Origin of the sequence: Pseudomonas sputi (assembly GCF_021603585.1) — a bacterium.
GTDB lineage: Bacteria > Pseudomonadota > Gammaproteobacteria > Pseudomonadales > Pseudomonadaceae > Aquipseudomonas > Aquipseudomonas sputi.
On record NZ_BQHI01000002.1, the window covers coordinates 1 to 112742 of the forward strand.

Here is a 112742-nt window from a genome sequence, read left to right on the forward strand (position 1 = left end):
ACAGTGAACCGGCACCTGTTGGATGAATTTCAATCGCCGTTAGGGGGTAAGCATGGCAATCGATATCGGTATCAGTGAAGAAGACCGCAAATCCATCGTTGAAGGGCTCTCGCGTCTGCTGTCGGACACCTACGTGCTGTATCTGAAGACCCACAACTTCCACTGGAACGTCACCGGGCCGATGTTCCGGACCCTGCATCTGATGTTCGAGGAGCAATACAACGAACTGGCCCTGGCGGTGGACTCGATCGCCGAACGCATCCGGGCGCTGGGGTTTCCGGCGCCGGGCGCATACGCAACCTATGCGCGTCTGTCTTCTATTAAAGAGGAAGAGGGCGTGCCGAGTGCCGAGGACATGATCAAACAATTGGTCGAGGGTCAGGAGGCAGTCACGCGCACGGCGCGGGGGATTTTCCCTCTTCTGGATAAAGTCAGCGACGAGCCGACCGCTGACTTGCTGACCCAGCGTATGCAGGTTCACGAGAAAACCGCGTGGATGTTGCGCGCGCTGCTCGAGGCCTGATGTCGGGACGCGCACGACCCCCTTCGTTCGTGCGCTGTTCTTTTTCTGGAAATGTCGTTCTCTCCTGTAGGAAACAGGGAAAACGATCCATCACTCCATGATCCTCCTTGTTGCGTTGGCTTATCCTACGTGGATGGTCAAAAAGTCATCTGGAACTGCCTTTGCGCCTGCGCTTTTAATGAGGTCACAGGATGTTGCCTTGATAACAGGCGCAAAAATGACAAAGGAGTGTCAACGATATGGAAGATGGAGGCAGGCCAAGAGAAATCGCAGGCGGCTCGCAAAGAGAGAAAGTCACGGAGCCCTTGCTGGGCGGGTTCGATATGGCATTGATCCGGCCGTTGTCCCGTTCGGTGCGTTTGAACGGATTCGCGACCTGCATGCGGCTGGAGCAGGTTTACTGGAACATTCTGGGCCGGATGGCCGAGGACAATTGTTGTTCGGTCGGCACGCTGTTGTCCCGTGTTGATCGTGAAGTGCACCTGCGTCATGGCGGGGTGAAAAACTTCAGCGGTCTGGTGCGGGTTGTTTGTGTGGTGCATGGCCTGCGGGATTCTCCGGGGATGCGCGACGCGGGATGTCACTGACGAGACGGCCTGTGCAGTCTTCCGGCTGCACAGGCCGCATTTAATGGATATAATCCCGCCCTTTCGCCGCACGGCCCTGCGCGTGCTGGCAATCTGATTGCCGAGACAACTCCATGCCGATGTACGATTACCAATGTGCTTCCTGTGGTCATCAGTTGGAAGCCATTCAAAAGATCAGCGACGCTCCACTGGTCGATTGCCCTGCCTGTCAGGCACCGGAACTCAAGAAGCAGCTGTCGATGCCGGGCTTTCGCCTCAGCGGCAGCGGCTGGTACGAAACCGATTTCAAGACCGGCGCGAAGAAGAATCTGGCCGGTGGCGACAAATCTGACTAGGGTTCAAACCCAGGTCGAACGACACGCGTGAGTTTCCACGGGTTGCACTGCTTGAGTGCAGCGGGATCTCCACCGAATTTCGAATTACGAGAAGCGAACCACTACCATGATGCGCAGCCATTATTGCGGCCAACTCAACGAAAGCCTGGAAGGCCAGGAAATTACCCTTTGCGGATGGGTTCACCGTCGTCGCGACCACGGCGGGGTGATTTTCCTCGATATCCGTGATCGTGACGGTCTTGCCCAGGTAGTGTTCGATCCGGATCGCGCCGAGAGTTTCGCCGCTGCCGATCGCGTGCGCAGCGAATACGTCGTGAAGATCACCGGCAAGGTGCGTCTGCGTCCGGCCGGTGCCACCAACGCCAACATGGCGTCGGGCATGATCGAAGTGCTGGGCTACGAGCTGGAAGTGCTGAACGAGTCGGAAACCCCGCCGTTTCCGCTGAACGAGTTCTCCGACGTCGGCGAAGAAACCCGTCTGCGTTATCGCTTCCTCGACCTGCGTCGTCCGGAAATGGCCGAGAAGCTGCGTCTGCGTTCGCGCATGACCACCAGCATCCGTCGCTACCTGGACGAGAACGGCTTCCTCGACGTCGAAACGCCGATCCTGACCCGTGCCACGCCGGAAGGCGCGCGCGACTACCTCGTGCCGAGCCGTACCCACGCCGGTTCGTTCTTTGCCCTGCCGCAGTCGCCACAGCTGTTCAAGCAACTGCTGATGGTCGCCGGCTTCGACCGTTACTACCAGATCGCCAAGTGCTTCCGCGACGAAGACCTGCGTGCCGACCGTCAGCCTGAGTTCACTCAGATCGACATCGAGACCAGCTTCCTCGACGAAAAAGACATCATGGGCCTGACCGAAGGCATGATCCGCAACCTGTTCAAGGAAGTGCTGGGTCTGGAATTCGGCGAGTTCCCGCACATGACGTTCGAAGAAGCCATGCGCCGTTATGGTTCCGACAAGCCAGACCTGCGTAACCCGCTGGAACTGGTCGATGTCGCCGATCAATTGAAAGAAGTTGATTTCAAAGTGTTCAGCGGCCCTGCCAACGACCCGAAATGCCGCATCGCTGCGCTGCGCGTTCCGGGCGGGGCGAGCATGCCGCGCAAGCAGATCGACGACTACACCAAGTTCGTCGGCATCTACGGTGCCAAGGGCCTGGCGTACATCAAGGTCAACGAGCGTGCGGCCGGTGTTGACGGTCTGCAATCGCCGATCGTGAAAAACATTCCGGAAGCCAACCTCAACGTGATCCTCGATCGCGTTGGCGCAGTCGATGGCGACATCGTGTTCTTCGGCGCCGACAAGGCCAAGATCGTCAGCGAAGCCTTGGGCGCACTGCGTATCAAGCTCGGTCACGACCTGAAGCTGCTGACCTGCGAATGGGCGCCGATGTGGGTCGTCGACTTCCCGATGTTCGAAGAGAACGACGACGGCAGCTTCTCGGCGCTGCATCACCCGTTCACTGCGCCGAAGTGCTCGCCGGAAGAGTTGGAAGCCAATCCGGCTGGCGCTCTGTCCCGTGCCTACGACATGGTGCTCAACGGCACCGAGCTGGGTGGCGGTTCGATCCGTATCCACCGCAAAGAGATGCAACAGGCGGTATTCCGTCTGCTGGGCATCAACGAAGCGGAACAGGAAGAGAAGTTCGGCTTCCTGCTCGACGCCCTGAAATACGGCGCGCCGCCGCACGGTGGTCTGGCCTTCGGTCTGGACCGTCTGGTGATGCTGATGACCGGCGCCCAGTCGATCCGTGAAGTGATCGCCTTCCCGAAAACCCAGAGTGCTGCCGACGTGATGACGCAGGCGCCGGGTGTCGTGGATGCCAAGGCCTTGCGCGAATTGCACATTCGTTTGCGCGAAACGCCAAAGGCCGAGTAAGACGGGCCTGAAGGCGCATCTTCGGATGCGCCTTTTTTCTTTCTGCAGTGATTGAAAACAAGATTTTTTGCTGGCCGATGCACCTGCATGGCGGGCATTGTTCAAGAGAATTCGGAGCGAGTTATGGCAGGTCATTCCAAGTGGGCGAACATCAAGCACCGCAAAGAACGCCAGGATGCCAAGAGAGGCAAGATTTTCACCAAGTGGATCCGCGAGCTGACCGTGGCGGCCCGTCAGGGCGGCGGTGATCCGGGCTCCAACCCGCGTCTGCGTCTGGCACTGGACAAGGCGCTGGGCGCCAACATGAGTCGCGACATCATCGACCGTGCCGTGGCCCGTGGCGCCGGTGCGACCGAAGCCGACAACGTTGAAGAGCTGACTTACGAAGGTTACGGTCCGGGCGGCGTGGCGGTGATGGTCGAATGCATGACCGACAACCGCAACCGTACCGCAGCCGCCGTGCGCCACGCGTTCAGCAAGTGTGGCGGCAACCTCGGTACCGACGGTTCGGTGGCGTATCTGTTCGAACGCAAGGGGCAGATCAGCTTTGCCCCGGGCGTCGACGAGGACGCACTGACAGAAGCGGCACTGGAAGCCGATGCCGACGACGTGGTCAGCCACGAAGACGGCTCGATCGACGTGTTCACCTCGTTCACCGGTTTTTACGCAGTGCGCAATGCCCTGGAAGCCGCAGGCTTCAAGGGAGATGACGCGGAAATCGTCATGCAGCCGACCACCAGTGCCGAACTGGACCTGGAGGGCGCCGAGAAGGTACTCAAGCTGATCGACATGCTGGAAGACCTGGACGACGTGCAGAACGTCTACTCCAACGCAGACATTCCGGAAGACGTGGCCGCTCAGCTCGGTTAAGAGCGACTAGGCTTCAATGTGGGAGCTGGCTTGCCAGCGATGGCGTCGGCACATCAGCTATTGATAGTGCCTGACACTCCGTCATCGCTGGCAAGCCAGCTCCCACATTTGTTTTTGTGTTTTTTCGAACCAGCAGGCTTATGACTTTAATTCTTGGTATCGACCCCGGATCGCGCATTACCGGTTACGGCATTGTTCGCGATACCGGACGCGGCGGCTGCATCTACGTCGCCTCGGGTTGTATCCGCACCGGTGCCGGCGAGCTGCATGAGCGGTTGCAGATCGTCTATCGCGGCGTGCGCGAAATCATCCAGACCTACGGCCCGGTGACCATGGGCATCGAAAAGGTGTTCATGGCGAAAAACGCCGATTCTGCGCTGAAACTGGGGCAGGCCCGCGGGGCTGCGATTGTGGCGGGGGCTGAAGAGTGCCTGGAGATTGCCGAGTACACCGCCACTCAGGTCAAACAGGCCGTGGTCGGCACCGGTGCCGCCAATAAAGAGCAGGTGCAGATGATGGTCATGCACATGCTCAAGCTGACCAGCAAACCGCAAATCGACGCATCGGATGCCCTGGCCATCGCCATTTGTCACGCCCACACGCGCTCCAGTCTGTTACCGCATGGCCTGGGAACCGCACGCAGTCGTGGCGGGCGCCTGCGTCTCTGATAGCATCAGCAGTCATTTTTACGGAATGTGGATTTCGTGCCTGGGTTGTCGGCCGTGAATCCATGCTCTGTCGGTCGCCAGCCCACGGCTGGCCAACGCTCAAGGATCTGAAACGTGATTGGACGCTTGCGCGGCACTCTGGCTGAGAAACAGCCGCCGCACCTGATTCTGGATGTAAACGGCCTCGGGTATGAGCTGGAAGTGCCCATGACCACCCTTTATCGTCTGCCGTCGGTCGGTGAACCGCTGACCTTGCACACCCATTTGGTCGTACGCGAAGACGCGCAGTTACTCTATGGTTTTGCCGGCAAGCGTGAGCGAGACTTTTTTCGTGAGTTGATCCGTCTCAATGGTGTGGGGCCGAAACTGGCCCTGGCCTTGATGTCGAGTCTGGAAGTCGATGAGCTGATCCGCTGCGTGCAATCCCAGGACACCTCGGCGCTGACCAAGGTGCCGGGCGTGGGCAAGAAAACCGCCGAGCGTCTGCTGGTCGAGTTGAAGGACCGCTTCAAGGCCTGGGAAACCTCGCCGGCCATGTTTGCCCTGGTACCGAACCAGCCCGACGGCCCGGCGCCGGTCAACACCGCCGAGAACGATGCGGTCAGCGCACTGATTTCCCTGGGCTACAAGCCACAGGAAGCGAGCAAGGCGATTTCCGCGATCAAAGAGAAAGGCCTGAGCAGCGAAGACATGATTCGACGTGCCCTGAAGGGAATGATTTAAGTGATTGAAGCTGATCGTCTGATCGCCGCCACGCACAGTCCGCGTGAGCGCGAAGAAGTCCAGGATCGGGCGATACGTCCCGTCAGCCTGGCCGAATACATCGGCCAGCCGACCGTTCGCGAGCAGATGGAACTGTTTATCCAGGCCGCCCGTGGCCGTGGCGAATCCCTCGACCACACCCTGATCTTCGGTCCGCCGGGGCTGGGTAAAACCACGCTGGCCAACATCATCGCCCAGGAAATGGGCGTGTCGATCAAGAGCACTTCCGGCCCGGTGCTGGAACGGCCGGGGGATCTGGCGGCACTGTTGACCAATCTTGAGCCGCACGACGTGCTGTTCATCGATGAAATCCATCGTCTGTCGCCGATCGTCGAAGAAGTGCTGTACCCGGCCATGGAGGATTTCCAGCTCGACATCATGATCGGTGAAGGACCGGCGGCGCGTTCGATCAAGCTCGATCTGCCGCCGTTCACGCTGGTCGGCGCGACCACGCGTGCCGGTATGCTGACCAACCCGTTGCGCGACCGTTTCGGTATCGTCCAGCGTCTCGAGTTTTACAGCACCGCTGACCTGGCAACGATTGTCAGCCGTTCGGCGAACATTCTTGGCCTGCCGCTGGATCCGGAAGGGTCTTTCGAGATTGCCCGCCGCGCCCGTGGTACGCCGCGAATCGCCAACCGACTGCTGCGCCGGGTGCGGGATTTCGCCGAAGTCCGGGCCAAGGGCCACATCACCAAGGCTGTCGCGGATCTGGCGCTGAACCTGCTGGATGTCGACGAGCACGGTTTCGATCATCAGGACCGGCGTCTGCTGTTGACCATGATCGAGAAATTCGACGGCGGCCCGGTGGGTATCGACAGTCTGGCGGCGGCGATCAGCGAAGAGCGTCACACCATTGAAGACGTGCTCGAGCCTTACCTGATTCAGCAGGGCTACATCATGCGGACACCACGGGGCAGGGTGGTCACCCGCCACGCGTACCTGCATTTTGGTTTAAACATTCCGACACGAATGGGCGAGATGCCCGTGGCAGACGAGTTTCTCGATGCCGTGGACGATTGATACACATTTATTGTCGATTTATTCAGCGTTTGTACTGTCACAGGACGGTACTTTTGCGGTAAAGCCTTTTAACAATGAAAAACAGTTGCCTGGCTGGATTGGCAACCCGAGGAGTAAGCACTAGAGTATGCGCGCGCAAAACGGGCTTGAGCCGTTCGCACATCGTTGTCGCGTTTATTACGAGGACACCGATGCGGGCGGCATCGTGTATTACGTTAATTACCTCAAGTTTATGGAACGGGCTCGAACCGAGCGGCTCCGGGAGCTGGGCTTTGCCCAGTCGGCGCTGGCCGGGGAGGACCTGTTGTTCGTCGTGCATTCCAGCGAAGCGCGTTATCACGCGCCGGCGCGACTGGACGACGAACTTCTGGTAAGCGCTGATGTAATCGAATTGAACCGTGCCAGCCTGCGCTTTCGACAGCAGGTCAGGCGGGCAACGGATAATGTGCTGCTCTGCGAAGGGCAGTTTCTGGTGGCCTGTGTGCGCACTAACAGTTTGAAACCCCGGGCCCTTCCCGAAGACCTGCGTGCGGCCTTTGCCGACGCGGTCGGCACGGGTACACACTCAAAGCAGGAGATAAAGCGTGGAAGCTAACGTCGTCGACCATTCCTCCATGTGGAGCCTGGTCAGCAATGCCAGCATCGTGGTGCAGTTGGTAATGTTGACCCTGGTGGCCGCATCGGTGACCTCATGGATCATGATCTTTCAGCGCAGCAACCTGCTGCGCGCCGGTCGACGCGCTCTGGAGAGCTTCGAAGAGCGCTTCTGGTCGGGTATCGACCTGTCCAAACTCTACCGTCAGGCCGGCAGCAACCCGGATCCGGATTCGGGTGTCGAGCAGATCTTCCGTGCCGGCTTCAAGGAGTTCTCCCGTCTGCGTCAGCAGCCAGGTGTAGATCCTGAAGCGGTGATGGAAGGTGTGGCCCGTGCCATGCGCGTGGCCATCTCCCGCGAAGAAGAAAAGCTTGAGCAGAGCCTGCCGTTCCTCGCCACCGTAGGTTCGGTCAGCCCGTACATCGGTCTGTTCGGTACCGTATGGGGGATCATGAACTCCTTCCGTGGTCTGGCCAGCGCCCAACAGGCCACTCTGGCCACCGTCGCACCCGGCATCGCCGAAGCCCTGATCGCCACCGCGATCGGTCTGTTCGCCGCGATCCCGGCCGTTATCGCTTACAACCGTTTCTCTGCCCGCAGCGAAACCTTGCTGAGCCGCTACTACACCTTCGCCGATGAGTTCCAGGCGATCCTGCACCGCAAAGTGCACACCAGCGAAGAATAAGCAGGTATTTACCGATGGCTTTAATCACTCGAGCCCGACACAAGCGCAAGCCGGTCGCCGAGATGAACGTAGTGCCTTACATCGACGTGATGCTGGTGCTGCTGGTCATCTTCATGGTGACTGCGCCGATGCTCAATCAGGGCGTGAAAGTGGATCTGCCCAAGGTTTCCAGCGAAGCCTTGCCGCAGGACAACAACACCCAGGTGCTGACCATTTCGATCAAGTCGGACAAGACCTACTACTGGAACCTCGGCAGCGAAGTCGACACCGAGAAGCAGCAGGACCGCGCCATGACCCTGCCACAGATGACCGATGCGGTGACCAAGATCATTCGCGCCGGCACTGAAGGCGGCAAGCGTACCCAGGTCTTCATCCGTGGCGACAAGTCCGTCGATTATGGCTCCGTCATGGGCGCCATGGGCGGGTTGCAGAAAGCCGGGGTCGGTAACGTTGGCTTGATCACCGAGGCGCCCTGATGCAGCAACAGCGAGAGCCGTCCGCCTCGGAAAGCTACTTCTGGCCCAGTGTCTGGGCGATTGGCTTGCACGTGCTGGTGTTCGGCATGCTGTTCGTCAGTTTCGCCCTGACCCCGGAGCTGCCGCCGGCCAAGCCGATTGTCCAGGCAACCCTGTACCAGCTGAAATCGAAAAGTCAGGCAACCACCCAGACCAATCAGAAGATTGCGGGTGAGGCGAAGAAATCCGCCGCGCGCCAGACCGAAGTCGAGCAGATGGAGCAGAAAAAGGTCGAGCAGGAAGCGGTGAAGGCTGCGGAACAAAAGAAAGAAGAAGCGGCTCAAAAGGCCGAGGAAGCCAAGAAGGCCGATGAGGCGAAGAAAGCGGACGAGGCGAAGAAGGCTGATGAAGCCAAGAAAGCCGCCGACGCCAAGAAAGCCGCCGAAGCCAAGAAGGCAGAAGAGAAACAATTGGCTGATATAGCCAAGAAGAAAGCCGAAGAAGAAGCCAAGAAGGCTGCTGAAGAAGAGGCCAAGAAAGCGGCCGCTGAAGAAGCCAAGAAGAAGATCGTCGAAGACGCGAAAAAGAAAGCCGCCGAAGACGCCAAGAAGAAAGCTGAAGCTGAAGAGGCGAAGAAGAAAGTCGCCGAAGACGCGAAGAAGAAAGCTGCTGCCGATGCTGCGAAGAAGAAAGCGCAGGAAGCGGCACGTAAATCCGCCGAAGACAAAAAGGCTCAGGCCCTGGCAGATTTGCTTTCCGACACGCCGCAGCGTCAGCAGGCCTTGGCCGATGAGCAGGGCGATGAAGTCGCGGGCAGTTTCGATGACCTGATTCGTGCGCGGGCAGCGGAAGGCTGGGCTCGTCCACCTTCGGCACGCAAAGGCATGACGGTTGTGCTGCAGATCGGCATGTTGCCGGACGGTACGGTGACCTCGGTCAGCGTGGCCAAGTCCAGTGGCGACGGTCCGTTCGATGCGTCGGCAGTGGCAGCGGTCAAGAATATTGGACGTTTGACGGAAATGCAGGGAATGAAGCCGAGCGATTTCGCTCCGTATCGTTCATTCAAGATGACATTCACACCTGAGGATCTAGCCTTGTGAGAAACCTTCTTCGAGGAATGCTGGTCGTGATCTGCTGCATGGCAGGGATCGCGATGGCGGATGAAAAGAACATTCTGGTCACCAGCGGCAGCGATCGGGCAACGCCGATCGCCGTCGTACCGTTCGGTTTCCAGGGCGGTGCCGTCCTGCCGGATGACATGGCTGAAATCATTGGTAACGATTTGCGCAACTCGGGCTATTACTCGCCGATTCCAAAGCAAAACATGATCAGCCAGCCAAGCCAGCCGAGCGAAATCATCTTCCGTGACTGGAAGGCGGTGGGTGCGCAATACATGATGGTCGGCAGCATCGTGCCGGCCGGTGGCCGTCTGCAGGTGCAGTGGGCTCTGTTCAACGTCGCCACCGAGCAGAAAGTGGCTGACGGCAGTGTGTCCGGTACCACTGAACAGCTGCGCGACATGGCGCACTACATCTCCGATCAGTCGTTCGAAAAACTGACCGGCATTAAAGGTGCATTCTCGACTCGTCTGCTGTACGTCACGGCCGAGCGTTTCTCCGAGAAGAACACCCGTTACACCCTGCAGCGCTCTGACTATGACGGCGCCCGCGCCGTGACTCTGCTGCAATCGCGCGAGCCGATCCTGTCGCCGCGTTTTGCACCGGATGGCAAGCGTATCGCCTACGTGTCGTTCGAACAGAAGCGTCCGCGCATCTTCATGCAGAACATCGACACCGGTCGCCGCGAGCAGATCACCAACTTCGAAGGCTTGAACGGCGCGCCAGCCTGGTCGCCGGATGGCAATCGCCTGGCGTTCGTGCTGTCGAAAGACGGTAACCCGGACATCTACGTGATGAACCTCGGTTCGCGTCAGATCACCCGCGTAACCGCAGGTCCTGGCATCAACACCGAACCGTACTGGGGCAAGGATGGTTCGACCATCTACTTCACCTCCGACCGTGGCGGCAAACCGCAGATCTACAAGACCAGCGCTAGTGGTGGCGGTGCCGAGCGTGTGACGTTCGTGGGTAACTACAACGCCAACCCCAAGCTTTCGGCGGATGAAAAGACCCTGGTGATGATCCATCGTCAGGACGGTTTCACCAATTTCAAAGTGGCGGCCCAGGATTTGCAGCGCGGGAGTGTAAAAATCCTCACTGATAGCACTCTGGACGAGTCGCCTACTGTTGCGCCCAACGGCACCATGGTAATCTACGCCACCCGCCAGCAGGGCCGGGGAGTCTTGATGCTCGTGTCCATTAATGGACGCGTGAGGCTCCCGCTTCCTACCGCTCAAGGCGAAGTCAGAGAACCGTCCTGGTCCCCTTACCTGAACTGACGCGGCGCTTTACGTTTTACTTAACACACTGGGGTTCATTAGGAGTTTCACGATGGAAATGCTGAAGTTTGGTAAATTTGCTGCGCTGGCTCTGGCCATGGCTGTAGCTGTAGGTTGCTCGTCCAAAGGCGGCGACAACGCCGGTGAAGGCGCTGTTGATCCAAACGCTGGTTACGGCGCAAACACTGGTGCAGTTGACGGTTCCCTGAGCGAAGAAGCTGCTCTGCGCGCAATCACCACCTTCTACTTCGAATACGACAGCTCGGACCTGAAGCCAGAAGCCATGCGCGCTCTGGACGTTCACGCCAAAGACCTGAAAGCAAACGGCGCTCGCGTTGTTCTGGAAGGCAACACCGACGAACGTGGTACTCGTGAGTACAACATGGCACTGGGCGAGCGTCGTGCGAAAGCCGTTCAGCGCTACCTGGTACTGCAAGGTGTTTCCCCAGCTCAGCTGGAACTGGTTTCCTACGGCGAAGAGCGTCCAGTTGCTACCGGCAACGACGAGCAGTCCTGGGCTCAAAACCGTCGCGTCGAACTGCGTAAGTAATTCGATATGCGAACGTGCCGTCGTGCTGTAACTGTTCTGGCTCTCAGCCTCGCGCCGCTTGCGGCGTGGGCTGCGGTTCCTGTGGTCGATGACAACTCCGGTTATAACAATAGCGGGAGCAGTTATCCGCCTGCAGGTTACGGTACGAACGGCGCCTATGCCGGGGGAGCGGCTTCGGCCCCTGCCTCGGCACAAGGCATGCTGTTCAACCAACTGCAACAAATGCAGGATCAGATATCGCGCCAGCAAGGCGTGATCGAAGAACTGCAGAACCAGGTTTCGCGCATGAAGCAGGAATCCCTGGAGCGATACCAGGATCTTGATCGGCGCATAGGATCCGGCGTAGCACCTGCCGCGACTCCCGAGAATTCTTCTGCCGGTGGCGATGCAAGTGCTGCTGCCGGCGCCGCCGCTGGAGCCGGGGCCGCTGCGGCCGCCCAGGCACCTGCCGCAGGCGGCGAACCCGCTGATCCGGCCAAGGAAAAGCTGTATTACGAAGCCGCTTTCGACCTGATCAAGGCCAAGGATTTCGACAAGGCCAGCCAGGCGTTTGCCGCTTTCCTGCGTAAATACCCGAACAGCCAATATGCGGGCAACGCCCAGTACTGGCTGGGTGAAGTGAACCTGGCCAAAGGCGATCTGCAAGGTGCAGGTCAGGCTTTCGCCAAGGTTTCGCAGCTGTATCCCAAGCATGCCAAAGTGCCGGATTCGCTGTACAAGCTGGCTGACGTAGAGCGCCGCCTCGGTCATACCGACAAGGTCAAAGGCATTCTGCAGCAGGTGGTGGCCCAGTATCCGGGTACATCCGCCGCTCAGTTGGCCCAGCGCGATCTGCAACGCATGTAATACGTTTTACCCGTTTGGAAGAAACCCGCGCTTGTCGCGGGTTTTTTCGTTAGAATTCACGCCCTTTTATGAAACACGCTTCTGGTGATCTACGCGTTGGCGGGGTTGCCTGAAGTGCCTGACGGAGGCGGACAGCCTGTTTAGCTGTTACGCCCGTGGCGACTATGCAAGACACATTGAGAATCACCGAAGTTTTCTACTCGTTGCAGGGGGAAACGCGGACTGCCGGGCTGCCCACGGTTTTTGTGCGCCTGACCGGTTGCCCATTGCGTTGCCAATACTGCGACAGTGCCTACGCGTTCAGCGGCGGCACGATCCGCACCCTCGACGACATCCTGGAGCAAGTGGCCGGCTTTCGCCCGCGCTACGTCTGTGTCACTGGCGGTGAGCCGCTGGCACAACCCAATGCCCTCCCTTTGCTCAAGCAGTTGTGCGATGCCGGCTACGAAGTCTCGCTGGAAACCAGCGGCGCCCTCGACATCTCGGCGGTCGATCCGCGGGTCAGTCGGGTAGTCGATCTGAAGACGCCTGACTCGAAAGAGGCCCATCGCAACCGTTACGAGAACATCGAACTGCTGACACCCAACGATCAGGTGAAGTTTGTCATCTGCTCGCGGGAGGACTATGACTGGGCGGTATCGAAGCTGATCCAGTACGGTCTTGAGCGACGTGCAGGTGAAGTGCTGTTTTCCCCAAGTCACCACGACCTGAATGCTCGGGACCTGGCGGACTGGGTGGTGGCGGATAACCTGCCAGTGCGCCTGCAACTGCAGCTGCATAAATATCTATGGAATGACGAGCCGGGGCGCTGAGATGACTGAACAACTGAACACTAGCCAAAAACGTGCGGTCATCCTGCTGTCGGGTGGTCTGGACTCGGCCACTGTCGTGGCCATGGCCCGTGCTGAAGGCTACGCCTGCTATACCATGAGTTTCGATTACGGTCAGCGTTCCCATGCCGAACTGCATGCCGCTGCTCGCGTTGCCCGCGATCTGGGTGTGGTCGAGCACAAGGTGATCGGCCTGAACCTGAACGGTATGGGCGGTTCGGCCCTGACCGACACCAGCATCGATATCCCGGAAGAGTTGGGCGAAGGTATTCCGGTGACTTACGTGCCGGCGCGCAACACGGTTTTCCTGTCGCTGGCTCTGGGCTGGGCTGAGGTGCTCGGCGCCCGTGACATCTTTATCGGCGTCAACGCGGTGGACTATTCCGGTTATCCGGATTGCCGTCCCGAGTTCATCGAGTCGTTCGAGCGCATGGCCAATCTGGCGACCAAGGCCGGCGTAGAAGGCAATGGTTTCCGCATCCAGGCACCGCTGCAGAACCTGAGCAAGGCGCAGATCGTCCAGGCGGGCGTGAAGCTTGGCGTTGATTACGGGTTGACCGTTTCCTGCTATCAGGCCGACGATGACGGCCGTGCCTGCGGCAAATGTGACAGCTGCCGACTGCGTGCCGAAGGCTTCGCGGCGGCCGGAGTCAGCGACCCGACACCTTATTTTTGATTTTTTTTAAATTAGGTGTTGAATAGTCCTTAAAAATCAGTATTATACGCGCCACCACACAGCGGGTCGTTAGCTCAGTTGGTAGAGCAGTTGGCTTTTAACCAATTGGTCGTAGGTTCGAATCCCACACGACCCACCATTTTTGCTGTTTTAAAAGTCTGGAAGGCCCACGAAAGTGAGGATTTCCGGATTTTTTTTTGCCTGCGATTCGGGCATTCCCCCCTTCGTTTCTTCTCGCCGTGACGCAGGTCAGAATCATCTTTTGTATCAACGGGATATTCTGTAGCCTTGCGCAGCTTCAATGCTGTCCGTGCCTGATAATACTCACTCTCCCGGCGGTACCCTCAAGCGGTCCGGAGCCGGGTGTATACTCGACTTTCGCGCGAATGCGCCTGCAGGTCTTGCGAACATGACGCAGATTTCCGAACGCCTTCTGGTACAAGCCCACCTCGACGCCAAGCAGCCCAAGCCGCTGACTGCCGAGGAAGAGGCTTATTACCGTTCCGCCATCGCCGCCGAGCTCAAGGCTCAGGACGCGGTGCTGGTTGCCCACTTCTATTGCGATCCGATCATCCAGGCACTCGCCGAAGAAACCGGCGGTTGTGTTTCCGACTCCCTGGAAATGGCCCGCTTCGGCAATGCCCATCCGGCCAAGACCGTGGTGGTTGCCGGCGTGAAATTCATGGGCGAGACCGCGAAGATTCTCAACCCTGAAAAACGCGTGCTGATGCCGACTCTGGAGGCGACCTGTTCGCTGGATCTGGGTTGCCCGGTGGACGAGTTCTCGGCGTTCTGCGATCAGCATCCGGAACGCACCGTGGTGGTGTATGCCAACACCTCGGCCGCCGTCAAAGCACGAGCCGACTGGGTAGTGACCTCCAGTTGCGCACTGGAAATCGTCGAAAGCCTGATGGACAACGGCGAAACCATTATCTGGGGTCCGGACAAGCACCTTGGCACCTACATCCAGCGTCAGACCGGCGCCGACATGCTGCTCTGGGATGGTGCATGCATCGTCCACGAAGAGTTCAAGTCCAAGCAGCTGGAAGACATGAAAGCGCTGTACCCGGACGCCGCCATTCTGGTGCACCCGGAATCGCCGACGTCAGTGATCGAACTGGCGGATGCCGTGGGTTCTACCAGTCAGCTGATTGCCGCCGCTCAATCGCTGCCGAACAAGACCCTGATCGTCGCTACCGACCGTGGCATCTTCTACAAGATGCAGCAGCTGTGCCCGGACAAGGTCTTCATCGAAGCGCCAACCGCCGGTAACGGCGCAGCGTGCCGCAGTTGCGCACATTGCCCGTGGATGGCCATGAACACCCTTGAGCGCACGCTCAAGTGCCTGAAGGAGGGCTCGAACGAGATCTTCGTCGACCCGGCCCTGATTCCCCAGGCGATTCGTCCGCTCAAACGCATGCTCGATTTCACTCAGGCCGCGCGGATGAAACTGGCCGGCAACGCCTGACCTTGAGACGCAAACAAAAACGCCCCGATTGGATCGGGGCGTTTTTGTATCTGGAAGATTATTTGGCTTTTTTTGGAATTCGCACGAGTTGCGTGTCGGAGTAGATGTCATGCCAGGCGCGTTTCTGTTTGTCGAACAGCGACCAGAAGAACCCAAGGCCCAGGCACAGCCACGACGCAATCGACACCATGAACCGCAACAGCGCCTGCCACAGGCTGATGGCGGTGCCATCGGCGTTCTGCACGCGAATGCCCCAGACCTGCATGCCCAGGGTCTGCCCGGCGTGGGTCCAGAACTTGGCGAAGAAGCCGAACAGCACCAGCAGCAGCACCGTGGAGTACAGTGGATCGCCATCCAGCTGCCCGGCATCGGTGAGAACCCGCAGGCGTTCTTCGCCGATGATCGAGGCCTGGATCATCTTGTAGAGGCCGCCGGTCACGATCAGCAGGGCGGTGCACAGCAGAAAGTCATAGAACATTGCTGCCAGACGACGGCCGAGGCCGACGGCGGGGAAATTGCCCTGGGGCGTGAGCAGGTGTTTCGACATGGCAGCCTCTGGACGGAAAGTGAAGCGCCATTTTACGGATTTGCGCCCACAAAAAAGCCCCTGATATCAATATCAGGGGCTTTTTTGTTACAGAAATCAGGCTTCTGCGATGACTTCGTCAGCTTGCATGCCTTTCTGGCCCTGCACAGCAATGAAGGTCACTTTCTGGCCTTCTTTCAGGCTCTTGAAGCCGTTGCCCTGAATGGCGCGGAAATGCACGAACAGATCCGGACCGCTTTCTGGAGTGATAAAACCAAAACCTTTCTCGTCGTTAAACCACTTGACGGTACCGCTCTGACGTGTGGACATTTCTTATTTCCTTTGACGCAAAAAATTGATGACAGTCTCCTTCTCATGAAAGAGTACTGGGGCTGGTTGCAGGAGAGTAAGAAGACGTCGAACGGGATGTAGCTAACTTGTAGGCTACTGCCCAGGTCACGATTCCAAGCTGACCCATGCAAACACAGTGGACAAACTCTACGCCAACTACGGGAGAAAAAACAAGCCCCGCGAAGGCCCCGGTTTTCCTGCGCTTGCTGGCACTTAGTCGATTCACTAGTCCGGCTTATACGATTAGCTTGTTCAATTGTTTTCGAACGTTATAAGCCAAGTTCATATTCGAATCGTATGTAAGCGGAGTGCACTGTTTTATGGCGATTGCGTTACAGATTAGTGCACGCATAACGCAATCGCGTTACTTATGGAAACAGTCAATTAGCCGCGATAGTAGCGTTGTGGAACAAATGGCATTTTGCTTACAAGCAATGGCACCTTTTTCCCACGAACAATCGCCCAAACTGGCGTGTCGAGTGCGACGTAGGCGCTGTCCAGATAACCCATGGCCAGCGGGCCGCTCAGGGTCGGACCGAAACCGCCGCTGCACACGCTGCCGATGATCTCGCCCGCTTCGTTGACGATCTCTGCACCTTCTCGGACCGGCGTACGCTCTTGCGGCAGCAGGCCGACGCGTTTGCGCGAAACGCCGTTCTGCTGTTGAGCGAAGACTTGTTCAGCACCCGGGAAACCACCGGCGCGCGCACCATCGGCACGCCGAGGCTTGGAGATGGCCCACAGCAGGCTGGCCTCGATCGGGGTGGTCTCGGTGTTCATGTCGTGGCCGTACAGGCACAGACCGGCTTCCAGGCGCAGCGAGTCACGGGCGCCGAGGCCGATGGCGGCGACTTCCGGTTCGGCCAGCAGGGTGCGGGCGAGTTTTTCCGCATCGGCTGCCGGAACGGAGATTTCGAAACCGTCTTCACCGGTATAGCCCGAACGGCTGACATAGCAGTCAATGCCCAGCAGCTTCACGCGGGTGAACTGCATGAAGGTCATTTTCGCCACTTCCGGCGCCAGGCGTGCCAGTACGGTCACGGCGGCCGGGCCTTGCAGGGCGAGCAGGGCACGCTCTTCGAACCATTGCTCGATCTTGCACTGGTCGCCGATGTGTTTTTGCAGATGGGCCAGGTCCTGGTCCTTGCACGCCGCGTTGACCACCAGGAACAGCTCGTCATTGCCGAGGTTGGCGACCATCAGGTCATCGAGGATGCCGCCGGTTTCGTTGGTGAACATCGCGTAGCGCTGCATGCCCACCGGCAGGTCGATGATGTCCACCGGCACCAGGGTTTCCAGGGCCTTGGCGGCATCGGCGCCGGTCAGGCGGATCTGGCCCATGTGCGAGACATCGAACAGCCCGGCCTGCTCACGGGTGTGCTGGTGTTCCTTCATCACGCCCAGCGGGTATTGCACCGGCATGTCGTAGCCGGCGAACGGCACCATGCGGGCGCCGAGTTCGATGTGCAAAGCGTGCAGCGGGGTTTTCGACAGTTGTTCGGTGGACATGCGTGACTCCTTGATTCACACCAACCCTCTCCCGCAGGGAGAGGGGGCTAATTAACACTCGATAATGTTGACTGCCAGACCGCCACGGGCGGTCTCCTTGTATTTGCTTTTCATGTCGGCGCCGGTCTGGCGCATGGTGCGGATCACCTTGTCGAGGGAGACGAAGTGCTGCCCGTCTCCGCGCATGGCCATGCGCACAGCATTGATTGCCTTGACCGAGCCCATGGCGTTGCGCTCGATGCACGGCACCTGCACCAGCCCGCCGATCGGGTCGCAGGTCAGGCCGAGGTTGTGTTCCATGCCGATTTCAGCAGCGTTTTCCACTTGCTGAACGCTGCCACCCAGGACCTCGCACAACGCGCCGGCCGCCATCGAACAGGCCACGCCGACTTCGCCCTGACAGCCGACTTCAGCCCCGGAAATCGAGGCGTTTTCCTTGTACAGAATGCCGATGGCCGCCGCGGTCAGCAGGAAGCGCACCACGCCGTCATCATTCGCGCCGGGAATAAAGCGCATGTAGTAATGCAGCACGGCCGGAATGATCCCCGCCGCGCCATTGGTCGGTGCCGTGACCACGCGCCCGCCGTTGGCGTTTTCTTCGTTGACGGCCAGAGCGTAGAGGTTGACCCAGTCCAGCACCGACAGCGGATCGCGCAGCGACGATTCCGGGTTCTTGCACAGTTGCCGGTGCAACGCCGCCGCCCGTCGCTTGACCTTCAGGCCGCCCGGCAGGATCCCTTCGTTGCGACAGCCGGCGGCCACGCAGTCCTGCATCACTTGCCAGATTCTCAGCAGGCCGGCGCGGGTTTCCGCTTCCGGGCGCCAGGCACTTTCGTTGGTCAGCATCACCTGACTGATCGACAGGCCATAGGTGGCGCAGTGACCGAGCAAGTCCTTGGCACTCTTGAACGGGAAGGTCAGCGGTGTGGCGTCTTCGACGATGCGGTCGGCGCCGGCCGCATCTTCGTCGACCACAAACCCACCGCCGACCGAGTAGTACTCGCGGCTGCGGATCTGCAATCCTGCTGCATCGAAGGCACGGAAAATCATGCCGTTGGGGTGATAGGCCAACGGCTTGCGGATCATTGCCAGGTGTTCTTTCTCGTTGAACGCAATGCTGTGTTCGCCGAGCAGGTTCAAACGCCCGTTGCCACGAATCTGCGAGAGACGGGCGGCGACGGTTTCGGTATCCACGGTGTCCGGGTGTTCACCTTCCAGGCCCAGCAGCACGGCCTTGTCGCTGCCGTGGCCCTTGCCGGTGGCGCCGAGGGATCCATACAACTCGACCCTGACGCTGGTGGTGGCCGACAACAGGTTTTCCCGACGCAGGCCTTCGACGAAGCGCGCAGCTGCGCGCATCGGGCCGACGGTGTGGGAACTGGAGGGGCCGATGCCAATCTTGAACAGGTCGAACACGCTTAACGACATGGTTGTTCTCCGGTTTCTTGTTATAGGAATTGGCGGAATATCAGGCTTGATGCATTCCCTTGTGAGAGCTGGCAAGTCAGCTCCCACAAGGGATTTTGGTGTGGCTGAAATCGGGGAAGGTAAGCCTGCCCCTCATTCGTTTAAGCGTAGCTTTCGATCGACGGGCAGGCGCAGACCAGATTGCGGTCGCCGAACACGTTGTCGACGCGACCGACCGGCGGCCAGTACTTGCCTTCAATCAACGACGCCACCGGGTACACCGCTTGCTCGCGGCTGTACGGGTGAGTCCACTCGCCGACCAGCTTCGCTGCGGTGTGCGGAGCGTTCTTCAGCGGGTTGTCGTCCTTGTCCAGGGTGCCGTTTTCCACCGCGCGGATTTCTTCGCGGATGCGGATCATGGCGTCGCAGAAGCGGTCCAGCTCTTCCTTGGATTCACTTTCGGTCGGCTCGATCATCAGCGTGCCGGCCACCGGGAACGACATGGTCGGGGCGTGGAAGCCGAAGTCGATCAGGCGCTTGGCGACGTCATCGACGCTGATGCCGCTGCTGTCTTTCAACGGGCGCAGATCCAGGATGCACTCGTGCGCCACCAGACCGTTGCTGCCGGTGTACAGCACAGGGTAGTGCTCTTCCAGGCGACGGGAAATGTAGTTGGCATTGAGGATCGCCAGTTGCGAAGCGCGCTTCAGACCGGCGCCACCCATCATGCGAATGTACATCCAGGTGATCGGCAGAATGCTCGCGCTGCCGAACGGTGCCGCGCAGACCGCGCCCTCCTTGCGGTCCATGTGGCCGTGGCCCGGCAGGAACGGAGTCAGGTGCGATTTCACGCCGATCGGGCCGACGCCCGGGCCGCCACCGCCGTGCGGAATGCAGAAAGTCTTGTGCAGGTTCAGGTGCGACACGTCGCCGCCGAACTTGCCGGGTGCGCAGAGGCCGACCATCGCGTTCATGTTGGCGCCGTCGATGTACACCTGGCCGCCGTTGTCATGAATGATGCCGCAGATTTCGCGGATGCCTTCTTCGAACACGCCGTGGGTCGACGGGTAGGTGATCATCAGCGCGGCGAGGTGTTCGCGGTGCTCGATGGCCTTGGCGCGCAGGTCTTCGATGTCCACGTTGCCGCGAGCGTCGCAGGCGGTCACGACCACGCGCATGCCGGCCATGTTGGCGGTCGCCGGGTTGGTGCCGTGGGCGGACGACGGGATCAGGCAGATGTCGCGACGGTCTTCGCCACGGCTCTGGTGATAGGCGCGGATCGCCAGCAGACCTGCGTACTCACCTTGGGAACCGGCGTTCGGTTGCAGGGAGATCGAGTCGTAACCGGTGGCGGCGCAGAGCATCGCTTCCAGTTCATCGGTCAGTTGCTGGTAACCGGCGCTTTGCTCGGCCGGAGCGAACGGGTGCAGGGCGCCGAATTCGGCCCAGGTCACCGGGATCATTTCGCTGGCGGCGTTGAGTTTCATGGTGCACGAGCCCAGCGGGATCATGGTGCGATCCAGTGCCAGGTCCTTGTCCGCCAGTTTGCGCAGGTAGCGCATCAGCTCGGTTTCCGAGTGATAACGGTTGAACACCGGGTGGCTGAGGATCGGTGACTGACGAACCAGTGCGGCTGGAATCGTGCTTTGCGCGGCAGCGGCCAGAGCAGTGAAATCCGGCAGGGTCTTGCCGTCGGCGAACAGGCTCCACAGGGTTTCGATGTCGGCCTGGGTGGTGGTTTCGTCGACCGACAGGCCCAGGCGCTGGGCATCGATCACACGCAGGTTGATCTGTTGGGCGCGAGCCTTGTCGTGCAACGCGGCGGTTTGCGCGCCGGTGGCCAGGGTCAGGGTGTCGAAGAAGCTGGCTTGCTCGACGGTCACGCCCAGTGCGCTCAGGCCCTTGGCCAGGATCGCGGTCAGGTGATGCACGCGGTTGGCAATCCGGGTCAGGCCTTTCGGGCCGTGGTACACGGCGTACATGCTGGCGATGTTGGCCAGCAGCACTTGCGCGGTGCAGATGTTCGACGTGGCTTTCTCGCGGCGGATGTGTTGCTCGCGGGTCTGCATCGCCAGACGCAGCGCCGGCTTGCCGAAGCGGTCAACCGAAACACCGACCAGACGGCCCGGCATGTCGCGCTTGAACGCATCTTTGGTGGAGAAGTAAGCCGCGTGCGGGCCACCGAAGCCCAGCGGCACGCCGAAGCGTTGGGCGCTGCCGATGGCCACGTCGGCGCCGAATTCGCCCGGCGGGGTCAGCAGGGTCAGGGCCAGCAGGTCAGCGGCCACGGCTACCAAGGCGTTGGCAGCGTGGAAGCGTTCGGTCAGTGCGCGGTAGTCGAACACATCACCGTTGCTCGCCGGGTATTGCAGCAGTGCGCCGAAGAACGGCGTCACGTCGGTCAGTTCACGCTCGTCGCCCACGACCACGTCGATGCCCAGCGGCTCGGCACGGGTGCGCAGCACATCGAGGGTTTGCGGGTGGCTGTGGATCGAGGCGAAGAACTGGTGGCTGCCCTTGTTCTTGCTCAGGCGTTTGCAGAAGGTCATGGCTTCGGCAGCCGCGGTGGCTTCGTCGAGCAGGGAGGCGTTGGCGATCGGCAGGCCGGTGAGGTCGCTGATCAGGGTCTGGAAGTTCAGCAGCGCTTCGAGACGGCCCTGGGAAATTTCCGGCTGGTACGGGGTGTAGGCGGTGTACCAGGCCGGGTTTTCCAGCAGGTTGCGCAGAATCGGCGATGGCGTGTGGCAGTTGTAGTAGCCCTGACCGATGTAGGTCTTGAACAGCTGGTTCTTGCCGGCGATGCCTTTGATCATCGCCAGGGCATCGGCTTCGCTCAGGCCGTCGTCGAGGCCGAGCACGCTGGTGCCCTTGATGCTTTCCGGGATGACGCTGGCGCTCAGGGCTTCGAGCGAGTCGAAGCCGAGGCTGTTGAGCATGGCTTGCTCGTCACTGGCGCGCGGGCCGATGTGACGGGCGATGAATTCATTGGCGGTGCCGAGATTTACTTGGGTCATGTCAGGTTCCTCAGGCTTCGGCTTGGGCTTTGATCAGACGGTCGTAGGCGTCCTGATCCAGCAACTTGGCGACGGCCGAGGCGTCGGCCGGTTTGAAGCGGAAGAACCAGCCTTCGCCCAGCGGATCTTCGTTGACCAGCTCGGGGCTGTCTTCCAGGGCCGGGTTGGTGGCCAGGACTTCACCGTCCAGTGGCATATAAACGCCACTGGCGGCTTTTACCGATTCCACGGTGGCGGCTTCGGCGCCTTTCTCGTAAGCCTGCAATTCAGGCAGTTGCACGAACACCACGTCGCCCAGGGCGTTCTGCGCGAAAGCGGTGATGCCAACGGTGACAGAGCCATCGGCTTCGGCGCGCAGCCATTCGTGATCTTCAGTAAAACGCAACTCGCTCATGGAATCTCCTAGGGGCCAGACTCGTCTGGTGGACGCAGTGGAATGCTTGGGCGGTAAAGCCCTGATTTTATGAACGGTTACTTAGCAAGAACGCGGCCAATGTAGAAATAGCGTTATAAATCAATGGTTTGATATTTATTTGCTGGGTTTTGAAAGCAGGGTGTGTAGCGAAATCGCTACAGCTTGGGGCGAAGAAAAAAGCTGAACCGGATCAAAGCCTTGCACAACGGTGATTCGAGGAGGCTGTATCGATATCGTTCCGCTGTAGCGCTTTCAGTACAGATGGAGGTCGCTTTTGAACGGATTTCGAATCCGCCACATACCCTATGGGAGCGGGCTTGCCTCAGGGCTTGTTGGGAATGCCGTACTTGCGCAGTCGATGCGCGATTGCGGTGTGCGAGGTCTGCAGGCGGCTGGCCAGTTGGCGAGTCGAGGGGTAGCTGACGTAGAGCTTTTCCAGCAGCGATTTTTCGAAGGCATCCACGGCTTCCTCCAGGCTGTCGACGTCGGTGTCGGTCTGGCGCGCCACCGAGGTGCCGGCGATGTCGAGGTCGCCGATGTCCACCAGGCTGCTTTCGCAGATCGCGGCGGCGCGGAAGATCACGTTCTGCAATTGCCGCACGTTGCCCGGCCAACGGTTGCCGAGCAGCGCCGGGTAAGTGCCCGGAGCGAGGCGGCAGACCGGGCGCTGGATCTGCGCGCAGGCCTGCTGCATGAAATAGCGCGCCAGCAACAGGATGTCCTGACCGCGTTCGCGCAGCGGCGGCACTTCGACGTTGAGCACGTTGAGGCGGTAGAACAGGTCTTCGCGGAACAGGCCTTCGCTGACCATTTTTTCCAGGTCGCGGTGGGTGGCGCTGAGAATCCGCACGTTGACCTTCACCTCACGGTCGCCGCCAACCCGACGGAAGCTGCCGTCGTTGAGAAAGCGCAGCAGCTTGGCCTGCAAGTACGGCGACATCTCGCCGATTTCGTCGAGGAACACCGTGCCCTGGTTGGCCAGCTCCATCAGCCCCGGTTTGCCGCCGCGTTGCGCGCCGGTGAAGGCGCCGGGGGCGTAGCCGAACAGTTCGCTTTCGGCGAGGTTCTCCGGCAGGGCCGCGCAGTTCAGTGCGAGGAAGGGCGCGTTGTGCCGGGCGCTGATGGCGTGACAGGCGCGGGCCACCAGTTCCTTGCCGGTGCCGGTTTCGCCCTGGATCAGCAGCGGTGCATCAAGGGCTGCGACGCGTTGGGCGCGGGCCTTGAGGGTGCGGATTGGCGGCGATTCACCGAGCAGCGCATCGAAGCCTTCAGCGTGATCGTGGTGCAGCGCCGAGAGTTGTTCGCCGATGCGGTTGGGCTGGTACAGCGTGAGCAGGGCGCCGGCGTCGGTGATCGGCGTGGCGTCGAGCAACAGGGTCTGACCGTTGACGGTGATTTCCCGCAGCGGCAGGCGGAAGCCTTGTTCCAGCAACGTCTCCAACAGACCCGGATCGTTGAACAGTCCCGAGACGCTTTCACCGGCCGGCTCGCGCCCGTACAAGGCGATCAGCGCCGGGTTGGCCAGCAGCACCTTGCCGGCGCTGTCCAGCGCCAGCACCGGGTCGGTCATCGCCGCGAGCAACGCGTCGAGCTGCAAGTGCCGGCGCTGGCCGGGGAGAATGTCAACCACGGTCACTGCTTCTACGCCACGCACGCGAAACAGCGCATCTTTCAGTTCCTCGAGCACTTGCGGGCTGAGGGTCGGGGCGTCGATGTAGACGTTGGGCGGGATCATCTCCACCGCATCCAGATTGAGATTGCGCCCGCCGAGGATAGCCAGGACTTCCTGGGTGATGCCGACGCGGTCGATGAAGCTGACGTGGATACGCATGGGGCGGTTCTGGGTTCTGGAGTGCGGAGAGGGGCAAGTATGCCTTGGGGCGGGGAAATGGTGAAATCCGCGTCCTGCGCTGATCGTTCCCGCGCGCCTGCGTGGGAATGCATCCCGTGACGTTCCGCGTCACAGTAGACGCGGAGCGTCCAAGGCGGCATTCCCACGCGGACGGTTCGACGCCTCGACGTGGGAACGATCAGTAGAAAGGGGTTACTCGAAATGCTCGGGATTGACCGGATCCCCGGATTGCATATTCAGCTGCTTGCGGATGTCTTCAAACATCAGGTCGTAATGCTTGTGCACCGAGCCGATCTGGCTGTGGCTCTTGGGGATGCCGTACTTTTCGGCAATCTGCGTGACGTTGCGAGCGAAGTTATAGGCTTCCTCCTTGGGCAGAAAGAACGGTTCGTTGACCTCTTTGCCCTGCATGCTGCCGTGCAGGGTGAACTGTATCCCTTTGCCTTTCTGCGGATCGGTGAACACTTCATAGTCGAGGTGCACGTTGTAATTGACGTCATCGTCAGTCAACGCGTGCCGCTCGATATGCAAATGACCGGGTTCGAACTGGGCCATGGGTTTCTCCTTTCAAGGCATGGGAGAAGGGCAGACCTGAGGCCTGCCCCCGGAGTTTCTTTTTATCGGTAGGTGATGCCCGGCGCTGCCGTGCTGACCCGCGTACCGGCGGTGCCCTGGACGATGGCTTCGATGTCCGAGAGCGAGCCGATCACCGCGACCTTGCCAGTATGGCGCGCAAATTCACAGGCTGCCTGCACCTTCGGCCCCATGGAGCCGGCGGCGAAGCCCAGGCGTTCGAGTTCGTCCGGGTGGGCCTGGGCGATGGCTTTCTGAGTCGGCTTTTTGAAGTCGATGTAAGCGGCGTTGACGTCGGTGGCGATCACCAGCAAATCACTTTCCAGCTGTTCGGCCAGCAGCGCCGAGCACAGATCCTTGTCGATCACCGCTTCGATGCCCTTGAGGTTGCGGTTCTCGTCATACATGGTCGGAATCCCGCCGCCACCGGCGCAGATCACGATGCTGCCCTTGTCCAGCAGCCACTTGATCGGGCGGATTTCGAAGATGCGTTTCGGCCGTGGGCTGGCCACCACGCGGCGGAACTTGTCGCCGTCCGGAGCGATGGCCCAGCCTTTTTCGGCGGCGAGTTTTTCTGCCTCGGCTTTCTCGTATACCGGGCCGATCGGTTTGGTCGGGTTCTTGAAAGCCGGGTCGTTGGCATCGACTTCGACCTGGGTGAGCAGGGTGGCGAACGGGACTTCGAAGTCCAGCAGGTTGCCCAGTTCCTGTTCGATGATGTAGCCGATCATGCCTTCGGTTTCGGCACCGAGCACATCCAGCGGGTAAGGGGTGACGGAGGTGTAGGCCGCTGCCTGCAACGACAGCAGGCCGACTTGCGGGCCATTGCCGTGGGCGATGACCAGTTGGTTGCCGGGATGGATCTTGGCGATTTGCTCGGTGGCGATGCGGATGTTGGCGCGCTGGTTGTCAGCGGTCATCGGCTCGCCACGGCGGAGCAGGGCGTTACCGCCCAGAGCTACGACGATACGCATGGTGCATGTCCTTTTCGTGTTGATCGCTGATCGTTCCCACGCGGAGCGTGGGAACGATCAGTGCCAAAGTCGGGTTACAGATCAGCCAAAGTCGACACCAGAATCGCCTTGATGGTGTGCATGCGGTTTTCCGCTTGCTCGAAGGCGATGCAGGCCGGCGACTCGAACACGTCGTCGGTGACTTCGATGCCGTTTTTCAGGTGTGGATACTGTTCGGCAATCTGTTTGCCGACCTTGGTATCGCTGTTGTGGAACGCCGGCAGACAGTGCATGAACTTGGTGCGCGGGTTGCCGGTGGCTTTCATCAGCTCGGCGTTGACCTGATACGGCAGCAGTTGCTGGATACGCTCGGCCCAGGCTTCCACCGGCTCGCCCATCGATACCCAGACGTCGGTGTGGATGAAGTCCACGCCTTTGACGGCGGCTTTCGGGTCTTCGGTCAGGGTGATGCGGGCGCCGCTTTCTTCTGCGTATTGCTTGCAGCGATCGACCAGATCATCGTGCGGCCACAGGGCTTTCGGCGCGCAGATGCGCACGTCCATGCCCAGTTTTGCGCCGATCAGCAGCAGCGAGTTGCCCATGTTGTTGCGCGCGTCGCCCAGGTAGGCGTAGCTGATTTCATGGATCGGCTTGTCGGCGTGCTCACGCATGGTCAGCACGTCCGCGATCATTTGCGTCGGGTGATATTCATCGGTCAGACCGTTGAACACTGGCACGCCGGCGAACTTGGCCAGCTCTTCGACGATTTCCTGTTTGAAGCCACGGTACTCGATGGCGTCGTACATGCGACCCAGCACGCGGGCGGTGTCCTTCATGCTTTCCTTGTGACCGATCTGCGAAGAGTTCGGGTCGATGTAGGTGACGTTGGCGCCCTGGTCATACGCGGCGACTTCAAACGCGCAGCGGGTGCGGGTCGAGGTTTTTTCGAAGATCAGGGCGATGTTGTTGCCCTTGAGGTGTTGCTGCTCGGTGCCGGTGTATTTGGCGCGCTTGAGGTCGCGGGACAGGTCGAGCAGGTAACGCAGCTCACGTGGGGTGTGGTGTTCCAGGCTGAGCAGGTTACGGTTGTGAATGTTGAACGCCATGATGATTCTCCTTGGATTCGGTAATCGGCCCGGCCGCTACGGGATAGGTGCGGCCGGGGAGATGGTCGTTTAGTAGTCGATTGGGTCGCGGATGATCGGGCAGGTCATGCAGTGGCCGCCGCCACGGCCGCGACCGAGTTCGCCGGCGCTGATGGTGATGACCTCGACCCCGGCCTTGCGCAGCAGGGTGTTGGTGTAAGTGTTGCGGTCGTAGCCGATGACCACGCCCGGCTCCACGGCCACCACGTTGTTACCGTCATCCCATTGCTCGCGTTCGGCGGCGAAGCTGTTGCCGCCGGTTTCGACGACGCGCAGTTTCGGCAGGTTGAGGGCTTTGGCCACGACGTCGAGGAACGTGCCTTCTTCGCGACGGATGTCGATGCCGCCCTGTTTGCTTTCGTCAGGGCGCAGGGTGAAGGCGACTATCTGATTCACCACTTCCGGGAAGATCGTGACGAGGTCGCGGTCGCAGAAGCTGAACACGGTATCGAGGTGCATCGCCGCGCGAGACTTCGGCAGGCCGGCGACGATGACTTTTTCCACGGCCTTGTTCTTGAACAGGTTCAGCGCCAGTTGGCCGATGGCCTGACGCGACGAACGCTCGCCCATACCGATCAGCACCACGCCGTTGCCGATCGGCATCACGTCGCCGCCTTCGAGGGTCGAGCTGCCGTGATCCTTGTCCGGGTCGCCGTACCAGATCTCGAAATCGGCGTTAGTGAACTGCGGATGGAATTTGTAGATGGCGGTGGTCAGCAGGGTTTCCTGACGGCGCGCCGGCCAGTACATCGGGTTCAGCGTCACGCCACCGTAGATCCAGCAAGTGGTGTCGCGGGTGAACTGGGTGTTCGGCAGCGGCGGCAGAATGAAACTGGAGTGGCCGAGGAAGTCGCGGAACATCTGGATGGTCTTGCCACCGAAGCTGTCCGGCAGGTCATCGGCAGAGACGCCGCCAATCAGGAATTCGGCGATGTGTCGCGGCTCCAGGCTTTTCAGCCAGGATTTGACTTCGTTGATCAGGCCCAGGCCCACCGAATCGGCGGTGACCTTGCGCTCGAGTATCCAGTCCAGCGCTTCAGGGAGGGCGACGATGTCGGTCAGCAGGTTGTGCATTTCCAGCACGTCGATCCCGCGCTCACGCATCTTGGTCACGAAGTCGAAGTGGTCGCGTTTGGCCTGAGCGACCCACAGCACATCGTCGAACAGCAGTTCATCGCAGTTGTTCGGGGTCAGCCGCTGATGGGCCAGGCCTGGGGAGCAAACCATGACTTTGCGCAATTTGCCGGCTTCGGAGTGGACGCCGTATTTGACTTTTTCCGTGGTCATTTCAGTGATCCTCCAGAGAGAAAACGTTGGGCAATTACAGAGTCAGGAAGCCGTCGTACAGTCCGTAGGCAGCCACCAGGGCGCCCACGACCACTGCGGCGAAAATCAGCTTCTCGACGTTGGTGAAAACCGGTTGTTTGAGTTCGAGCTTGGCCTTGGCGAACAGGATCGCGCCGGGGGCATAGAGCAGGGCCGAGAGCAGCAGGTACTTCACGCCGCCGGCATAGAGCAGCCACACCGCATAAATCAGCGCGATACCACCGATCATCAGGTCCTTGCGCCGTTCGGCCGCGAAGCCTTCGTAGCTTTCGCCGCGCACCGCCAGCAGCAGGGCGTAGGCCGCCGACCACAGGTACGGCACCAGAATCATCGACGTGGCGAGGTAGATCAGCGACAGGTAAGTGCTGGCCGAAAACAGGGTGATGATCAGGAACAGCTGCACCATCGCGTTGGTCAGCCACAGGGCGTTGACCGGCACGTGGTTGGCGTTTTCCTTGCGCAGGAACTCCGGCATGGTGTGGTCCTTGGCGGCGGCGAACATGATCTCCGCACACAACAGCACCCACGACAGCAACGCCCCCAGCAGCGAGATGATCAGACCGACGCTGATCAGCACCGCGCCCCAGTGACCGACCACATGCTCCAGCACAGCGGCCATCGACGGGTTCTGCAGCTTGGCCAGTTCCGGCTGGGTCATGATGCCCAGCGACAACACGTTCACCAGCACCAGGAACAGCAGCACGGTGATGAAACCGATCACGGTGGCCTTGCCGACGTCCGAACGTTTTTCCGCCCGGGCCGAGAAGATGCTCGCGCCTTCGATGCCGATGAACACCCACACGGTGACCAGCATCATGTTGCGCACCTGGTTCATCACGCTGCCCAGATCCGGGTTTTTCATGCCCCAGATGTCGGCGGTGAAAATGTCCAGTTTGAAGGCGAAGATCGCTATCAGGACGAACAGCAGCAGCGGCACGACCTTGGCGACGGTGGTCACGAGGTTGATGAACGCCGCTTCCTTGATCCCGCGCAGCACCAGGAAGTGCACGCCCCACAACAGGACAGAGGCACCGATCACGGCAGCAACGGTGTTGCCTTCACCAAAAATCGGGAAAAAGTAACCGAGGGTGCTGAACAGCAGAACGAAGTAACCGACGTTGCCCAGCCAGGCACTGATCCAGTAGCCCCAGGCCGAAGAGAAACCCATGTAGTCGCCGAAACCGGCCTTGGCGTAGGCGTAGACACCGCCGTCCAGGTCAGGCTTGCGATTGGCCAGGGTTTGAAAGACGAAAGCGAGGGTGAGCATGCCGACAGCGGTGATGGCCCAGCCGATCAGTACCGCGCCGACGTCGGCACTGGCGGCCATGTTTTGTGGCAAAGAGAATATCCCGCCACCGATCATTGAGCCGACTACCAATGCAACCAGTGCACCTAGTCGCAGTTTTCCGGGAGCTTCAGACATTGCATGACTCCATTGCAGGAGAGAAGAGTTCACAGCGTAGTTCTGTTGGCTATTCAAACAGCTGACTTAGATCAGTGCATGGTCACATTCCATTGTTAATGAATGACTTATGAACCGGATAAAGGCATAAAGCTATTGTCTGTAAAGCCCGTACTAGAGGCTTTTTTTCGATATGAATAGGAATTGCTCCTATTACTTTCGAGTTATGACGCTAGTTCTTTTTCAGGGTTTGGCAAATTTTTCACCGCTGTTTTCAGTACAGAATTGATTTATCAGGATTTGCGCACAAAATTATCCGAACGCGCTATGCGTTAGTGCCGATGGCTATATATAACGGGTGGTGATTGGCGTTATTCAATGAACGTCATTACGCTTTATCCATTTAGTTAAAAACCGGTTGCATAACGGTTTTGCGGCCATCGCCGCTCTGGAACCAGGAGACGCTGGAATGTCGCAACCGACGCAAAAGCTGCGCCTTGGCGCACTGATCGCCCTGGTGGTCGGATCGATGATCGGCGGAGGGATTTTCTCTTTGCCACAGAACATGGCGGCCCGGGCCGATGCCGGGGCCATCCTGATCGGTTGGGGGATCACGGCGATCGGCATGCTCACCCTGGCTTTCGTGTTCCAGACCCTGGCCAATCGCAAACCGGAACTGGACTCCGGCGTGTATGCCTACGCCAAGGCCGGGTTCGGCGACTACATGGGGTTTTCTTCCGCCTGGGGTTACTGGATCAGTGCCTGGCTGGGCAACGTCGGGTATTTCGTGTTGCTGTTCAGCACCCTCGGCTACTTCTTTCCGGTGTTCGGCCAGGGCAACACGCCGATCGCCATCGGTTGCGCCTCGGTGTTGCTGTGGGCTGTGCACTTTCTGGTGATGCGCGGGATCAAGGAGGCGGCGCTGATCAATCAGTTGACCACCGTGGCCAAGATCATTCCGTTGATCATGTTCGTGGTCATTGCCGCCGTGGCGTTCAAGGCCGAGATTTTTACCCGCGACATCTGGGGCCGCAGCAACCCGAACTTCGGCGGCGTGATGGATCAGGTGCGCAACATGATGCTGGTCACGGTGTTCGTGTTCATCGGTATCGAAGGCGCCAGTGTCTACTCGGCCCGGGCGGAGAAGCGCACCGATGTGGGCCGGGCCACGGTGATCGGTTTCATCGGCGTGCTGGCGCTGCTGGTGCTGGTCAATGTGCTGTCGCTGGGGATCATGAGTCAGCCGGAACTGGCGACCTTGCAGAACCCGTCGTTGGCCGCCGTGCTGGAACACATTGTCGGGCCATGGGGCGCGCTGCTGATCAGCGTGGGCCTGGCCATTTCGTTGCTCGGTGCGTTGCTGTCGTGGGCGCTGCTGTGCGCGGAGATCCTGTTCGCCACCGCCAAGGACAATACGATGCCGGCGTTCCTGAAAAAGGAAAACGCCAACCATGTGCCGGTCAACGCGTTGTGGCTGACCAACGTGATGATCCAGATTTTTCTGTTGATCACGCTGTTTTCCGCCGGTACTTACACCAGCCTGATTTACCTCGCCTCGTCGATGATTCTGGTGCCGTACCTCTGGTCGGCGGCCTACGCCGTGTTGCTCAGCGGTCGGGGTGAAACCTATGAACATGCCTCCGCCGAACGCACCAAGGATCTGCTGATCGGCGGCATCGCGCTGTGTTACGCGGTGTGGCTGTTGTATGCCGGCGGGATGAAATACCTGCTGCTCTCGGCGCTGCTGTATGCGCCGGGGGTGATCCTGTTCGCCAAGGCCAAGCATGAGCAGGGCGAGCCGCTGTTCACCACGCTCGAGAAGGGGATTTTCACCTGTGTGATCGCCGGGGCCGGGCTCGCGGCCTACGGGTTGTACAGCGGCGTGTTGTCTCTGTGAGATTGCGGCTCGACTATCAGGGGGCTTACGACTGGCCGGCGATGCTCGGGTTTCTTACGGCGCGGGTGTGGTGGATGTCCTTGAGTCGCTCGGATGAATCCTGATTCTGGTTTTGTTCGTTCTGGCCTATTCGCGAGCATGCACGCCAAAGCGCTGGAGAACTCACCATTGCGCCCGATGTGAGCCCAATTCTGTTGCTGGCAATGCCCACTGCAATGGCGTTCCAGCAATACGAAGCGGTGCAAGCAATCGATGCGCCGCCCCCCACGGCGTCTGCTCCACCTGCAAGCTCTGATCCTTTGCATCCTCCGGACGCAACGCTTCATCCGTCCCTTGCTCATGCTCGATCAACAACTTCGCCGTCCGCGCCAGCGACAACCGTGCCGATCCACCTTGACCACGGCGTAACCGTTCAGCCAGCAACCGAATCACGCTCGCCGCCATCAGATACCCCGTCGCATGATCCAGTGCCTGCACCGGCAGCGGTGTCGGTTTGTCCGCCTGCTTCCAGCGCTGTCCGGCCTCGGCGATTCCGCTGCTCATCTGCACCAGGCTGTCGAAGCCTCGGCGGTTCTGCCACGGGCCGCTCCAGCCGTAAGCGTTGAGGCAGACGTCGATCAGCCCCGGCGCCCATTGCCGGCGACGTTCGATACCGAAGCCGAGATGTTCAAGGGCGTCGGCGCGATAGCCGTGCAACAGGATGTCCGCATCCTTGAGCAGGCTTTCGAACACTGCGCGATCTGCCGGAGCATGCAGATCCAGCCGTGCACAACGTTTGCCGAGGGTCACTTCCGGCACCACGCCGGGTTCGTTCCAGGTCGGTGGGTCGATGCGCAGCACATTGGCGCCCAGTCCCGCGAGTAAGCGGCTGGCGGTCGGGCCGGCCAGTACGCGGGTCAGATCGAGCACCTTGAGCCCGGCCAACGGTCGCGCCACCGAGCCTTGCCAGGGGCGAGGGGCTTGTTCTTTCCCGTTACTGAAATGCACCAAGGGTTCGGCATTCACCGCCAACCCTTGCGGATGTTTCTGCCACTGCGCCCAGCTGCGCATTTGGGCAGCGCAACCCTTGGCCTCGACCACCGCTTGCTCCAGATCGGCACTGGCCCATTGCGCGACTTTCGCCGCCATGGCTGTGCGGTCGGTACAGGCGCCGAGCACGCTTTGAGCGGCAGCGCGGTGATGCGGGGCGTTGGTGTGCAGACGAATCCAGCCGTCCCTGGTCGCGTAGTCACCGGCTACCGGATCCCATAGCGGCGGGACTTCCCAGCCGGTCGGCCGTAGCGACGTGGCGAACCAGAACGAGGCGAGGCGGCGGTCGACTTCAATACCGGGCAAGTGGCCGGTTTGCTGCTGAAGGAGTTCGGCGACGGCTTGCCCGGCAGCGGCAATGCTTGCGCAGGCCAGGTCGGTGACGGCAAACGCCGAGGGCAGGGCACCCTCGCCAGTGAACGGAATCGGCATGGGGGACAAGCCGAGTGCGGCTTGAATGGACGTGAGCAGATCAGTCATCGAAGGCCCTCCGGAAGAGGGCCTGATCATAGAACAGATGACGAGATCGTTCCCATGCTCTGCGCTCCAGTTCAGGAGCGGGACGCGGAACGTCCTGGGCTGCATTCCCACGCCGAGCGTGGGAACGATCAGCGGTCGAGGGGAGATCAGACGCGGAACTGATCCATCAATTTCATCTGCTGACTGGCCAGGGCGTTGAGCTGGCTGCTGATCGCCGCCGATTCTGTAGCCTGTTCGGTCAGGGTTTCGGTGACGGTGCGGATGGCCGAGACGTTGCGGTTGACCTCTTCGGCCACGGCGCTCTGCTGTTCGGCGGCGCTGGCGATTTGCAGGTTCATGTCGCTGATCACGGTGACCGCATCGCTGATCTTGCCCAGGGCATCCACGGCCTGGCGGATCTGCCCGGCGTTGTTGTGGGCCTGGGTCTGGCTTGAGTGCATAGTGGCGACCACGCCACGGGTGCCGGTCTGGATACGTTCGATGACCACGCGGATTTCTTCCACCGAATCCTGGGTGCGCTTGGCCAGGTTACGGACTTCGTCGGCCACCACTGCAAAACCACGACCGCTTTCACCGGCACGGGCCGCTTCGATCGCGGCATTCAGCGCCAGCAGGTTGGTCTGTTCGGCGATGCTGCGGATCACTTCCAGCACCGAACCGATCTGCTCGCTGTTGACCGCCAGCTCTTCGACTTCGGTCACCGCTTTGCTGACTTCATCGGCCAATTGATTGATGTCGCGGGTGCTGCGCTCGATGATCGACATGCCGTCCTTGGCCGACTGGCCGGCGCCTTTTGCGGCGTTGGCAGCGTTCGAGGCACTGTTGGCCACATCGTGGGCGGTGGCGCTCATTTCGTTGGAGGCGGTGGCCACCTGATCGATCTCGCGGAACTGCACCTGCATGCCTTCACTGGTCTGGCGGGCGATTTCCGACGATTGATCGGCGGTGCCGCGGGCCTCGGTGATGCTCTGTTTGATCTGGGCGATGGTCGGTTGCAGCTTGTCGAGGAAGCGGTTGAACCAGTTCACCAGTTCGCCCAGCTCATCCTTTTTCGTGTAGTTCAGGCGCTGGGTCAGGTCGCCTTCGCCGCTGGCGATGTTCTTCAGCATCTCGGCGACACTGTTGATCGGACGGGTCACGCCGGAGGCGGTCAGCCAGATCAGCAGCAGACCGATCAGACCGGCGATCACGGCCACCGCCAACGCGGTAATCGTGCCGGTTTGCTGCGCGTCATCGAGCACCGCCTGCAGCTTGACCGAGTCGGCCAGCAGCACTTGTTTCGGCAGGTCGATGACCACGCCCCAGGCCTTGGAATCGGCAATCGGGTTGACCGGATACACGGCGCGGATCACGTCGCCCTGCTCAAGAATTTTCGGGCTGCCGGCGCTGAGCAGTTGCAGGATGTCCTTGCCCTCGGCGCCGAGGGTGTCGCCGATGCTCTTGCCGACCTTGCCGGCATCCGCGCTGTAGGCACCGAGCACGCCGCTGCCGGACACGATCAGCATGTGTCCGGCGCTGTTGAACAGGTCACGCTGGGAGTCCACGGCTGCCGCTTGCAGGGCGTCGAGGGCGATGTCGACACCGACCACGCCGATGGCCTTGCCATCCACCAGCAGCGGCACGGAAATGGTCGTCATGAGCATTTCTTTGCCGCCCACGGTGTCGGCATACGGGTCGAGCAGGCAGGTGCGCTTGTTGTCGCGAGGGCAGGTGTACCAGCTGTTGTAAGGCGTGCCGCTGACGCTGAGGGTGGTCTTGTTCATGTCGTCTTCGACCATGATCGTGTTCAGCGACGAACCGGCAGCACGGCTCCAGTAACTGGCGAAACGTCCCGCCTCGTTGGACTGGCGCGCGGCATCGTTGGCGAATTCGCTGTCCTTGCCGTCCAGCCCGTTGGGTTCGAATGCCAGCCAGATGCCAAGCACCTTGCTGTTGCGCTCGAAGGCGGTTTTCAGGCTCTGGTTCAGCTCTTCACGCAGGGCACCGGCGTCCAGCGAACGCTTGGCGGCCATCGCTCGCATGTCCTTGATCTGGTCGGCCAGCGCGGTGATCACCAACAGGCTTTCGCCGAAGGTTTTCTGCACCCGCACCGCTTGCTCGGCAGCCTTGGCCTGCAACAGGTTCTGCACGCTGGCGGTGAGCATCTTGCTACTGGAAGCACTGACCAGTTCGTCGTTCTGGTTGGTCTGGTAAATGTTGATGCCAACGATCAGTGCGACCACACCGAGCAGGCACAGGCCGGAGAGCAGGACGATTTTCAGGCGGATGGACAGAGAGTCGAACATGGGACGTTCTCGCGAATGGATGAGCTGTTGGCTACGGGCTGGGAGGTGCCCGGTTCGCCAAATCCATTCAGCGCCATTCAATGTTCATCGGCGCGAGGCGAGGGTGCATGAGATGCATGCCGACGAACGGTCATGGCTAAACGTTTGCGCGGTTAAATGCCCTGAAAACAATGGAAAAATCAGGAAATCTTCGGCAATGCTTCCGGTCGCGACCAGATCCACAGGTTGCCCAGGGTCATGCCTGCGATCGCCAGATAGATCGGCCAGCCGTGATCGAGCATCACCAGCATCAACGTGGCGCACAGCACCATGCTGACCGTGGCGCTGACCTTGGCCTTGCGGGCGATGATCTTGCCGTTGCGCCAGTTGCTCAGGATCGGCCCGAACAGTCGATGGTTGTCCAGCCAGGCACTCAGGCGCGGCGAACTGCGGGTCGCGGCCCAGGCCGCGAGCAGGATGAACTCGGTGGTCGGCAGGCCGGGCACGACGATGGCGATCAGGCCGATGCCGAGGCTGACATAGGCAAGCAGGCCGAACAGCAGGCGGGCGAGTCGGGAGGCGGCGGGTTGGGGCATGGGCTCGGCGAGAGGCTTGGGTGACAGGGGGGGAGAATCTTACAGACTTACGCAATTCCTTGTGGGAGCTGGCAAGCCAGCTCGCACAGGGTTTTGCGGTGTGGCCAGGATCAGGCCGGTTCGGTTTCTGTGGCGTAAGCCTGTTCCAGCAGCACGGTGAAGCGATTGAACGCATCGATCGCGCCTTGCTCCACTTCGGCTTCCTCTTCGGCACTGAATTGCAGCGAATCGAGGGTGCGCACGAAGCGCTTCCAACCTTCAGCGCGACCGCCCTCAGGCTCGCCCAAGTGTCTGGCGCCGAAGGTTTCGCTCAGGTCCAGCGCGACGGCGCGTTTGATCAGAAACGCGGCACCGAGCTTGGAGCCCTCCGACACGAAGATCCAGCCCAGGGCGCGAGCCTTGCTCGGGTTCTTCACCGCGCCGGCCACCGGTGCAGGGACTTCGGTGTCGAGGTCGGCGAGGTCGGCCTTGGCGGCTTCGGCGCGGCAGCGGGCCGGCAGGTCAGGAACGATGGCGGTCAGTTCGGCATCGTTGTACAGCGACACCAGCTCTGACTGGAACAGGTACTGCGCGACCACGAAGCGGGCGAAATTGGCGCGGGTCTCGAACGGCGCGTGGGCCTTGACCAGCGCATCGAGCTTGCTGTGCGGCTCGTGGGTGATCTGGTTCAGGCGTTGCGAACGCAGGGCTTTTTCCGGGGTGCTCATGAGATGTCCTTGAAAAGAAGAGGCGCTTGATAACGAGACGAACGGGCAAGCGCCGGACAGTAAAAAAACCTCACGGCGCGGCCATGTACAGGCGCCGTGAGGTCATCCGGATCAGATATCCCAGACCAGGTTGATCGCGAAGTTGCGGCCCGGCTGGGTCAGGCGATCAAGGTTGGCCGGTTGCGTCACCGAGGCTTCGCCGACGCTGTCGTAACCGCGCACGTCATCCCACAGCCAGTACTTCTTGTCGGTCAGGTTGTAGAGGCCGCCGCTGACGGTGACGTCGTCGGTGACTTTGTAGTACCCGGTCAGATCAAGAATGCCGAAGCCCGGGGTCTTGAACTGACTGCTCACACCGTCCGGCGACTTGAAGTTGCTGTCGTCGACGCGGTCCTTTTTCTTGACCACGGTCCAGCTCAGCAGGCCGCCATAGTTGTCCTGGTCGTAACCCAGACCGAACACGCCGGTCAGCGGATTGACGCTGTTGAGCGGCTCGCCGTTGTCGTTGTTGCGACCGTAGGCGTAGGCAATCGAGCCTTGTGTGTACAGGCCTTGCGGCGCGCCGAACGAATCGAGGTTCAGGCGACCTTTGACTTCGGCGCCCTTGATGGTCGCGTGCTTGATGTTGCTCGACTGGAAGGTCAGCTCGTCGTAGCCCGGGGTGACGGCGTCTTCGTTGATGAAGTCGCGGTACTTGTTATAGAACACCGCCACGTCGAACGAGCCTTGCTCGAAGTTGCCGCGCAGGCCGGTTTCATAGCTTTTGCTTTTTTCCGGTTCCAGGTCCGGGTTCGGCGCCACGTTGTAGCCGGTGGTGCTGTTCTCGAAGCGGCCATACAGCGCTTTCGCGGTCGGGGTGCGGAAGCCTTCGGCGTACTGACCGTACCAGGTGTAGTTTTCGGTCAGGGCATAGGTCAGGCCGAATTTCGGCGAGACTTTATGCCAGGTCTTGTTCTCGTCGCTGACCGTGCCATTGCCGTCGGCGGCCACGGTGTTGAGAAATTCCTGGGTGATGTGCGGCTTGAGCCGGGTGTAGTCGTAGCGCAGGCCCGGCAGGAAGGTCCAGTCGTTCCAGCTGATCTGATCCTGGGCGAACAGGCTGTAGGTGTTGAGGGTCGGGTCCGGGAAGTCGCTGGACTTCTTCAGCACATCTGCTGCACTGGTGGCGCCGATGGCGGTGCAGCCACGACCGACCGCCAGGCACTTGCCGTCGCCGCTGCGCGAGCCGGTGACTTTCTGCTGCTTGAGGGTGGTGCCGTAAGTCAGCACGTGATCGGTGGCGCCGAGGCTGAAGGCCTTGTCCAGTTGCGCGTCGAAGACCCACTGTTTTTCTTCGTAGATCGTGTCGCGGGTGCGCAGCACTTTACGGGTGATCGGGTAGTAGAACTCGTCGGTGCTCTGATCGGTCTTGGCAGTCTGGTGGTTGAGGTTCCATTTCACGTTGTCCGCCAGCAGGCTGTTGAGCTCGAAGCTGTGCTCCAGGCCGAAACGCTCGCGGGTGATGGTGTCGTTGCCGGTGCGCCACTGGTACATGCCGCCGGGCAGCACGCTGTCCGGGATTGTCGGGGCACCGTTGAAGTACGGGCCGCCGTAAGCGCTTTTCTGATCGGTGTCGCGATCATCCTTGTACTTTTCGTAGGTCAGGCCCAGGCGCGAACCTTCGTTGTAGTTCCAGCCGATCTTGGCCAGCACGTTGGTGGCTTTGACGTCTTCCGGGTTGGCGGCGGTGCGCTCAAGGCCGGTGCCGTTGTTGTTGCCGTAGGAATCGGTTTCATGGCCGTCACGCTGGCTGTAGTGCAGCAAACCGTCGAACTGGTCGGTGCGGCCGGCGACGGTGGCGGATTTCAGCCAGCTTTCGTCGGCGGAGCTGTAGCCGGTCTTCAGGCGGGCACCGACGTCTTTGCCAGGCTTGATGATGTCGTCCGGGTCGAGGGTGTAGTAGCTGACGGCGCCGCCGATGGCATTGCTGCCGTACAGCACCGAGGCCGGGCCACGGAGGATTTCGACGCGCTTGATGATTTCCGGGTCGACGTAGTTGCGTTGGGTCTTGGCGTACGGGCCGTTGAAGAAACCGTCCGGGACTTCGACCCCGTCGACCTGGGTCAGAATCCGGTCGCCGTCGATGCCGCGGATGTTGTAGCCGCTGATCCCGCCGCGCTGGCCGGCGCCGCCCACGGATACGCCCGGCTCGTAGCGCACCAGATCCTTGATGGTGTTGACGTTGTTGCGGTCCAGATCCTGACGGGTCTGCACGGTGACGGTGGCCGGCACGCTGTTGATCGACTGTTCCTGACGGGTGGCGCTGATGGTCACCTGATCGAGGTTGAGTGCGCCGTTGCTGGCGCGTTTTTCCAGCACGACGTTGTTGTTGCTCAGTTTGCGGAAGCTCAGGTTGGTCCCCACCAACAGGCGCTCCAGGGCTTTTTCCGGTGGCAGCGAACCGCGCACACCCGGTGACGACACGTCCTGACCCAACTCCGCCGGCAAGCCGACCTGCCAGCCCGTGACAGCGGTGAACGCGTTGAGCGCCGACACCAGCGGTTGCTGGGCAATGGCGAACGCGTAGTCGCCCATGTTGCGCGTCGGCTGTTCGGTGGCGGCCATCAGCGGCGCGGTGCCGGCCATCAGGATGGCAGCGGTCAGCAGCGACAGCACGCGGGAAGGGGAAGAAGTCTGGCGGGTAAGGCGAGAGGACATCGATAGCGCTCCGTGTCGCACGAATCTTTATAGGTGCTGATTGATCTCGCGAGATGCGAATCAATTGCATTGGCTATAACGAGACGAACGAGCATTGGCTATCGAGTAAAAATAATTCTCATTTAGTTCAATATCACCAACGCCGGGAATTCCCGAAGCCTGGCCGAGGTGATGTGAGCAAGCGAACGCACCACGTCCAGCGGCTGGTCGAGACGGTAGTTGCCGGTGACGGCAACGTCAGCCAACTGTTCGTTGGTGTTGATGATAAAGCCCGGATAGTAGCGGCGCAGTTCGGCCAGCACCTGATTCAGCGGGCAGTTCTCGAAGATCAGCCGACCTTGCACCCAGGCCAGATCGGTGGCGGCGTCGACCTTGGCCGGGTGGTCGAAACCGTTCGGACCGATGCGGATGCTTTCCCCGGCGGACAGCCGCACCCGCGCATCATCACGGGTCGCCCGCAAGTCGACATCGCCGCGCTGCACCCGCACCTGCGCCACACCGTCGAGATAGCGCACGGCAAACGCGGTGTCGCGCACGCTGGCTTTCACTGGGCCGGCGTCGATTTCCAGTGGCTGGCTGCGGCTGGCCGGGATCTCGAAAAACGCTTCGCCCTGATACAGCCGCGCGACCCGTTGCTGATCGTTGATCGTGCTGGAGAAGGCGGAATTGGTGTTGAGCAAGACTTTCGAGCCGTCCTCGAGCTGCAGGCGCTGACGCTCGCCGACCACGGTCAGGTGATCGGCCTGCAAACGCATCGGCAGGTTGCTGAAACTGAACATCCCGAGCAGCAGCACGGCGGCGGTGGCCAGCGGTTTCCAGTGCGGGCGCAGACGCGTGAGGACGGTGACTTTCTTCGGTTTGGCCGCGAGGTTCTGCGCGCATTCGGCGATCTGCGGGCCATCCCAGATCGCCTGGGCCTTGGCGAACGCCTCGGCATTCAACGGATCGGCCGCCAGCCAGGCATGGAATTGCCGGGTCTGCTCCTCGTCCGGACTGCCGAGCACAATGAGCCAGTCCAGAGCCTGGTCCATTGCGCTGGCGGCGTCCTGCGCCGATGAAGGCGAAGGGGAGCGGTGGGTGTCCGTCACGGTGTTTCCTCGGCAGTGTCTGTGCACGGCTGTTTTTTTAGTGAAGCGTAAAAGTCGGGCAAGGGTAACAAAGCCCGATGATCAGTGCAGTCGCTCCTGAGGTTTACAGAAAGGACCTACAGCATCAGTTGCCATTCAAACGTTCGGCGACACTGAGGCAGATGGTCATGATCAGTTTGAGTTCTTTCTGCACCGTGCTGGGGGAGACGCTCAATGCTTCGGCGATCTGCTGATAGCTGTGCCCGTGCAGGCGACTGAGGATGAAAATCTGCTGCTGGCGGGGGCTGAGTTCAGCGAGGCTCACGTTCAGGCGCTCCAGCAATTGCTCGGCGTGGGCGGCGTCTTCGGCGCTGCTGGCGGGGGCGGCGACGCTGTGCACCACGTCTTGCGGCACATCGTCGACCATGGTCCGCGAATGGATCTTGCGCGCACGCAAATGGTCCAGCGCCAGATTGCGCGCGGTCTGGAAGACAAAGGGTTCAAGGTGATCGATGGCCCGTTCGCTCAGCGCCCGGGTGACGCGCAGGTAGGTTTCCTGCAACAGGTCTTCGGCGGTGCTGTGGTTGTTGACCATCCGTTCCAGGGTTCGCAGCAGTGACGTGCGCTGGGCGAGGAACACGTGATTGAAGTGTGATTGACTCACGGAGAGACCTGATCCATTTCGAGCGGATGATAATGCTTATCATCCGCTCGAGTGGTCAAGCCTTGATTTTGATTACTTTGACAGGCAACCGACCTTGTGGGAGCAAGCTCGCTTCCACAGGGATTAGGCGTTTATTCGGCGTTGCACAGCGCCAGGCAGTTATCGAGCATGCGGTTGGAGAAGCCCCATTCGTTGTCGTACCAGGCCAGCACTTTCAGCAGTTTGCCGCTGGATTTGGTGTGGTTGGCGTCGAAGATCGACGACAGCGGGTTGTGGTTGAAGTCGCTCGAAACCAGCGGCAGGGTGTTGTAGCCGAGAATCTTCGAATGCTGGCTCGCAGCTTTCATCAGTGCATTGACTTCATCGGCAGACGCTTCGCGCTTCAACTGCACGGTCAGGTCAACCAGCGACACATTGATCACCGGTACGCGCACAGCCATGCCGGTCAGCTTGCCGGCCAGCTCCGGCAACACCAGGCCCACGGCTTCGGCGGCGCCGGTCTTGCTCGGGATCATGTTCTGGGTGGCGGAGCGGGCGCGGTACGGGTCGGTGTGATAGACGTCGGTCAGGTTCTGGTCGTTGGTGTAGGCGTGGATGGTGGTCATCAGACCGCTTTCGATGCCCAGTTCGCGGTGCAGCACCTGAGCCACCGGGGCCAGGCAGTTGGTGGTGCACGAGGCGTTGGAGATGATCTGGTGCGACTGGCGCAGGATGTCGTGGTTCACACCATAAACGACGGTGGCATCGGCGCCTTTGGCCGGGGCCGAGATAATCACTTTGCGTGCGCCGGCGGTAATATGCGCGGCGGCTTTGGCGCGGTCGGTGAACAGACCGGTGCATTCGAACACCACATCAATCTTTTCCGCAGCCCAGGGCAGGTCGGCCGGGTTGCGGATGGCGCTGACCGAAATCCGGTCGCCGTTGACGGTCAGGCTCTCGTTGTCATGGGCAACTTCGGCGTCGAAAGTGCCATGAACGGTGTCGTACTTGAGCAGATGCGCATTGATCGCGCTGTCGCCCAGATCGTTGATGGCGACGATCTGCAGATCCTGACGATAGCCTTGGGTATACAGTGCGCGCAGGACATTACGGCCGATGCGGCCAAAACCATTGATTGCGATTCGAAGAGTCATTGAACAGCGCCGCCGTCGTTTTGTTGTTGGAATTACAAGATTATTCGCATAAAAATAGAAAACAAGCCTTTTTAGTGGCAATATTTTGTTTTATCTACAACGAGTGACCTGAATCAACTGGTCCGAATGATCAAGAAAACCGCCCGTCATCCCACGCGTGCGGGCTCTTTGATCAGCATAGACAATCAGGTCGCCACATCCGTTAGCCTGGAGTTCTACACATGCATCCCCGCGTTCTTGAGGTCACCGAACGGCTTATCGCCCGCAGCCGCGCCACGCGTCAGGCTTACCTTGCACTGATTCGCGGTGCCGCCACCGACGGGCCGATGCGCGGCAAGTTGCAGTGCGCCAACTTCGCCCACGGCGTGGCCGGGTGTGGCAGCGAAGACAAGCACAGCCTGCGGATGATGAACTCGGCGAACATTGCAATTGTTTCGTCATATAACGACATGCTCTCGGCGCACCAGCCGTACGAAGTCTTCCCGGAACAAATCAAGAACGCCCTGCGCGAAATCGGCTCGGTCGGTCAGTTCGCCGGCGGTACGCCTGCCATGTGTGATGGGGTGACCCAGGGCGAGCCGGGCATGGAACTGAGCCTGCCGAGCCGCGAAGTGATCGCGATGTCGACGGCGGTGGCGCTGTCGCACAACATGTTCGACGGCGCGCTGATGCTCGGCATCTGCGACAAGATCGTGCCGGGCCTGATGATGGGTTCCCTGCGTTTTGGTCACCTGCCGACGATTTTCGTACCGGGCGGGCCGATGGTCTCGGGGATTTCCAACAAGGAAAAAGCCGACGTGCGGCAGAAGTACGCCGAAGGCAAGGCGACCCGCGAAGAGCTGCTGGAATCGGAAATGAAGTCCTACCACAGCCCCGGCACCTGCACTTTCTACGGCACCGCCAACACCAACCAGTTGCTGATGGAAGTCATGGGCCTGCACCTGCCGGGCGCCTCGTTCGTCAACCCGAACACGCCGCTGCGTGAGGCCTTGACTCGCGAAGCCGCGCACCAGGTCACGCGCCTGACCAAACAGAACGGCAACTTCCTGCCGATCGGCGAAATCGTCGACGAGAAGGCGCTGGTCAACTCGATCGTCGCGCTGCACGCCACCGGCGGCTCGACCAACCACACCCTGCACATGCCGGCCATCGCCATGGCGGCGGGCATTCAACTGACCTGGCAGGACATGGCCGACCTCTCCGAAGTCGTGCCGACCCTGAGCCACGTCTACCCGAACGGCAAGGCCGACATCAACCACTTCCAGGCGGCGGGCGGCATGTCGTTTCTGATCCGCGAACTGCTCGAAGCAGGCCTGTTGCACGAAGATGTCAACACCGTGCTCGGCCATGGCCTGAGCCAGTACACCAAGGAGCCGTTCCTCGATAACGGCAAACTGGTGTGGCGCGAAGGCCCGACTGAAAGTCTCGACGAAAACATCCTGCGTCCGGTGGCCCGTGCGTTCTCGGCAGAGGGCGGTTTGCGGGTGATGGAAGGCAACCTCGGTCGTGGCGTGATGAAGGTGTCTGCCGTGGCGCTGGAAAACCAGATCGTCGAAGCGCCGGCCATGGTGTTCCAGGATCAGCAGGATCTGGCCGACGCCTTCAAGGCCGGTCTGCTGGAGAAGGATTTTGTCGCGGTGATGCGCTTCCAGGGCCCGCGTTCCAACGGCATGCCGGAGCTGCACAAGATGACGCCGTTCCTCGGCGTGCTGCAGGATCGCGGCTTCAAGGTCGCACTGGTGACGGACGGGCGCATGTCCGGTGCGTCGGGGAAAATCCCGGCGGCCATTCACGTCAGCCCCGAGGCTTATGTAGGCGGCGCTTTGGCGCGCGTGCAAGAGGGCGATATCATCCGCGTCGATGGCGTCAAAGGCACTTTGGAAATCAAGGTGGACGCCGCCGAATTCGCAGCGCGCGAACCCGCCAAAGGCCTGTTGGGCAACAACATCGGCAGCGGCCGCGAACTGTTTGGCTTCATGCGTTTGGCCTTCAGCTCGGCGGAGCAGGGCGCCAGCGCCTTCACTTCTGCCCTGGAGACGCTTAATTGAAACTGGCTTTGGTCGGTGACATCGGAGGCACCAACGCGCGGTTCGCGTTGTGGAAAGATCAGCAGCTCGAATCGGTTCAGGTGCTGGCCACGGCCGACCATGCCAGCCCGGAAGAGGCGATCAGCCTCTACCTGAGCGGGCTCGGTCTGGCGCCGGGCGCCATCGGCTCGGTGTGCCTGTCGGTGGCGGGGCCGGTGAGCGGCGATGAATTCAAGTTCACCAACAACCACTGGCGCCTGAGCCGCAAGGCGTTCTGCCAGACCTTGCAGGTCGATCAGCTGTTGCTGGTCAACGACTTTTCGGCGATGGCGCTGGGCATGACCCGTTTGCAGCCCGGCGAATTCCGCGTGGTTTGCGAAGGTACGCCGGAGCCATTGCGCCCGGCGGTGGTGATCGGCCCGGGCACGGGTCTGGGCGTCGGCACGTTGCTTGATCTGGGTGAGGGGCGGTTTGCCGCGTTGCCGGGAGAGGGCGGTCACGTCGATCTGCCGTTAAGCAGTCCGCGTGAAACCCAGCTCTGGCAGCACATCTACAATGAAATCGGCCACGTCAGCGCGGAAACCGCCTTGAGCGGCGGCGGTTTGCCTCGGGTCTATCGGGCGATCTGCGCGGTGGATGGTCACGAACCCAAACTCGACACACCGGAAGCGATCACGGCCGCAGGGCTTGCAGGCGACCCGATCGCCCTGGAAGTGCTGGAGCAGTTCTGCTGCTGGCTCGGTCGGGTGGCCGGCAACAACGTGCTGACCACTGGCGGCCGTGGCGGGGTGTACATCGTCGGCGGCGTGATTCCGCGTTTTGCCGATTTCTTCCTCGAAAGCGGTTTCGCCCGCAGCTTTGCCGACAAGGGCTGCATGAGCGATTACTTCAAGGGGATTCCGGTGTGGCTGGTGACGGCGCCGTACTCGGGTCTCGTCGGTGCAGGCGTGGCGCTCGAACAGGAAGGCTGAAGATCGTTCCCACGTCGAGGCGTCGAACGCGTCTGCGTGGGAATGCAGCCCGTGACGCTCCGCGTCACTGGACGCGGAGCGTCCCTTGATACATTCCCACGCAGAGCGTGGGAACGATCGGTCTACACATCAGGCATAATCCGCCCAATTCCAACAACAAGGATGCCTTCGAAGTGAGCTCAGTCAACAAGTCGATTTTGTTGGTCGATGATGACCAGGAGATACGCGAGTTGCTGGAAACCTACCTGACCCGCGCGGGTTTTCAGGTACGGGCCACGGCGGATGGTGCCGGTTTCCGTCAGGCGCTGAACGAAGCGCCGAGCGATCTGGTGATCCTCGATGTGATGCTGCCGGATGAAGACGGCTTCAGTCTGTGTCGCTGGGTGCGCCAGCATCCGCGTCAGGCCCAGGTGCCGATCATCATGCTCACCGCCAGTTCCGACGAAGCCGACCGGGTCATCGGCCTGGAGCTCGGCGCCGACGATTACCTCGGCAAACCCTTCAGCCCCCGTGAACTGCAAGCCCGGATCAAGGCCCTGCTGCGTCGTGCCCAATTCGGCCAGGAGCGCGGCGGCAGTGAAGTGCTGGCGTTCGATGAATGGCGGCTGGACATGGTCAGCCATCGGCTGTTTCACGCCGACGGCGAGGAAGTGATTCTGTCCGGCGCTGATTTCGCCCTGCTCAAACTGTTCCTCGATCACCCACAGGAAATCCTCGACCGCGACACCATTGGCAACGCCACCCGTGGCCGCGACCTGATGCCCCTCGACCGCATCGTCGACATGGCCGTCAGCCGCTTGCGCCAGCGTCTGCGCGACACCGAAAAACCGCCACGCCTGATCCGCACCGTGCGTGGCAGCGGCTACCAACTGGCAGCCAATGTGGTTGCCGGCAATGGTCATTGAGTTCCTGCGCACCACCGCGCGCAAAGTGCCGATGCCGCGTTCGCTGCTCGGGCGAATGCTGCTGCTGACACTGCTCGCGGTGTTGTTCGCCCAGACCCTGTCCAGCGTGATCTGGGTGTCCCAATTGCGCGCGACCCAGCTTGAAGGTCTGGTTACCAGCGCTCGCAGCCTTGCCCATTCGATGACTGCCAGCGTCAGTTACTTCCGCTCGCTGCCGGTGGCCTATCGGCCGCTGGTGCTCGACCAATTGCGCAGTATGGGTGGCACGCGTTTTGTGGTGACGCTGAACGACAAACCGCTGGGCATGGAAGTGCTGCCGGTGACACCGCGCAAGGCGGCAGTACTGCAAGCGGTGGATGAAGTGCTGCGTCAGTCGCTGGGCCAGGACACCGACATTCTGGTGACCTTCGTCAGCCCCGATGACCTGCGCATCTTCAACGCCGGGTTGAAACTCGATGAGTTGCCGCGTTCGTGGGCGCATTACGCGTTGACCCTGGAACCGGTGAATCCACCGGTGCTGGTGACCCAGATTCAATTGGCGCCGGGAGAATGGCTGTACATCGCCTCGCTGCTGCCCGAGCCCTACACCAGTCTTGAAGAACAGGGTCTGCCGACCCAGCAAGTGTGGTTCATCGTCTTCACCAGCGGTTTTCTGTTGTTGTTCATCGGTCTGCTGGTGCACTGGCAGAGCCGGCCGCTCAAGCGTCTGGCGCGAGCCGCGCGGGATTTGTCGCTGGGCGCCGACGTCGAGCCGGTGGCCGAGGGCGGCGGCAGTGAAGTGGTCGAAGTGGGCCGCGCCTTCAACACCATGCGCGAGCGCATCAGCCGTTACCTGACCGAGCGCAGTCAGTTGTTCAGCGCGATTTCCCATGACCTGCGCACGCCGATCACCCGGCTGCGCCTGCGGGTCGAATTGCTGGAAGACGAACAGCTGCAAACCAAGTTCGGCCGCGATCTGGACGAGCTGGAGCTGCTGGTCAAAGGCGCGCTGCAATGCGTGAAGGACACCGACATTCACGAGAACATCGAGCCGGTGGATCTGAACCATGTGCTCGACTGCCTGGTTGAACCGTATCTGGCGCCCAACGGCAATGGTCGCGTGACCCAGCAGGGGCGGGCGCTGGCGGCGTATCCGGGCAAGCCATTGGCGCTCAAGCGCTGCATCGGCAATCTGATCGACAATGCGTTGAAGTACGGCCAGAACGCCCACCTGCACATCGATGACGACGAGAGTGCGTTTGTGCTGCATGTCGATGACGAGGGGCCGGGCGTACCGGAGCAGCGGTTGGAGCAGGTGTTCGAGCCGCACTTCCGGTTGGCGGGGCAGCAGCAGGGTTACGGTCTCGGTTTGGGCATTGCTCGCAACATTGCCCATAGCCATGGCGGTGAAGTGACGTTGCAGAACCTGCGTGAAGGCGGGTTGCGGGTGACCCTTCAGTTACCGCGATCGGCGGATTGAATGTCACCGGTCTGTGACAAAACCCGTCCCCTTCGTTACAAGACCCTCCCGGCCCGTTGTTTAGACTGCCCGCAGTCATAACAACAAAAAAGGCCACCCATGGATCACTTCAATCCGGGCTTCAGCAGTTGGCTGAATGCCCCTGCCCACCAGCAATGGCTCGCCGACGAAGGTCTGCGCCTGCTGGCGTTCGCCAAGGCCTCACGGCTGGCCGAAGGCTTCGGTAATCTCGATGAGCGCGGTCAGCTACAAGCCGGCGCGCAAGCCGAAACCATGAACACCGCGCGCATGACCCACAGTTTCGCCATGGCCCACATCCAGGGTCTGCCGGGATTCGCCGAGCTGGTCGATCACGGCATTGCCGCGTTGCGCGGTCCGTTGCGCGATGCGCTGCACGGCGGCTGGTTCGCCGTCGCCGAACACCGTGACGGCAACACCGGCAAGAACGCTTACCTGCATGCTTTCGTCGCGCTGGCGGCCAGTTCCGCGGTGGTCGCGCAACGTCCGGGCGCCCAGGCGTTGCTGGATGACGCGATCGACATCATCGACACGTATTTCTGGAGCGAGGAAGAAGGTGCCATGCGCGAATTCTTCAATCGCGACTGGCGCGAAGAAGAAGCCTATCGCGGCGCCAACAGCAACATGCACGCCACCGAAGCCTTCCTTGCGCTGGCCGATGTCACCGAAGACCCGCGCTGGCTGGTGCGTGCGCAACGCATCGTCGAGCGGGTGATTCACGGTCACGCCGCTGCCAACGATTACCTGGTGATCGAGCATTTTGACCGCGACTGGCAGCCACTGCGCGACTACAACCAGGACAATCCCGCCGACGGTTTCCGTCCCTACGGCACCACGCCGGGCCACGGTTTCGAGTGGGCGCGGCTGTTGCTGCACCTCGAAGCGGCGCGGGTCCAGGCCGGCATGCTCACCCCCGGCTGGCTGGCCACCGACGCGCAAAAGCTGTTCGAACAAAACTGCCGCCATGGCTGGGATGTCGACGGTGCGCCGGGCATCGTCTACACCCTCGACTGGAACAACAAAGCCGTGGTGCGCCATCGCCTGCACTGGACCCACGCCGAAGCCAGCGCTGCTGCCAGCGCCTTGCTCAAACGCACCGGCGATGCGCAGTACGAAAGCTGGTATCGCCTGTTCTGGGAATTTTGTGAAAGCCATTTTATCGACCGCTGCGACGGCAGCTGGCATCACGAACTCAATCCGCAGAACCGTCCAAGTGCCGATATCTGGGCGGGCAAACCGGATCTGTACCACGCCTGGCAGGCGGTTCTGATCCCGCGTCTGCCGCTGGCACCGAGCATGGCCACTGCTCTGGCACACCTGTCCCGAAGCGTTCCTGTGTAACCATGTGGTGACATTTGCGCGTCCCTTCGTTACCTGCGGGGGAAACGCTCTGTTTAAACTCGTGTGCAGCGCAAGCACCAGACTTGCATGCATAACAACAAGAAAGGTACATCTCAGATGAATGCGATTTCTCGCCTCGCTACTGTCATTTCTGTCGCCTCCCTGTTCCCGCTCGCTGTGCTGCCCCTGAGTGTTTCCGCTGCCGAATCCAAAGGTTCGGTGGAAGTCGTGCATTGGTGGACGTCCGGTGGCGAAAAAGCCGCCGTCGATGTGCTCAAGGCACAAGTCGAAAAAGACGGTTTCACCTGGAAAGACGGCGCTGTCGCCGGCGGTGGCGGTGCGACGGCCATGACCGTGCTGAAAAGCCGTGCGGTAGCCGGCAACCCACCGGGCGTTGCCCAGATCAAGGGCCCGGACATCCAGGAATGGGCGTCGACCGGCCTGCTCGACACTGACGTGCTCAAAGACGTCGCCAAGTCGGAAAAGTGGGACAGCCTGCTCGACAAGAAAGTCTCCGACACCGTGAAGTTCGAAGGTGATTACGTGGCCGTGCCGGTGAACATTCACCGCGTTAACTGGCTGTGGATCAACCCGGAAGTCTTCAAGAAAGCCGGTATTGAAAAAGCCCCGACCACCCTTGAAGAATTCTACGCCGCCGGCGACAAGCTCAAGGCTGCTGGCTTCATCCCGCTGGCCCACGGCGGTCAGCCTTGGCAGGACAGCACCGTGTTCGAAGCGGTCGTGCTGTCGGTGATGGGCGTTGACGGTTACAAGAAAGCTCTGGTCGATCTGGACAACGCCGCCCTGACCGGCCCGGAAATGGTCAAGGCCCTGACCGAGCTGAAGAAAGTCGCGACCTACATGGATGTCGACGGCAAAGGCCAGGACTGGAACCTGGAAGCGGCCAAGGTCATCAACGGCAAGGCCGGCATGCAGATCATGGGTGACTGGGCCAAGTCCGAATGGACCGCCGCCAAGAAAGTCGCCGGCAAGGACTACGAGTGCGTAGCGTTCCCGGGCACCGACAAGGCGTTCACCTACAACATCGACTCCCTGGCCGTGTTCAAGCAGAAGGACGCGGGCACCGCGGCCGGTCAGCAGGACATCGCCAAAGTCGTGCTGGGTGAAAACTTCCAGAAAGTCTTCAGCATCAACAAGGGCTCGATCCCGGTGCGTAACGACATGCTCGCCGACATGGGCAAGTACGGTTTCGACTCGTGTGCCCAGACCGCTGCCAAGGACTTCCTGGCAGACGCCAAGAACGGCGGCCTGCAACCGAGCATGGCGCACAACATGGCCACCACGCTGGCCGTGCAGGGTGCGTTCTTTGATGTCGTGACCAACTACATCAACGACCCGAAAGCCGACCCGGCCGACGCTGCCAAGAAACTCGGCACGGCCATCAAGGCTGCCAAGTAACACCAGCGTAGAGCAGCTGCAAGCTTCGGGTCGCGCATCGGCCTGAAGCCCGCAGCTTGCAGCGGTCCTTCATCTTCTTTACTGGATCTTCCCATGAGTTCTGTTGCTGTGTTCAGCAAGGCCTCGCCGTTCGACGCATTGCAGCGCTGGCTACCGAAACTGGTGCTGGCACCGAGCATGTTCATCGTTCTGGTGGGCTTCTATGGCTATATCCTCTGGACGTTTGTCCTGTCGTTCACCACGTCGACCTTCCTGCCGAACTACAAGTGGGCAGGCCTGGCGCAATACGCGCGGTTGTTCGACAACGACCGCTGGTGGGTGGCGAGCAAAAACCTGGCCGTGTTCGGCGGCATGTTCATCGGCATCACCCTCGTAATCGGCGTGACCCTGGCGATTTTCCTCGACCAGAAAATCCGTCGCGAAGGCTTTATCCGCACCATTTACCTGTACCCGATGGCGCTCTCGATGATCGTCACCGGTACCGCGTGGAAATGGCTGCTCAACCCGGGCATGGGCCTGGACAAATTGCTGCGGGACTGGGGCTGGGAAGGCTTCCGTCTCGACTGGCTGATCGACCCTGATCGCGTGGTGTATTGCCTGGTGATCGCGGCGGTCTGGCAAGCTTCGGGCTTCATCATGGCAATGTTCCTCGCCGGTCTGCGTGGCGTCGATCAATCGATCATCCGTGCCGCCCAGATCGACGGCGCAAGCATGCCGCGCATCTACTGGAAAGTGGTGCTGCCAAGCCTGCGTCCGGTGTTCTTCAGTGCGGTGATGATCCTGGCGCACATCGCGATCAAGAGCTTCGACCTGGTGGCGGCCATGACGGCCGGCGGCCCGGGTTACTCCTCCGATTTGCCTGCGATGTTCATGTACTCGTTCACCTTCAGCCGTGGACAGATGGGCATGGGCTCGGCCAGTGCAATCCTGATGCTCGGTGCGATCCTCGCGATCATCGTGCCTTACCTGTACTCCGAGCTGAGGACCAAGCGTCATGACTAATCTCGCTTCGAAACCTGCCATCAGCCTGAGTCGCATCGCGATCTACGCGGTGCTGATCGTCGCGGTCCTGCTGTATCTGGTACCGCTGGTGGTCATGCTGCTGACCAGCTTCAAGACTCCGGAAGACATTTCCACCGGCAACCTGCTGAGCTGGCCGACCGTGGTCAGCGGCATCGGCTGGGTGAAAGCCTGGGCCACCGTTGACGGCTACTTCTGGAACTCGATCAAGATCACCGTTCCGGCTGTGATCATCTCCACCGCCATCGGTGCGTTGAACGGCTACGTGCTGTCGTTCTGGCGCTTCCGTGGTTCGCAGCTGTTCTTCGGCCTGCTGTTGTTCGGCTGCTTCCTGCCGTTCCAGACCGTGCTGCTGCCGGCGTCGTTCACCCTCGGCAAGATGGGCCTGGCGAGCACCACCGCGGGCCTTGTGTTCATTCACGTGGTCTACGGTCTGGCGTTTACCACGCTGTTTTTCCGTAATTACTACGTGAGCATTCCAGATGCGCTGATCAAGGCGGCGCGTCTGGATGGCGCGGGTTTCTTCACGATCTTCCGCCAGATCATCCTGCCGATGTCCACCCCGATCATCATGGTCTGCCTGATCTGGCAGTTCACCCAGATCTGGAACGACTTCCTGTTCGGCGTGGTGTTCTCCAGCGGTGATTCGCAACCGATCACGGTGGCGCTGAACAACCTGGTCAACACCAGCACCGGGGCCAAGGAATACAACGTGGATATGGCGGCGGCGATGATCGCCGGGCTGCCGACCCTGCTGGTCTATGTGGTCGCAGGCAAGTATTTCGTGCGCGGGCTGACGGCCGGCGCAGTCAAGGGGTAATCATGGCTACGCTCGAACTTCGCAATGTAAACAAGACCTACGGTGCCGGCCTGCCGGACACCCTGAAGAACATCGAACTGTCGATCAAGGACGGTGAGTTCCTGATCCTCGTCGGGCCTTCGGGCTGCGGCAAGTCGACCCTGATGAACTGCATCGCCGGCCTGGAAACCATCACCGGCGGCGCGATCATGATCGGCGATCAGGACGTCAGCGGCATGAGCCCCAAGGATCGCGACATCGCCATGGTGTTCCAGTCCTACGCGCTGTACCCGACCATGAGCGTGCGCGAGAACATCGAGTTCGGCTTGAAGATCCGCAAGATGAGCCAGTCGGCGATCGATGAAGAAGTCGCCCGCGTGGCCAAGCTGTTGCAGATCGAGCACCTGCTCAATCGCAAGCCGGGTCAGCTCTCCGGTGGTCAGCAACAGCGCGTGGCGATGGGCCGGGCCCTGGCGCGCCGACCGAAGATCTACCTGTTCGACGAGCCGCTGTCCAACCTCGATGCCAAGCTGCGCGTCGAGATGCGCACCGAAATGAAACTGATGCACCAGCGCCTGAAAACCACCACGGTCTACGTGACCCACGACCAGATCGAAGCCATGACTCTGGGCGACAAGGTGGCAGTGATGAAGGACGGGATCATCCAGCAGTTCGGTACGCCGAAAGAGATCTACAACGACCCGGCCAACCTGTTCGTGGCGAGCTTCATCGGTTCGCCGCCGATGAACTTCATCCCCCTGCGCCTGCAACGCAAGGACGGCCGTCTGGTGGCGCTGCTCGACAGCGGCCAGGCCCGTTGCGAATTGCCGATGGCGATGCAGGACGCCGGTCTCGAAGACCGCGAAGTGATCCTCGGCCTGCGCCCGGAGCAGATTGCGCTGGCGAACGGCGAGGGCAATGGCCTGCCGAGCATCAAGGCTGAAGTGCAGGTCACCGAGCCGACCGGTCCGGACACCCTGGTGTTCGTCAACCTCAACGACACCAAGGTCTGCTGCCGCCTGGCGCCGGACATGGCACCGCAGGTGGGTGAAACCCTGACCCTGCAGTTCGATCCGTCGAAAGTGCTGCTGTTCGACGCCAAGTCCGGCGAGCGCCTGGGGGTTGCGGGCCTGCCGAAAACCGAGTCGCACAGCGCAAACGTGGCCCAGTTCAAAGGTCGCTGATCTACACAGGCGGGAGCGGGCAGGCCCGTTCCCGCAGGGAGCACGCGGTGCGTGGCCTGTCGCGCGCCGCATTAGATGTAAACCGCGTTAGATAAGAAGAACAGTTAATAACAATAAAACGAGGATGTAGGGATGAAGAAGAACAACAACGCTCAGCGAATCGGCCAGTTGTCGGCGATTGCGGCAATGATGCTGGCCGGCAGCGTCCACGCGGCTGACGCGTTCAGCTCCGATTCGGAGTGGATGACCGGGGACTGGGGTGGCGAGCGGACCAAGCTGATCGAGCAGGGTATCGACATCAAGATGGACTACGTCGGTGAAGTGGGCGGCAACCTTCACGGCGGTTTCAACGACGACAAGACTGCGCGTTACGCCGATCAGTTCGGTCTGGGCGTCGCGCTGGATCTGCAGAAACTGTGGGGCTGGGACAACACCCAGGCCAAGATCCAGTTCACCAACCGTAACGGCTACAACATTTCCAACGACCGCGTTGGCGATCCGCGTGCCGGCACACTCAGCTCCTCGCAGGAAGTCTACGGTCGTGGGCACATGGTGCGTCTGACCCAGTTGTGGATCAAACACCAGTTCTTCGACAACAAACTCGACGTCAAGGCCGGTTACTTCGGCGAAGGCGAAGACTTCAACACCTTCCCGTGCGAGTTCCAGAACCTGGCGTTCTGCGGTTCGCAAGTGGGTAACTGGGCGACCAACATCTGGTACAACTGGCCGGTCAGCCAGGCGGCCATTCGCGTCAAATACAACATCAACGACGAGCTCTACGCGCAGATCGGTGCGTACAACCAGAACCCGTCGCAGCTGGAACACGGCAACGGCTTCAAGTTGAGCGGCAGCGGTACCAAGGGCACCGTATTGCCAGTGGAGCTGGTCTGGTTGCCTAACCCGAACAGCCTGCCGGGCGAATACCGTGTCGGTTACTACAAGAGCACGGCCGATGCCGACGACGTTCGCGAAGACGTCAACGGTTTCGACGCGGCGACCACCGGTGATGCCTACCGCACCCACAGCAGCAAGCACGGCTACTGGTTCGTTGCACAGCAGCAACTCACCAGCCACAACGGTGACAAGAGCCGTGGTCTGAGCATCGCCGCCAACGCCACGTTCCACGACAAGGACACCAACTTCATCGACAACTATCAGTCGGTGATGTTTGTGTACAAGGGTCTGTTCGATGCGCGTCCGAAGGATGACTTCGGTATTGGTGCGGCACGTATCCACGTCAACGATGACGTGAAGAAAAATGCCCAGTTGCTCAACGTCTCCAATGGCGTTTCGGACTACGACAATCCGGTGTTCTCGCCGATTCGTGAAACCGAATACAACTACGAGATCAACTACGGCTTCCACGTGACCAACTGGCTGACCGTACGCCCGAACCTGCAATACATCACTCATCCGGGCGGTGTGGATGAAGTGGATAACGCTTTGGTCGCTGGCCTGAAAATTCAGTCTACGTTCTGACGCGTCTGCGATAAGCTCCTCTCTATGTGCGCATATTTGCGGACAGCCAAGGCTGTCCGCTTTTTTTTGGACAGGGGTGTCGCAGCCCATGAAAGTTGAATCTGGAACCGTGGCCCATGCATGAGCATCCGCTGCAACGCTTCTTCAAATCCTTGCGCGAACGTCCGGTGTTCGCCTGGGAGCGCTATCAGATGCGCGATGTGCTGGTGATCGATCATCCGCTGTGTCAGGCGGTGTTCAGTCGCCAGGGCGCGCAATTGCTGCATTTTCAACCGCGCGGGCAGAAGCCGTGGTTGTGGTGCGCGGCGAAGTGGCCGCATGTCGGCGCGATCCGTGGCGGCGTGCCGGTGTGCTGGCCGTGGTATGGCCGTCACCCGAGCGAAAACGCGTGGCCGTCCCATGGCTGGGCGCGCCTGCTGGACTGGAAACTGCTCGACAGCAGCAGCGCCGAGGACGGCGTGCGCCTGCATTGGCAACTGCAGCTGTGCGACTGGCAGGTGGACCTGCACGCGCACCTGGGCGAACGCATGGAATTGCGCCTGAGCACAGAGCATCAGGACGACATGCCGTGCCAGTTGAGCCAGGCTTTGCATGCTTACTGGCGTATTGGTGACGTGAGTGAGATAGCGCTGTCTGGGCTTGAAGGGGCGCAAGGTTACGACCAGTTGAACCGTGAGGTCTGCCAGCAGGAAGGCGAGCTGCGGGTCGATGGTGGCTGTCAGCGAGTGTTCCAGCATGACGGCGAATTGCAGCTCAAGGATCACGCCTGGCAGCGCGAATTGTGCATCGATACCGGCGACAGCGCGGACACGGTGGTGTGGCATCCGGGGGCGCGGCCATTGTTGGGCGTGACCTGGGATGAGATCTCGGAGTTTGTCTGTGTCGAAGCTGCGGCGGGTGGTACTGACAGCCTGCATCTGGCGCCGGGGGAGAAGGCGCATTTGAGTTTGCAGGCGTGGGCTGCTGCGTAATGATCGTTCCCACGCGGAGCGTGGGAACGATCGACGGGCCAGGGTGAGGGGCTTCGGATCTTCAGTTGAACTCGTCCCCCACCGGATACCGGCTCGCATTCAGGCTCTCTTTGATCTTGCGCAGATGCGGCTGGAAATCCACCCCGCGACGCAGGGTCATGCCGGTCGCCAGCACGTCCAGCACGGTCAACTGAATGATCCGCGAAGTCATCGGCATATAGATGTCGGTGTCTTCCGGCAGCGGAATATTCAGGCTCAGCGTACTGGCCTTGGCCAGCGGTGAATTCTCCGCCGTCAGACCCAGCACGGATGCGCCGTTCTCCCGGGCAATGCGCGCCACCTCCACCAGTTCGCGGGTGCGTCCGGTGTAAGAAATGATCACGAACAGCTCACCGGTGTGCGCCACCGAGGCAATCATCCGCTGCATCAGCACATCGGCGTGGGCAGTCACCGCCAGATTGAAGCGGAAGAACTTGTGTTGCGCATCCAGCGCCACCGGAGCCGAGGCTCCAAGGCCGAAGAAGTGAATCTGCCGGGCCTGGATCAACAGGTCGACGGCGCGGCTGATCAGGTTCGGGTCCAGCGCCTGGCAAGCGCTGTCCAGCGAGGCAATCGCACTGCCGAAAATCTTCTGCGTGTAGGCCTCGGGATTGTCGTCGGCTTCTACTGCGCGGCTGACATACGCCGCACCGCTGGCCAGGCTCTGCGCCAGTTGCAGCTTGAGTTCGGGGTAGCCGCTGACGCCGAACGAGCGGCAGAAACGGTTGACCGTCGGTTCACTGACCGACGCCGCCTGGGCGAGGGCGGCGATGCTGAAGCGGGTGGCCTGCTGTGGGTTGAGCAGGATCACTTCGGCGACTTTGCGTTCGGCCTTGTTCAGCTCTTCAAGGCGACTCTGGATCTGTTCCAGTAAATTTCGCACGCGGTCCATAAGAATTCCTAGATTCACCAGCGCCGATAAGCGCCCGGCTATGCAAATTGGGCCTTTGATGCGGCCCGTGACGGTGGCCTATCCTACTGATGGCTCCGACCGACCACCACTCGGAATCTGTATTTTGCGAAAATGTTGTGGTTATTACTACATTTTCCCTTGAGTGATGCCTTGAAAAAAGGTATTTGTAGCTTAACTTGATAAAAGAACAAACATCATGCCTTCGATTACGGTTGAACCGTGCACCTTCGCCTTGTTCGGCGCCTTGGGCGATCTGGCCCTGCGCAAGCTGTTTCCTGCCCTTTATCACCTGGATGGCGCCGGCCTGCTGCACGAGGACACGCGCATTATCGCACTGGCCCGTGAGGCGGGCACCGAGCAGCAGCACTTGGCGTTCATCGCTGCCGAGCTGCGTCGGTATGTGGGCAAAGAGCTGGACGAGGCCGTGGCCGAGCGCTTTCTGGCGCGCCTGACCTACCTGCACGTCGACTTCCTCAAGGCTGAAGATTATGTGGCGCTGGCCGAACTGGCCGGCAGCACGCAACGCATGATTGCCTACTTCGCCACTCCAGCGGCGGTGTACGGCGCGATCTGCGAGAACCTGGCGAACGTCGGTCTGGCGGAAAACACCCGCGTGGTGCTGGAAAAACCGATCGGCTCGGATCTCGAATCCTCGCGCAAGGTCAACGACGCCGTGGCGCAGTTCTTCCCGGAGAACCGCACTTACCGCATCGACCACTACCTGGGTAAAGAAACCGTCCAGAACCTGATCGCCCTGCGTTTCGCCAACAGCCTGTTCGAAACCCAGTGGAACCAGAACTACATCTCCCACGTGGAAATCACCGTGGCCGAGAAGGTCGGTATCGAAGGTCGCTGGGGTTACTTCGACAAGGCCGGCCAACTGCGGGACATGATCCAGAACCACCTCCTGCAATTGCTCTGCCTGATTGCCATGGACCCGCCGGCCGACCTGTCCGCCGACAGCATCCGCGACGAGAAGGTCAAGGTGCTCAAGGCCCTGGCGCCAATCAGTCCGGAAGGCCTGACCACTCAAGTGGTGCGCGGCCAGTACATTGCCGGCCACAGCGAAGGCAAGTCCGTGCCGGGCTACCTCGAAGAGCCGAACTCCAACGCCCAGAGCGACACCGAAACCTTCGTCGCCCTGCGTGCCGACATCCGCAACTGGCGCTGGGCCGGCGTGCCGTTCTACCTGCGCACCGGCAAGCGCATGCCGCAGAAACTGTCGCAGATCGTCATCCATTTCAAGGAACCGTCGCACTACATCTTCGCCCCCGAGCAGCGCTTGCAGATCAGCAACAAACTGATCATCCGCCTGCAGCCGGACGAAGGCATTTCCTTGCGCGTGATGACCAAAGAGCAAGGCCTGGACAAGGGCATGCAACTGCGCAGCGGCCCGCTGCAACTGAATTTTTCCGACACCTGGCGCAGCGCTCGGATCCCCGATGCCTACGAGCGGTTGTTGCTGGAAGTGATGAACGGCAATCAGAACCTGTTTGTCCGTAAAGATGAAATCGAAGCCGCGTGGAAATGGTGTGACCAACTGATCGCCGGGTGGAAAAAATCCGGTGACGCGCCCAAGCCGTACGCGGCCGGGTCGTGGGGGCCGATGAGCTCGATTGCACTGATCACGCGGGACGGGAGGTCGTGGTATGGCGATATCTGATGTGAAACTGCCCGAGGGCGTGAATGCCCGTGAATTCAAGAGCCCGGTGTTGCTCGCCGAAGGTTTGGCGCTGAATGTCGCCAAGCAGTTGAGCGAAGCACTGGCGGCGCGCGGCAACGCCGTGCTGGTGGTGTCCGGCGGTCGTAGCCCGGTGGCGTTTTTCCAGCACCTGGCCAAGCAGGAGCTGGACTGGTCAAAGGTTGTCGTGACCCTGGCCGACGAGCGCTGGGTACCGGTCGAACACGCCGACAGCAACGCCGGTCTGCTCAAGCAATACCTGCTCAAGGGCCCGGCGGCCAAGGCGCAGTTCCTCAGCCTTTACAGCGCGGCGGCCAACGTCGAGCAGGCTGCGGAGCAGGCGGATCGTTTGCTCGCCGAGTTGCCGCCCATCGACGTGCTGGTGTTGGGCATGGGCGATGACGGTCACACCGCGTCGCTGTTCCCGGACAGCCCGAACCTGGCCGAAGCCCTGCAAGCCGACGGCACCCGTCGCTGCTGGCCGATGCTCGCACCAAGCGTGCCACGCCAGCGCCTGACCATGAGCCGGGCGCTACTGGCTTCGGCGCGGCACAAGATTCTGTCGATTTCCGGTCAGTCGAAACTGACCACCCTGAATGCCGCACTGGCATCCAACGACGTCGCCGCCATGCCGGTTCGCGCGTTTCTGCAACCTACGTTAGAGATCTACTGGTGCCCATGAGCCAAGGAACAGCCGCTATGACAATTCCATCCCCGACCGTTTCCATGGCGGACAAAGTTGCCCTGATCGACAACCTCTGCGCCAAGGCGCGGATCCTGCCGGTGATCACCATCGCCCGCGAACAGGACGTGCTGCCGCTGGCCGACGCCCTGGCTGCCGGCGGCCTGACCGCGCTGGAAGTGACCCTGCGTTCGCAGTTCGGCCTCAAGGCGATCCAGATCCTGCGCGAACAGCGCCCGGAGCTGGTGACCGGTGCCGGCACCGTGCTCGACCGCAATATGCTGGCCGCGGCCGAAGCTGCCGGTTCGCAATTCATCGTCACCCCGGGCATCACCCGTGACCTGCTGGAAGCCAGTGTCGAAAGCCCGATCCCGCTGCTGCCCGGCATCAGCAATGCCTCCGGCATCATGGAAGGCTATGGTCTGGGTTATCGCCGCTTCAAGCTGTTCCCGGCTGAAGTCAGCGGCGGCGTAGCGGCGATCAAGGCCCTCGGCGGCCCGTTCGGCGAAGTGAAATTCTGCCCGACCGGCGGCGTCGGCCCGGCCAACATCAAGAGCTACATGGCGCTGAAAAACGTCATGTGCGTGGGCGGTAGCTGGATGCTCGATCCGGAGTGGATCAAGAACGGCGACTGGGCCCGAATTCAGGAATGCACTGCCGAGGCCTTGGCGCTGCTGGACTGATGCTTTTCATTTAGTTGCAACCCTACACTTCGTTGTGTGTTCTACGGCTTTAACGGTGCGCTTGGTCGGTGCGCCGTTTTTTTTTGCCCGAAAAAAATCTCCGTTATCTCAAGATACATAGTTACCGCACCCGGCTTTGCGTGTGGCGCTAACCTGCGTTCATCTTATGGAAGAGAGAACGCGTCATGGATAACCAGTCTTCAGCTCCATCGGTGTATCAACTGGCCCCCGAGCAAGTCGCAGGGCCCTATTTTCGCAATCCCAAACTGCTGCGGCGCAACATCAGCGAAGGCGCCGAGGGCCTGCCGCTGTTGCTGCGCCTGACCATCGTCGATGCCATGACCGCCGAGCCGGTCAACGGTGCACTGGTGGATATCTGGCACTGCAACGCCCGGGGTGCCTACTCCGGCTGGAGCCGGGTGAACCCGGATCTGGAAGTCGACGTCGAGGACATCGGCTCGATCCCGCGAACCGACGATGACACCTACCTGCGCGGCGGTCAGTTCAGCGACCATAAGGGCAGGGTGCGCTTCACGACGATCTATCCGGGTTTTTATGCCGGGCGAGCCCTGCACATTCACGTGGCGGTGCGCATCGTCGCCGGTAACGAATACCTGGAAGAGCGGAATGTGGCCTGGGTCGGGCAATTGTATTTTCCGGAGGTAGTCACTCGCGGCGTGCTCAACGCCAAGGCCTATCGCGGGCGTGCTTCGGTGCCGGTGTGTAACGCCGACGATGCCTACTACGCCACTATGGGCGGTGAAGCGTCGACCCTGACGGTGTGGCCGATCGGCCGCGACTCTCACGAAGACGGTTACTTCGGCCACCTCACGATCGGCATCGACACCTTTGCGGTGTCGTCGCAGATCAAACCCGAGGATTTTGACAAGTACACGGTTTAACGCAGTTCGTTCAGCGCCTGAACCAACAGCTGAATCTCCGCCGCCGTGGTGGTCAGCGACGGCGTGATGCGGATGCATGGTCCGCAGGCCGCGCCGTTGCGCACCACGGTGAACAGGTTGTAGTCGTTGAGCAGGCGTTCGGCCATTGCCTGCTGGTCGGCATGCCGGGTAAAGCGCATGGAGGTGATGCCGCAATACAGACGCGGATCGTCCGGGGTCGTGACCTCAATACCCGGCAGGTTACGCACGGCGCTCACCCACAGGTTGCGCAGGTAATTCATCCGCGCACCTTTGGCGGCCGCGCCACCCAGTGCGCGGTGTTCTTCGAACACCAGTGGCAAGGTCATCAAAGCCGGAATGTTCGGGGTGCTGTAGGGCGTGCGAGAGCGGATATCGCCCACCGGAAAATGTATCTCGCCCATGTCCGGGTCGATGTCGAGCACGCGCTGCGGGGCAATGTAGATAAAGCCGAGGGTCAGCGGTGAGCCGATCCACTTGTGCAGGTTGTACCCGGCGAAAGCGATGCCCAGCGCTTCGAGATCGAACTCGATCTGCCCCAGTGCATGGGCGCCATCGAGGATGATGTCGACGCCGTGCTCCTTGGCCAGCGAGGCAATGGCCTGTATCGGCATTACCAGCCCGGTGCGGTGGGTGACGTGGGTCAGGGCCATCAGCTTGAGCTTCGGATAGCGGATGAAGGCCTCACGGTAAGTCGCCAGCAGGCTGTCGAAACTGGCCGGGTGAGTGTGCTCGATCTCGATCACCTCGACCCCGCGATGGCGTGCCAGCCAGCGCATGGCGCCCTTGACCGTGTCGTACTCCAGATCGCAGATCAGCACCTGGTCGCCAGGCTGCAGGCGATTGTAGTTGCGGATCAGCGATTGCAGGCCGGCAGTGGCGTTGTGGGTGAACGCCACGCTTTGTGCGCGGACGCCGATCAGCTCGGCCAGTTGCGCGCGGATGTCGAGGTTGTCGTGCTGTTCGAAACGCTGGCGCACGTAGATCGAGTTGCTGTTGTTGATCAGCTCGATGTTGCGCTGGTACTCCTCGATCACGGTGCGCGACATCCTTCCGAAATAGCCGTTCTCCAGGTTCACGGGGCCGGGGTGGCGGTCGTAACGGTCGGCGAAGGTTTGCCAGAAGGCTTCGTCTCGGGCGCGGCGGGTGTTATCGGGCATGGTCGACTCGGATCAGGGGGGGGGCGCCTCAATGGCGCGGGGCAGGTTTGCCGTGTTTGGCGCGTAGCGGTTCGAGCAGTTCCGAGAGGCCGTTGTGATCGATTTCCTGCATCAACGCCAACAGCCCGCCCAGTTCTCCATGGGGGAATCCTTCCCGGGCAAACCAGTTCAGGTACGGGCCCGGCAGGTCGGCAATGATCCGGCCCTTGTATTTGCCGAAGGGCATTTCGCGGGTGATCAGCAGTTCGAGCTTTTCAGGGTTCATCGTTGGAATCGTCTGGCTTTGAAAACACGTTGGAAAATACAGGCATTCTGCATGCAGGCCAAATGACAGATCATGCAAATAACAGGCATACAGATTTTTGGAGTACTTGTAAGTTATTGAAAATTAAAGATTAAATTCTTTTCGTGAAGCTGGCACGACCACTGCAACACTCCTTGCATCTTTCACCCACGCAAGGAATTGAAAAATGACTGACATGAATAAAGAAGCCATCTCCGTCCTCAACGACCTGATCGAAACCAGCAAGGATGGTCAGGAAGGCTTCAAGACCTGCGCTGAAGACATCAAGCACCCAGAGCTCAAAACCCTGTTCGTGAAACGCTCCGCCGATTGCGCAACCGCTGCGGCCGAGTTGCAAGCCGCCGTGCGTTCGATGGGTGGCGATCCGGAAACCTCGACCAGTGTCAGCGGTGATCTGCACCGTCGCTGGGTCGATGTCAAAGCGATGTTCACCGGCAAGGACGAAGAGGCTGTGCTCAACGAAGCCGAGCGCGGTGAAGACCACGCGTTGAAGGCTTACCGTGAAGCGATCGAGAAGATCAACAAGCACAACCTGGTCGGCATCCGTGACCTGGTAGAACGCCAGTACCACGGCGTGCAACGCAATCACGATCAGGTGAAGGCGCTGCGTAACCAGGCTCGCGCACGCTCGTAAGCGTTCGAGGCCAAGAAAAAACGCCAGCTGGTCTGGCGTTTTTTTGTGTCCGGATTAACCGAGTACGATCAGCCGATACTGATGGCCGGCAAGGTCGGCAGGGTAACGGTTTGCTGTTTACGCGGCGCCAGGATCTCGGCCTCGCCGTCCACCACCAGCTCATCGCGCTGGTTGAATACGCGCGTGGCAATGCGCACGCGGAATTTCGGCAGTTTCTCCAGAATTTCCAGACGTACTGTCAGCGTGTCGCCGATCTTCACCGGCTTCTGGAAGCTCATCTGCTGGCCGATATAAATGGTGCCCGGCCCAGGCAGTTCGCAAGCCACTGCCGCACTGATCAGCGCACCGCTGAACATGCCGTGGGCAATACGTTCCTTGAACATGCTGGCGGCGGCGAACTCGGCGTCCAGGTGCACCGGGTTGTGGTCACCGGACATCGCGGCGAACAGCTGAATGTCGCGTTCCTCGACAGTCTTGCTGTAGCTCGCGGTCTGGCCCACTTCGAGGGCTTCGTAAGGGATGTTGGTAACCTGGGTCATGGGGCTGAATTCCTGAGACGGATGAAATGAATCCACAAAAAATTATTCGCTGCGGTGCGGCCGTCGATGGCTCAGGGCCTGGTCGATCCAGGCCAGCACATCGGCGGTCACTTCGTCGCGGTTGCTCTCGTTGAACAATTCGTGCCGCGCCTGCGGGTAGATCTTGAGTTGCAGGTTCTGGCTGCCAGCCGCGCGCAAGGCGTTGGCCAGATCAGTCAGACGCTTGCCTTCGCTCACCGGATCACATTCGCCGCCGATCACCAGCAGCGGCAGGCCCGGATCAATCTGGGCGAGATTGGACGCTTTGCTGATTTGCTGCAACCCGCCCAGCAGGTCGATCCACAACTGATTGGTGCAGCGAAAGCCGCACAGCGGATCGCTGGCGTACTTGTCGACCTCGGCCGGGTCGCGACTCAGCCAGTCAAACGCGGTGCGCGCCGGTTTGAATTTAGTGTTGAACGAGCCGAACGACAACCATTCGATCAGCGCGCTGCGGCCCTTGGCGCCCTGGCGCAGTTTTTCAAAACGAGCGATCTGCCGCGCCGCGCGATACAGCGCAATCGGCTGGAAATTCGAGCCGCTGAGAATCGCGCCGTGCAGGCTGGCGCTGTGATGCAGCAGATACGCCTGGGCAATGTAGCTGCCCATGCTGTGCCCGAGCAGCACGATCGGTACCCCCGAATGCCGTTGGCCGATGTGCTGGTTGAGACTGGCCAGATCACCGACCACCTTGCACCAGCCATCGTCATCGGCGAAATGCCCGAGCGTCCCATGATCGGCGGTTTTGCCATGGCCGCGCTGATCGGGCGCGTACACGCCGTAACCTGCGGCGCAGAACGCCTCAGCCAGCCGTGCGTAGCGGGCACTGTGTTCAGCCATGCCGTGGGCCAGCAAAATCACCGCCTTCAGCGGCGCGGTCGGCAGCCACTGGTTGACGAAGAGGCGGCTGCGGTCACTCGCGTCCAGCCAGAAGGTGTCGTGGATCATGGCGATTCCTTTTGCGGCCTGTTTTTGCTCAAGCGTCTTGCAGAGTTGCATTGTATAGCGCGTCCGATCAGCTCACGCCACGGCAGGAAGATTCACACGATCAATGAGGACCTTGCCCATATTTGCCTGATTGACCATAGCTGCTAGTGTCCGTGAAGCCCCGCTTTTTGCTTTCGGCTTTTTCAGGGACAGAAAGAAATGACAGCGAAGCGGCCCCGGATCGGCTCAGGTAAAGAGGACAAGAACAATGCAACCTGATTTCTGGAATGACAAACGCCCGGCGGGCGTACCCCTGGACATCGACGCGGGTGAGTTCAAGTCGGTGATCGAGGTGTTCGAGCGTTCCTGCAAGAAATTCGCTGATCGCCCGGCGTTCAGCAACATGGGCGTGACCCTGACCTATGCCGAGCTGGAGCGCCAGAGCGCCGCATTCGCCGGTTATCTGCAAGCCCACACCGACCTGGTGCCGGGGGATCGCATCGCGGTGCAGATGCCCAACGTCCTGCATTATCCGATTGCCGTGTTCGGCGCGTTGCGCGCCGGGCTGATCGTGGTCAACACCAACCCGCTGTACACCGCGCGGGAAATGCGTCACCAGTTCAAGGACTCCGGCGCCCGGGCGCTGGTATACCTCAACATGTTTGGCCAGAAGGTCCAGGAAGTGCTGGCGGACACCGACATCCAGTACCTGATCGAAGCGAAGATGGGCGACCTGATGCCCACCGCCAAAGGTTGGCTGGTCAACACCGTGGTCAGCAAAGTGAAGAAAATGGTGCCGGCGTATTCGCTGCCCCAGGCGATTTCCTTCAAGAGCGCGCTGCGCATGGGCCGGGGCCTGGGCATCAAGCCGTTGAAGGTCGGCCTGGATGACATCGCCGTTCTGCAATACACCGGCGGCACCACTGGCCTGGCCAAGGGCGCAATGCTCACCCACGGCAATCTGGTGGCGAACATGCAGCAGGTGCGCGCCTGTCTCGGTCAGTTCGGCAGCGACGGCCAGCCACTGCTGCGCGAAGGTCAGGAAGTGATGATTGCGCCGCTGCCGCTGTATCACATCTATGCCTTCACCGCGAATTGCATGTGCATGATGGTGTCCGGCAACCACAACGTACTGATCACCAATCCGCGTGACATCGGCGGCTTCATCAAGGAACTGAAGAACTGGAAGTTTTCGGCGTTGCTGGGGCTCAACACCCTGTTCGTCGCGCTGATGGATCACCCGGACTTCAAGACCCTGGACTTTTCCACGCTCAAACTCACCAACTCCGGCGGCACCGCGCTGGTCAAGGCCACGGCCGAGCGCTGGGAGCAGCTCACCGGTTGCCGGATCACCGAGGGCTACGGCCTGACCGAAACCTCGCCGGTGGCCTGCACCAACCCGTACGGCGAGCTGTCGCGAATCGGCACGGTCGGCCTGCCGGTGCCGGGCACCTTGTTAAAAGTCATCAACGACGACGGCGTCGAGCAGCCTCTGGGCGAGCGTGGCGAGTTGTGCATCAAGGGACCGCAAATCATGAAGGGCTACTGGAACAAGCCCGAGGCCACCGCCGAAGTGCTGGATGCCGAGGGCTGGTTCAAGTCCGGTGACATCGCGGTGATCGACCCGGACGGCTTCGTGCGTATCGTCGACCGCAAGAAAGACATGATCATCGTCTCCGGTTTCAATGTGTACCCGAACGAAATCGAAGACGTGGTGATGGCTCACCCGAAAGTTGCCAACTGCGCAGTGATCGGTGTGCCGGACGAGCGTTCCGGGGAGGCGGTGAAGCTGTTTGTGGTGGCGCGGGAAACCGGCGTGAGCCTGGAAGAGCTGAAGGCTTACTGCAAAGAGAATTTCACCGCGTACAAGGTGCCGAAACACATCGTGTTGCGTGAGTCATTGCCGATGACGCCTGTCGGGAAAATTCTGCGCAGAGAATTACGCGATATCGCATAAAAAACTGCGTTTCACTCTATCGCGAGCGGGCTCGCTCCTACGGGATCATCAGTGAACCTGCGGGAGTGCGCCCGCTCGCGATTTTTGGTTTCAAGACCCCGAAAACCGGGACTTTCAAGGAGTTATAGGATTTTTGCTCTAAAATGACTGCCAGTGGTTCTTGAGTCATTAAAATGACTGCATGGGTCGATTTTGGCTCTGGTCGACCCTTGGCAAAGCTGCTACTCTCGGCGCGCTTTGGGACTTCTCGGCCTTGTAAAAAGCCAGACTCACCAATAAACAAACACCAATAATAATCGCATCAAATGCGGTGCTGAATTCGCGTTGCTGAGGAGTGGGCTTCCATGATCGAAGACTTTTGGAAGGATAAGTACCCCGCTGGAATTGCTGCCGACATCAATCCAGACGAGTACCCGAATATTCAGGCAGTGTTGAAGCAATCCTGCCAACGCTTCGCCGACAAACCGGCGTTCAGCAACCTGGGCAAGACCCTCACCTACGGTGAACTGTACGAATTGTCCGGTGCGTTTGCCGCCTATCTGCAACAGCATACCGATTTGCAGCCTGGTGATCGAATCGCCGTGCAACTGCCCAACGTGTTGCAGTACCCGGTCGCCGTCTTCGGTGCCATCCGTGCCGGGCTGATCGTGGTCAACACCAACCCGCTGTACACCGCGCGGGAAATGGAACACCAATTCAACGACTCCGGTGCCAAGGCGCTGGTGTGCCTGGCCAACATGGCGCACCTGGCCGAAGCCGTGGTACCGAAAACCGGCGTCAAACACGTCATCGTCACCGAAGTCGCCGACCTGCTGCCGCCGATCAAGCGTCTGCTGATCAACAGCGTCATCAAGTACGTGAAGAAAATGGTGCCGGCCTATCACCTGCCAAAAGCCGTCAAGTTCAACGACGTGCTGAGCAAGGGGCAGGGCCAGCCGGTGGCCGAAGCCAACCCGGACAGCGGCGATGTCGCGGTGCTGCAATACACCGGCGGCACCACTGGCGTGGCCAAGGGCGCGATGCTCACCCATCGCAACCTCGTCGCCAACATGCTGCAGTGCAAGGCGCTGATGGGCTCCAACCTCAACGAAGGTTGCGAGATCCTGATCACACCGCTGCCGCTGTATCACATCTACGCGTTCACCTTTCATTGCATGGCGATGATGCTGATCGGCAACCACAACATCCTGATCAGCAACCCGCGCGACCTGCCGGCGATGGTCAAGGAGCTGTCGAAGTGGAAGTTCAGCGGTTTCGTCGGCCTCAACACGCTGTTCGTGGCCCTGTGCAACAACGAAGGTTTCCGCAAGCTGGATTTCTCGGCGCTGAAAGTCACCCTGTCCGGCGGCATGGCCCTGCAACTGGCTGCAGCCGAGCGCTGGAAAGCGGTCACCGGTTGCCCGATCTGTGAAGGTTACGGCATGACCGAAACCAGCCCGGTGGCCACGGTCAACCCGATCCAGAACATTCAGATCGGCACCATTGGCATTCCGGTGCCGTCGACCCTGTGCAAAGTCATCGACGACGCCGGTGTCGAGCAGCCGCTGGGCGAAATCGGTGAGCTGTGCGTCAAGGGTCCGCAAGTGATGAAGGGCTACTGGCAGCGTCAGGAAGCCACCGATGAAATGCTCGACAGCGAAGGCTGGCTGAAGACCGGTGACATCGCACTGATCCAGCCGGACGGCTACATGCGCATTGTCGATCGCAAGAAAGACATGATTCTGGTGTCCGGTTTCAACGTGTATCCGAACGAACTGGAAGACGTACTGGCGGCTCTGCCAGGCGTGTTGCAGTGCGCGGCCATCGGCGTTCCGGATGAGAAATCCGGCGAGGCGATCAAGATCTTCATCGTCGCCAAACCGGGTGTCACCCTGACCAAGGAACAGGTCATGGAGCACATGCGCGCCAACGTCACCGGCTACAAGGTGCCGCGTTCGGTGGAGTTCCGCGATGCGCTGCCGACCACCAACGTCGGCAAGATCCTGCGTCGCGAACTGCGCGACGAAGAGCTGAAGAAGATCAAGGCGAAGAACGCCGCGTAAAACGAAAAGCCCCGCAGATGCGGGGCTTTTTGTTATTGGCTTGGCGCTATTGTTGATCGTTCCTACGCAGAGCGTGGGAACGATCAGTTTGAGTGTCTTATTGGCGGAACGGCGCGAAGTTCACGTTGGTGCCCGCCGGGCGCATGTCCTGCAGGTACGAGTCCTTGTCGGCGCTGAGTTCCAGGCTCAGGGCCGCCTTGCGTTTGCCTTCGTTGCGGATCACCAGGCCTTCGAGCTTTTCGCGCAGGAACACGGTCGGCACTTTCAGGTGCAGCAGTTCGTCGGTGGCCGGGGTGTGCATCAACAGGTGGATCCACTCGTACTGACCGATCGCCAGGCGCGACACCGGCAAGTCGAACCACCAGATGTTGCGGTTGCGGTTCAGTTCGGCGAAGTGGCAGTTGTTGGTGCCGAGCACGGCACCGCCCAATTCCTGGTTGCGACGGGCGATGGCCTGCTTTTTATCGAGTTTCATAACATTCCTGCGGGATCGGTTCTGTGGCGCCTGGCGCCCTTATGGTGGGCATTCTCGGGGGTACGCTCGCAAACATAAAGCCCAACGTTCACGCCGCGACGAAATGAAGCCCTGAAAATAAATGAAACTTGGCGTAAATCCGGCCAGTCAATCCTTACGTACTGACTTTCCCCGTTAATGTTCCAAGGAGAATCACCATGGGTAGCACGAGCGATAAAGTGAAAGGCATGGCCAACGAAGCGGTCGGCAACGTCAAGCAAGGTGTCGGCAAAGCCACCGACAACACCAAACTGCAAGCCGAAGGCAAAGTGCAAGAGAAGAAAGGCGAGGCCCAGCAAGCGGTGGGCAAAGCCAAGGACGCGGTCAAGAAGGGCGTCGACAAGGCCTGACCCGCCCTTGAACGAAACAGCGAAGCGGCCATCCAAGGATGGCCGTTTTCGTATCCCGCTCACATGCGGTCACGGATCACAGTGTTTCAAAGTCGCCAATTAAGCTACTTTGATGAGAGAAAAACGGCCCCTGAGTCGCCACGACTTCAACCTGTTTTGCGGCGAAAGGAGACGCGAATGATTTTTCCCGACATGAAAGGTCTGCCCCTGCACCGGGTGATGGTGCGCACGGTCACCGAATTCGTCGACGACGAGATGTCGACCTATGCCTCGGCACTGGCCTACCAGATGCTGTTCTCGCTGTTCCCGTTCATTCTGTTCCTGATTGCCCTGATCGGATTCCTGCACCTGCCGGACTTCTTCTCCTGGCTGCGCCTGCAATCGGAACTGGTGTTGCCGCCCCAGGCGCTGGAGCAGGTCAACCCGGTGATCGATCAACTGCAGCAATCCAAGGGTGGCCTGCTTTCGGTGGGTATCGTCATCGCCCTGTACACCGCGTCCGCCGGCGTGCGCCTCATGATGAGCGCGATGAACGCCGCCTACGACGTGGTCGAGGGCCGGCCCCTGTGGAAGCGGTTTCCGCTGTCGATCATCTATACCGTCGGCATCGCCGGCATGTTGCTGGTGGCCGCGGCGCTGATGGTGCTCGGCCCGCAGGTGATGGGCTGGATCGCCGCGCAGGTCGGGCTGGAAGACGTCATCGTCACCCTGTGGACCATCGCCCGCTGGCCGGTGATCGTGATCCTGATGATGGTGGCCGTGGCGCTGATCTATTACGTGATGCCCGACGTCAAACAAGAGTTTCGCTTCATCACGCCGGGCTCGGTGCTGGCGGTGGTGGTGTGGATCATCGCGTCCCTGGGCTTCGCGTTCTACGTCAAGACGTTCGCCAACTACAACGCCATGTATGGCAGCATCGGTGCGATCATCGTGCTGCTGCTGTATTTCTACATTTCCGCCGCCGTGTTGTTGCTCGGTGCGGAGATGAATGCGGTGATCGAACACATGTCCAGCGAGGGCAAGGATTCGGGCGAGAAAGTCCCCGGTGAACTCGATGAACATCCCAAACAACACGTTTCCGGCCTCGGGCGCGATCACTCGCTCAAGCCGAACACTGACGAAGCCTGACCATGATCCGTGAAATCCTGAAGATGGGCGACGAACGCCTGCTGCGCATCGCCCCGCCAGTGCCCGCCGAAATGCTCGACAGTCCCGAGCTTTGGCAATTGATCGACGATATGTTCCAGACCATGGAAAGCGTCGGCGGGGTCGGCCTGGCCGCGCCGCAGATCGGCGTCGATCTGCAACTGGTCATCTTCGGCTTCGAGCACAGCGAACGCTACCCGGACGCCGAAGCGGTGCCACAGACGATCCTGATCAACCCGTTGATCACGCCGTTGAGTCCCTTGATGGAAGAGGGCTTCGAAGGCTGCCTGTCAGTGCCGGGCTTGCGGGGAGCGGTGGACCGTTACCAGCAGATCCGCTACGAAGGCGTCGATCCCAAAGGCGAGCCGATCGTGCGTGTGGCCTCGGGCTTCCATGCGCGGGTGGTGCAGCATGAATGCGATCACCTGATCGGGCGCCTGTATCCGTCGCGCATTACCGATTTCAGCAAGTTCGGCTTCACCGAAGTGATGTTTCCGGACCTCGATCCCAACGCTGACGACTGACTAGCCCGCGCGCGGCGCCAGCTCCATGGCAATCATCGGCTTGCTCCGCGCATAACGGCTCAAACGCTCGGCCATGGCCTGGGGCAGGGCAGGGTCGAAGGTGAAGCCGCGCCGTTCGTAGAAACCGCGCAGGTCCGGGTGGCAGAACAGCCACACCGGCGCCTCCACTTCCTTCACCGCCTCGGCAATCAATTGCGCGGCGATGCCCTGTTCACGGCAGGCCGGATCGACGAACAGCCCGGTCAACCAGTGCCCGCCCGACACCGGCCGAAGGCATAACGCAGCAACAATCTCCTCCTTGCGCGCCACCCACAATTGCGCCTCGCGCACCGCTTTCATCGACGATTGATGCTGGCGGTAGAACTTGTTCATCAAGGGCCAGGACAGGTCGTCGAGCTGGCTGTAGCGGATGTCGGTCATGAATCGGACTGCCGGTGCAAAAGCCGCGGATTATAAAACAACGTGCCTGCCGGGATAGGTGTATACCTGATCTCACACCCTTTCTGAGTGGAGTACGCATCATGTCCAAAGGTATGGATTCGAAAAAAGCCGCGAAGAAAAAACCGGCCAAGACCGCCATCGAAAAACGCCACGAAAAGAGGGCGAAAAAAGTCGACATTTTTGGCCATTGATCACGCCGCTCGGGAGCCCGGATCCGGGCTCCTGCCTTGTCCTTGAAAACAACCCGCAAAAATAATCTGCAAGATATCCCGTCGGTGTTGCACAGAACGATCAGACCCTCGTTCCGAGCCACGCCATGCCCCACTATTTCGACGATGCCCATCGCCAACAGATCGAAACCCTGCGCCAACGCTTCACCGCCCGCACCGAGTGGCCGACCTGGCTGCTGCTGATCGGCGTATACGGCGGCTGGTTCGCGATTGTGCTGGGCAGCGAACGTATCGGTGTCTGGTGGAGCACGCTGCTGCTGATTCCGTTGCTGGTGCTGTGGCTGTCGGTGCAGCACGAATTGCTCCACGGGCATCCGACGCGCTGGACCTTCGTCAACAAAATCCTCGGCTATGCGCCATTCGCGGTGTGGTATCCCTACACGCTCTATCGCGACAGTCATTTGCAGCACCATTGCGACGAAAACCTGACGATTCCCGGCGTCGATCCCGAAAGCCGTTACCTGAGCGCCGAGCGCTGGCAGGGCCGTTCGTTGTTCGAACGCAGCCTGCACTGGCTGAACAAGACCGTATTGGGTCGATTCATTCTTGGCGCGCCGCTCGCGTTGCTGGCGCTGGCCGGTGAAGAACTGCAACGTCTGAAAAACGGCGAGCGCCAGGCTTGGCTGATGTGGTTGAGCCACGGCGCGTTGACCGTGCTGATGCTGTTCTTCATCGCGCGCTACAGCGTGTTGCCGGTCTGGCATTACCTGTTTTTGATCAGCGTACCGGCGCTGTCGATCGCGATGGTTCGCTCGTACTATGAACATCGGCCGCATACGCAACCGGAGCAGCGCACGGTGCTCAACGAAGCCGGATGGCCATGGCGCTGGCTGTTCCTCAACCTGAATTTCCATCTGGTACACCACGATTTGCCGAAGCTTGCGTGGTACGACTTGCCCAAGGCCTACCGCATGCGCCGGGAGCAATGGGTGGCGCGCAGCGGTGGATTTCTGGTGCAGGGTTATGGGCAATTGTGGCGCCGGCACGGCATCAAGCCGATCGACAGCCCGCAGCATCCGTTTATTTGAGGCCAGCATGACGTCAGGTTACGCAGAGCTGTTGATGTACATCGCCCCCGAGCCGGTCCGCGCGGCGAACGAGCAGTGGCTGGCGCGGATTCTCGAACACCTCGGCCGTTCGCGGCTTGATGCCGACGGCCTGTCGCTGCTTGAACTCTGGCGCTCGCCTGAGTTGCTGCTGACCCAGACCTGCGGCTATCCGCTGATGACCGCGCTGCGTGGGCAGGTCAGGATTGTCGGCCGTCCGCGCTACGAATTGCCGGACGCCAGCGCCGGCAATCATTGCAGCCTGATCCTCGCCCGCGCCGATGATCCGCGCCGCAATCTGGCGGAGTTCTTCGACAGTCGCGGGGTGATCAACAGCGAAGACTCCAACAGCGGCATGAACCTGTTGCGTCAGCGCCTGGCCCCATTGCACCGGGACGGGCAGTTTTTCACTTCGGTCGGCCTAAGTGGCGGGCATCGCGAAAGCCTGCGCTGGTTGCGCGAAGACCGCGCCGATCTGGCGGCCATCGACAGCGTGACCTTTGCGTATCTGGCGCAATACGCCGCCGCAGAGGTCAGCGGCTTGCGGGTGGTGGCACGCAGTGCGTTCAGCCCGACCTTGCCCTTCATCACCGCTGCCAGCACGACGGACGAACAGATTGAACACCTGCGCCGGGCGATGAATCGCAGCCTTCAAGACCTGCCCGATGTGGCCCGCATCCTCGGTTTGCCCGAAGTCCTGCCTGCCAGTGAAAGCGATTACCTCGTCCTGCTGGATTATCAGCGCGAGGCCGAGGAACTGGGTTATGGCCGCTTGCGTTAGCGGCTTCTTGTAATTCACTAATGGAATATAAAAATTCTTTTTAAGTATTTTTAACGAATAAGGCGCCTTGCTAGGATCGCGCCACCGGACGACCGGACATTCAGCGACCCTTGACCAAGGAGCCCCCATGTCCGGCGCCGACTCATCCCATCGCAATCAGGTGAAGACGTTGTTTCGCGACCATTACCCGTGGTTGTGCACACGTCTGCGTCGGCAATCGAATGATGCGGCCACCGCTGAAGACATCGCCGCCGAAACCTTCGCGCAACTGCTCGAAGCCCCGGGCCTGACCGCCATCCGCGAACCCCGCGCGTTGCTCACCACCATTGCTCAACGCCTGCTGTACGAGCGCTGGCGGCGGGGCGATCTGGAGCGTCGACATCTGCACCAACTGCAACAGGGCGACCTCGATCACCCGCCGTCTCCCGAAGAACTCGCCGACCTGTCGCAAAGCCTCAAGCATCTGGACCGGACACTCCGGCGCCTGCCAGGCAAGGTGCGCTCGACCTTTCTGCTGGCGCGCATCGACGGCCTGACCTACCCGCAAATCGCCGCCGAACTGGGTATCTCCCAACGTTCGGTGAGCCTGTACATGACCCGTTCCCAGGCCCTGTGCAATCGCCACAGCGCCAACCAAACCCTGATTTCCTCTCAGAACAAGAGGTCCGCATGAGATCGCTCAAAACCCTGCTCGGCAGTTCGCTGCTGGCCCTGACCCTGACGGCTGGCCACGCCGTGGCAGCGGAAAAAACCGCGCCGATTCACTTCGGTGACATCACCTGGGAAAGCGGCAGTTTCATCACCGAAGTGCTGCGCCTGATCGTCGAAAAAGGCTACGGCTACCCGACCGACACGCTGCCGGGCAGCACCGTCAGCCTGGAAGCGGCGCTGGCGAAAAACGATATTCAAGTGATCGGCGAAGAGTGGGCCGGGCGCAGTCCCGCGTGGGTCAATGCCGCCGCCGAGGGCAAGGTGTTCGGCCTCGGCGACACGGTAAAAGGCGCCACCGAAGGCTGGTGGGTGCCGGAGTACGTGATCAAGGGTGACCCCGAGCGCGGGATCAAACCGCTGGCGCCGGAACTGAAGTCCGTGGCCGATCTGCCGCGCTACAAGGATGTGTTCAAGGATCCGGAAGACCCGAGCCGTGGGCGTTTCCTCAACAGCCCGACCGGCTGGACTTCGGAAATCGTCAACAGCCAGAAACTCAAGGCGTATGCGTTGAACGACAGTTACGTCAACTTCCGCACCGGCTCCGGCGCGGCGCTGGATGCCGAGGTGGCGTCGTCGATCAAGCGCGGCAAACCGGTGCTGTTCTACTACTGGTCGCCGACGCCGCTGCTCGGTCGCTTCAAACTGGTGAAGCTGGAAGAGCCACCGTTCGACGCCGAAGCCTGGAAAACCCTGGCCGATGCCAACAACCCCAATCCGAAAGGCACGCGCTCGATGCCGGCGAGCCTGGCGATTGGCGTGTCGGCGCCGTTCAAGGCGCAGTATCCGGAGCTGGTGACATTCTTTGAGAAAGTCGACTTGCCGATCGATCTGCTGAACCAGACCCTGGCCGGGATGAGCGAGAAGCGCCAGCAGCCACGTCAGGTGGCCGAGGCGTTTCTACGCGATCAACCGCAAGTGTGGAAGCCTTGGGTGCCGGATGATGTGGCGAACAAGGTTAGTGGGAGTCTGTAGTTCTTTTCCGATATTGGTGTCGTTTCAAAAGTTGCCATTGCGAGTCGGTCGCAATGGCAATCAACGCCCACGCCGCTGAACCCTTTCTCGTCCGCTTCCTGTCCGAATTCCCTCATTACTGGCCGACTAGTGGCCTTGCGCAAGCATTCGCGCTGTCTATGCTCATTCATAACTAACTATGCCGAACGCCATGCAATGCGTTTCGACCGCTAGTGGTTACCGATCTCAAAGCTGCCAGAGTGCGCAATCCAAGGCACCGGACACTGAACCGACAAGGAGCATGTTTTTAAATGGAAGTTCTTCTGCATGTTAGGAATGGCCCGCCTGCGGGCTATCAAGAGAAGGATGTCTTGATTAGAGCGTCTTCGCATGGACTCTTTGATTAACCATCGTTTATCACCTGACAACTTCCTCCCGTGGAGGAAGGCGTGTGCCTGTTCTGTGGAACGTAGTGGTGGATTCTGAAAGATCTGAACTTTCATCAAATCAAAAGAACGCGCGGAAGGTGATAGAGACATGTTCAACCTACATCACAAGGCTGATCTGCAGGAAATCGAACGTTTCAGCTGTGCCCTGACCGAAGCCAACGCCAAGCTGGCGGCGATCAGCCGTTCGATGGCAATGATCGAATTCACCCCCGAGGGCATCGTCCTGGATGCCAATGACAACTTCTGCAAGACCATGGGCTACAGCGCCGAAGAAGTGCGTGGCAAACATCACCGGATCTTTTGTGAAGAAGAATTTTATCGCAGCGAGGAATACGCCAAGTTGTGGCGTGACCTGGCCCGGGGCGAGCCCATCAGCGGCACTTTCCTGCGCTTGAACAAGAGCGGTCGCGAAATCTGGCTCGAAGCCAGTTACATGCCGGTGTATGGCCCGGACAAACAAGTCCGGAGTGTGATCAAAGTGGCGGCGGACATCACCGCGCGCGTGAACAAGGAAAAGGAAGAAGAGAGCATGCTCGCTGCCATCGGCCGTTCAATGGCAGTGATCGAGTTCACCCCGCAAGGCAATGTGATCACCGCCAACGACAACTTTCTCAAGACCATGCAGTACTCGCTCAACGAAATAGTCGGCCATCATCACAGTCTGTTCTGTCACCGGGTCGAGGCCGAGTCCGCGCAGTACAAGGCGTTCTGGGCATCGCTCAATCGCGGCGAATATCATTCGCACCGCTTCGAGCGCAAGAACAAGTCCGGGCAGACCGTTTACCTCGAAGCCTCGTATAACCCGCTGTTCGACGCCAAGGGCCGGTTGTACAAAGTGGTGAAGTTCGCCAGTGACATCACTCACCAGATGACCACCTTGCAGACCGCTGCGGAATCGGCCCACAGCACCTCGGTACAAAACGACGCCTGTGCGCAAAAAGGCTCACAGGTCGTGCAGCAAACGGTGCAGATCATTCAGGACATTTCCCGCGACCTCAACGAAGCGGCGCTGAGTATCGATGCGGTCAGCAAGCAGTCGGACATCATCGGCACCATCGTCCAGACCATTCGCGGGATTGCCGACCAGACCAACCTGCTGGCGCTCAATGCGGCCATCGAAGCGGCGCGAGCGGGTGAACACGGGCGTGGTTTTGCGGTGGTGGCGGACGAAGTGCGCAGCCTCGCGGCGCGGACCAGTCAGGCGACCCTGGAGATTGTCGATGTGGTGCGCAAGAACCATGAGCTTTCATTGAGTGCAGTGTCGAGCATGCAGTCGAGCCTGAGCCGCACCGGGCTCGGGGTGGAACTGGCGAACGAGGCGGGGGATGCGATCCGCGAGATTCAACAGGGTTCGCGGCATGTGGTGGATGCAATCAGCCAGTTCAACGAGACGTTGCAGTTGAACTGACGGTTTCACGGCTGAAAGAGGATCCCCATGGGGATCCTTTTTTAATGCGCCACTCCATTAGAGCGAAGCGAGGAACTTGTCTGCCGACTGGTCGCTGATCTTCGCCGAGTCGGCGTCCTGTTTGTTCTGTTTCTCGGCTTCGGCCAGCTTCATCTTGTCCTGCAGGCGCTCGGCGATCTCTTTGCCGATGGCCAGTTGTTTCTCCGGCGGCATGGCTTTGATGTCGTCTTCGGTCAGGCCCATTTCCTTGAGAATACTGTCGCGCAGACGCTGTTCCGGCGACTTGCTCATGTAGTCCTTGAACTCGTCCAGGGCCGATGAGCCTGAGGATTTGCTCGGCGAGGTATCGGAGGTTTGCAGGGCGACACGGGTCTTGGCGAACGCTTCGTCGACGTTGTCGCTGATGCGTGTGGCTTCGCTGACTTGCTGGGTCGCAAGTTGAGTGGCCGATTCCTGCACTTTGGCGGTGGCTTCGGCGGTTTGCGCCTGGGCCTGGTTCTGCAGGGTCTGCAGCATCGCGCCGTGCAGTCCGCCTTGCAGGCCGGCCGCTGCCGTGGTGGTTGCATCGTCATTCAGATGCTTGGGCAGGTGGATGAGTTGCTGTTGTTTTGCACTGACCAACATGATGAAAGGACCTGTAGGTAAGGACTGTCAGCCCATGGCAGCAAATACCGTGCCCATCGAATAAGTCGTTTTACTTCAATGGCTTGTGGTTTCTGTGAGCCGGCGAAGCGGTCATCCCTTGCCGGTGGGCGGCAGAGGATGACCGTTGTCCTTCAGCGATGGGCGATGTTTTCCAGCGCCAGATTGCGGGTGCGCGGGCCGAAGCAACCGATGGTCAGCATCACGATCAGCATGCTGGCGACGATGAACGCCAACACGCCCGGCGTACCGAAGTGATCGAGGAACAGGCCGATCAGCAGGCTGCTGAACACGGTCGACAAACGACTGAACGAGTAACAGAACCCCACCGCCCGGGCGCGGATGTTGGTGGGGAACAGTTCGCTCTGATAGGAGTGGTAACTGAAGCTCAGCCAGGCGTTGCAGAAGGTGATCATCACCCCGCAGAAGATCAGGCCGAAGGCGCTGGTCTGCAGGGCGAACAACGTGCCGAAGGTCATGGCGCCGAGGGCTGAGCCGACGATCTGCCACTTGTTCTCGAAACGGTTGGCGAATTTGACGAACAGCAGCGGTCCGAGCGGGTAGGCGAGGGTGATGATGAACGCGTACATCAGGCTGTGAGTGACGCTGACACCCTGACCACTAAGCAGCGCCGGCAACCAGTTGCCGAAGCCGAAGAAACCGATGGCCTGGAAGATGTGGAAGACGATCAGCATCAATGCGCGGCGGCGATAGGGCGGCTGCCAGATGTCGGCGAAACGGCCCTTGCCTTCAACATCGACCGCTACCGCTTCCGGCGCGTCCAGTGGCTGACGGTGATCTTTCTCGCAGCGCGCCTCGATGCCGTCGAGAATCCGGTTCGCCTCATCGAAACGCCCGTGTTGAGCCAGCCAGCGCGGCGACTCCGGCAGACGCTTGCGCAGCCACCAGATGAACAGCGCAAACACCGCGCTGGCCAACACCACCCAACGCCAGCCGGACACCCCGAACGGCGCCTGCGGCACCAGCCACCAGGACATCAGCGCCACCGCCGGCACCGACAGAAACTGCACGAAAAAAGCGAAAGCGAACGCCGAACTGCGCATGCGCTTGGGTACCAGTTCCGAGAGGTAGGCGTCGATGGTCACCAGCTCGATGCCGAGGCCGATGCCCACCAGAAAGCGCATACAGATGATTCCCAGCGCCGAACTCTGCACGCCCATCAGCACGGTGGCCACGGTGTACCAGACCAGGGCGAAGGTGAAGATCGCCCGCCGTCCGAATCGATCGGCCATCGGGCTCAGCAGACTGGCGCCGAGAAACAGGCCGAGGAACGTTGCCGAAGCGAACGCTGCCTGATCGGAGAAACCGAACACGCCCTGATTGCCGGTGGCGAAGATGCCGTCGCGGATCAGGCCGGGGCTGATGTAGGCGGTCTGGAACAGGTCGTAGAGTTCGAAGAAACCACCGATCGACAGCAGTGCCACCAGCCGCCAGATCGTGGCGACTGCCGGGAGGCGGTCGATGCGGGCAGAAATCTGTGCGGCGCGTATCGGGTCGATGCCGTCGCGTTGCGCGGCGGGGGCGTGTGCAGTCATGGGCTGATCCATTTTTTATTGATGGAAAAGCTTAGCCTGCTATCGGAAATCAAGGATTGTTTATATCGGCGGTTGGCGCGGTAAAACCGCCGATTTCTTGCAATATCTGCTTACCAATTGGCGTTTTATGTCGCGGGAGCCGGATCGGGCAGTGCAGACGCTGGCAAGCCGAATACCCGGTCGAACAGCCAATTGAACGCAAAGGTGTAGCAAGGGATGAACACGATCAGCGCCAGATCCAGCAAAAAGGCCTGCACCAGACGGATGTTCATCCACCAGGCGATCAGTGGAATCAGGAACACGATCAGCGTCAGTTGAAAACCGACGGCGTGGGCGATGCGCCGTTTCACCGTGCGGGTGCGCGACACCTGGCGGCTTTCCCAGCGCTCGAACAGCGAGGTGTAGATGAAATTCCAGGTCACGGCGATGGTGGTGATGATGACCGCCAGCGGGCCGGTGCTGCCGGGCGAGGTGCCGGACAACAAGGCCAGGCCGAGGGCCGAGAAGGTCATGCCGATCACTTCATAGAGCGACACATAGACCAGTTTGCGTTTGACGCCTTGCATGGGGAATTGCCTCTTTCTTGCGACTTATGGCCAGCGGGGCTGGCGAAGGCGACGAAAGATAGCTTCAATAGCGGTGACAGAAAAAGTCAGTAGCTTTCAGTTTTATTGATAGGTATGAAGTGAATTTCAACAGCGAAAGCATCGAACTGTTTCTCGCCGTGATTGAGTGCGGCTCGTTTTCCGCCGCGGCCAGAGCGTTGGGCAAAGTGCCGTCGGCGGTGAGCATGGCCATCGGTAACCTGGAGGCCGAACTTGGTTATGCGTTGTTCGACCGCAGTCACCGCGAGCCGCAACCCACGGCAATGGCGCTGTCGCTGGTGCCCCATGCGCGGCTGATCGCCGATCAGCTCAAGCAATTGCAGGTGCACGCGGTGCAGTTGTCATTGGGGCTGGAGAGCAAGTTGTCGATCGGGGTGGCGGCGGATATCGATCGCCGACGGTTGCTGACGGCGATCAAGGACATCAGCGAGCGCCATCCGCTGCTTGACATCGAAGTGCTGACCGCGCCGCAGGATGACGTGCTGGCGATGCTTCACAGTGGCCGGGTCAGCGTGTGCCTGGCGTTCGCCGGGTTGAGCGTGAATGTGCTGGAGCGGTTTCAGTTTGTTGGCAGCGAACGGATGATCGCCACGCTGGCGGCAGACAGTCCGTTGTTGCAGGGGCAGGATCTGTTTCTCGAGGATCTGGTGCACGTGCGGCAGATCGTGGTTGGCAGTCGTGATTTGCCGATCAGCGAAACCCGGCCGCTGGTGGCCGAATCCCACTGGCGCACCGACAACCTGGAAACGGCGCTGGAGATGGTCGAGGCAGGGTTGGGCTGGGGCAATTTTCCGCTGTCGGTGGTGCAGCCGTGGCTCGATAGCGGACGCTTGAAGCGGCTGAATTTCCGCAACATCGAAAACGGCCTGGTGCTGCCGGTGCACGCGGTGTGGCTCAAGAGCCAGCCGCTGCAGAAGGGGGCGCTGGCATTGGTTGAAATACTCGGCCGGTGATCGTTGCCACGCGAAGTGGGAACGATCAGGCGGAGTGAGGGCGTCTGGGAGTGATGCGGTGTCAGGTGCTTTCGCGGATCTTCAATTCGAAGCCCATGTCCTCGACCGGCCGCGCCACGTTGTTGCCGGCCATCAGCGTCAGCATCTGCTCCGCCGCACGTTTGCCGATCGCCTCGCGAGGCGTGTTGATGCTGCTCAGGCGCGGCACCATGTGCTCCGACATCGGCAGGTCGTTGAAGCCGAGGATCGCCACTTGCTCGGGGATCCTGATCCCGCTGCGCAGCGCTTCGAGCAGGGCGCCCTGGGCCAGGTCGTCGTTGCCGAAGAAGATCGCATCGACATCCGGATGCGCCGCCAGCAATTGCAGGAACAACTCGCCGCCCAGGCCCACGGACGATGAGCGCGGGGTCAGCACTTCCAGATCCGGGTCGTAGCGACCGGCCTTTTGCAGCGCCTTGCGAAAGCCCTCGCCACGCAGCAATGTGCGCTGGTCGAGCTGCGCGCCGATGTACGCCAGACGCTTGCGGCCACGGGACAACAAATGTTCGGCAGCGGTTTCCCCGGCGCTGAGCTGCGAGAAACCGACGCAGTTCACCCCGGCGGCGCTGTCCAGTTCCATCATGTACACGCAGGGAATATTGCTGGCCTCGATCATCCGCCGCGAACTTTCAGTGCGGTCGAAGCCGGTCAGCAGCAAGCCGCGCGGCTGATAGGCCATGTAGTTGCGCAGCAGGTTTTCTTCTTCATCGCGCGAATAGTGGAAGTTGCCGATCAGCACTTCGAAGCCTTTTGGCGTCAGTACCCGATGAATGGCTTCCAGGGTGTCGATGAACAACAGGTTGGACAGCGAAGGTACCAAGACCACCACCGAATGGCTCTGGGCCGAGGCCAGGGCGCGGGCGGCGGGGTTGACCACGTAGTTGAGTTCCTGCGCGGCTTTCTGCACTTTTTCCACCAGTTCAGTGGCGACCGTACTGACCCCACGCAGGGCGCGGGAGGCGGTAATCGGGCTGACGCCGGCCAGACGGGCGACCTCATTAAGAGTGGGACGGCCGGTGGTGCGAGTGTTTTTATCGTTTTTAGGGGTGGTCATCGGGCGGCTTGCCAAACAAAAATCAAGGCACTAAGGTAGCGCTGTCCTTATGCAGCTGCAAATGCGTAAGCGAGGTCCTGCCTGATCCTCGCTTTTTGGCGTACGGACAAAACCTGCTGCAACCCAAAAAAACGACAAGAAGGCGTCGGCAACTTCTGCCTGTGCACTAGAGTCATAGCTAGCAAAGGTAGCGCTGTCTGCGCGCTGAGGTGTTACATGAATCATCCCATCACCGCCCTGGTCATCATGGGCGTTGCCGGTTGCGGCAAGACGTGCGTCAGCGAGGCCCTGTGCCAATTGAGCGGCGCCACTGCCATTGAAGGCGATACTTTCCATCCGGCCGCGAACATCGAAAAGATGAGCGCGGGGATCCCCCTGAACGACGAAGACCGTGCCGGCTGGCTCGACAGCCTGTGCGACGAACTGCGCCGCGTCGACGCCCTGGGCGAACGCCCGGTGCTGACTTGCTCGGCCCTCAAGCACAGTTATCGCGAAGTGCTGCGCAGCGCCTTGCCGGGCCTGGGCTTCGTGTTCCTCGAATTGACGCCGGAAGTCGCCGCCGAACGCGTGTCCCACCGTCCGGGCCACTTCATGCCGGCCACCCTGATCGAAAGCCAGTTCGCCACCCTCGAATCGCCCAAGGGCGAGCCGTTGACCCTGGCCCTGAATGCGTCGATCCACAGCGTTGAAGAACTGGCGGCCCAGGCCCACGTCTGGTGGCAGGCCCATGGCCTGAAACAGGCGGTATGAGTGTGAATGTGAAGATAGCGCTGTCCTTTCGACTTCTGATTAACCCGCTTTAATAACAACAACAAACCAGGAGACACCCCCTCATGTTTGGCATGTCCCATGACGCCTACCTGCTGCTTGATGCAGTGGTTACGGTGATCGGACTCATCGTCCTGATCACCAAGTTCAAGATTCACCCCTTCATTGCCCTGACCATCGCCGCCGCGTTCCTTGGCCTGACGTCCGGCATGCCGATCGGCACCATCATCAAGGCGTTCCAGGACGGCTTCGGTGGCGTACTCGGTTTCGTCGGCATCATCCTCGCGCTGGGCACGATGCTCGGCAAGATGATGGCCGAATCCGGCGGTGCCGATCAGATCGCCCAGACCCTGATCCGCGCCTTCGGCAAGGACAAGGTGCAGTGGGCGATGATGTTCGCCGCGTTTCTGGTGGGCATTCCGCTGTTCTTCGAAATCGGCTTCGTGCTGCTGATTCCGCTGGTGTTCATCGTCGCTCGCCGCACCGGTGTGTCGATCATCAAGATCGGTATCCCGCTGCTCGCCGGCCTGTCCGCCGTGCACGGCCTGGTGCCGCCGCACCCGGGCCCGCTGCTGGCCATCGGCGTGTTCGGTGCCGACATCGGCAAGACCATTCTGTACGGTCTGATCGTCGCACTGCCGACCGCCATCATCGCCGGCCCGATCTTCGGTACGTTCATCGCCAAGCACATTCCGGGTCATCCGAACCAGGAATTGGTCGATCAACTGGCCCGTGAAAACGATTCCGCCAACCTGCCGAGTTTCAGTATCACCCTGGTCACCGTGCTGCTGCCGGTGTTCCTGATGCTGTTGAAAACCTTTGCCGACGTGGCGCTGCCGGACGGACATTTCTTCCGCACCTGGATGGACATGATCGGGCACCCGATCTCGGCGCTGCTGCTGGCATTGCTGTTGTCGCTGTACACCTTCGGCTACAAGCAGGGCATTGGGTCGAACCAGATGCTCAAATGGCTGGATGCAAGCCTTGCGCCGACTGCCGCGATCATCCTGATCATCGGTGCCGGCGGTGGCTTCAAGCAGATGCTGGTGACCAGCGGCGTGGGCGACGTGATCGGCCACATGGCGGTCAGCGCGCAGATCTCGCCGATCCTGCTGGCGTGGCTGGTGGCGGCGGTGATCCGCATCGCGACCGGTTCGGCCACCGTGGCGACCATCACCGGTGCGGGCATCGTGGTGCCGGTGGTGGGGATGATCCCGGGCGTGAACCGTGAGTTGCTGGTGCTGGCCACCGGCGCCGGCTCGCTGATCCTGTCCCACGTCAACGACGCCGGTTTCTGGCTGGTGAAGCAGTACTTCAACATGACCGTAGCCGAAACCTTCAAGACCTGGACCGCGATGGAAACCATCCTGTCGGTGGTGGGCCTGGGCTTTATTCTGTTGTTGTCGCTGTTCGTTTAACCTCGAGCGCAAGACACAAAAAAACCGCAGCAATGCGGTTTTTTTGTGGGTGATGACTTTGATCGTTCCCACGCTCCGCGTGGGAATGCAGCCCGGGACGCTCTGCGTCCCAAAGCGGACGCAGAGCGTCCATTGAGGCATTCCCACGCAGAGCGTGGGAACGATCAGGTCAGGTCAGGTCAGGTCAGGAGGAGAGGAGGCAGTTACTTGGTGCCCAGGCCATCCGCCCGGAACATCCCGCGAATCCCGCGTACCGCCTGGCGAATCCGGTCCTGGTTCTCGATCAGCGCGAAGCGCACGTGATCGTCGCCGTACTCACCAAAGCCGACACCCGGCGAGACGCACACCTTGGCTTCTGCCAGCAGCTTCTTGGCGAACTCCAGCGAACCGAGGTGCGCGTAGGCGTCGGGAATCTTCGCCCAGACGTACATCGAGGCTTTCGGGTTCTCGACCATCCAGCCCAGTTCATGCAGGCCTTTGACCAGCACGTTGCGGCGCTGGCGATACTGCTCGGCGATGTCGCGCACGCATTGCTGATCGCCTTCCAGCGCAGCAATCGCGGCCACCTGCAGCGGGGTGAAGGTGCCGTAGTCGTGGTAACTCTTGATTCGCGCCAGGGCGCTGACCAGTTCCGGGTTGCCGACCATGAAACCGATCCGCCAGCCCGCCATGTTGTAGCTCTTGGACAGGGTGAAGAACTCCACCGCAATGTCCTTGGCGCCCGGCACTTGCATGATCGACGGGGCCTTCCAGCCGTCGTAGACGATGTCGGCGTAGGCCAGGTCGTGCACTACCAGCACGTCGTATTGTTTGGCGAGGGCGATTACCCGCTCGAAGAAATCCAGCTCCACGCATTGCGCGGTCGGGTTGGACGGGAAGCCGAGGATCATCATCTTCGGTTTCGGGATCGAGCCGCGAATCGCCCGTTCCAGCTCGGCGAAGAAATCCACGCCCGGCACCAGCGGCACCGAGCGCACCTGGGCGCCGGCAATCACCGCACCGTAGATGTGAATCGGGTAGCTCGGGTTCGGCACCAGCACGGTGTCACCCTGATCCAGGGTCGCCAGCATCAGGTGGGCCAGGCCTTCCTTGGAACCGATGGTAACGATGGCTTCGCTTTCGGGGTCGATCTCGACCTCGTAGCGTTCCTTGTACCAGTTGGAAATTGCCCGACGCAGGCGCGGAATGCCCTTGGACGTGGAATAGCCGTGGGTGTCCTCGCGTTGTGCAACCTGGACGAGTTTTTCGACAATGTGCGGCGGCGTGGCGCCGTCGGGGTTGCCCATGCTCAAGTCGATGATGTCTTCGCCACGACGTCGGGCGGCCATCTTCAGCTCGGCGGTGATGTTGAAAACGTAAGGGGGGAGTCGATCAATGCGCGCAAAGCGGCGCGGCGAACCTTGTTCAGCCATTGTTGCCTCGGATAACGTAAGCGCCCGGAACCGTCCGAGCGACGCTGGTCACTGCGGTGACCTGTGGCGGACGATAAGGGCAGTGATGGCAGACTGTCCAGAGCCTTTGTAAACAATTTTTTCCCAAGGAAATCGGTTAATGGAATTCACCAGCGGCTTCTTGCTGAGCCTTTCGCTGTGCCTGGACACCGGCGTGGCCAACATTGCGATGATCACCCTGGCGATGCAGCGCGGCTATTTCCAGGGCTTCGCCCTGGGCCTCGGCACTTGCGTCGGCGACTTGATCTACGCGGTGCTGGCACTGGCCGGGATGACCGTTCTGCTGCAGTACGAAACCGTGCGCTGGGTGTTGTGGATCGGCGGTTCGGCGCTGTTGATCTATTTCGCGGCGAAGATGATCTATTCGGCGATCCACCACGAAGCGCAATTGGCGGCGACCGCCGAAGTCGGCCAGAACTCCCATCGCAAGGAATTCTTCCGTGGGATCTTTCTGGCCATGTCGTCGCCAAGCGCCATCCTCTGGTTTGCGGCGGTGGGGGGGACGTTGATCGCCCGTTCCGGTGGCGGCGGTCCTTTGAGCTCGGCGCTGTTCCTCGGCGGCTTCCTGAGTGCCGGGTTGTTGTGGTCGGCGGGACTGTGCTTCGCCGCGAGCCATGGCGGCAAGTTGCTCGGTGACAAGCTGCTGCGCTATTCCTACTTGGCATCTGCAGCGATCTTCTGCTATTTCGCGGTCTACGTGATCGTATCCGGTTATAACGAGTTCGTCGGTTCCGGTGCCATCGACGCCCTGCATACGCTGTAAATGTGCGAATCGGGTTTGGCTTCTATACTCCCAGCCGAACCCACTTTTTTCGTTCAAGGAGTCGCGTCATGGATGAGCAAAAACGCGTCGAAGTGGCTGAACCTCGCTTCGAACATGGACACTTCCTGCTGATTGCAGGTTTTCGCGATCGCTTCACCAAAGAGACCGTTCAGGACATCCCTGCACTGTGGGAAAAACTCATCCCGCACATCGGAAATATTCCGGGACAGAAGGGCGAAGTGACCTACGGCGTTTGCAGCAATTTCGACGGCAACGGCGGTTTCGATTACATGGCCGGTGTCGAAATCCGCAAGCTCGATGACTTTCCCCAGGAAAAATATCCGTGGATCGAAATCCTGCCACGCCAATACGCGGTATTCGAACACAGGGGGTCGCTGGATCAGTTGCCGCAGACCCTTGATTACATCTACAACAGCTGGCTGCCGGCGTCCGGATACAAAGGGCTCAACGCCCCGGAGCTGGAGCGCTACAGCGCCGATTTCAACCCGAAGCTCAAGACCGGCAAGCTGGAAATCTGCGTCCCGGTCGAAAAGAAAACCTGATCGGCAGCCGGCAGCGCGAACCCGTTTCGCGCTGCCGGTCGAGCCCTATTTGCCCTTGATCCGTCGTGCCCGCAACAGGTCGATGCCCAGGGTGATGAAGCCGAAGAAGCTGATGCCCAACACCATCAACAAACCGATTTCCACGCTGCTCATAAACGCTTCCCCCTCGGGTGATAAGAGTCAGGTCTCAGAAATAGACCGTCCCGAATCCGAAGAAAAGCGCTTATACGCAGGCTTTACGCCCCCCAGGCGGATCGATATGAACACCTTATTCCTTTATCCTTGGCGGCCCTGTTTTTACTGATTTCGAGCCGCCATGAACACCGTCATCCGCCACGTCACCGCCGCCGACCTGGATCGCTGCTACGCCATCGAAACCCTCGCCTATGAGGGCGACGAAGCCGCGACCCGCGAGAAAATCGCCACGCGCATCGCCACCTGGCCGGACGGTTTCATCGTCGCCGAGGTGGACGGGCAGGTGGCCGGCTTCATCAACTCCGGTGCGGCGTTTGACGTGCAGATGTCCGACGAGGCGTTCAAGGAACTGATCGGCCACGACCCGGCCGGTCCGAACGTGGTGATCATGTCGGTGGTGGTGCACCCCGATTATCAGGGGCTGGGCCTGGCCAAGCGTCTGCTGGGGGAATTCATCGAACGCATGCGCGAGCAGGGCAAGGCGACGATTCACCTGATGTGCAAGGAAAAACATATTCCGCTGTATGCCGGGTTTGGCTTCGCCTACATCAAACCGTCCGAATCCGACCACGGCGGTATGGCGTGGCACGAGATGATCCTCACTCTGTGAGCCAACACTAAACCCCTATGGGTGATTGGTTACTCATTTGTACGTGTCATACACTCACCCGGGCAGGCGGATTTCTAGTTTTTAATAAGGATTTTTTGTACCGCGCCTACCGCTCTATCAAGTACTGCCTCTTCACTTAAATCGGTGGTGTCAATCGCCACCCAATTTGCCAAACCACAGCGCTCATAACTGGATCGGACTCGGTTTTGATATGCAATGAAACTTTTAAGACGATCCTCATTGCCACCGTCATAAGCTCCGCTCTCGCTTAGACGGAACGATCCCTTTCTTTGTGCCGCGAGAGCCGGATCAACATCGAGAAAAATCACGAAGTCTGGCTTTCTAATTGTTGAAAATACTGCCAGGGCTTCTTCTGCTAAATCTGTACTTTTAAGCAAGAAGCGCGCTAGGTATTTGTGGTACCAGCCATCTGCGATGCAATTTTCGCCAGAGCTAACTATTGGAGATATAGCAGCATGGTCTGTCGCTTGAAACCATGCAGTTATAAGGCTCATCCAGTGTTTGTCGCCTAATTGCTCAAGAGGGGCATCGTCCGGATAATCCCAAAGGATCTCCCGGAGTCGTGACATGTGGAATTCGGTATATCCTGAAGAAACGGGTGGGCGGTTTTTGTCGACGTAGTGCAAATCCATATTAGATTGGGAGAGGATTTCGTATGTTGCTCTTGCGATAGTAGACTTTCCTGCACCATCCGTTCCTTCAAATGCGATAAATATTCCTTGCTCAGATGTGTAGTTCATGCGAACGCTCCTAGGTAGGCCTCAGTATCTAGAGAGTTTCTACCGCTACCCTCTATCAATGGTCGAAATCCTTCTCTTTGATAAATTTCTGACATCTTTTTACCAATTGCACTAAGAAACTCTACGGAAGGTCGTTCTCTCGCACTGTATTGCGAGCCAGCATCTGGGTGAAATGCTGCCACTGCTGGAACTACGCCCATCTGACCAAAGTATTCGATACCTTCTATGATTGACTCTAATGGCTCCATTCCGGCAACGAATCCGGCATATACGTTGCCGCGTCCGAGAGTTTCTACAGCGGCTTCAAAAGCTTCGAGGAAACGATCTCGAGTGTAGTCACGAGATTTGCCTGGGCATACTTCTGAAAAAAGGCCAGGGTTGAATACTTCCAGGCTCATTGACATGTTATTGCCGACAGCCTTGAATTTTTCGAAAAGACGGAAATCTTTGGGTGGCATAGAAATCAAGTGGTAATCCAAGTGGTTATGTGCATTCTTTTCTTTTACTCTATTCAGCAAATCGATATGCATCTCATACCCTTTGTCGTAGTTAGGGATTGTACCTCCGTTCAATAATACCCTACGGTATCGGCTGCTCTCATCTTTGACAGCCATCGCTACTGCTTCTCCAGCAATGTCGCCTTTAATTCGCATTCTATGATCTGACAGACTTTCTCGAGCTGAACCCAGAGAGCAAAATTTACACTCATGACCGTCATTGAAGTAATAGCAATGGCCGGGGGAGAAGATTCCAAGCGTAGAGTTTCCGTATATCGTCAGATGTTTTTCAAAGAACTCGCCATTGCTTAAAATTTTTCCGTAAGATTTAGGCCTGGCTGGAAACGTAATGTTAATGGTGTTTTTGTTGTAGCTTAGTGCGGGAGTATTTTGTTCTAAGATGATTTTGTATTCTGAGTGTGGGTTGTAGTTGACGGCAGTAATGATATCTCCATCAAGAATAATTTCTTGTGGGGTTCGGATCGTTGGGTCGATTATGACGCTGTCGCCTGTTCCGTATGCACGTCTTTTTTCAATATGATTCACCTCTGTTTGAAAATGCTCTAAGAAATCCCGGCTGAAATTAACGCCATTGGCCAGTATGGATAGTTTCAATTTTGCTGTATCGAATAGCATGATTCGGCTTCCAGTTAATTGCGCTACAAGAATATTGTTATTAGACTTTCTGAAGATAGTGCAATCAATGTTCCATTATCCTTCAGCGCTTCTGCGGATGGCGGTAAGCAATGCCTTAAGTGACCTTTGTCATCGAATAATGCTCCGCCTGACTCTGTCAAAATAAGTTTTGCCGCCGCAATATCACAGCTTCTCTCATGTCCAGGTGAACCGATATCAATAAACGCATCAAGAACCCCAGCAGCAATCAGGCAGATTTCCAACGAAGAGCAAGAGTAAACACGCACTTTGTCCGCTGACCATAAAAGCCGTTCTATTTTATGTCTTTCTTTACTGCCACGAGGACGGTGAAATGAAAGTCGCATTTGTTCCAATGATTCGGTTTTTCGTGTGTTTAACCGTTTCACAATTATTGCGGACTGAAGATACGCTCCTTCACCAAGTGCAGCGGTATAGACTAAATCTCTAGAGATGTCGTAAATCCATCCAAATACGTACTCATCACCATGATAGATGGCAACACTAGATGTGTAGTTCGGGAAACCCATAAGCGCATTGTGTGTGCCATCTAGGGGGTCAATCAGAGCGTAGAGGTCACCGTGATCTCCAATTGTTATTGGTGAAGTGCTTTCTTCTGAGTAAATTGTCATTTTAATACGAGATTTTGACAAGCAGCTAAAGAGTATGTTTTGGCAATCTATGTCGTATTGTGTTTGGTTGAAATGCTGGTTTGTGTTGGTTTTGTTAAACTCTGGAAGAGTGGACAATGTGCCGGCCCAATAGCGCCGTAACTGCTTTCTGGCTTCATAAAGACTTGCTTCCAGTTCTGGAATGTATTCGCGCTTGAATAGTGCTCTCATACCGATTTCTCAGATATTAATTGCGTGTGCCAGTTTTCCCGATTGAGTTTAGAAGCGTAGACTTTTACGTCGAATAGTTTTCCTGCGTAAACGGCGTAGTCTGCACTCATAAAGGCGCTGAAGGTTTTGGGGGAAAGTGCTAGTGTTTTAACTTCGAAGTTGTAACCGAGTTTCTTTCTGATCATATTCGCCGCTTGCCTTAGGCTTCCGCCGGTATAGGCCTTGTCTATAACCAGCCATGAATCATTCGACGAAGTTATATGAGGGAATATGTCTAGAAAATTTTCATCTCTAGCTAGAAGGCTCGGGTCATTTTGGCGATGGATTTCAGAGAAAAATATATCTGTATCTTTGGTAGCTGCCAGGTATCCAAGTGCAAGTGGTAGGCCGGCTGATAATAAAAAAAGCTTGTTTTTTGATATGTTTTTGATTTTTAGCCAGATAGAGTGGTCGTCATAGATGTATCTGGTATTGAGAGCAAGACTGCTATCCCAGTGTTCATGAGAAATGTATTTGCTGTAGAAGGCGCAGAATTTATTGTGGAAATCCAAGGTTTCATTATCAGTATCTATTAGCAGTCTGGTTTTTGTAAGGCCTCTATTCGTTGGCTTTACGCAGGGAAAAGGCTGATGGGATGTCGCGAGTGCTTCTTTAATCAGAGCGCTCTTGAAATCCAATAATTTGGCCTTGGAAGGTCCTGACACGGCTAGTTCTGGTGAGAGACCATCTCCCTTTATCTTGCAAATGTCAGATGATTGTAATTGGGTTGTCCTAGAGTTTAAGTACTCCCATATTCGTATTATCTCTTCGTCTGACATACCATCATAAATTGGGTCGAGGTTACTCAAGTCGCAAACCATGACTTCCGGATGGCGAAGTTCAAAGGAAGCTCTCTGGAGATGGCACCCGCTCATTAGCGCTTTGCGGTAAGCGTAATAATCACTGGTTTGTAAACCGGTCAGAGTTCTCCATGCGTGATGCTCGCTAATAATGGTTGTGGAATTTAAGTGCGAGTTGTAGAGCAAAGGTAACGCGCTGGCATGATTCATGTTTGGAGTCTCACGAAAATGCAATCGGTTAGGTGCTTTAACTTGCGTTGTCAATTGGTAAAGGCGTGATCAAGTATCTAAGGTTTACCTATTGGTTGGCTGCTGTGTGTTTTCAATAAAAATATCAATCGCCAAAACATTGTCAGCATTAGAATGAATGAGCAGATTATTAAGGTTATAAATATAGAATGTATGTTGCGGTAAAAATTTAGAAGAATTGCGCAAAGGGCAATGCCAAAAATGTTCAACGTCAGAATGGTTAGAAGTGTGGGAGCCCAGAAATCGTCCATGCTCCTCAAAATCGTCCTGGTTAAAACATAGACGAACTCAAAAGCTAAAAACGGAATCGAGTAAAGAGTATTGGTTTCAATTAGTTTTCTGATCGTTGAATCTGATGTATAGGTCATGGAAATGTTTTCTTTCCAAACGACACTGGCTAGCAAAAAGGGCGTTAGTGCTAATAGGCCTGCTTTTAGGCCTTGGATATACGTTTTTTTTAGTGATCCTAAATCCCTCTTGGTAAAGTGACGGGCGGTGATAAGCCCCGTCGCATTTCCTATTCCAATTGATACCATATATATGATGCTTATAAAGTGTAGTGAGGCTTGGTAGGCGGATAAATTGTTTTCACCTAAGTTTTTCGAAATGAATGATAAGATGAAAAATAGAAAGCTTTCACCTCCAAAGCATAAGGCCATTGGCAAGCCTCGAGCTATATACTTAAGATACTGTTCTTTCGGTATTTGTATGGCTTTTTGAAAGTTGTTGATGTACAGGTGGATTTTAGAGTTGAAGTAGAAGAGTGCGAGAGTAGCGAAAGCACATCGTAAGCAAGAATATATGAGTATGAAGTCAGGTAGCGTGATTGCCGAGTTCGTGTTGATCAAGATTATGCAGGCGGAACTGAGGCAAGTGTTAAATGTCCACGTATAGATTACTTCATAGTGTGTTTTTTGAACTCCGTTAAAAAAGTTGAATATTGTAACCTGTAGATATATGGCTGGAATTGATAGGGATATTAACAGCAGTGCTTGGATGTCTTCCGTGTTGGTTAGGTTTGTCATTCGTGTAAGCGCGATTGTGTGCGCAAAAGAAATAATAAATATTATCAGGACTCCAAATAAAATCGAAAGCCTGAGTGATATTGTTATTTCGGATTTTATGTTGTTGGTGTTTAGGTTGTTTGATCCTGCTATCTTGATTTGTGTTGGGGAAAAAAATCCGATACCGATGACAGTGATAAACGATATTGATGCCAAGGCGAATGAAGCGGAATCAAGTGAGTCAACAATAAAGTGGCCAGCGAAGGAAAAGTAGATCAGTGAAGCTGCCATGTCGCCCAATCTGGAGAATATGAGCGGAATTGCTATTTTGTAAATTTCCATAAGCGGGCCGCCAGCGAGAAGCACCAATTAACAAGTATGGCGTTGTAGAGACGCTTTATTCCCACTCTTTCAGTAAACTCAAAAGCGTCGGAGTGTTCTTTGCGGCAAAGTATTTTTTTCTGAAATAGTATTCGCACATTGAAACTTTGTGAGTGGTCTGCTTACGCTCATTGAATTCATTGTCGAGGGCGGCAAGAGACTGTTCTGCAGTTGGATAGATTTTTGAGCTGTTTAGAATTTTTTCAATTTCTAAAAATAGCAGATCCATATATTTGAGGGTTTCTTGAATGTAAGATCTGCATTCGTCTCTTGTGCTGGCACCTTGTCTGGCTAGTGCGAAGAATTTGCTCTTGATCTCATCAAATCCTTCGATGCGGTACATGTTTGAGTATATCCACTTGTAATGTTTGTTTGTTGTGCCCGTAAGATAGGTAAAGCTCATTGTGGTTTTAAACATCATGTCTCGAGCTATCTCGCAACCCATCCATAGATTTTCTGATTGCCAGCAACCTTGAACATCCTGGAAAGCATAAAACACTGGAAGTTTTTCTCGGTGAGCTAAGTAAATATGTTTCTCCACGGGGATTCTTGATTTAAGTTTAAGGAATTTTTCATCGTTATTCAGAGCATGCCCGATTATTAGTCTATGGATTACATTGTTTTCTGTATTCGTCAAAGCAGGAGCGTAAAGAAAACGCTGGTCGGAGGCGATTTCTTCAAATGCTTGTTCGATTTTGAAAAATATATTATCTATTTCTGAGTATGTTACATAGTCGGCATCAATGTGAATGCTGGTATCACCGTAGAAGTCTGTTGTATTGTGAACTTCTTCATCTTTAGTGATGTGGCGATAATTAATGTCGGTAACAAACGCATGTCCGATGTGTTCCATGTTTTTCGCTTTCGGACGTTTTTCACAAATGACAATGCAGTCGATATCAGAATGAATTGTTCCGATCCCCTCAATTAAAGAGCCTGAAACAATCAGTGTGCTTGTGTGCTCCAAGTATGCTTTATCGAGTAAATAGCTTTTTGGTAATGATAATTTCCCATCCAATATTGTTATGTTGTTCTCAGAAATTGAGGATTTTGATGTTTTTATTAAGGTTTCCATTTTAGATGTCCTGTGTACTTAAATTTTCTGTAAACCTCGCTCATGAGGAAACCCTAGTTTTTACTTGGGTGTTTCGTCAATATTTGGATCCAGAATCGGAAGAGCCCTACAAGTTATTGAAGGGCGAGAATGTTTTTGGTGAAGGAAAAATCTTTTTATATAAGTTAGCTCCTACAGATGGTTTCCACAGAATCTGTAGGAGCTTTGGCTAAGATGTTTTCTTAATAGAGACTATCGCGCACTCTGATCGGGGCTTCGCGATCATAAGCCTCGGCATCAAACTGCCCATCATTCAGCCGCTTGTGAAACGCACCCGCCGTCGGCAGCGCCGAGCGCGGCAAGTGGGTTTCAGGGTTCCACGCATCCGAACGCACGAATGCCTTGGAGCAATGAAAGAACGCCGCCTCCACCGTCACCAGCAACACCGTGCGCGCCGGTTTGCCATTCACCGCGAAGCTTTCCAGCAACTCGGGGTCAGCGCTGATGGTCGCCGTACCGCTGACCCGCAATGTCTCGCCGATCCCCGGAATGATGAACAGCAGCGATACCCGCGGATCGTGCAGCACGTTGCGCAAGGTATCGATGCGGTTGTTGCCGGGGCGATCCGGCAGGGCCAGGGTGCGCTCGTCGATGATCCGCACAAACCCCGGCGCATCGCCGCGCGGGGAACCGTCGATGCCATCGGCGCCCACCGAGCTGACAATCACCAGCGGCGAGACCCGGACCATCGTCTGATAGTCCTCGTTGAGAAAACCGATCTGTTTGCGCACCGCCCGCTCGTGGGGCCGTCCGTAGATGGCTTGCAGCGCTTCGATTGAATCGATCATCGTTGCTCCCTCGACGATTAGAAGAACAACCCCATGCGCCGCTCGTAACCGATGCGCCCCTTGTAGGCTTCGCCGCTGTCGACGAAACCGTACTTGGCGTACAGCGCAATCGCGGCGTCGTTGTCGGCGTCCACCGACAGTTCCAGCCCTTTGATGTCCGGCCAGGCCTGGCGCGCAACGTCCGGCAACGCCAGCAGGCAAGCCTTGCCATAACCCTTGCCCTGGGCGCGGTGATCGACCTGCAACGCATGCAGGGTGGCGCTGTGTTCATCGGCCCATTCCGGCAACACCGGCGGGCGTTTGAGCAGCAGGAACGCTACCGGCACGTCTTCGGCCAGCAGCGCAAAACCTTTCACGCCAGGACCGGGTTTCGACAGCAGCGTATGCAGGGCGCCGTGGATATCGCCGGAGAACTTGATCTGCTCGGCGTGGATTTCAATCGCTTCGACTTGCTGACGCTGCAAGGCGTTAAGGCTCTCGTACGGTACGAGTTTGGCTGACACGGGAATTTCCTTTTTCCTACAAAGATGAGCCTCGGATTCTAGCGATTTTGTCTTCTTCGGAAATTTTTTGTTTCGGTTGTCGATCCGGCAAATCGCCGAACGACTAAGGGTGTCTTCACAACAAAAAACACGGAGAAACCCTATGAGTACGCAAGCGCAGATTCAAACTCTGATCGACACCTACCGCGAGGCGGTGATGACCAAGGATGTGGAAAAAGTCATGGCTCTGTACGCCGACGACATCCTTTCCTTCGATGCCATCAAGGCCCTGCAATTCAAGGGCAAACCGGCCTACCGCGCGCACTGGGTGGATTGCATGGAAATGTGCCCTGGCCCGCACATTTTCGAGTTCCACGAAATCGCCATCGAGACCGCCGACAACATCGCCTTCGCCCACTGGGTCGCCAATTGCGGCGGCACCAATGAAAAAGGCGAAACCCAGAGCTGCTGGATGCGCGTCACCGCCTGCTATCGGCAGATCGGCGGTGCGTGGAAAATTGTTCACGAGCACTGGTCGGCGCCGTTCGACCCGATGAGCGGCGCGACCCTGTTCGATGTGAAACCCTGATCTTCAGCCATAGTTGATCCGTCCGATTCAGGAGAACGCCATGAAGTATTTATGCCTGGTCTACAGCGATGAACGCCTGCTGCATTCGTCGCCCGACAGCCCGGAAGACGCCGAGTGCTGGGCCTACGCCGAGTCGATCCAGGGCAGCGGCCGGATGGTCGCCGCCGAAGCGCTGGAGTCGGTGCAGACCGCCACCACGGTGCGCATGCGCAACGGCAAACTGTCGATCACCGACGGCCCGTTTGCCGAGACCAAGGAGCAGCTGGCCGGCTTCTACCTGATCGACGCGCGGGATCTCAACGAAGCGATTCAGGTCGCCGGCAACATTCCGGCGGCCCGGGTCGGCAGTGTCGAAGTGCGTCCCGTGCGCCAGTTGAATGTCTGAGGTCAGGGCGCGGGTCGAGCAGGTCTATCGCGAAGACTCGCGGCGGATCCTCGCGACCCTGATCCGTCTGCTCGGCGATTTCGACCTCGCCGAAGAAGCCTTGCACGAGGCGTTCTTCGTCGCGGTCGAGCGCTGGCAGCGCGACGGCATGCCGGACAATCCGCGAGCCTGGCTGGTGTCCACCGGGCGCTTCAAGGCGATCGACGTGTTACGCCGTCGCGCACGGTTCAAGGCCTCGCAGCCGTTGTTGCTGGCGCAACTGGAAGAACTGGAACAGTCCGAATGGGACGCTGAAGACGTGGAAGACGATCGCCTGCGCCTGATCTTCACCTGCTGCCACCCGGCGCTGGCGGCGGACGCGCAAGTGCCGCTGACCCTGCGTGAAGTCTGCGACCTCACCACCGAAGAAATCGCCCGCGCATTCCTCTCGGCCCCGGCGGCGATTGCCCAGCGCATCGTGCGCGCCAAGGCGAAGATCCGCGACGCGAAAATCCCCTATCAAGTCCCGAGCCTGAGTGAATTGCCCGAACGCCTCGACAGCGTGTTGCGGGTGATTTATCTGGTGTTCAACGAGGGGTATTCGGCATCCGGCGGCGCCCAGGTCACCCGCGAAGACCTGACCCGCGAGGCGATCCGTCTCGGGCGGTTGCTGCTGGAGTTGTTGCCGGATCCGGAAGTCATGGGATTGCTGGCGTTGATGTTGTTGCACGAATCGCGGCGCTCGGCGCGCTCCACGCCAAGCGGTGAACTGATCTTGCTGGAGGATCAGGATCGCGGGTTGTGGAATGCCGAGCTGATTGCCGAAGGCTGCGATCTGGTGGAAAAGGCGCTGACCACGGGGCGCTTCGGGCCTTACTGCCTGCAGGCTGCGATTGCGGCGGTGCATGCCGAGGCGCCGACGGCGAGGGAGACGGACTGGGCGCAGATCGTCGGGCTGTATGACGTGTTGCTGCGGGCGGTGCCGTCGCCGGTGATCGAGTTGAACCGGGCGGTGGCGGTGGCCAAGCGTGATGGGGCGTGGGCGGGGTTGACCCTGGTTGAAGGGATTCTGCAGCGCGGCGAGTTGCAGGATTACCACTTGGCGCATTCGGCGCGGGCGGAGTTTTGTCGGCAGTTGGGGCGGGTTGAGGAGGCTCGGGCGGCTTACCGGCGAGCCTTGGAACTGACCCGGCAGGCGCCGGAGCGGCGGTTTATTGAAGGGCGGCTTTGGGCTCTGGATCGCTTGCCCTCACCCTAGTCCGCTCCCGGAGGGAGAGGGCTGGGGTGAGGGCGCTTTTGCTTCTTGCTTTTGCTTTTAGGCCTGCTGGCGCGTAGCAGCCATCACAATCTCGCGAATACAAACCCCCTGCGGCTGCCCATACGCATAGGCAATCGCCGTCGCCACATCTTCGGCACTCAATACCGTGCCCCCCATGTCCTGTTTCCAAGCCTGGTAGCCAGTCTTGATCGCTTCATCCGTGGTGTGGCTCAGCAATTCGGTTTCCACCGCACCCGGCGCAATCGTGGTCACCCGCACGTTATGCGGCGACAACTCTTCACGCAGGTTCTCCGACAACCCGTGCACCGCAAACTTGGTCCCGACATAGGCCACATGGTTCGGGAAGGTCTTGCGTCCGGCCACCGAGCTGACGTTGATGATCGTGCCGTGCCTGCGCTCGATCATCCCGGCGACCACCGCGTGCACGCCGTTGAGCAAACCCTTCACGTTGACGTCGAGCATCTGGTCCCACTGCGCGGGGTCCTGTTTGCTCATCTCGCCCAGCAGCATCACCCCGGCGTTGTTGATCAGCGCATCGGCCGGGCCAAATTGCGCTTCGGCCTCGGCAACGGCGGCCAGCAACACGGCGCGGTCAGTGATGTCGACGCGGCGGCTGAGGCTGTTCGGCAGTGCCAGTGCTTCAAGGCGTTCGATACGCCGGGCCAGCAACAGCAGCGGGTGGCCGGCAGCGCTGAAGCGGCGGGCGGTGGCTTCGCCGATGCCCGAGCTGGCGCCGGTGATGATGATCAAGGGCTTGCTCATGGTTGAACTCCTGAGATAAGAAAAACAAATAACCAGATTCGTGGCGCAGTATATTTAGCCCGCTGGAGGCTGAAAAATGCCTTATTCCTCTGTCTGCTATCGGAATCTCCTATGGATATCCGCCATCTCAAAGCCTTCCTCGCGGTGTTTGAAGAACGCAACATCACCGCTGCCGCGCAACGGCTGTTCATCAGCCAGCCCACGTTGTCGGTGACCATCAAACAGCTGGAAGAAGAACTCGGTGCGACGCTGTTTGTGCGTCAGCCCCGTGGTGTGGACGTCAGCGACGAAGCGCGACTTCTGTATCCGCAGGCGCGGCGGATGGTGGCCGAGTCCGAGGCATTGAGCCGGATGTTTCGCGGCCGCGAAAACCGTGCGCCGCTGACCCTCGGCATCGAGGGCGACATCGCCGCCAGCCATATCGAAGCCTTCGTGCGCCTGGCCCATCAGGCGTTGCCCAACCTGCTGCTGACGCTGGAGGAGGGCTGTCACGGTGATGGTCGGTTGGCGGTCGAAGAGATGTGCTGCGAAGACGAACTGTTCCTGCCGCTATGGGAAGAACCCTATGTGATGGCGCTGCCCTTCGACCATCCGATGGCCAACGTGCAGGCGGGCTGGGCGCCCATTGAGGACTGGATCACCTGCCCGCAGCATCCGTCCCATCAACGCTTGATGGCGCTGTACGGACGCTCGCCGGAAACGGTGGCGGGGCAGGCCGGTTCACTGCAACAGGCGTTGCACATGGTGGCGGCGGGCGTTGGCGTGGCGATGTTGCCGCAGTCGCTGGTCAGCGGGCATGAGCGCATCGTCGTGCGCACGCTGCACCTGCCGGCGCCGACCCGGCGGGTGGGGTTGTGTTATGCGGCGCAGGCCCTGGAGTTGTCGACGATGCGCGGGTTGCATGAGTATTTTCAGGTCAATCGCCCGGTAGCCATCGAGGCGGCCTGAGCTATTCCAGCATTTTGCTGAGCAACCAGCTCCCCGCCGGCCCCGGCGGGTAGAGCCGCGACCATAGCGCATCGACGAACACCGGCTTAGGCCAGCCGCGCACTTTCAACTCGACCAGCAAGTCATTGCCGAAACGCTCCACCAGCCAGCGCGGCAGCGGCGCCCAGCCGAAACCTTTTTCGGCCATTTCCAGCAGCATCAGATAACTCGGTGCCGACCACACCCGGCCTTTGCCGCGACTGTCATAGGGATTGACGATGGTGGCCAGGCGCAGTTCGCGATGCTGTTCAAGGACCGTCTGGTCGATGGATTCCTGCGTCGCCAACGGATGGCCACGCCCTACGAACAAGGCGATTTCAGTGCGTTCGGCGACGGTTGCAGTCGCCAGGTCCGGTGGGTAACTGTCCTGCATCTCGGCGAACGCCAGATGCGCCCGACCACGCTGCACCAGTTCGACCAGGTCATCGCACTCGGCGATCAAACACTCCAGTTCCAGATCCGGATATCGCTGTTCGAAACCCACCAGTGCCGCTTCGAAACGGTCGGATTGATAAGTGTCAGAAATTGCCACCGTGAGCTTGGGTTCGACGCCCTGGGCCAGTTGCCGGGCGGTCATTTCCAGGCGGCTGGTGGCCGCCAGAATGGCCTCGGCCCGTTGCAGCATCACGTGGCCGGCCGGGGTCAGGGTCGGCTTGCGGCTGCTGCGGTCGAACAGCACCAGATCCAGATCAATCTCCAGACTGGCCACCGCTGCACTCACGGTCGACTGACTGCGCCCGAGTTTGCGCGCGGCCGCTGAAAACGAGCCTTGAGTCGCCGCCTGGACAAATGCGAGCAACACTTCCTGAGAGGCCATGAACTATCGCCTTGGTCGATGGTTATTGGTTATGAAGTATCGGTTCGGTGCTGGATCATGGCAACCATCTTCACAGAGGACTTCGGCCATGACTGCCCACAAATCCATCACTGAACGTCTCTTCCAGGCCATCGGTTTCGAACTGCTGGCGATCCTGATCTGTACCCCGTTGCTGGCGTGGATCATGGGCAAACCGCTGGTCGAAATGGGCGCCGTCACTCTCTTCATCGCGTTGCTGGCCCTGGGTTGGAACGTGGTGTTCAACGGCTTCTTCGACCGGATGCTCAAGCGCTGGAACATCGCTCACAACGCCTGGGTGCGAGTGGCGCATGCGCTGCTGTTCGAGGGCGGGTTGATCGTGATGGGCGTGCCGCTGATTGCCTGGTGGCTGTCGGTCAGCCTGTGGCAGGCGTTTCTGCTCGACATCGGCGTGCTGCTGTTTTTCCTGCCGTACACCTACGTCTACCACTGGGGTTATGACGTGCTGCGCGAGCGGCTGGTGATGCGCAACACGTGTCAGAGCTGAAACAAACAATCGCAGCCTGCGAGGGCTGCGATTGTGGTGTCTGGACTCGTTTGAACCTTAAAGAAACATCCCGCCCGACGCTTCAATCCGCTGACCGTTGATCCACTGCGCCCCCGGCGACAGCAGCAGCGCCAGTGCACCGCCAATGTCATCCGGCTGCCCGGCACGGCCCAGCGCAGTGTTACTGGCGACCATCGCGTTCAGCGCCGAATTGTCGCGCACCGCGCCGCCGCCGAAGTCGGTTTCGATGGCGCCCGGCGCCAGGATGTTCACGGCGATCTGTCGCGCGCCCAACTCCTTGGCCTGATAACGGGTCAGCACTTCCATCGCGCCTTTCATCGCCGCATAGGCGGCATAACCCGGCAGGGTGAAGCGGGCCAGACCGCTGGAGATATTGATGATCCGCCCGCCATCATTGATTAGCGGCAGCAGTTGCTGAGTCAGGAAGAACGGCCCTTTCAATTGCACATTCATCAGCAGGTCGAACTGCTCCGGCGTGGTGTCGGCGAACGACGCATGCACACCAATCCCGGCGTTGTTGATCAGAAAGTCGAAGCGTGGCTGCCCAAGTTGTTGCAGCACCTGCTCGACCCGCACGGCGAACTCGGCAAAGCCTTCGCTGCGGCCCACATCCAGTTGCAGCATTACGGCCTTGGCGCCGAGTGTTTCCAGTTCCTGGACTAGCGCCTGGGCTTCATCGGCGCGGCTGTTGTAGGTGCCGATGATGTCCACGCCTTGCGCGGCGAGGTGCAGGGCGGCGTTCTTGCCGAGGCCACGGCTGGCACCGGTGATCAATGCGATTTTGCGGTTCATGGGTCTTCCTCGATGGCGGTTACGGTTGATGGGGCAAAGTTTATTTATCCGCCATGAGGTGATAAACAGACTGAAACCGGAATCACTGGTCGGATTATTCGAACAATCGAGAGGTGGCCCATGAACAAACTGGAACTGCTGCGCACCTTCGTCCGGGTCAGCGAATTGTCGAGTTTTACGATGGCCGGGGAGAGTCTGGGGGTGCCGCGCTCGACGGTATCCGAGCAGGTGCAGGCGCTGGAAACCCTGCTCGGCACGCGCCTGCTGCAACGCACCACGCGCAAGGTCCAGGCGACTCAGGACGGTCTCGCGCTGTACGAGCGCAGCAAGGATCTGCTGTCGCACATGGACGAAATCGAGAACCTGTTCCGTCAGGACGAAGCGTCGCTGACCGGGCGGATTCGGGTCGATATGCCGAACATTCTGTCGCGACGGCTAATCCTGCCGAAGCTGCCGGAATTCATGGCGCGCCATCCGAACCTGGAACTGGAAATCAGCAGCACCGATCGCCGGGTCGACCTGCTTGCCGAAGGCTTCGATTGCGTGGTGCGCATCGGCGCGCAGCCCGATCAGTCGGTGGTGGCGCGGCACCTGGGGGATTTCAGCATGATCAACTGCGCCAGCCCTGCCTATCTGCAGCGCTACGGCGTGCCGCAGACGCTGGAGGATCTGGCGCAGCATCGGTTGGTGCACTACGTCGGTGTGCTGGGTTCGCGTTCGGAAGGGTTTGTCTACGAGCAGGACGGGCAGGTTCACCGCGTGCCGATGGCCGGCAGTGTGACGGTCAACAGCACCGATGCCTACGAGTCGGCGTGCCTGGGCGGGTTTGGTCTGATTCAGGTGCCGCGCACCGGCATGAACACCTATCTGGACAGCGGCGAGATCGTCACTGTGCTGCCGCAATACACCGCGCCGGCGATGGGCATTTCGTTGTTGTACGCGAGGCAGCGGCATCTGCCGTTGCGGGTGCGGGTGTTCATGGATTGGTTGGGGGATTTGATTCGTTCGACGCTCTGATTTCTGCCGCCAATCCCTGTGGAAGCACAGCCCCGCACAGGGAGTCGGCTGGATCAGAAAATCTGGGTAAACAGCCAATACAGGCTGCCCGACAGCAGAATCGCCGCCGGCAAGGTCAGCACCCACGCCATCAGCAGATTGCGGATGGTCTTCATCTGCAAGCCGCCACCATTGGCGACCATGGTCCCGGCCACGCCCGAGGACAACACATGGGTGGTCGACACCGGCAGACCGAACATGTCGGCGGCGCCGATGGTCAGCATCGCCACGGTTTCCGCCGACGCGCCCTGGGCGTAGGTCAGGTGGGTCTTGCCGATCTTCTCGCCGACCGTGACCACGATCCGCTTCCAGCCGACCATGGTGCCCAGCCCCAAGGCAATCGCCACCGCGATCTTCACCCACAGCGGGATGAACCGGGTGGCGTTGTCGATCTGTTGCTTGAACAGTTGCAGCTTGCCGCTGGTGTCGGCGTCGAAGCTGCCGACCTTGTTCTTGTCCATCAGGCGAATGGTTTCGCTGGCCAGGTACATGTCATTGCGCACGTTGCCCATGGCCTCGGCCGGGACTTTCGCCAGCGAGCCGTAGCCTTTGACCTCTTCACCGATGTGTCCGGTCAGGGAGGCGAGAGCCGGGATCAGTTGCGGCGTGGCTTGCTTGCTGCGCACGTAATCCGAGAGCACGGCGCGTGGATCGGCCGGTGTCGGCAGTGGCGCACTTTTTACCAGCGCCTGCTGGGTCACTTGGGCGACGGCGGCGAATTGCAGCGACTGTTCTTCCGGCATGGTGCGATTCAGCGCATAAGCCATCGGCAGGGTGCCGACCAGAATCAGCATGATCAGGCCCATGCCTTTCTGGCCGTCGTTGGAACCATGGGCAAAGGACACGCCGGTGCAGGTCAGGATCAGCAAACCACGAATCCACCACGGCGGCGGGGTGTTGCCTTCCGGTGCCTTGTACAGCGAACGATTCTTCACGAACGCGCGCAACGCCAGCAGCAACAGCGCCGCGCAACCGAAACCCACCAGCGGCGACAGCAGCAGCGCGTAACCGATCTTGGTCGCCTGGGCCCAGTCCACACCGCTGGTGCCGTCGCGGCCATGCATCAGGGCGTTGGCCACGCCGACGCCGATGATCGAACCGATCAGCGTGTGCGATGACGAGGCCGGCAGGCCCAGCCACCAGGTGCCGAGGTTCCACAGGATCGCCGCGATCAGCAGCGCAAAGATCATCGCGAAACCGGCGGACGAACCGACTTGCAGAATCAGCTCCACCGGCAACAACGCAATGATGCCGAACGCTACCGCGCCACTCGATAGCAGCACGCCGAGGAAGTTGAAGAGCCCCGACCAGACCACCGCGAAATGCGGCGGCAGCGAATGGGTGTAAATCACCGTCGCCACAGCGTTGGCCGTGTCGTGAAAACCGTTGACGAACTCGAAGCCCAGGGCAATCAACAACGCCACGCCGAGCAGTAGAAACGGTGTCCAGGTGGTGACCACCGTGCCGAGTTCGTGCATGTCGTGCATCAGGCTGTAGGCGGTGAACAACAGTCCCATCGCCAGCACCGCGAAAAACACCACGTAGGTGAACGGGCCGGTTTGCATGTCGAGGGCCGGTCTGCCACTGGCAGCGGAGGCCGGGCTGGCGGTCAGGGAGGGCGTAGCCATGGAGGGACAATCCTGAGCGGGGAAGGAATGTTGCCCATGATCGTTGCTAAATATTGCAGAGAGGCTGCGACAGATCAGTGTTCAGTGGATTAGCCGCACCGTTGGTCTTCTGACTGAAGATCGTTCCCACGCTCTGCGTGGTAACGCCGCCCGGGACGCTCCGCGTCACCTGATGCATTCCCACGCGGAGCGTGGGAACGAGCGGCAGGGTCAGTCCGCGCTTAGTAATCGCGACGCTTGCGAAACGCCCAGCGCCCGGCGATCACGGTAAACGTCGCCACCAGTGCCACCAGAATCCAGAACCCCTGCGGATCGGTCGCCAGCGGCACACCGCCGACGTTCATGCCGAAGAAACCGGCGATGATGTTGATCGGCAGCGCCAGCACGGTGACCACGGTCAGGGTGAACAGCGTGCGGTTGCTCTGTTCGTTGAGGTTGGCGGCGATCTCTTCCTGCAACAGCTTGATCCGTTCGCCGAGGGCGGTGAGGTCGTTGATGATCAGCGCGAACTCCTCAGTGGACTTGCGCAACTCCTTCACGTCTTCCTTCTGTAACCACGGCGGCGGCCGGTTGAGCAGGCGTAACAGCGAACCCGGTTCCAGCGCCAGCAGCCGTTGCAGGCGCACCAGCACTCGCCGGTTGGCGCCGAGTTCGGCGCGGTTGGTCGACAGTCGTGAGGACAGCAATTCGTCCTCGACCTGATCGACGCTCATGCTGGTCTTGCGCACGATCTGGGTCAGCACTTCGCCCTGATCGCGCAACAGGTGCACCAGCAGTTCCGACGGCGAACGAAAACACTCGCCGGCCTTCACCGAAGAACGCAGCTTGTCCACCGAATGCAGCGGTTGCAGACGTGCACTGACGATCAGTTGGCTGCGCACGCAGACCCACAGCGTCGACACGTCCGACGACACCATGCTGCTGAGGTTGAACACCACATCGTTGACCACCGCCAGCAGTGCCGAGTCCACATGCTCGATGCGGGTCGAGCGCGAACCTTCGTGCAGCGCTTCGAAAAACTCTTCGGGCAATTGCAGATGGCTTTTCATCCAGCGCTCGCACGCGGCGTGGGCCAGGTTCAGGTGCAGCCAGAGAAATTCATCGCTGTCGCTATCGTCTTGCAGGCAGCGCAGGGCAGTCGCCGAATCCACCTCGCGCCCGCGTTCGCCGGGGCGAAACCGAAAGCCGTAAAGCAGGCCGAACAGGTCAGGATCACGATGGCTGATATCGAGGCTGTGGTTCATGAAGGCTCGCTGCGAGGAGGCGTCTGTCGCGGGATTTGCAGATTCACCTGAGCCGCATCATCGCCATGTCACATGACCGTTGTGTGACAGCAAAATGACGTCAAATCAACGCGTTACCGGCGGTCGGATTTTTCTCAAGAAGGGCGCTGGCACGCCGATCACGCATGAGTTAGGTTGCGCGCCTTCGGCCATGAGCCAAGGTCCGCCGACACGGATGTCCGGCAACAATTCACGTCTTACCGGGCGTGCCTCATCCCTGTCCTGAGTACCTGTGATGCTGCAAAAATCCCTGAGAGCGCAAATTCTCGCCCTGTTGAGCGGCAGCCTGTTGGCGATGCTGTTGATCGCGCTGGCCTGCTTTCACTTCTTGTCCAATGGCGTGCAAAGTTACAGCCAGTTGATCGCCGGCCCCTTGCACACCTCGCAACTGATCGACGAAGCCAACCTGCAATTCAAGGTGCAGGTTCAGGAGTGGAAAAACGTTCTGCTGCGCGGCAGGCAACCGGCGGATCTGGCCAAGTACTGGGGCCAGTTCGAAGACCGTCAGCGCGATGTGCAGAGGATCCTCGGTGAGCTGGCCAACCAGCAGGGGCTTGAGCCTGCGCTGAAAACCCGCATCGAACGCCTGCGCGAAGAACATCGTCTGCTCGGCGCTGCGTACCAGAAGGGCCGCGATGCCTACGTCGCCGCCAGTGCCGATCCGACCGCGGGCGATGCCGCCGTCAAAGGCGTTGACCGTGCCGCCAGTGACCAGATGAGCGAGCTGGTGGCCGAACTGCGCAAACAGGGCACCGAGCAATCGACGCAGATCCGCGCCAGTGCCGATCGCACCGTGTGGCTGGGGTTGTTGGTGATGCTCGCGTCCGGTCTGTTGATCGGTTTGCTGAGCCTGTGGCTGGTCAACCGCAACCTGGTCGAGCCGATCCGCAAACTCATCGACTACGTCACCCAGTTGAGCAAGGGCCGGCTGGTCGAGCGCGTGGCCAGCGACCGTCAGGACGAACTGGGCAATCTGGCCGCTGCCGCCAACACCCTGCGCGACTTCCTCGCCGAAACCTTCAATCACCTGCAACGCAGCGCCAAGGATCTGGACAGCGCCAGCGGCGAGTTGAACGCTATCGCCACGCTGATGGCCGGTGGCACCAACGAGCAGTTCAACCGCACCGATCAAGTGGCCACGGCGATGAACGAAATGTCCGCCACCGCCCAGGAAGTCGCCCGTCATGCGGCCGACGCGGCGCGTGCTGCCGACGATGCCGACCAGTCCGCGCAACAGGGCGAGAAGGTCATGCAGAGCACCATCCACAGCATCACCCAGATGCGCGGCGAAATCGCCAACACCGCCACGGTGATCCGCCGTCTGGAGGCGGACAGCGGCCGCATTGGCAAGGTGCTGGAAGTGATTCGCGGAATCGCCGAGCAGACCAACCTGCTGGCGCTCAACGCCGCCATCGAAGCGGCCCGCGCCGGTGAGGCCGGGCGTGGTTTTGCGGTGGTCGCCGACGAAGTGCGCAACCTCGCGCAGCGCACGGCGGAATCGATCATCGAGATCAACCAGATCATCCACAGCGTGCAGACCGGCGCGGTGGACGCGGCCCAGGCCATCGACAGCGGCCAGACCCGCAGCGATGAAAGTGTCGAGCAAGTGACCCAGGCCGGTGCCATGCTCGAGCGCATCACCCACGCGGTGGAGGCGATTCGCGACATGAACCGTCAGATCGCCACGGCGGCCGAAGAGCAGACCTCGGTGGCCGAAGACATCTCGCGCAACCTGACCGAGATCACCTCGATCGCCAGCACCAACCTCGACAACGTGCAGCGCACCGAAAGCGCGAGCCAGAACCTGCATGGCCTGTCCGGCCAACTGAACGACGTCACCGCTCGTCTGAGCGTCTGACCGGTCAGTGACTGATTTCACTCACAGGCGCAGCAAGGGTTTCGTCAAACTACAGACACAAAAATGCCGCACAACCCAAAAGTCGTGCGGCGTTGTTTTATCGGCCAATCAGGTGTCTTGCTTGTTGCTCAACACTTTGCCGGTGGTGGCGTCGAAGTCCACATCGAACTCTTTGCCATCGGCAGTTTTCAGTTCAACTTCGTACTCATAACCGTTGAAATGGTTATCCAGATCGGTGTCGGTGATGGTCGCGCCCGGGTGCAGTTTCAGCGCTTGCTCGTTCATCGACTCCAGCGACTTGATCTTGCCTTCCTTGACCAGTTGCGGGATCTGGTCAACGCGAACATCAGCCTGGGCCAGGCCAGCGGTGAGGGTCAGGGCGGCGGCGGTAAACAGGGCAGTCAACGTTTTCATCGGTTATTCCTTTGGGTGATTCGTTTAAGTGAGTTCAGGTTAATCGCCGCAACTTAACTCACCCTTAAAACGCAGTGAGCAGGCCGGACTCCCCGAGGGAGCGAGCCTGCTCGCGATACTGACGCCCGGATTTACAGATCAGAAACCGTTGTTCTTCAACACCTGATCCACACTGGCGGCGGCCGGGCGTTTGTAGAATTTCAGCAGTTCGCTGGCGCGGTTGGTGAAGATGCCGTCGACGCCGGCGGCCATGACTTTCTCGAAGTCCACTGGCTCATCCACGGTGTAGACGTGCACCAGCAGGCCCTGATCGTGGGTGTACTGGTTCATCCAGGGCTGCACCAGGTCCGAATAGCTCTGATCGCCGCCGTGGGTCAGCTTCGCCGAAGGGCCGGTGCCGATTGCCCCCTGGGCCTTGGCGTAGTCGATCCACTGCTTGAACTCGGCTTCGGATTTCGGTTCCTGCTTGCCGTAGAAAGCGTTTTTGTCCTTCTCGCCGGATTCGGCAAAGGTCACGTTGGATTTCGGCTCAATGCTGCCTTCGCCCACCCACAGCAACAGGATCTTCGGCACCTGCGGCATTTCCTTTTGCAGCATTTCCAGGCTGCTCTTCTCGAAGGTCTGCAGGATCACCTTGCCTTTGCCCTGGCCGACACCGAGAGCGCTTTTCGCCAGTTTCGAACCGGCCGGGCTCAACCAGCCGCGATCCTGGAGTTTTTCCTTCAGGTCATGCTCGATCCCCGGGAACAGCTTCGGCTCCTTGGTTTCGATGTACAGGCCGGGTTTGTGCTTCGGATTGGCCTGGGCGATGTCGATGATTTCGTCCAGGGTCAGAATCTTCAGACCGACGTAGGACGGGCGCGCGCGATCCGGGTACTGGGCGTTGTACCAACTGCCGGCGTCGAGGGTTTTCAGTTCGGCCATGGTGAAAGCATTGGCCGGGCTGTCCTTGCGCTCCGGAAACTTGGTGGCGACGTCGGTGGTGCGCTGCAGATTGTCGTCGTGCAGGGCGAACAGCACGCCGTCCTTGCTGCGCTGCAAGTCCATTTCCAGGTAATCGGCGCCCAGGTCGCGGGCCAGTTTGTAGGACGCAGCGGTGGATTCCGGGGCATCGAAGGACGCGCCACGGTGGGCGATTACCGCCGGTCGCGGAATGCCCTCGGAGGCAGCGAGCGCAGCAGGACTCGGCTGGCTGGCGGCGTGAGCCTGACCGAGGCCGAGCATCAGGCTCAGCAGCAGTGCGCTTTTGGTGAAAGTGGCGGGCATTATCGAGTTCCTTTCGCAGGCATTTTCAAAGATGTACCTTTTAGCAACTCAAACGAAAACCTGCTATCGCGAGACCGACATAAACGTACTGAAAGCGAAAATTTGCGCACTTTTGTGCGTTCGTTTGCAGTACGCTTGGCCCCGGCAACCGCCCCGGCAGAGGGCGCGCCACGCATTGCCCTGCGTGTAGACCATCGATTCTTTTCGTGAGGTTTACCATGCGCATCACATCGCAACTCATCTGCCAGGCTGCCGACGGCCTCAAGGGTTTCGTCGGCCTCAACCGCAAGACCGGCCAGTACATCGTGCGCTTCAGTGAGGATTCGTTCGGCATGGACGTGGCCGATGACGGCATCATTCCGTGCAGCGAATTCGTCTGGGCACCGGCCACCGAACAGACCATGACCCTCAAGCGTGAGCTGATCCAGTTGCTGCTGGATCAGAACATCGATGACCGGATCAACATCACCGAGCCGTTGCGCGTTTATATGAACAAGCGCGAGGTGCCGGAAATTGAGGCGGTGCGTAGCCTGGTGAAGGGCTGATCATCCGAATCGATAATCGCGCTCCACTTTGCACACCCGCGTATGAAAACCCGAGTACCAGGTCGAACGCCCGCGTTCACGAATCGCCTGGTGCTCGGGATGATGTTTCCACGCCAGGATCGCCGCTTCACTTTGCCAATACGAAACCGTGATTCCGAGCCCGTCCGCGCCGCGAGCCGACTCGACACCGAGAAACCCCGGTTGCTCGCGCGCCAGTTCGAGCATGCGTTCGGCGGCTTCAGCGTAGCCCTGATCGCCATCGGTACGGTTTGAAGTGAAGATCACCGCGTAGTACGGCGCTTTCGGTGTATCGGCGATCATGCCTGCGCCTCCAGGCAAGCTTCGACAAACGCTCGCACCAGCGGTGGCAATTGTCCCTTGAGCGCGGCGCGTTCCGGCTGGAACAGCGTGGCGACAAAGAACCGGTGATCCTTCAATTCAATCGCACGCAGATCTCCCGAGGCATCGTGACCGGTGGCGTGTAGCTGATGGGTCAGCAACGCCCGTTCGAACTGCGGATTCACACCGTAGCGGCAGCGATAGCCTTCGTGAATCTGCGACGTTTCGTACGCCTTGGCGATCAACGAACCGGGCACCAGATGAATGCTGTCCAGCGCTTCCACCAACGCACACGTCAGCGGCGAGAGCACCGCGCGGCTGGCGTCGGGCGAGGTTTCGCCATGCTCGGCGTCGGCCCAGCCCAGTACGTTGCGGGAAAACTCCAGCACCGCATGTTGAAAACCGCCGCAGGTGCCGAGGAATGGTCGCTGTTGCTCGCGGGCAAAGCGGATGGCGCGCAGGGCACCGACTTCACTTTTATAGGGGCTGGCCGGCACACACCAGAAGCCGTCGAAGGATTGCAGCGGCGTCTCGGGCTGGATTCGGTCGGTGGCCAACCATTCGAACTCGATCGGACGGCGAAGGTGTTCCGCCGCCAGACCAAGGGCGACCGGGATGGCCTGGTGGGCAGTGACTTGCGGATCGTAATCACCGATCAGGGCGATGCGCAGGGCTCTGGATTCCATGAGGACTCGCTGTGCTTGTTGAGGGATGACGCTCACTATAGATTGGCGTTCACGCACTCTAAATTGGCGTTTGCCCAAGTGATCAATGCAGCCACGCAATACCGACTCGATTTCCCGGATCTGGCCCTGATCCTCGCTTTAGTGCGCGGCGGCTCTCTGGCCCGGGCCGCACAGCTGTTGAGGGTCGATGTATCGACGGTGTTTCGCGCCGTACGCCGACTCGAAGCCGCGCTCGGTCAGCAACTGTTCGAAAAAAGCCGCGCCGGCTATCTGCCCACCAGCCTTGCACAAACCCTGGCCGAGCAGGCCGAACGCGCCGAGCAAGCCCTGGAGGCCGCCCGAATCGGCGTGGAGCAGGGCGGGGAAGTGGTCAGCGGCACGGTGCGCCTGACCTGTACCGACTCGGTGTTGCAAGGTTTGCTGCTGCCGGCGCTCGCGCAGTTCATGCCGAACTATCCGGCGCTGACCATCGAGCTGAGCACTTCCAACGATTTCGCCAACCTCAGCCGCCGCGATGCCGACATCGCCCTGCGCCTGACGCGTACACCGCCGGAGCATCTGGTCGGACGGCAACTGGCGAAGATTGCCTACCGGGTCTGCGCCAGTCAGCGTTATCTAGAAAAGGTCGATGCGGCCGATCTGGCGGCGCTGACCTGGATCGCCCCGGACGACTTTCTGCCCGATCATCCGACCGTCGCCTGGCGTCGCCAGCAGTTGCCGGGTGTGACACCGAGCTATCGTTGCAACAGCATGCTGTCGGTGACGGAACTGGTGCGTGCGGGGCTGGGTGTGGCGGCATTGCCGGATTTTCTGATCGGTGATGGTCTGCAAGCCCTGAGCGAACCCTTGCACGGTTACGACACCGCGTTGTGGTTGCTGACCCGCCCGGACTGCCGTGCGTTGCGCTCGGTGGTCACGCTGTTCGATGAACTGGGGCGGGTTCTGCGGTTGCCGTGATTAGGCCTGACCGGGTGCCCGGTCATTGGCGAACATGCTCACCGCTTCCACGGCTTCGCTGGCGCCATCGCGAATCTGCAGAATCACCGTACCGGCCTGATCCGCCAGCTCGACACCTTGCGCCGCACGCCCTCGGGTGCCGTCCATGCTCTTGATCGCCTGGCGGGTTTCCGTCTGGATCAGGCCGATCATGTTGGAAATTTCCGCTGTCGAACCGCTGGTACGTGCCGCCAGTTGCCGCACTTCATCGGCCACCACGGCAAAGCCGCGACCCTGCTCGCCGGCACGAGCGGCTTCAATGGCAGCGTTCAGGGCCAGCAGATTGGTTTGATCCGCAATCGCGCGGATGGTGTTGACGATGGCGGTGATCTGCTCGGAGCGTTCGCCGAGCTGCGCGATCAGGGTTGAGGATTCGGCGATGTCGTCGGCAATTTCGCGCATTTCACTGGCCGCTTGCTGGATCACTTGCGTACCTTGCTCGGCGACTTTTCGGGTGGCCACCGAGATGTGATAAGCGGCGCTGGCACTGCGCGCATCCTGTTCATGCTGCTCGACCCGGGCGGTGACGTCCGACGCGAATTTCACCACTTTGCACAAGCGGCCGGCGGCGTCGTAGACCGGGTTGTAATTGGCTTCCAGCCACACGGTCTGCCCGCGTTTGTCGACACGTTCGAACTGGCCCTGGAACAGTTCGCCCTGATTCAATCGACGCCAGAAATCCTGGTAGGCGCTGCTGTTGACCAGTTGCGCAGGACAGAACAAACGGTGATGTTTGCCTTTGAGTTCGGCGAGGGTGTAACCCATGCGCGTCAGGAAATTCTGATTGGCGGTGAGGATATTGCCGTCGAGATCGAACTCGATCACCGCCATGGCGCGGTCGATGGCCTGCAATTTCGCATTGGCTTCGCTTTCCTGCTGCACTTTGGCGGTGACGTCCATGGCGTACTTGACCACTTTCACTACCCGGCCCGAGTCATCCTTGATCGGGTTATAGCTGGCTTCAAGCCAGATCGGTCGGCCTTGACTGTCGATACGTTCAAAGGTGCCGGACTGGAACTGGCCGCTTTTCAATCGCGACCACAACTCGGTGTACTGATTGCCACGGGCAAACTCTGGAGAACAGAAATGGCGATGGGGCTGGCCGACCACTTGTTCGCGGGTGTAACCCATGGTTTTCAGGAAATTGTCGTTGGCGTGCAGAACGACACCGTCGACGTCGAATTCGATCACGGCCATGGAGCGGTTGATCGCCTCCAGCAGGCCGGCTTGTTGGTTGATGGTGTTTTGAAGATCGACGAGGGCGGTCTTGTGACGATTAAAAATCATGCTCATGGCACTCTGGAAATAGGGCTGAAGGTGGTGTCCCTGTTTCCGCGTCGGCCAGCCGGATTACGTTGATGGCTGGCAGCAGTGTGCCAGCATCCCGGCCGGCGGATTAACTTATACAAAACTTTATAAACTTGTACAAGAAATCGATTTTTCCTGATTTTGTATAAGTTTTCACGCGCTGGATCGGCTCAA

General features: G+C 59.6%; 111 protein-coding genes, 1 tRNA gene and 5 pseudogenes (1 of these 117 running past the window's edge). 64 read left to right on the top strand and 53 right to left on the bottom strand.

Annotation, left to right across the window (positions count from 1 at the left end):
* The first annotated feature begins 52 nt into the window (after nt 1-52).
* The 19 genes from L6D81_RS02510 (at nt 53) to nadA (ending at nt 15153) form a co-directional block, all read left to right on the top strand.
* Nucleotides 53-523, top strand: coding sequence for a Dps family protein (locus L6D81_RS02510; protein WP_007951212.1), 471 nt, complete (start codon nt 53-55; stop codon nt 521-523).
* Between the two features lie 239 nt (nt 524-762).
* On the top strand, nt 763-1110 hold the full coding sequence (locus tag L6D81_RS02515; RefSeq protein WP_236177785.1) for a ribbon-helix-helix domain-containing protein: 348 nt from the start codon (nt 763-765) through the stop codon (nt 1108-1110).
* A gap of 113 nt (nt 1111-1223) precedes the next feature.
* The gene (locus tag L6D81_RS02520) at nt 1224-1445 is read left to right on the top strand and encodes an FmdB family zinc ribbon protein (RefSeq protein ID WP_007951210.1); all 222 of its coding nucleotides are present in this window, start codon (nt 1224-1226) and stop codon (nt 1443-1445) included.
* 106 nt (nt 1446-1551) lie between these two features.
* Nucleotides 1552-3327 (top strand): aspartate--tRNA ligase, encoded by a 1776-nt coding sequence (aspS, locus tag L6D81_RS02525; RefSeq protein WP_064599001.1) that lies wholly within the window; start codon nt 1552-1554, stop codon nt 3325-3327.
* A gap of 123 nt (nt 3328-3450) precedes the next feature.
* Entirely contained in the window at nt 3451-4197 is a 747-nt protein-coding gene (locus L6D81_RS02530; RefSeq protein WP_085745204.1) for a YebC/PmpR family DNA-binding transcriptional regulator, read from the top strand.
* 140 nt (nt 4198-4337) lie between these two features.
* Nucleotides 4338-4865 carry a crossover junction endodeoxyribonuclease RuvC gene (gene ruvC / locus L6D81_RS02535; RefSeq protein ID WP_007962095.1) on the top strand — a complete coding sequence of 176 codons (528 nt, stop codon included), beginning with the start codon at nt 4338-4340 and terminating at the stop codon, nt 4863-4865.
* A 114-nt stretch (nt 4866-4979) separates the two neighbouring features.
* Nucleotides 4980-5588 (top strand): Holliday junction branch migration protein RuvA, encoded by a 609-nt coding sequence (gene ruvA, locus L6D81_RS02540; RefSeq protein WP_007951205.1) that lies wholly within the window; start codon nt 4980-4982, stop codon nt 5586-5588.
* Nucleotides 5589-6650, top strand: a complete 1062-nt coding sequence (gene ruvB, locus L6D81_RS02545; protein ID WP_236177786.1) for a Holliday junction branch migration DNA helicase RuvB — start codon at nt 5589-5591, stop codon at nt 6648-6650.
* 127 nt (nt 6651-6777) lie between these two features.
* The gene (gene ybgC, locus L6D81_RS02550) at nt 6778-7245 is read left to right on the top strand and encodes a tol-pal system-associated acyl-CoA thioesterase (RefSeq protein ID WP_007951203.1); all 468 of its coding nucleotides are present in this window, start codon (nt 6778-6780) and stop codon (nt 7243-7245) included.
* Nucleotides 7235-7930 (top strand): protein TolQ, encoded by a 696-nt coding sequence (gene tolQ, locus L6D81_RS02555; protein ID WP_007912733.1) that lies wholly within the window; start codon nt 7235-7237, stop codon nt 7928-7930. Before ybgC ends, tolQ begins: the two co-directional genes overlap by 11 nt.
* Before the next feature lie 23 nt (nt 7931-7953).
* Nucleotides 7954-8406, top strand: coding sequence for a protein TolR (gene tolR, locus L6D81_RS02560; protein WP_162130475.1), 453 nt, complete (start codon nt 7954-7956; stop codon nt 8404-8406).
* On the top strand, nt 8406-9485 hold the full coding sequence (gene tolA / locus L6D81_RS02565) for a cell envelope integrity protein TolA (RefSeq protein WP_236177787.1): 1080 nt from the start codon (nt 8406-8408) through the stop codon (nt 9483-9485). Before tolR ends, tolA begins: the two co-directional genes overlap by 1 nt.
* Before the next feature lie 17 nt (nt 9486-9502).
* Nucleotides 9503-10783 (top strand): Tol-Pal system beta propeller repeat protein TolB, encoded by a 1281-nt coding sequence (tolB, locus tag L6D81_RS02570; RefSeq protein WP_186621582.1) that lies wholly within the window; start codon nt 9503-9505, stop codon nt 10781-10783.
* Between the two features lie 52 nt (nt 10784-10835).
* Nucleotides 10836-11333, top strand: coding sequence for a peptidoglycan-associated lipoprotein Pal (gene pal, locus L6D81_RS02575; protein ID WP_003178634.1), 498 nt, complete (start codon nt 10836-10838; stop codon nt 11331-11333).
* 6 nt (nt 11334-11339) lie between these two features.
* Entirely contained in the window at nt 11340-12179 is an 840-nt protein-coding gene (gene ybgF / locus L6D81_RS02580) for a tol-pal system protein YbgF (RefSeq protein ID WP_236177788.1), read from the top strand.
* A gap of 164 nt (nt 12180-12343) precedes the next feature.
* On the top strand, nt 12344-12991 hold the full coding sequence (queE, locus tag L6D81_RS02585; RefSeq protein ID WP_236177789.1) for a 7-carboxy-7-deazaguanine synthase QueE: 648 nt from the start codon (nt 12344-12346) through the stop codon (nt 12989-12991).
* Nucleotide 12992: 1 nt separating this feature from the next.
* Entirely contained in the window at nt 12993-13685 is a 693-nt protein-coding gene (gene queC, locus L6D81_RS02590; RefSeq protein WP_115078982.1) for a 7-cyano-7-deazaguanine synthase QueC, read from the top strand.
* A 63-nt stretch (nt 13686-13748) separates the two neighbouring features.
* Nucleotides 13749-13824: transfer RNA gene (locus L6D81_RS02595), tRNA-Lys, on the top strand.
* Nucleotides 13825-14094: 270 nt separating this feature from the next.
* A complete protein-coding gene (gene nadA, locus L6D81_RS02600; RefSeq protein WP_039766022.1) occupies nt 14095-15153 on the top strand; it encodes a quinolinate synthase NadA in 1059 nt (352 codons plus the stop codon).
* Nucleotides 15154-15211: 58 nt separating this feature from the next.
* Here nadA and L6D81_RS02605 read toward each other — a convergent pair whose 3' ends face one another.
* The 12 genes from L6D81_RS02605 to arcD (L6D81_RS02660) form a co-directional block, all read right to left on the bottom strand.
* Entirely contained in the window at nt 15212-15700 is a 489-nt protein-coding gene (locus L6D81_RS02605) for an RDD family protein (protein ID WP_236177790.1), read from the bottom strand.
* A 96-nt stretch (nt 15701-15796) separates the two neighbouring features.
* Nucleotides 15797-16009, bottom strand: coding sequence for a cold-shock protein (locus tag L6D81_RS02610; RefSeq protein WP_236177791.1), 213 nt, complete (start codon nt 16007-16009; stop codon nt 15797-15799).
* 405 nt (nt 16010-16414) lie between these two features.
* On the bottom strand, nt 16415-17539 hold the full coding sequence (gcvT, locus tag L6D81_RS02615) for a glycine cleavage system aminomethyltransferase GcvT (RefSeq protein WP_236177792.1): 1125 nt from the start codon (nt 17537-17539) through the stop codon (nt 16415-16417).
* 51 nt (nt 17540-17590) lie between these two features.
* Nucleotides 17591-18967 (bottom strand): L-serine ammonia-lyase, encoded by a 1377-nt coding sequence (locus L6D81_RS02620; protein WP_236177793.1) that lies wholly within the window; start codon nt 18965-18967, stop codon nt 17591-17593.
* Between the two features lie 140 nt (nt 18968-19107).
* Nucleotides 19108-21960 (bottom strand): aminomethyl-transferring glycine dehydrogenase, encoded by a 2853-nt coding sequence (gene gcvP / locus L6D81_RS02625; protein WP_236177794.1) that lies wholly within the window; start codon nt 21958-21960, stop codon nt 19108-19110.
* Nucleotides 21961-21970: 10 nt separating this feature from the next.
* Nucleotides 21971-22354 (bottom strand): glycine cleavage system protein GcvH, encoded by a 384-nt coding sequence (gene gcvH, locus L6D81_RS02630; protein ID WP_007951190.1) that lies wholly within the window; start codon nt 22352-22354, stop codon nt 21971-21973.
* 343 nt (nt 22355-22697) lie between these two features.
* Nucleotides 22698-24206: a sigma-54-dependent transcriptional regulator gene (locus tag L6D81_RS02635; RefSeq protein ID WP_236177795.1), complete on the bottom strand. Its 1509-nt coding sequence runs from the start codon at nt 24204-24206 to the stop codon at nt 22698-22700.
* A 213-nt stretch (nt 24207-24419) separates the two neighbouring features.
* The gene (locus tag L6D81_RS02640) at nt 24420-24782 is read right to left on the bottom strand and encodes a DUF5064 family protein (RefSeq protein ID WP_039766036.1); all 363 of its coding nucleotides are present in this window, start codon (nt 24780-24782) and stop codon (nt 24420-24422) included.
* A gap of 62 nt (nt 24783-24844) precedes the next feature.
* Nucleotides 24845-25774: a carbamate kinase gene (gene arcC / locus L6D81_RS02645; protein ID WP_236177796.1), complete on the bottom strand. Its 930-nt coding sequence runs from the start codon at nt 25772-25774 to the stop codon at nt 24845-24847.
* A 74-nt stretch (nt 25775-25848) separates the two neighbouring features.
* Nucleotides 25849-26859, bottom strand: coding sequence for an ornithine carbamoyltransferase (locus tag L6D81_RS02650; protein ID WP_236177797.1), 1011 nt, complete (start codon nt 26857-26859; stop codon nt 25849-25851).
* Between the two features lie 69 nt (nt 26860-26928).
* Nucleotides 26929-28185: an arginine deiminase gene (arcA, locus tag L6D81_RS02655; RefSeq protein ID WP_236177798.1), complete on the bottom strand. Its 1257-nt coding sequence runs from the start codon at nt 28183-28185 to the stop codon at nt 26929-26931.
* Between the two features lie 34 nt (nt 28186-28219).
* Nucleotides 28220-29647 (bottom strand): arginine-ornithine antiporter, encoded by a 1428-nt coding sequence (gene arcD, locus L6D81_RS02660; protein ID WP_236177799.1) that lies wholly within the window; start codon nt 29645-29647, stop codon nt 28220-28222.
* A gap of 448 nt (nt 29648-30095) precedes the next feature.
* Between arcD (L6D81_RS02660) and arcD (L6D81_RS02665) the strand changes: the two genes are divergently transcribed.
* The gene (arcD, locus tag L6D81_RS02665) at nt 30096-31523 is read left to right on the top strand and encodes an arginine-ornithine antiporter (RefSeq protein ID WP_236177800.1); all 1428 of its coding nucleotides are present in this window, start codon (nt 30096-30098) and stop codon (nt 31521-31523) included.
* A gap of 162 nt (nt 31524-31685) precedes the next feature.
* Here arcD (L6D81_RS02665) and L6D81_RS02670 read toward each other — a convergent pair whose 3' ends face one another.
* From L6D81_RS02670 to gap, 9 genes and pseudogenes are all read right to left on the bottom strand, one after another.
* Complete coding sequence (locus L6D81_RS02670) at nt 31686-33032, bottom strand: CoA transferase (protein ID WP_236177801.1); 1347 nt, start codon at nt 33030-33032, stop codon at nt 31686-31688.
* Nucleotides 33033-33178: 146 nt separating this feature from the next.
* Complete coding sequence (locus L6D81_RS29610; protein ID WP_373874284.1) at nt 33179-33934, bottom strand: methyl-accepting chemotaxis protein; 756 nt, start codon at nt 33932-33934, stop codon at nt 33179-33181.
* 102 nt (nt 33935-34036) lie between these two features.
* Nucleotides 34037-35317, bottom strand: a pseudogene (locus L6D81_RS29615) (methyl-accepting chemotaxis protein); the annotation flags it as partial.
* A 179-nt stretch (nt 35318-35496) separates the two neighbouring features.
* Nucleotides 35497-35892, bottom strand: a complete 396-nt coding sequence (locus L6D81_RS02680) for a YbaN family protein (RefSeq protein WP_236177803.1) — start codon at nt 35890-35892, stop codon at nt 35497-35499.
* A 110-nt stretch (nt 35893-36002) separates the two neighbouring features.
* Complete coding sequence (locus L6D81_RS02685; RefSeq protein WP_236177804.1) at nt 36003-36599, bottom strand: biliverdin-producing heme oxygenase; 597 nt, start codon at nt 36597-36599, stop codon at nt 36003-36005.
* A gap of 111 nt (nt 36600-36710) precedes the next feature.
* Entirely contained in the window at nt 36711-39296 is a 2586-nt protein-coding gene (locus L6D81_RS02690) for a TonB-dependent receptor (protein WP_236177805.1), read from the bottom strand.
* A 122-nt stretch (nt 39297-39418) separates the two neighbouring features.
* Nucleotides 39419-40384, bottom strand: coding sequence for a FecR family protein (locus tag L6D81_RS02695; RefSeq protein ID WP_236177806.1), 966 nt, complete (start codon nt 40382-40384; stop codon nt 39419-39421).
* Nucleotides 40385-40508: 124 nt separating this feature from the next.
* Nucleotides 40509-41027, bottom strand: a complete 519-nt coding sequence (locus L6D81_RS02700) for an RNA polymerase sigma factor (RefSeq protein ID WP_236177807.1) — start codon at nt 41025-41027, stop codon at nt 40509-40511.
* A gap of 131 nt (nt 41028-41158) precedes the next feature.
* On the bottom strand, nt 41159-42160 hold the full coding sequence (gap, locus tag L6D81_RS02705) for a type I glyceraldehyde-3-phosphate dehydrogenase (protein WP_007951174.1): 1002 nt from the start codon (nt 42158-42160) through the stop codon (nt 41159-41161).
* Nucleotides 42161-42381: 221 nt separating this feature from the next.
* On the opposite strand from gap, the gene edd reads away from it, so the two are divergent.
* The 11 genes from edd (at nt 42382) to L6D81_RS02760 (ending at nt 55753) form a co-directional block, all read left to right on the top strand.
* Nucleotides 42382-44208, top strand: coding sequence for a phosphogluconate dehydratase (gene edd, locus L6D81_RS02710; protein WP_236177808.1), 1827 nt, complete (start codon nt 42382-42384; stop codon nt 44206-44208).
* Nucleotides 44205-45158 carry a glucokinase gene (locus L6D81_RS02715; RefSeq protein ID WP_236177809.1) on the top strand — a complete coding sequence of 318 codons (954 nt, stop codon included), beginning with the start codon at nt 44205-44207 and terminating at the stop codon, nt 45156-45158. Before edd ends, L6D81_RS02715 begins: the two co-directional genes overlap by 4 nt.
* Before the next feature lie 173 nt (nt 45159-45331).
* The gene (locus tag L6D81_RS02720) at nt 45332-46063 is read left to right on the top strand and encodes a response regulator (RefSeq protein WP_011335612.1); all 732 of its coding nucleotides are present in this window, start codon (nt 45332-45334) and stop codon (nt 46061-46063) included.
* 31 nt (nt 46064-46094) lie between these two features.
* Nucleotides 46095-47522: an ATP-binding protein gene (locus tag L6D81_RS02725; RefSeq protein ID WP_162803532.1), complete on the top strand. Its 1428-nt coding sequence runs from the start codon at nt 46095-46097 to the stop codon at nt 47520-47522.
* A 99-nt stretch (nt 47523-47621) separates the two neighbouring features.
* Nucleotides 47622-48881 (top strand): D-mannose isomerase, encoded by a 1260-nt coding sequence (locus tag L6D81_RS02730; RefSeq protein WP_236177810.1) that lies wholly within the window; start codon nt 47622-47624, stop codon nt 48879-48881.
* A 117-nt stretch (nt 48882-48998) separates the two neighbouring features.
* A complete protein-coding gene (locus L6D81_RS02735) occupies nt 48999-50300 on the top strand; it encodes an ABC transporter substrate-binding protein (protein WP_236177811.1) in 1302 nt (433 codons plus the stop codon).
* 93 nt (nt 50301-50393) lie between these two features.
* Nucleotides 50394-51302 (top strand): carbohydrate ABC transporter permease, encoded by a 909-nt coding sequence (locus L6D81_RS02740; protein ID WP_085697145.1) that lies wholly within the window; start codon nt 50394-50396, stop codon nt 51300-51302.
* Nucleotides 51295-52140 carry a carbohydrate ABC transporter permease gene (locus tag L6D81_RS02745; protein WP_236177812.1) on the top strand — a complete coding sequence of 282 codons (846 nt, stop codon included), beginning with the start codon at nt 51295-51297 and terminating at the stop codon, nt 52138-52140. Before L6D81_RS02740 ends, L6D81_RS02745 begins: the two co-directional genes overlap by 8 nt.
* Nucleotides 52141-52142: 2 nt before the next feature.
* Nucleotides 52143-53303: an ABC transporter ATP-binding protein gene (locus L6D81_RS02750; RefSeq protein WP_236177813.1), complete on the top strand. Its 1161-nt coding sequence runs from the start codon at nt 52143-52145 to the stop codon at nt 53301-53303.
* 132 nt (nt 53304-53435) lie between these two features.
* Nucleotides 53436-54782, top strand: a complete 1347-nt coding sequence (locus tag L6D81_RS02755; RefSeq protein ID WP_236177814.1) for a carbohydrate porin — start codon at nt 53436-53438, stop codon at nt 54780-54782.
* A gap of 116 nt (nt 54783-54898) precedes the next feature.
* Entirely contained in the window at nt 54899-55753 is an 855-nt protein-coding gene (locus L6D81_RS02760) for a D-hexose-6-phosphate mutarotase (RefSeq protein WP_085610785.1), read from the top strand.
* 61 nt (nt 55754-55814) lie between these two features.
* Here L6D81_RS02760 and L6D81_RS02765 read toward each other — a convergent pair whose 3' ends face one another.
* Nucleotides 55815-56675, bottom strand: coding sequence for a MurR/RpiR family transcriptional regulator (locus L6D81_RS02765; protein ID WP_169842436.1), 861 nt, complete (start codon nt 56673-56675; stop codon nt 55815-55817).
* A 226-nt stretch (nt 56676-56901) separates the two neighbouring features.
* Between L6D81_RS02765 and zwf the strand changes: the two genes are divergently transcribed.
* From zwf to L6D81_RS02785, 4 genes are all read left to right on the top strand, one after another.
* The gene (zwf, locus tag L6D81_RS02770; protein ID WP_011335604.1) at nt 56902-58368 is read left to right on the top strand and encodes a glucose-6-phosphate dehydrogenase; all 1467 of its coding nucleotides are present in this window, start codon (nt 56902-56904) and stop codon (nt 58366-58368) included.
* Nucleotides 58355-59068, top strand: a complete 714-nt coding sequence (gene pgl, locus L6D81_RS02775; RefSeq protein WP_085606568.1) for a 6-phosphogluconolactonase — start codon at nt 58355-58357, stop codon at nt 59066-59068. Before zwf ends, pgl begins: the two co-directional genes overlap by 14 nt.
* Before the next feature lie 17 nt (nt 59069-59085).
* Nucleotides 59086-59751, top strand: a complete 666-nt coding sequence (locus tag L6D81_RS02780; protein ID WP_236177815.1) for a bifunctional 4-hydroxy-2-oxoglutarate aldolase/2-dehydro-3-deoxy-phosphogluconate aldolase — start codon at nt 59086-59088, stop codon at nt 59749-59751.
* A 185-nt stretch (nt 59752-59936) separates the two neighbouring features.
* Nucleotides 59937-60653, top strand: coding sequence for an intradiol ring-cleavage dioxygenase (locus tag L6D81_RS02785; RefSeq protein WP_236177816.1), 717 nt, complete (start codon nt 59937-59939; stop codon nt 60651-60653).
* Here L6D81_RS02785 and L6D81_RS02790 read toward each other — a convergent pair.
* Nucleotides 60650-61831, bottom strand: coding sequence for an aminotransferase class V-fold PLP-dependent enzyme (locus L6D81_RS02790; RefSeq protein ID WP_236177817.1), 1182 nt, complete (start codon nt 61829-61831; stop codon nt 60650-60652). The genes L6D81_RS02785 and L6D81_RS02790 overlap by 4 nt on opposite strands.
* 28 nt (nt 61832-61859) lie before the next feature.
* Nucleotides 61860-62096, bottom strand: a complete 237-nt coding sequence (locus L6D81_RS02795; protein ID WP_003213031.1) for a DUF3820 family protein — start codon at nt 62094-62096, stop codon at nt 61860-61862.
* A 205-nt stretch (nt 62097-62301) separates the two neighbouring features.
* Between L6D81_RS02795 and L6D81_RS02800 the strand changes: the two genes are divergently transcribed.
* Nucleotides 62302-62769, top strand: coding sequence for a PA2169 family four-helix-bundle protein (locus L6D81_RS02800; protein WP_007951153.1), 468 nt, complete (start codon nt 62302-62304; stop codon nt 62767-62769).
* Nucleotides 62770-62837: 68 nt separating this feature from the next.
* On the opposite strand, the gene L6D81_RS02805 is transcribed toward L6D81_RS02800, so the two are convergent.
* Both L6D81_RS02805 and L6D81_RS02810 read right to left on the bottom strand, forming a co-directional pair.
* Complete coding sequence (locus tag L6D81_RS02805; RefSeq protein WP_003227420.1) at nt 62838-63308, bottom strand: MaoC family dehydratase; 471 nt, start codon at nt 63306-63308, stop codon at nt 62838-62840.
* 42 nt (nt 63309-63350) lie between these two features.
* Entirely contained in the window at nt 63351-64295 is a 945-nt protein-coding gene (locus L6D81_RS02810) for an alpha/beta hydrolase (RefSeq protein WP_236177818.1), read from the bottom strand.
* Nucleotides 64296-64542: 247 nt separating this feature from the next.
* Between L6D81_RS02810 and fadD2 the strand changes: the two genes are divergently transcribed.
* Complete coding sequence (gene fadD2, locus L6D81_RS02815) at nt 64543-66231, top strand: long-chain-fatty-acid--CoA ligase FadD2 (protein ID WP_236177819.1); 1689 nt, start codon at nt 64543-64545, stop codon at nt 66229-66231.
* Nucleotides 66232-66575: 344 nt separating this feature from the next.
* Nucleotides 66576-68273: a long-chain-fatty-acid--CoA ligase FadD1 gene (gene fadD1, locus L6D81_RS02820; protein ID WP_236177820.1), complete on the top strand. Its 1698-nt coding sequence runs from the start codon at nt 66576-66578 to the stop codon at nt 68271-68273.
* Between the two features lie 97 nt (nt 68274-68370).
* On the opposite strand, the gene L6D81_RS02825 is transcribed toward fadD1, so the two are convergent.
* Nucleotides 68371-68748 carry a hypothetical protein gene (locus L6D81_RS02825; protein ID WP_007951149.1) on the bottom strand — a complete coding sequence of 126 codons (378 nt, stop codon included), beginning with the start codon at nt 68746-68748 and terminating at the stop codon, nt 68371-68373.
* 197 nt (nt 68749-68945) lie between these two features.
* Between L6D81_RS02825 and L6D81_RS02830 the strand changes: the two genes are divergently transcribed.
* From L6D81_RS02830 to def, 3 genes are all read left to right on the top strand, one after another.
* Entirely contained in the window at nt 68946-69137 is a 192-nt protein-coding gene (locus L6D81_RS02830; protein ID WP_064598911.1) for a CsbD family protein, read from the top strand.
* Between the two features lie 177 nt (nt 69138-69314).
* Nucleotides 69315-70265 (top strand): YihY/virulence factor BrkB family protein, encoded by a 951-nt coding sequence (locus L6D81_RS02835; protein WP_236177821.1) that lies wholly within the window; start codon nt 69315-69317, stop codon nt 70263-70265.
* Between the two features lie 2 nt (nt 70266-70267).
* On the top strand, nt 70268-70807 hold the full coding sequence (gene def / locus L6D81_RS02840) for a peptide deformylase (RefSeq protein ID WP_007951144.1): 540 nt from the start codon (nt 70268-70270) through the stop codon (nt 70805-70807).
* Here the strand turns inward: def and L6D81_RS02845 are convergent, their stop codons facing one another.
* Nucleotides 70808-71227 (bottom strand): GNAT family N-acetyltransferase, encoded by a 420-nt coding sequence (locus L6D81_RS02845; protein ID WP_236177822.1) that lies wholly within the window; start codon nt 71225-71227, stop codon nt 70808-70810. It lies immediately after the preceding gene.
* Between the two features lie 337 nt (nt 71228-71564).
* On the opposite strand from L6D81_RS02845, the gene L6D81_RS02850 reads away from it, so the two are divergent.
* The 6 genes and pseudogenes from L6D81_RS02850 to L6D81_RS29625 all read left to right on the top strand — a co-directional run.
* Complete coding sequence (locus tag L6D81_RS02850) at nt 71565-72506, top strand: fatty acid desaturase (RefSeq protein WP_236177823.1); 942 nt, start codon at nt 71565-71567, stop codon at nt 72504-72506.
* A 7-nt stretch (nt 72507-72513) separates the two neighbouring features.
* A complete protein-coding gene (locus L6D81_RS02855; protein WP_236177824.1) occupies nt 72514-73305 on the top strand; it encodes a phosphate/phosphite/phosphonate ABC transporter substrate-binding protein in 792 nt (263 codons plus the stop codon).
* A gap of 127 nt (nt 73306-73432) precedes the next feature.
* Nucleotides 73433-73978, top strand: coding sequence for a sigma-70 family RNA polymerase sigma factor (locus tag L6D81_RS02860; RefSeq protein WP_236177825.1), 546 nt, complete (start codon nt 73433-73435; stop codon nt 73976-73978).
* Nucleotides 73975-74988, top strand: coding sequence for an ABC transporter substrate-binding protein (locus L6D81_RS02865; RefSeq protein ID WP_236177826.1), 1014 nt, complete (start codon nt 73975-73977; stop codon nt 74986-74988). Before L6D81_RS02860 ends, L6D81_RS02865 begins: the two co-directional genes overlap by 4 nt.
* A gap of 516 nt (nt 74989-75504) precedes the next feature.
* Nucleotides 75505-76275: pseudogene (locus L6D81_RS29620) on the top strand (PAS domain-containing protein); the annotation flags it as partial.
* 120 nt (nt 76276-76395) lie between these two features.
* Nucleotides 76396-76824, top strand: a pseudogene (locus L6D81_RS29625) (methyl-accepting chemotaxis protein); the annotation flags it as partial.
* 57 nt (nt 76825-76881) lie between these two features.
* On the opposite strand, the gene L6D81_RS02875 reads toward L6D81_RS29625, so the two are convergent.
* The 3 genes from L6D81_RS02875 to L6D81_RS02885 all read right to left on the bottom strand — a co-directional run bounded on the left by L6D81_RS02875 (nt 76882) and on the right by L6D81_RS02885 (nt 79588).
* Complete coding sequence (locus tag L6D81_RS02875; protein WP_236177828.1) at nt 76882-77448, bottom strand: hypothetical protein; 567 nt, start codon at nt 77446-77448, stop codon at nt 76882-76884.
* Between the two features lie 152 nt (nt 77449-77600).
* Complete coding sequence (locus L6D81_RS02880; protein WP_236177829.1) at nt 77601-79022, bottom strand: MFS transporter; 1422 nt, start codon at nt 79020-79022, stop codon at nt 77601-77603.
* Between the two features lie 125 nt (nt 79023-79147).
* Complete coding sequence (locus tag L6D81_RS02885) at nt 79148-79588, bottom strand: PACE efflux transporter (RefSeq protein ID WP_236177830.1); 441 nt, start codon at nt 79586-79588, stop codon at nt 79148-79150.
* Between the two features lie 119 nt (nt 79589-79707).
* Here L6D81_RS02885 and L6D81_RS02890 point away from each other — a divergent pair, with 119 nt between their 5' ends.
* Nucleotides 79708-80580 (top strand): LysR family transcriptional regulator, encoded by an 873-nt coding sequence (locus L6D81_RS02890; protein WP_236177831.1) that lies wholly within the window; start codon nt 79708-79710, stop codon nt 80578-80580.
* 61 nt (nt 80581-80641) lie between these two features.
* On the opposite strand, the gene gntR is transcribed toward L6D81_RS02890, so the two are convergent.
* Nucleotides 80642-81673 (bottom strand): HTH-type transcriptional regulator GntR, encoded by a 1032-nt coding sequence (gntR, locus tag L6D81_RS02895; RefSeq protein ID WP_236177832.1) that lies wholly within the window; start codon nt 81671-81673, stop codon nt 80642-80644.
* Nucleotides 81674-81889: 216 nt separating this feature from the next.
* Here gntR and L6D81_RS02900 point away from each other — a divergent pair, with 216 nt between their 5' ends.
* Nucleotides 81890-82423, top strand: coding sequence for a gluconokinase (locus L6D81_RS02900; protein ID WP_011335582.1), 534 nt, complete (start codon nt 81890-81892; stop codon nt 82421-82423).
* Between the two features lie 83 nt (nt 82424-82506).
* Nucleotides 82507-83859, top strand: a complete 1353-nt coding sequence (locus L6D81_RS02905) for a GntP family permease (RefSeq protein ID WP_236177833.1) — start codon at nt 82507-82509, stop codon at nt 83857-83859.
* A gap of 203 nt (nt 83860-84062) precedes the next feature.
* On the opposite strand, the gene alaC is transcribed toward L6D81_RS02905, so the two are convergent.
* Nucleotides 84063-85271, bottom strand: coding sequence for an alanine transaminase (gene alaC / locus L6D81_RS02910; protein ID WP_074688274.1), 1209 nt, complete (start codon nt 85269-85271; stop codon nt 84063-84065).
* 139 nt (nt 85272-85410) lie between these two features.
* Between alaC and L6D81_RS02915 the strand changes: the two genes are divergently transcribed.
* The 3 genes from L6D81_RS02915 to L6D81_RS02925 all read left to right on the top strand — a co-directional run bounded on the left by L6D81_RS02915 (nt 85411) and on the right by L6D81_RS02925 (nt 87441).
* Nucleotides 85411-86073 carry a LysE family translocator gene (locus tag L6D81_RS02915; RefSeq protein WP_236177834.1) on the top strand — a complete coding sequence of 221 codons (663 nt, stop codon included), beginning with the start codon at nt 85411-85413 and terminating at the stop codon, nt 86071-86073.
* Between the two features lie 68 nt (nt 86074-86141).
* Nucleotides 86142-86636 carry a GyrI-like domain-containing protein gene (locus tag L6D81_RS02920; RefSeq protein ID WP_236177835.1) on the top strand — a complete coding sequence of 165 codons (495 nt, stop codon included), beginning with the start codon at nt 86142-86144 and terminating at the stop codon, nt 86634-86636.
* Between the two features lie 316 nt (nt 86637-86952).
* Nucleotides 86953-87441: a GNAT family N-acetyltransferase gene (locus tag L6D81_RS02925; protein ID WP_236177836.1), complete on the top strand. Its 489-nt coding sequence runs from the start codon at nt 86953-86955 to the stop codon at nt 87439-87441.
* A gap of 74 nt (nt 87442-87515) precedes the next feature.
* On the opposite strand, the gene L6D81_RS02930 is transcribed toward L6D81_RS02925, so the two are convergent.
* The 5 genes from L6D81_RS02930 to L6D81_RS29575 all read right to left on the bottom strand — a co-directional run bounded on the left by L6D81_RS02930 (nt 87516) and on the right by L6D81_RS29575 (nt 92308).
* The gene (locus tag L6D81_RS02930; RefSeq protein WP_236177837.1) at nt 87516-88202 is read right to left on the bottom strand and encodes a dTMP kinase; all 687 of its coding nucleotides are present in this window, start codon (nt 88200-88202) and stop codon (nt 87516-87518) included.
* Complete coding sequence (locus tag L6D81_RS02935; protein ID WP_236177838.1) at nt 88199-89335, bottom strand: radical SAM protein; 1137 nt, start codon at nt 89333-89335, stop codon at nt 88199-88201. The genes L6D81_RS02930 and L6D81_RS02935 overlap by 4 nt, the downstream gene beginning before the upstream one ends.
* 23 nt (nt 89336-89358) lie before the next feature.
* Nucleotides 89359-90195 carry an inositol monophosphatase family protein gene (locus L6D81_RS02940; protein ID WP_236177839.1) on the bottom strand — a complete coding sequence of 279 codons (837 nt, stop codon included), beginning with the start codon at nt 90193-90195 and terminating at the stop codon, nt 89359-89361.
* Entirely contained in the window at nt 90192-91244 is a 1053-nt protein-coding gene (locus L6D81_RS02945; RefSeq protein WP_236177840.1) for a hypothetical protein, read from the bottom strand. Before L6D81_RS02945 ends, L6D81_RS02940 begins: the two co-directional genes overlap by 4 nt.
* 77 nt (nt 91245-91321) lie before the next feature.
* Nucleotides 91322-92308 (bottom strand): MATE family efflux transporter, encoded by a 987-nt coding sequence (locus L6D81_RS29575; protein ID WP_309295815.1) that lies wholly within the window; start codon nt 92306-92308, stop codon nt 91322-91324.
* Here L6D81_RS29575 and L6D81_RS02955 point away from each other — a divergent pair.
* Nucleotides 92241-92561, top strand: a complete 321-nt coding sequence (locus L6D81_RS02955) for a hypothetical protein (RefSeq protein WP_236177842.1) — start codon at nt 92241-92243, stop codon at nt 92559-92561. The two genes, L6D81_RS29575 and L6D81_RS02955, sit on opposite strands and share 68 nt — an antisense overlap.
* Nucleotides 92562-92684: 123 nt before the next feature.
* Here the strand turns inward: L6D81_RS02955 and L6D81_RS02960 are convergent, their stop codons facing one another.
* The 3 genes from L6D81_RS02960 to L6D81_RS02970 all read right to left on the bottom strand — a co-directional run bounded on the left by L6D81_RS02960 (nt 92685) and on the right by L6D81_RS02970 (nt 95073).
* On the bottom strand, nt 92685-93743 hold the full coding sequence (locus L6D81_RS02960) for a hypothetical protein (protein WP_236177843.1): 1059 nt from the start codon (nt 93741-93743) through the stop codon (nt 92685-92687).
* 221 nt (nt 93744-93964) lie between these two features.
* On the bottom strand, nt 93965-94570 hold the full coding sequence (locus L6D81_RS02965) for a pyridoxamine 5'-phosphate oxidase family protein (RefSeq protein WP_236177844.1): 606 nt from the start codon (nt 94568-94570) through the stop codon (nt 93965-93967).
* A gap of 17 nt (nt 94571-94587) precedes the next feature.
* A complete protein-coding gene (locus L6D81_RS02970) occupies nt 94588-95073 on the bottom strand; it encodes a GNAT family N-acetyltransferase (protein WP_236177845.1) in 486 nt (161 codons plus the stop codon).
* A 142-nt stretch (nt 95074-95215) separates the two neighbouring features.
* Between L6D81_RS02970 and L6D81_RS02975 the strand changes: the two genes are divergently transcribed.
* The 3 genes from L6D81_RS02975 to L6D81_RS02985 are packed head-to-tail and all read left to right on the top strand — an operon-like array spanning nt 95216 to nt 97263.
* The gene (locus L6D81_RS02975) at nt 95216-95641 is read left to right on the top strand and encodes a YybH family protein (RefSeq protein ID WP_236177846.1); all 426 of its coding nucleotides are present in this window, start codon (nt 95216-95218) and stop codon (nt 95639-95641) included.
* 40 nt (nt 95642-95681) lie between these two features.
* On the top strand, nt 95682-96026 hold the full coding sequence (locus L6D81_RS02980) for a YciI family protein (protein WP_007951101.1): 345 nt from the start codon (nt 95682-95684) through the stop codon (nt 96024-96026).
* Entirely contained in the window at nt 96019-97263 is a 1245-nt protein-coding gene (locus L6D81_RS02985) for an RNA polymerase sigma factor (protein WP_236177847.1), read from the top strand. Before L6D81_RS02980 ends, L6D81_RS02985 begins: the two co-directional genes overlap by 8 nt.
* A 57-nt stretch (nt 97264-97320) precedes the next feature.
* On the opposite strand, the gene L6D81_RS02990 is transcribed toward L6D81_RS02985, so the two are convergent.
* A complete protein-coding gene (locus L6D81_RS02990) occupies nt 97321-98046 on the bottom strand; it encodes an SDR family oxidoreductase (RefSeq protein WP_236177848.1) in 726 nt (241 codons plus the stop codon).
* A 111-nt stretch (nt 98047-98157) separates the two neighbouring features.
* Between L6D81_RS02990 and L6D81_RS02995 the strand changes: the two genes are divergently transcribed.
* Nucleotides 98158-98994 (top strand): LysR family transcriptional regulator, encoded by an 837-nt coding sequence (locus L6D81_RS02995; RefSeq protein WP_236177849.1) that lies wholly within the window; start codon nt 98158-98160, stop codon nt 98992-98994.
* Nucleotide 98995: 1 nt separating this feature from the next.
* Here the strand turns inward: L6D81_RS02995 and L6D81_RS03000 are convergent, their stop codons facing one another.
* A complete protein-coding gene (locus tag L6D81_RS03000) occupies nt 98996-99850 on the bottom strand; it encodes a LysR family transcriptional regulator (RefSeq protein WP_236177850.1) in 855 nt (284 codons plus the stop codon).
* Between the two features lie 88 nt (nt 99851-99938).
* Here L6D81_RS03000 and L6D81_RS03005 point away from each other — a divergent pair, with 88 nt between their 5' ends.
* Nucleotides 99939-100376 (top strand): multidrug/biocide efflux PACE transporter, encoded by a 438-nt coding sequence (locus L6D81_RS03005; RefSeq protein WP_236177851.1) that lies wholly within the window; start codon nt 99939-99941, stop codon nt 100374-100376.
* A 57-nt stretch (nt 100377-100433) separates the two neighbouring features.
* Here L6D81_RS03005 and L6D81_RS03010 read toward each other — a convergent pair whose 3' ends face one another.
* A complete protein-coding gene (locus L6D81_RS03010; RefSeq protein ID WP_236177852.1) occupies nt 100434-101189 on the bottom strand; it encodes an SDR family NAD(P)-dependent oxidoreductase in 756 nt (251 codons plus the stop codon).
* A 120-nt stretch (nt 101190-101309) separates the two neighbouring features.
* Between L6D81_RS03010 and L6D81_RS03015 the strand changes: the two genes are divergently transcribed.
* Nucleotides 101310-102206 (top strand): LysR family transcriptional regulator, encoded by an 897-nt coding sequence (locus tag L6D81_RS03015; protein ID WP_236177853.1) that lies wholly within the window; start codon nt 101310-101312, stop codon nt 102204-102206.
* Between the two features lie 53 nt (nt 102207-102259).
* On the opposite strand, the gene L6D81_RS03020 is transcribed toward L6D81_RS03015, so the two are convergent.
* Both L6D81_RS03020 and L6D81_RS03025 read right to left on the bottom strand, forming a co-directional pair.
* Nucleotides 102260-103873, bottom strand: a complete 1614-nt coding sequence (locus L6D81_RS03020; protein WP_236177854.1) for an inorganic phosphate transporter — start codon at nt 103871-103873, stop codon at nt 102260-102262.
* Nucleotides 103874-104094: 221 nt separating this feature from the next.
* Nucleotides 104095-105117 carry a transporter gene (locus L6D81_RS03025; protein ID WP_236177855.1) on the bottom strand — a complete coding sequence of 341 codons (1023 nt, stop codon included), beginning with the start codon at nt 105115-105117 and terminating at the stop codon, nt 104095-104097.
* A gap of 853 nt (nt 105118-105970) precedes the next feature.
* Between L6D81_RS03025 and L6D81_RS29630 the strand changes: the two are divergent.
* Together L6D81_RS29630 and L6D81_RS29635 are read left to right on the top strand one after the other, a co-directional pair.
* Nucleotides 105971-106081, top strand: a pseudogene (locus L6D81_RS29630) (hypothetical protein); the annotation flags it as partial.
* Between the two features lie 228 nt (nt 106082-106309).
* Complete coding sequence (locus L6D81_RS29635; RefSeq protein ID WP_371921029.1) at nt 106310-107014, top strand: methyl-accepting chemotaxis protein; 705 nt, start codon at nt 106310-106312, stop codon at nt 107012-107014.
* 108 nt (nt 107015-107122) lie between these two features.
* Here the strand turns inward: L6D81_RS29635 and L6D81_RS03035 are convergent, their stop codons facing one another.
* Together L6D81_RS03035 and L6D81_RS03040 are read right to left on the bottom strand one after the other, a co-directional pair.
* A complete protein-coding gene (locus tag L6D81_RS03035; RefSeq protein ID WP_236177857.1) occupies nt 107123-107428 on the bottom strand; it encodes a PepSY domain-containing protein in 306 nt (101 codons plus the stop codon).
* Nucleotides 107429-107566: 138 nt separating this feature from the next.
* Nucleotides 107567-108694 carry a glycerophosphodiester phosphodiesterase gene (locus tag L6D81_RS03040; RefSeq protein WP_236177858.1) on the bottom strand — a complete coding sequence of 376 codons (1128 nt, stop codon included), beginning with the start codon at nt 108692-108694 and terminating at the stop codon, nt 107567-107569.
* A gap of 218 nt (nt 108695-108912) precedes the next feature.
* Here L6D81_RS03040 and L6D81_RS03045 point away from each other — a divergent pair, with 218 nt between their 5' ends.
* On the top strand, nt 108913-109239 hold the full coding sequence (locus L6D81_RS03045; RefSeq protein WP_236177859.1) for a DUF2025 family protein: 327 nt from the start codon (nt 108913-108915) through the stop codon (nt 109237-109239).
* Here the strand turns inward: L6D81_RS03045 and L6D81_RS03050 are convergent, their stop codons facing one another.
* Both L6D81_RS03050 and L6D81_RS03055 read right to left on the bottom strand, forming a co-directional pair.
* Nucleotides 109240-109560 carry an antibiotic biosynthesis monooxygenase family protein gene (locus L6D81_RS03050; protein WP_236177860.1) on the bottom strand — a complete coding sequence of 107 codons (321 nt, stop codon included), beginning with the start codon at nt 109558-109560 and terminating at the stop codon, nt 109240-109242. It lies immediately after the preceding gene.
* Nucleotides 109557-110264, bottom strand: coding sequence for a CTP synthase C-terminal region-related (seleno)protein (locus tag L6D81_RS03055; protein WP_236177861.1), 708 nt, complete (start codon nt 110262-110264; stop codon nt 109557-109559). Before L6D81_RS03055 ends, L6D81_RS03050 begins: the two co-directional genes overlap by 4 nt.
* Nucleotides 110265-110279: 15 nt before the next feature.
* On the opposite strand from L6D81_RS03055, the gene L6D81_RS03060 reads away from it, so the two are divergent.
* On the top strand, nt 110280-111221 hold the full coding sequence (locus L6D81_RS03060; RefSeq protein WP_236177862.1) for a LysR family transcriptional regulator: 942 nt from the start codon (nt 110280-110282) through the stop codon (nt 111219-111221).
* On the opposite strand, the gene L6D81_RS29640 is transcribed toward L6D81_RS03060, so the two are convergent.
* From L6D81_RS29640 to L6D81_RS03070, 3 genes and pseudogenes are all read right to left on the bottom strand, one after another.
* The gene (locus L6D81_RS29640) at nt 111222-111722 is read right to left on the bottom strand and encodes a methyl-accepting chemotaxis protein (RefSeq protein WP_373874285.1); all 501 of its coding nucleotides are present in this window, start codon (nt 111720-111722) and stop codon (nt 111222-111224) included. It abuts the gene before it with no gap.
* Between the two features lie 51 nt (nt 111723-111773).
* Nucleotides 111774-112553, bottom strand: a pseudogene (locus L6D81_RS29645) (PAS domain-containing protein); the annotation flags it as partial.
* Nucleotides 112554-112721: 168 nt separating this feature from the next.
* Nucleotides 112722-112742: the end of a diguanylate cyclase gene (locus L6D81_RS03070; RefSeq protein WP_236178101.1), read on the bottom strand. The gene runs 1032 nt beyond the window's last position; 21 of the gene's 1053 nt are visible here — the last part of the coding sequence; the start codon falls outside the window, past its right edge — the gene reads right to left on this strand; its stop codon occupies nt 112722-112724.

Excerpts from the sequence above, each read along its gene's own strand:
- queC (WP_115078982.1), top strand. The coding sequence starts at position 12,993 with ATGACTGAACAACTGAACACTAGCCAAAAACGTGCGGTCATCCTGCTG.
- L6D81_RS02650 (WP_236177797.1), bottom strand. The coding sequence starts at position 26,859 with ATGGCGTTCAACATTCACAACCGTAACCTGCTCAGCCTGGAACACCAC.
- L6D81_RS03010 (WP_236177852.1), bottom strand. The coding sequence starts at position 101,189 with ATGAACCGCAAAATCGCATTGATCACCGGTGCCAGCCGTGGCCTCGGC.
- L6D81_RS03025 (WP_236177855.1), bottom strand. The coding sequence starts at position 105,117 with ATGAACCACAGCCTCGATATCAGCCATCGTGATCCTGACCTGTTCGGC.
- L6D81_RS02985 (WP_236177847.1), top strand. The coding sequence starts at position 96,019 with ATGTCTGAGGTCAGGGCGCGGGTCGAGCAGGTCTATCGCGAAGACTCG.
- L6D81_RS02855 (WP_236177824.1), top strand. The coding sequence starts at position 72,514 with ATGACGTCAGGTTACGCAGAGCTGTTGATGTACATCGCCCCCGAGCCG.
- fadD2 (WP_236177819.1), top strand. The coding sequence starts at position 64,543 with ATGCAACCTGATTTCTGGAATGACAAACGCCCGGCGGGCGTACCCCTG.
- L6D81_RS02785 (WP_236177816.1), top strand. The coding sequence starts at position 59,937 with ATGGATAACCAGTCTTCAGCTCCATCGGTGTATCAACTGGCCCCCGAG.
- L6D81_RS02690 (WP_236177805.1), bottom strand. The coding sequence starts at position 39,296 with ATGTCCTCTCGCCTTACCCGCCAGACTTCTTCCCCTTCCCGCGTGCTG.
- L6D81_RS02930 (WP_236177837.1), bottom strand. The coding sequence starts at position 88,202 with ATGAACTACACATCTGAGCAAGGAATATTTATCGCATTTGAAGGAACG.
- zwf (WP_011335604.1), top strand. The coding sequence starts at position 56,902 with ATGCCTTCGATTACGGTTGAACCGTGCACCTTCGCCTTGTTCGGCGCC.
- L6D81_RS02835 (WP_236177821.1), top strand. The coding sequence starts at position 69,315 with ATGATTTTTCCCGACATGAAAGGTCTGCCCCTGCACCGGGTGATGGTG.
- L6D81_RS02925 (WP_236177836.1), top strand. The coding sequence starts at position 86,953 with ATGAACACCGTCATCCGCCACGTCACCGCCGCCGACCTGGATCGCTGC.
- L6D81_RS03040 (WP_236177858.1), bottom strand. The coding sequence starts at position 108,694 with ATGCCCGCCACTTTCACCAAAAGCGCACTGCTGCTGAGCCTGATGCTC.
- L6D81_RS02790 (WP_236177817.1), bottom strand. The coding sequence starts at position 61,831 with ATGCCCGATAACACCCGCCGCGCCCGAGACGAAGCCTTCTGGCAAACC.
- L6D81_RS02945 (WP_236177840.1), bottom strand. The coding sequence starts at position 91,244 with ATGAATCATGCCAGCGCGTTACCTTTGCTCTACAACTCGCACTTAAAT.
- arcA (WP_236177798.1), bottom strand. The coding sequence starts at position 28,185 with ATGACCACGGAAAAAGTCAAATACGGCGTCCACTCCGAAGCCGGCAAA.
- L6D81_RS03015 (WP_236177853.1), top strand. The coding sequence starts at position 101,310 with ATGAACAAACTGGAACTGCTGCGCACCTTCGTCCGGGTCAGCGAATTG.
- ybgF (WP_236177788.1), top strand. The coding sequence starts at position 11,340 with ATGCGAACGTGCCGTCGTGCTGTAACTGTTCTGGCTCTCAGCCTCGCG.
- L6D81_RS02620 (WP_236177793.1), bottom strand. The coding sequence starts at position 18,967 with ATGTCGTTAAGCGTGTTCGACCTGTTCAAGATTGGCATCGGCCCCTCC.
- gcvT (WP_236177792.1), bottom strand. The coding sequence starts at position 17,539 with ATGTCCACCGAACAACTGTCGAAAACCCCGCTGCACGCTTTGCACATC.
- L6D81_RS02995 (WP_236177849.1), top strand. The coding sequence starts at position 98,158 with ATGGATATCCGCCATCTCAAAGCCTTCCTCGCGGTGTTTGAAGAACGC.
- L6D81_RS02725 (WP_162803532.1), top strand. The coding sequence starts at position 46,095 with ATGCCGCGTTCGCTGCTCGGGCGAATGCTGCTGCTGACACTGCTCGCG.
- L6D81_RS02510 (WP_007951212.1), top strand. The coding sequence starts at position 53 with ATGGCAATCGATATCGGTATCAGTGAAGAAGACCGCAAATCCATCGTT.
- L6D81_RS29635 (WP_371921029.1), top strand. The coding sequence starts at position 106,310 with ATGTCCGCCACCGCCCAGGAAGTCGCCCGTCATGCGGCCGACGCGGCG.
- L6D81_RS02880 (WP_236177829.1), bottom strand. The coding sequence starts at position 79,022 with ATGACTGCACACGCCCCCGCCGCGCAACGCGACGGCATCGACCCGATA.
- arcD (WP_236177800.1), top strand. The coding sequence starts at position 30,096 with ATGTCGCAACCGACGCAAAAGCTGCGCCTTGGCGCACTGATCGCCCTG.
- L6D81_RS02795 (WP_003213031.1), bottom strand. The coding sequence starts at position 62,096 with ATGAACCCTGAAAAGCTCGAACTGCTGATCACCCGCGAAATGCCCTTC.
- L6D81_RS02980 (WP_007951101.1), top strand. The coding sequence starts at position 95,682 with ATGAAGTATTTATGCCTGGTCTACAGCGATGAACGCCTGCTGCATTCG.
- L6D81_RS02940 (WP_236177839.1), bottom strand. The coding sequence starts at position 90,195 with ATGAGAGCACTATTCAAGCGCGAATACATTCCAGAACTGGAAGCAAGT.
- L6D81_RS02935 (WP_236177838.1), bottom strand. The coding sequence starts at position 89,335 with ATGCTATTCGATACAGCAAAATTGAAACTATCCATACTGGCCAATGGC.
- L6D81_RS02825 (WP_007951149.1), bottom strand. The coding sequence starts at position 68,748 with ATGAAACTCGATAAAAAGCAGGCCATCGCCCGTCGCAACCAGGAATTG.
- L6D81_RS02960 (WP_236177843.1), bottom strand. The coding sequence starts at position 93,743 with ATGGAAACCTTAATAAAAACATCAAAATCCTCAATTTCTGAGAACAAC.
- tolA (WP_236177787.1), top strand. The coding sequence starts at position 8,406 with ATGCAGCAACAGCGAGAGCCGTCCGCCTCGGAAAGCTACTTCTGGCCC.
- L6D81_RS02755 (WP_236177814.1), top strand. The coding sequence starts at position 53,436 with ATGAAGAAGAACAACAACGCTCAGCGAATCGGCCAGTTGTCGGCGATT.
- pal (WP_003178634.1), top strand. The coding sequence starts at position 10,836 with ATGGAAATGCTGAAGTTTGGTAAATTTGCTGCGCTGGCTCTGGCCATG.
- arcD (WP_236177799.1), bottom strand. The coding sequence starts at position 29,647 with ATGTCTGAAGCTCCCGGAAAACTGCGACTAGGTGCACTGGTTGCATTG.
- pgl (WP_085606568.1), top strand. The coding sequence starts at position 58,355 with ATGGCGATATCTGATGTGAAACTGCCCGAGGGCGTGAATGCCCGTGAA.
- def (WP_007951144.1), top strand. The coding sequence starts at position 70,268 with ATGATCCGTGAAATCCTGAAGATGGGCGACGAACGCCTGCTGCGCATC.
- L6D81_RS02520 (WP_007951210.1), top strand. The coding sequence starts at position 1,224 with ATGCCGATGTACGATTACCAATGTGCTTCCTGTGGTCATCAGTTGGAA.
- gcvH (WP_007951190.1), bottom strand. The coding sequence starts at position 22,354 with ATGAGCGAGTTGCGTTTTACTGAAGATCACGAATGGCTGCGCGCCGAA.
- L6D81_RS02730 (WP_236177810.1), top strand. The coding sequence starts at position 47,622 with ATGGATCACTTCAATCCGGGCTTCAGCAGTTGGCTGAATGCCCCTGCC.
- nadA (WP_039766022.1), top strand. The coding sequence starts at position 14,095 with ATGACGCAGATTTCCGAACGCCTTCTGGTACAAGCCCACCTCGACGCC.
- L6D81_RS02740 (WP_085697145.1), top strand. The coding sequence starts at position 50,394 with ATGAGTTCTGTTGCTGTGTTCAGCAAGGCCTCGCCGTTCGACGCATTG.
- L6D81_RS03045 (WP_236177859.1), top strand. The coding sequence starts at position 108,913 with ATGCGCATCACATCGCAACTCATCTGCCAGGCTGCCGACGGCCTCAAG.
- L6D81_RS02800 (WP_007951153.1), top strand. The coding sequence starts at position 62,302 with ATGACTGACATGAATAAAGAAGCCATCTCCGTCCTCAACGACCTGATC.
- L6D81_RS02515 (WP_236177785.1), top strand. The coding sequence starts at position 763 with ATGGAAGATGGAGGCAGGCCAAGAGAAATCGCAGGCGGCTCGCAAAGA.
- ybgC (WP_007951203.1), top strand. The coding sequence starts at position 6,778 with ATGCGCGCGCAAAACGGGCTTGAGCCGTTCGCACATCGTTGTCGCGTT.
- L6D81_RS02830 (WP_064598911.1), top strand. The coding sequence starts at position 68,946 with ATGGGTAGCACGAGCGATAAAGTGAAAGGCATGGCCAACGAAGCGGTC.
- L6D81_RS02920 (WP_236177835.1), top strand. The coding sequence starts at position 86,142 with ATGGATGAGCAAAAACGCGTCGAAGTGGCTGAACCTCGCTTCGAACAT.
- L6D81_RS02885 (WP_236177830.1), bottom strand. The coding sequence starts at position 79,588 with ATGCAAGGCGTCAAACGCAAACTGGTCTATGTGTCGCTCTATGAAGTG.
- L6D81_RS29575 (WP_309295815.1), bottom strand. The coding sequence starts at position 92,308 with ATGACAAACCTAACCAACACGGAAGACATCCAAGCACTGCTGTTAATA.
- L6D81_RS02915 (WP_236177834.1), top strand. The coding sequence starts at position 85,411 with ATGGAATTCACCAGCGGCTTCTTGCTGAGCCTTTCGCTGTGCCTGGAC.
- arcC (WP_236177796.1), bottom strand. The coding sequence starts at position 25,774 with ATGCGTATCGTCGTAGCTCTGGGCGGTAACGCCCTGCTCCGCCGTGGC.
- L6D81_RS02670 (WP_236177801.1), bottom strand. The coding sequence starts at position 33,032 with ATGACTGATCTGCTCACGTCCATTCAAGCCGCACTCGGCTTGTCCCCC.
- L6D81_RS02810 (WP_236177818.1), bottom strand. The coding sequence starts at position 64,295 with ATGATCCACGACACCTTCTGGCTGGACGCGAGTGACCGCAGCCGCCTC.
- L6D81_RS02875 (WP_236177828.1), bottom strand. The coding sequence starts at position 77,448 with ATGTTGGTCAGTGCAAAACAACAGCAACTCATCCACCTGCCCAAGCAT.
- edd (WP_236177808.1), top strand. The coding sequence starts at position 42,382 with ATGCATCCCCGCGTTCTTGAGGTCACCGAACGGCTTATCGCCCGCAGC.
- L6D81_RS03035 (WP_236177857.1), bottom strand. The coding sequence starts at position 107,428 with ATGAAAACGTTGACTGCCCTGTTTACCGCCGCCGCCCTGACCCTCACC.
- L6D81_RS03020 (WP_236177854.1), bottom strand. The coding sequence starts at position 103,873 with ATGGCTACGCCCTCCCTGACCGCCAGCCCGGCCTCCGCTGCCAGTGGC.
- L6D81_RS03000 (WP_236177850.1), bottom strand. The coding sequence starts at position 99,850 with ATGGCCTCTCAGGAAGTGTTGCTCGCATTTGTCCAGGCGGCGACTCAA.
- L6D81_RS02745 (WP_236177812.1), top strand. The coding sequence starts at position 51,295 with ATGACTAATCTCGCTTCGAAACCTGCCATCAGCCTGAGTCGCATCGCG.
- alaC (WP_074688274.1), bottom strand. The coding sequence starts at position 85,271 with ATGGCTGAACAAGGTTCGCCGCGCCGCTTTGCGCGCATTGATCGACTC.
- L6D81_RS02605 (WP_236177790.1), bottom strand. The coding sequence starts at position 15,700 with ATGTCGAAACACCTGCTCACGCCCCAGGGCAATTTCCCCGCCGTCGGC.
- L6D81_RS02845 (WP_236177822.1), bottom strand. The coding sequence starts at position 71,227 with ATGACCGACATCCGCTACAGCCAGCTCGACGACCTGTCCTGGCCCTTG.
- L6D81_RS02780 (WP_236177815.1), top strand. The coding sequence starts at position 59,086 with ATGACAATTCCATCCCCGACCGTTTCCATGGCGGACAAAGTTGCCCTG.
- L6D81_RS02735 (WP_236177811.1), top strand. The coding sequence starts at position 48,999 with ATGAATGCGATTTCTCGCCTCGCTACTGTCATTTCTGTCGCCTCCCTG.
- L6D81_RS02610 (WP_236177791.1), bottom strand. The coding sequence starts at position 16,009 with ATGTCCACACGTCAGAGCGGTACCGTCAAGTGGTTTAACGACGAGAAA.
- L6D81_RS02865 (WP_236177826.1), top strand. The coding sequence starts at position 73,975 with ATGAGATCGCTCAAAACCCTGCTCGGCAGTTCGCTGCTGGCCCTGACC.
- aspS (WP_064599001.1), top strand. The coding sequence starts at position 1,552 with ATGATGCGCAGCCATTATTGCGGCCAACTCAACGAAAGCCTGGAAGGC.
- tolB (WP_186621582.1), top strand. The coding sequence starts at position 9,503 with ATGCTGGTCGTGATCTGCTGCATGGCAGGGATCGCGATGGCGGATGAA.
- queE (WP_236177789.1), top strand. The coding sequence starts at position 12,344 with ATGCAAGACACATTGAGAATCACCGAAGTTTTCTACTCGTTGCAGGGG.
- L6D81_RS02680 (WP_236177803.1), bottom strand. The coding sequence starts at position 35,892 with ATGCCCCAACCCGCCGCCTCCCGACTCGCCCGCCTGCTGTTCGGCCTG.
- L6D81_RS29610 (WP_373874284.1), bottom strand. The coding sequence starts at position 33,934 with ATGCAGGTGCAGTTCCGCGAGATCGATCAGGTGGCCACCGCCTCCAAC.
- L6D81_RS02530 (WP_085745204.1), top strand. The coding sequence starts at position 3,451 with ATGGCAGGTCATTCCAAGTGGGCGAACATCAAGCACCGCAAAGAACGC.
- L6D81_RS02975 (WP_236177846.1), top strand. The coding sequence starts at position 95,216 with ATGAGTACGCAAGCGCAGATTCAAACTCTGATCGACACCTACCGCGAG.
- L6D81_RS02860 (WP_236177825.1), top strand. The coding sequence starts at position 73,433 with ATGTCCGGCGCCGACTCATCCCATCGCAATCAGGTGAAGACGTTGTTT.
- L6D81_RS03050 (WP_236177860.1), bottom strand. The coding sequence starts at position 109,560 with ATGATCGCCGATACACCGAAAGCGCCGTACTACGCGGTGATCTTCACT.
- gap (WP_007951174.1), bottom strand. The coding sequence starts at position 42,160 with ATGACTCTTCGAATCGCAATCAATGGTTTTGGCCGCATCGGCCGTAAT.
- L6D81_RS02990 (WP_236177848.1), bottom strand. The coding sequence starts at position 98,046 with ATGAGCAAGCCCTTGATCATCATCACCGGCGCCAGCTCGGGCATCGGC.
- L6D81_RS02900 (WP_011335582.1), top strand. The coding sequence starts at position 81,890 with ATGAATCATCCCATCACCGCCCTGGTCATCATGGGCGTTGCCGGTTGC.
- L6D81_RS02955 (WP_236177842.1), top strand. The coding sequence starts at position 92,241 with ATGGCTGGAATTGATAGGGATATTAACAGCAGTGCTTGGATGTCTTCC.
- L6D81_RS02635 (WP_236177795.1), bottom strand. The coding sequence starts at position 24,206 with ATGCGTATCCACGTCAGCTTCATCGACCGCGTCGGCATCACCCAGGAA.
- gntR (WP_236177832.1), bottom strand. The coding sequence starts at position 81,673 with ATGACCACCCCTAAAAACGATAAAAACACTCGCACCACCGGCCGTCCC.
- L6D81_RS02640 (WP_039766036.1), bottom strand. The coding sequence starts at position 24,782 with ATGGCCCAGTTCGAACCCGGTCATTTGCATATCGAGCGGCACGCGTTG.
- L6D81_RS02750 (WP_236177813.1), top strand. The coding sequence starts at position 52,143 with ATGGCTACGCTCGAACTTCGCAATGTAAACAAGACCTACGGTGCCGGC.
- L6D81_RS02965 (WP_236177844.1), bottom strand. The coding sequence starts at position 94,570 with ATGATCGATTCAATCGAAGCGCTGCAAGCCATCTACGGACGGCCCCAC.
- ruvC (WP_007962095.1), top strand. The coding sequence starts at position 4,338 with ATGACTTTAATTCTTGGTATCGACCCCGGATCGCGCATTACCGGTTAC.
- L6D81_RS03055 (WP_236177861.1), bottom strand. The coding sequence starts at position 110,264 with ATGGAATCCAGAGCCCTGCGCATCGCCCTGATCGGTGATTACGATCCG.
- L6D81_RS02685 (WP_236177804.1), bottom strand. The coding sequence starts at position 36,599 with ATGAGCACCCCGGAAAAAGCCCTGCGTTCGCAACGCCTGAACCAGATC.
- L6D81_RS03005 (WP_236177851.1), top strand. The coding sequence starts at position 99,939 with ATGACTGCCCACAAATCCATCACTGAACGTCTCTTCCAGGCCATCGGT.
- fadD1 (WP_236177820.1), top strand. The coding sequence starts at position 66,576 with ATGATCGAAGACTTTTGGAAGGATAAGTACCCCGCTGGAATTGCTGCC.
- L6D81_RS02760 (WP_085610785.1), top strand. The coding sequence starts at position 54,899 with ATGCATGAGCATCCGCTGCAACGCTTCTTCAAATCCTTGCGCGAACGT.
- L6D81_RS02905 (WP_236177833.1), top strand. The coding sequence starts at position 82,507 with ATGTTTGGCATGTCCCATGACGCCTACCTGCTGCTTGATGCAGTGGTT.
- gcvP (WP_236177794.1), bottom strand. The coding sequence starts at position 21,960 with ATGACCCAAGTAAATCTCGGCACCGCCAATGAATTCATCGCCCGTCAC.
- L6D81_RS02805 (WP_003227420.1), bottom strand. The coding sequence starts at position 63,308 with ATGACCCAGGTTACCAACATCCCTTACGAAGCCCTCGAAGTGGGCCAG.
- L6D81_RS02850 (WP_236177823.1), top strand. The coding sequence starts at position 71,565 with ATGCCCCACTATTTCGACGATGCCCATCGCCAACAGATCGAAACCCTG.